General features: G+C 38.2%; 76 protein-coding genes. 42 read left to right on the top strand and 34 right to left on the bottom strand.

All coding sequences use genetic code 11. The features are described 5' to 3' along the window. Positions 1-139: 139 nt before the first annotated feature. The 9 genes from HCO57_RS01050 to HCO57_RS01090 form a co-directional block, all read right to left on the bottom strand. On the bottom strand, positions 140-775 hold the full coding sequence (locus HCO57_RS01050) for a bifunctional 4-hydroxy-2-oxoglutarate aldolase/2-dehydro-3-deoxy-phosphogluconate aldolase (protein WP_167987448.1): 636 nt from the start codon (positions 773-775) through the stop codon (positions 140-142). Continuing rightward, a complete protein-coding gene (locus HCO57_RS01055; protein WP_167987449.1) occupies positions 765-1,721 on the bottom strand; it encodes a 2-dehydro-3-deoxygalactonokinase in 957 nt (318 codons plus the stop codon). The genes HCO57_RS01050 and HCO57_RS01055 overlap by 11 nt, the downstream gene beginning before the upstream one ends. Beyond that, positions 1,722-3,197: an aldehyde dehydrogenase family protein gene (locus HCO57_RS01060; protein ID WP_317171090.1), complete on the bottom strand. Its 1,476-nt coding sequence runs from the start codon at positions 3,195-3,197 to the stop codon at positions 1,722-1,724. Beyond that, complete coding sequence (locus tag HCO57_RS01065) at positions 3,160-4,329, bottom strand: mandelate racemase/muconate lactonizing enzyme family protein (protein WP_167987450.1); 1,170 nt, start codon at positions 4,327-4,329, stop codon at positions 3,160-3,162. The genes HCO57_RS01060 and HCO57_RS01065 overlap by 38 nt, the downstream gene beginning before the upstream one ends. Positions 4,330-4,920: 591 nt before the next feature. Then, a complete protein-coding gene (locus HCO57_RS01070; protein ID WP_245167517.1) occupies positions 4,921-5,826 on the bottom strand; it encodes an AraC family transcriptional regulator in 906 nt (301 codons plus the stop codon). Between the two features lie 102 nt (positions 5,827-5,928). Then, positions 5,929-7,890, bottom strand: coding sequence for a glycoside hydrolase family 127 protein (locus HCO57_RS01075; protein ID WP_167987451.1), 1,962 nt, complete (start codon positions 7,888-7,890; stop codon positions 5,929-5,931). Between the two features lie 8 nt (positions 7,891-7,898). Next, positions 7,899-9,464 (bottom strand): sugar porter family MFS transporter, encoded by a 1,566-nt coding sequence (locus HCO57_RS01080; protein ID WP_209065928.1) that lies wholly within the window; start codon positions 9,462-9,464, stop codon positions 7,899-7,901. Between the two features lie 207 nt (positions 9,465-9,671). Next, positions 9,672-10,457 (bottom strand): alpha/beta fold hydrolase, encoded by a 786-nt coding sequence (locus tag HCO57_RS01085; RefSeq protein WP_167987452.1) that lies wholly within the window; start codon positions 10,455-10,457, stop codon positions 9,672-9,674. 46 nt (positions 10,458-10,503) lie between these two features. After that, positions 10,504-11,631 carry a formylglycine-generating enzyme family protein gene (locus tag HCO57_RS01090; RefSeq protein ID WP_167987453.1) on the bottom strand — a complete coding sequence of 376 codons (1,128 nt, stop codon included), beginning with the start codon at positions 11,629-11,631 and terminating at the stop codon, positions 10,504-10,506. Between the two features lie 354 nt (positions 11,632-11,985). Between HCO57_RS01090 and HCO57_RS01095 the strand changes: the two genes are divergently transcribed. The 8 genes from HCO57_RS01095 (at position 11,986) to HCO57_RS01130 (ending at position 25,287) form a co-directional block, all read left to right on the top strand. Continuing rightward, positions 11,986-16,209, top strand: a complete 4,224-nt coding sequence (locus HCO57_RS01095; RefSeq protein WP_167987454.1) for a two-component regulator propeller domain-containing protein — start codon at positions 11,986-11,988, stop codon at positions 16,207-16,209. Positions 16,210-16,233: 24 nt separating this feature from the next. Next, entirely contained in the window at positions 16,234-18,051 is a 1,818-nt protein-coding gene (locus tag HCO57_RS01100) for an arylsulfatase (protein ID WP_167987455.1), read from the top strand. Further along, on the top strand, positions 18,048-19,574 hold the full coding sequence (locus HCO57_RS01105) for a sulfatase-like hydrolase/transferase (RefSeq protein ID WP_167987456.1): 1,527 nt from the start codon (positions 18,048-18,050) through the stop codon (positions 19,572-19,574). Before HCO57_RS01100 ends, HCO57_RS01105 begins: the two co-directional genes overlap by 4 nt. 1 nt (position 19,575) lies before the next feature. After that, complete coding sequence (locus HCO57_RS01110) at positions 19,576-20,631, top strand: FG-GAP repeat protein (protein ID WP_167987457.1); 1,056 nt, start codon at positions 19,576-19,578, stop codon at positions 20,629-20,631. A gap of 12 nt (positions 20,632-20,643) precedes the next feature. Continuing rightward, positions 20,644-22,323: a sulfatase gene (locus HCO57_RS01115; protein ID WP_167987458.1), complete on the top strand. Its 1,680-nt coding sequence runs from the start codon at positions 20,644-20,646 to the stop codon at positions 22,321-22,323. Positions 22,324-22,521: 198 nt separating this feature from the next. Beyond that, entirely contained in the window at positions 22,522-23,013 is a 492-nt protein-coding gene (locus tag HCO57_RS01120) for a GlcG/HbpS family heme-binding protein (protein ID WP_167987459.1), read from the top strand. A gap of 7 nt (positions 23,014-23,020) precedes the next feature. Beyond that, complete coding sequence (locus HCO57_RS01125; protein ID WP_167987460.1) at positions 23,021-24,550, top strand: Dabb family protein; 1,530 nt, start codon at positions 23,021-23,023, stop codon at positions 24,548-24,550. A 17-nt stretch (positions 24,551-24,567) separates the two neighbouring features. Beyond that, positions 24,568-25,287 carry a 3-ketoacyl-ACP reductase gene (locus HCO57_RS01130; protein WP_167987461.1) on the top strand — a complete coding sequence of 240 codons (720 nt, stop codon included), beginning with the start codon at positions 24,568-24,570 and terminating at the stop codon, positions 25,285-25,287. 41 nt (positions 25,288-25,328) lie between these two features. On the opposite strand, the gene fucP is transcribed toward HCO57_RS01130, so the two are convergent. The 10 genes from fucP to HCO57_RS01185 all read right to left on the bottom strand — a co-directional run bounded on the left by fucP (position 25,329) and on the right by HCO57_RS01185 (position 37,808). Further along, positions 25,329-27,005, bottom strand: a complete 1,677-nt coding sequence (gene fucP, locus HCO57_RS01140) for an L-fucose:H+ symporter permease (protein ID WP_317171091.1) — start codon at positions 27,003-27,005, stop codon at positions 25,329-25,331. Between the two features lie 19 nt (positions 27,006-27,024). Further along, positions 27,025-27,819, bottom strand: a complete 795-nt coding sequence (locus HCO57_RS01145; RefSeq protein ID WP_167987462.1) for an SDR family oxidoreductase — start codon at positions 27,817-27,819, stop codon at positions 27,025-27,027. Position 27,820: 1 nt separating this feature from the next. Next, on the bottom strand, positions 27,821-28,645 hold the full coding sequence (locus HCO57_RS01150; RefSeq protein WP_167987463.1) for an amidohydrolase family protein: 825 nt from the start codon (positions 28,643-28,645) through the stop codon (positions 27,821-27,823). A 3-nt stretch (positions 28,646-28,648) separates the two neighbouring features. Further along, complete coding sequence (locus HCO57_RS01155; RefSeq protein ID WP_167987464.1) at positions 28,649-30,175, bottom strand: alpha-L-fucosidase; 1,527 nt, start codon at positions 30,173-30,175, stop codon at positions 28,649-28,651. A 5-nt stretch (positions 30,176-30,180) separates the two neighbouring features. Beyond that, the gene (locus HCO57_RS01160; RefSeq protein ID WP_167987465.1) at positions 30,181-31,656 is read right to left on the bottom strand and encodes a tagaturonate reductase; all 1,476 of its coding nucleotides are present in this window, start codon (positions 31,654-31,656) and stop codon (positions 30,181-30,183) included. Positions 31,657-31,663: 7 nt separating this feature from the next. After that, positions 31,664-33,316, bottom strand: a complete 1,653-nt coding sequence (locus HCO57_RS01165; RefSeq protein WP_167987466.1) for a UxaA family hydrolase — start codon at positions 33,314-33,316, stop codon at positions 31,664-31,666. Position 33,317: 1 nt separating this feature from the next. Then, the gene (locus HCO57_RS01170; RefSeq protein WP_167987467.1) at positions 33,318-33,986 is read right to left on the bottom strand and encodes a bifunctional 4-hydroxy-2-oxoglutarate aldolase/2-dehydro-3-deoxy-phosphogluconate aldolase; all 669 of its coding nucleotides are present in this window, start codon (positions 33,984-33,986) and stop codon (positions 33,318-33,320) included. Positions 33,987-34,080: 94 nt separating this feature from the next. Further along, positions 34,081-35,127, bottom strand: coding sequence for a sugar kinase (locus tag HCO57_RS01175; RefSeq protein ID WP_167987468.1), 1,047 nt, complete (start codon positions 35,125-35,127; stop codon positions 34,081-34,083). A gap of 20 nt (positions 35,128-35,147) precedes the next feature. Next, positions 35,148-36,155 (bottom strand): zinc-binding alcohol dehydrogenase family protein, encoded by a 1,008-nt coding sequence (locus tag HCO57_RS01180; protein WP_167987469.1) that lies wholly within the window; start codon positions 36,153-36,155, stop codon positions 35,148-35,150. 84 nt (positions 36,156-36,239) lie between these two features. Next, on the bottom strand, positions 36,240-37,808 hold the full coding sequence (locus HCO57_RS01185) for an alpha-L-fucosidase (RefSeq protein WP_167987470.1): 1,569 nt from the start codon (positions 37,806-37,808) through the stop codon (positions 36,240-36,242). 486 nt (positions 37,809-38,294) lie between these two features. On the opposite strand from HCO57_RS01185, the gene HCO57_RS01190 reads away from it, so the two are divergent. The 19 genes from HCO57_RS01190 (at position 38,295) to HCO57_RS01280 (ending at position 72,002) form a co-directional block, all read left to right on the top strand. Beyond that, positions 38,295-39,854, top strand: a complete 1,560-nt coding sequence (locus HCO57_RS01190) for a sulfatase family protein (protein WP_167987471.1) — start codon at positions 38,295-38,297, stop codon at positions 39,852-39,854. A 50-nt stretch (positions 39,855-39,904) separates the two neighbouring features. Beyond that, entirely contained in the window at positions 39,905-41,617 is a 1,713-nt protein-coding gene (locus tag HCO57_RS01195) for a GMC oxidoreductase (protein ID WP_167987472.1), read from the top strand. Beyond that, complete coding sequence (locus HCO57_RS01200) at positions 41,617-42,174, top strand: gluconate 2-dehydrogenase subunit 3 family protein (protein ID WP_167987473.1); 558 nt, start codon at positions 41,617-41,619, stop codon at positions 42,172-42,174. The genes HCO57_RS01195 and HCO57_RS01200 overlap by 1 nt, the downstream gene beginning before the upstream one ends. A gap of 277 nt (positions 42,175-42,451) precedes the next feature. Further along, a complete protein-coding gene (gene galB, locus HCO57_RS01205) occupies positions 42,452-44,926 on the top strand; it encodes a beta-galactosidase GalB (RefSeq protein WP_167987474.1) in 2,475 nt (824 codons plus the stop codon). A gap of 46 nt (positions 44,927-44,972) precedes the next feature. Further along, positions 44,973-46,319 carry a sulfatase-like hydrolase/transferase gene (locus HCO57_RS01210; protein ID WP_317171092.1) on the top strand — a complete coding sequence of 449 codons (1,347 nt, stop codon included), beginning with the start codon at positions 44,973-44,975 and terminating at the stop codon, positions 46,317-46,319. Between the two features lie 2 nt (positions 46,320-46,321). After that, positions 46,322-47,989, top strand: coding sequence for a sulfatase-like hydrolase/transferase (locus tag HCO57_RS01215; RefSeq protein ID WP_167987476.1), 1,668 nt, complete (start codon positions 46,322-46,324; stop codon positions 47,987-47,989). Beyond that, positions 47,990-49,390, top strand: coding sequence for a glycoside hydrolase family 28 protein (locus HCO57_RS01220; RefSeq protein WP_167987477.1), 1,401 nt, complete (start codon positions 47,990-47,992; stop codon positions 49,388-49,390). It abuts the gene before it with no gap. Continuing rightward, positions 49,387-50,925, top strand: coding sequence for a sulfatase-like hydrolase/transferase (locus HCO57_RS01225; protein WP_167987478.1), 1,539 nt, complete (start codon positions 49,387-49,389; stop codon positions 50,923-50,925). Before HCO57_RS01220 ends, HCO57_RS01225 begins: the two co-directional genes overlap by 4 nt. A 17-nt stretch (positions 50,926-50,942) precedes the next feature. Then, entirely contained in the window at positions 50,943-53,861 is a 2,919-nt protein-coding gene (locus HCO57_RS01230; protein WP_167987479.1) for a glycoside hydrolase family 2 TIM barrel-domain containing protein, read from the top strand. After that, positions 53,852-55,114: a family 16 glycosylhydrolase gene (locus tag HCO57_RS01235; protein ID WP_167987480.1), complete on the top strand. Its 1,263-nt coding sequence runs from the start codon at positions 53,852-53,854 to the stop codon at positions 55,112-55,114. The genes HCO57_RS01230 and HCO57_RS01235 overlap by 10 nt, the downstream gene beginning before the upstream one ends. 138 nt (positions 55,115-55,252) lie before the next feature. Then, the gene (locus HCO57_RS01240; protein WP_167987481.1) at positions 55,253-56,815 is read left to right on the top strand and encodes an alpha-L-fucosidase; all 1,563 of its coding nucleotides are present in this window, start codon (positions 55,253-55,255) and stop codon (positions 56,813-56,815) included. Beyond that, on the top strand, positions 56,793-58,583 hold the full coding sequence (locus tag HCO57_RS01245) for an arylsulfatase (protein WP_245167518.1): 1,791 nt from the start codon (positions 56,793-56,795) through the stop codon (positions 58,581-58,583). Before HCO57_RS01240 ends, HCO57_RS01245 begins: the two co-directional genes overlap by 23 nt. Positions 58,584-58,972: 389 nt before the next feature. Further along, positions 58,973-62,017: a SusC/RagA family TonB-linked outer membrane protein gene (locus HCO57_RS01250; RefSeq protein WP_167987482.1), complete on the top strand. Its 3,045-nt coding sequence runs from the start codon at positions 58,973-58,975 to the stop codon at positions 62,015-62,017. Positions 62,018-62,048: 31 nt separating this feature from the next. Continuing rightward, the gene (locus tag HCO57_RS01255) at positions 62,049-63,644 is read left to right on the top strand and encodes a RagB/SusD family nutrient uptake outer membrane protein (protein ID WP_167987483.1); all 1,596 of its coding nucleotides are present in this window, start codon (positions 62,049-62,051) and stop codon (positions 63,642-63,644) included. Between the two features lie 117 nt (positions 63,645-63,761). After that, positions 63,762-67,106 (top strand): VCBS repeat-containing protein, encoded by a 3,345-nt coding sequence (locus HCO57_RS01260; protein ID WP_167987484.1) that lies wholly within the window; start codon positions 63,762-63,764, stop codon positions 67,104-67,106. Positions 67,107-67,296: 190 nt separating this feature from the next. Continuing rightward, complete coding sequence (locus tag HCO57_RS01265) at positions 67,297-68,487, top strand: glycoside hydrolase family 117 protein (RefSeq protein WP_410492680.1); 1,191 nt, start codon at positions 67,297-67,299, stop codon at positions 68,485-68,487. A 7-nt stretch (positions 68,488-68,494) separates the two neighbouring features. Further along, positions 68,495-69,895, top strand: coding sequence for a sulfatase (locus HCO57_RS01270; RefSeq protein WP_167987486.1), 1,401 nt, complete (start codon positions 68,495-68,497; stop codon positions 69,893-69,895). A gap of 4 nt (positions 69,896-69,899) precedes the next feature. Next, on the top strand, positions 69,900-70,943 hold the full coding sequence (locus tag HCO57_RS01275; protein WP_167987487.1) for an aldose epimerase family protein: 1,044 nt from the start codon (positions 69,900-69,902) through the stop codon (positions 70,941-70,943). A gap of 39 nt (positions 70,944-70,982) precedes the next feature. After that, a complete protein-coding gene (locus HCO57_RS01280; RefSeq protein WP_167987488.1) occupies positions 70,983-72,002 on the top strand; it encodes an L-rhamnose/proton symporter RhaT in 1,020 nt (339 codons plus the stop codon). 3 nt (positions 72,003-72,005) lie between these two features. Here the strand turns inward: HCO57_RS01280 and HCO57_RS01285 are convergent, their stop codons facing one another. The 4 genes from HCO57_RS01285 to HCO57_RS01300 form a co-directional block, all read right to left on the bottom strand. After that, a complete protein-coding gene (locus tag HCO57_RS01285) occupies positions 72,006-73,520 on the bottom strand; it encodes a sulfatase family protein (protein ID WP_167987489.1) in 1,515 nt (504 codons plus the stop codon). A 4-nt stretch (positions 73,521-73,524) separates the two neighbouring features. Continuing rightward, complete coding sequence (locus tag HCO57_RS01290) at positions 73,525-76,857, bottom strand: VCBS repeat-containing protein (RefSeq protein WP_167987490.1); 3,333 nt, start codon at positions 76,855-76,857, stop codon at positions 73,525-73,527. A 96-nt stretch (positions 76,858-76,953) separates the two neighbouring features. Further along, a complete protein-coding gene (locus tag HCO57_RS01295; protein ID WP_167987491.1) occupies positions 76,954-78,495 on the bottom strand; it encodes a RagB/SusD family nutrient uptake outer membrane protein in 1,542 nt (513 codons plus the stop codon). Positions 78,496-78,505: 10 nt separating this feature from the next. Beyond that, positions 78,506-81,805, bottom strand: a complete 3,300-nt coding sequence (locus HCO57_RS01300) for a SusC/RagA family TonB-linked outer membrane protein (RefSeq protein ID WP_167987492.1) — start codon at positions 81,803-81,805, stop codon at positions 78,506-78,508. A gap of 400 nt (positions 81,806-82,205) precedes the next feature. Between HCO57_RS01300 and HCO57_RS01305 the strand changes: the two genes are divergently transcribed. Both HCO57_RS01305 and HCO57_RS01310 read left to right on the top strand, forming a co-directional pair. Further along, positions 82,206-83,459, top strand: coding sequence for an MFS transporter (locus HCO57_RS01305; protein ID WP_167987493.1), 1,254 nt, complete (start codon positions 82,206-82,208; stop codon positions 83,457-83,459). Next, entirely contained in the window at positions 83,459-84,619 is a 1,161-nt protein-coding gene (locus HCO57_RS01310) for a mandelate racemase/muconate lactonizing enzyme family protein (RefSeq protein WP_167987494.1), read from the top strand. The genes HCO57_RS01305 and HCO57_RS01310 overlap by 1 nt, the downstream gene beginning before the upstream one ends. A 2-nt stretch (positions 84,620-84,621) precedes the next feature. Here HCO57_RS01310 and HCO57_RS01315 read toward each other — a convergent pair whose 3' ends face one another. Together HCO57_RS01315 and HCO57_RS01320 are read right to left on the bottom strand one after the other, a co-directional pair. Further along, a complete protein-coding gene (locus tag HCO57_RS01315) occupies positions 84,622-86,943 on the bottom strand; it encodes a DUF5060 domain-containing protein (RefSeq protein ID WP_245167519.1) in 2,322 nt (773 codons plus the stop codon). A 5-nt stretch (positions 86,944-86,948) separates the two neighbouring features. Next, a complete protein-coding gene (locus HCO57_RS01320) occupies positions 86,949-88,205 on the bottom strand; it encodes a glycoside hydrolase family 117 protein (protein ID WP_167987495.1) in 1,257 nt (418 codons plus the stop codon). 184 nt (positions 88,206-88,389) lie between these two features. Between HCO57_RS01320 and HCO57_RS01325 the strand changes: the two genes are divergently transcribed. Beyond that, positions 88,390-89,433, top strand: coding sequence for an SMP-30/gluconolactonase/LRE family protein (locus tag HCO57_RS01325; RefSeq protein WP_167987496.1), 1,044 nt, complete (start codon positions 88,390-88,392; stop codon positions 89,431-89,433). Between the two features lie 2 nt (positions 89,434-89,435). Here HCO57_RS01325 and HCO57_RS01330 read toward each other — a convergent pair whose 3' ends face one another. Continuing rightward, positions 89,436-90,311: a helix-turn-helix domain-containing protein gene (locus HCO57_RS01330; RefSeq protein ID WP_167987497.1), complete on the bottom strand. Its 876-nt coding sequence runs from the start codon at positions 90,309-90,311 to the stop codon at positions 89,436-89,438. Between the two features lie 90 nt (positions 90,312-90,401). Between HCO57_RS01330 and HCO57_RS01335 the strand changes: the two genes are divergently transcribed. The 5 genes from HCO57_RS01335 to HCO57_RS01355 all read left to right on the top strand — a co-directional run bounded on the left by HCO57_RS01335 (position 90,402) and on the right by HCO57_RS01355 (position 99,142). After that, positions 90,402-91,739, top strand: a complete 1,338-nt coding sequence (locus tag HCO57_RS01335; protein WP_167987498.1) for a Gfo/Idh/MocA family protein — start codon at positions 90,402-90,404, stop codon at positions 91,737-91,739. Between the two features lie 133 nt (positions 91,740-91,872). Continuing rightward, positions 91,873-95,079, top strand: coding sequence for a DUF1553 domain-containing protein (locus HCO57_RS01340; RefSeq protein ID WP_245167520.1), 3,207 nt, complete (start codon positions 91,873-91,875; stop codon positions 95,077-95,079). Positions 95,080-95,090: 11 nt separating this feature from the next. After that, entirely contained in the window at positions 95,091-96,593 is a 1,503-nt protein-coding gene (locus HCO57_RS01345) for a DUF1501 domain-containing protein (RefSeq protein WP_167987499.1), read from the top strand. 9 nt (positions 96,594-96,602) lie between these two features. Then, the gene (locus HCO57_RS01350) at positions 96,603-97,733 is read left to right on the top strand and encodes a 6-bladed beta-propeller (RefSeq protein WP_167987500.1); all 1,131 of its coding nucleotides are present in this window, start codon (positions 96,603-96,605) and stop codon (positions 97,731-97,733) included. A gap of 14 nt (positions 97,734-97,747) precedes the next feature. Continuing rightward, complete coding sequence (locus tag HCO57_RS01355; RefSeq protein WP_167987501.1) at positions 97,748-99,142, top strand: c-type cytochrome domain-containing protein; 1,395 nt, start codon at positions 97,748-97,750, stop codon at positions 99,140-99,142. Positions 99,143-99,264: 122 nt separating this feature from the next. Here the strand turns inward: HCO57_RS01355 and HCO57_RS01360 are convergent, their stop codons facing one another. From HCO57_RS01360 to HCO57_RS01380, 5 genes are all read right to left on the bottom strand, one after another. Next, positions 99,265-99,771, bottom strand: coding sequence for a hypothetical protein (locus HCO57_RS01360; RefSeq protein WP_167987502.1), 507 nt, complete (start codon positions 99,769-99,771; stop codon positions 99,265-99,267). A 217-nt stretch (positions 99,772-99,988) separates the two neighbouring features. Next, a complete protein-coding gene (locus HCO57_RS01365) occupies positions 99,989-101,260 on the bottom strand; it encodes an AbiH family protein (protein WP_167987503.1) in 1,272 nt (423 codons plus the stop codon). A 239-nt stretch (positions 101,261-101,499) separates the two neighbouring features. Next, positions 101,500-102,096, bottom strand: a complete 597-nt coding sequence (locus HCO57_RS01370; RefSeq protein ID WP_167987504.1) for a hypothetical protein — start codon at positions 102,094-102,096, stop codon at positions 101,500-101,502. A gap of 21 nt (positions 102,097-102,117) precedes the next feature. After that, entirely contained in the window at positions 102,118-102,864 is a 747-nt protein-coding gene (locus tag HCO57_RS01375; protein ID WP_167987505.1) for a hypothetical protein, read from the bottom strand. A 316-nt stretch (positions 102,865-103,180) separates the two neighbouring features. After that, the gene (locus tag HCO57_RS01380; protein ID WP_167987506.1) at positions 103,181-104,029 is read right to left on the bottom strand and encodes an AraC family transcriptional regulator; all 849 of its coding nucleotides are present in this window, start codon (positions 104,027-104,029) and stop codon (positions 103,181-103,183) included. Between the two features lie 200 nt (positions 104,030-104,229). Between HCO57_RS01380 and HCO57_RS01385 the strand changes: the two genes are divergently transcribed. From HCO57_RS01385 to HCO57_RS01405, 5 genes are read left to right on the top strand one after another with little or no spacing between them, the layout of a single operon-like run. Then, on the top strand, positions 104,230-105,390 hold the full coding sequence (locus HCO57_RS01385) for a cytochrome P450 (protein WP_167987507.1): 1,161 nt from the start codon (positions 104,230-104,232) through the stop codon (positions 105,388-105,390). Continuing rightward, positions 105,390-105,698: a 2Fe-2S iron-sulfur cluster-binding protein gene (locus tag HCO57_RS01390; protein WP_167987508.1), complete on the top strand. Its 309-nt coding sequence runs from the start codon at positions 105,390-105,392 to the stop codon at positions 105,696-105,698. Before HCO57_RS01385 ends, HCO57_RS01390 begins: the two co-directional genes overlap by 1 nt. 6 nt (positions 105,699-105,704) lie before the next feature. Beyond that, positions 105,705-106,967 (top strand): NAD(P)/FAD-dependent oxidoreductase, encoded by a 1,263-nt coding sequence (locus HCO57_RS01395; protein ID WP_167987509.1) that lies wholly within the window; start codon positions 105,705-105,707, stop codon positions 106,965-106,967. Beyond that, a complete protein-coding gene (locus HCO57_RS01400) occupies positions 106,957-108,075 on the top strand; it encodes a Zn-dependent alcohol dehydrogenase (protein ID WP_167987510.1) in 1,119 nt (372 codons plus the stop codon). Before HCO57_RS01395 ends, HCO57_RS01400 begins: the two co-directional genes overlap by 11 nt. A 12-nt stretch (positions 108,076-108,087) precedes the next feature. Beyond that, a complete protein-coding gene (locus HCO57_RS01405; protein WP_167987511.1) occupies positions 108,088-108,897 on the top strand; it encodes an alpha/beta hydrolase in 810 nt (269 codons plus the stop codon). On the opposite strand, the gene HCO57_RS01410 is transcribed toward HCO57_RS01405, so the two are convergent. From HCO57_RS01410 to HCO57_RS01420, 3 genes are read right to left on the bottom strand one after another with little or no spacing between them, the layout of a single operon-like run. Next, positions 108,880-110,157, bottom strand: coding sequence for a TRAP transporter large permease (locus HCO57_RS01410; protein WP_167987512.1), 1,278 nt, complete (start codon positions 110,155-110,157; stop codon positions 108,880-108,882). The two genes, HCO57_RS01405 and HCO57_RS01410, sit on opposite strands and share 18 nt — an antisense overlap. Next, positions 110,154-110,624, bottom strand: a complete 471-nt coding sequence (locus HCO57_RS01415) for a TRAP transporter small permease (protein ID WP_167987513.1) — start codon at positions 110,622-110,624, stop codon at positions 110,154-110,156. Before HCO57_RS01415 ends, HCO57_RS01410 begins: the two co-directional genes overlap by 4 nt. Further along, positions 110,621-111,604 (bottom strand): TRAP transporter substrate-binding protein, encoded by a 984-nt coding sequence (locus HCO57_RS01420; protein WP_209065935.1) that lies wholly within the window; start codon positions 111,602-111,604, stop codon positions 110,621-110,623. Before HCO57_RS01420 ends, HCO57_RS01415 begins: the two co-directional genes overlap by 4 nt. A 300-nt stretch (positions 111,605-111,904) precedes the next feature. Here HCO57_RS01420 and HCO57_RS01425 point away from each other — a divergent pair, with 300 nt between their 5' ends. Next, positions 111,905-114,256 (top strand): beta-agarase, encoded by a 2,352-nt coding sequence (locus HCO57_RS01425; RefSeq protein ID WP_167987514.1) that lies wholly within the window; start codon positions 111,905-111,907, stop codon positions 114,254-114,256. Between the two features lie 11 nt (positions 114,257-114,267). After that, positions 114,268-115,326, top strand: a complete 1,059-nt coding sequence (locus tag HCO57_RS01430; RefSeq protein WP_167987515.1) for a family 16 glycosylhydrolase — start codon at positions 114,268-114,270, stop codon at positions 115,324-115,326. Positions 115,327-115,343: the final 17 nt, after the last annotated feature.

Genomic DNA, 115,343 nt, shown 5'->3' on the forward strand with positions numbered 1-115,343 from the left:
TTATATTAACCGCAATTTGTACAACAGGTTAAAAAAGAGTTAGTAAAGGATGTGATGTGTGTAAACGCTAGTAAAAACTATCAGTTATCTAGGTTTAGATAAGCTTATTTAGAGATATGGGCGGGAATGCGAATCTGTTTTAAACTGAAGCAGCTTTTTTAATAGACTTAAAATGTGATTCTAAGCTTTGGTAGTCTTTTGATGCTACCATTTTTTTGTCTATTAGGGAACTACCCATACCTACACCGTAAGCACCCGCGGCAAAAAAGCTAGAAATATTGTCTAAAGAGACCCCCCCAGTAGGTAGTAGTTTAATGGTGTTTAACGGAGCCAAAACATCTTTAATATACGTAGTTCCTAACTGTGTAGCAGGAAATACTTTTACAGCAGTTGCACCTAGGGACCATGCGGTATAGATTTCTGTTGGAGTATAGGCGCCCGGAAAAATTGGAATTTCTTTTTTTACGCAATTTTTAATGACATCCACATCAATTATGGGGGTTACAATAAATTGAGAACCCAGGTCTATGGCTTTATCTAATTCCTCTTGGGAACAAACCGTGCCAGCACCAATGTTTAGCTCAGGAAATAGACGTACTACCTCTGGTAAAACCGTTTCAATATTAGGAGAGTTCATAGTAATTTCTAAGGTAGTTAAACCAGCTTTGCTAAAAGCCTCAGCAATGTTTAATGTTGCCTCTAAATCTAGTCCTCTTAAGATACCTACTATAGGTGTGGCTTCAAATTTTTGAGTAGAAAATCTGCTATTGTCCATAGGTGTTTAAAATCTGTTGTTGCCCTTTTAGGAAGGCTTTTTCAAGTGTTTTTTTATCTAGTAGTACTAAAGTTTCTTTTTCTAAAACCTGCTGTAAGGCCACTGCGTACAACGTATAAAAGGGTTCGTCTGACGCTAAAAAAACCTTACCACTATTGTTTTCTTTTAAATAGCTTAATTCGTCTCCAATAAGCATTCCACTTAGTTTGTAGAAGTTATCTGCTTTATCAATTTTACCTTGTAACTGTTTAGATCGGATACTAAAAAGTTGCGAGGTCAGCATTTTATCTAACCCTATGAAAACGCCATTTATAAATATTTCTAGCATTTTTTTATCCCAAGAAGTGTTGCTAACGTTATTGCTTAGAATACTTTGTTGAGAAAGTAACTGAAACAACTCTCCCGTCATATAACTTTTAAAACTCGTAAAGATTCCCTTTTTATAACATAAATGCTTACTATGGGTACCTGGTAATAATAACGTACCATCTCCATAAGGTGCAAGTATGGGTAGTAAACCAAGGGCTTGTGTTTCTTCCCCTCTCATCACGCCTTCTTGATCTTCTAAACCAGAGGTAAGCAAAATAGTAATAGTAGGAGTTAAATCTATTTTCTCTACTACAAAGGTGTTACTATTTTCAGCAATTGGCATAGTGCCATAGGGTAGTTCTTTAAGTCCTATATTGGCTGTGGCCATGCCAGAAACTACCATGGTATACTTTTCTTTAGGATTTAATTCTAGAAAAGTAATTTGCTCTTTTAGGTAGTTTAGAAAATAATGGGTTTGGTCACCAAAAGAAGAAGCTTTATAATCCATATAAAGCTCCTTTATTCCTTTATTTGTTTTATGCGTTGCTAAAACTTCCAAATTGTCAATAGCTACTTTGCGTAGTCTAAAATTAGAAGTTCCCCAATCGCAACTTAAGAACACTGTTGTGTTTGCCATTTAACTTTTTTCCAATGTTACCCTTTTCTTGGTAAGGTAGTCATCCATAGCATAGGAACTACAATCAACACCTATACCACTATTTTTAACACCGCCATGGGGTAGGTAAATATCGTATTTAATGCCATTTAGTTGTACTTCGCCAAATTCCAAATGCTCGGCAAAGAAAGCTAAGATATCATTGTTTTGCGAAAATACATAAGAAGCAAGACCTGCATCTGAGTCGTTAGCCCACTCTAAAACCTGTTCTTTCGTTTTAAAAGGTACTACCATTGCAACAGGACCAAAAACTTCTTCTTGTAGAATAGGAAGATTTGCATCTGGTAGTAGAATTAGCGTGGGTTCAAAAAAGTACCCCTTTCTGTCTGGAGCTTTACCGCCAAAAAGTAGTTGACCTCCTTGGTTTAAAGCTTTATCAACAATCCCTTTGACTTTTATTACGGAGGCAACATTGGCCAATGGTCCCATACTGGGGTTGCCATCTCTGCCAAAACCTAAGGTAGCTGCAACAAAGTGCGATTTCATTTTATCTAAAAATTGCTGCAAAACAGCTTCATGTACATAATATCTGTTGGCTGCTACACAAATTTGGCCTGTATTACCAATCTTTAGCGCAGCTCCAATAGTGGCCGCCTTGTCTACATCTGCATCATCAAAGACTATAAATGGTGCGTTACCACCGCATTCCATGCTATATCTTTTAATAGAGGTTTTACTGCTTTGTTGTATTAGTTTTTGAGCAGTTTCTGTAGAGCCAATCATTGTAATTAATCTAGGGATTTTACTCTCGCAAAGTGGTATACCTACATTTACTACATCACCACAAATTATGTTTATAACTCCTTTAGGAAAATCAATTTCATGTAGAATTTCTCCTAGAATGTAAGCTGATAAAGGCGAAAATTCTGAAGGTTTTAAAATGATTGAACATCCAGCAGCAATAGCAGGTCCTAATTTAAAACCTAGGTTTAATAATGGAAAGTTGTACGCCAAAAATGCTACAACTACACCTATAGGTTGCTGTTTAATATGATGGGTGTGCGTACCTTCTTTATCTGTAATTGGAATATCTTGCCTGTCTTTTATTTCTTCAGAATAAAAAGCTAAAGAATCAGTAATGCTTTTAAAGTCCTCTGCAGTGCCTTCCCATACTTTTCCCATCTCGTGCATAATGGAAGTTCTAAGCAAATCTTCGTACTCAAATAATTTTGAACTAAGCTTAGCAATCCACTCTAAGCGTTCTTCCACGGGGGTCTGTGACCACATTTTAAAGCCTTCTTCTGCGGCCAAGAGAGCTTTTTCTGTGTCTTTTTTAGTCGCCCATGCTATTTCTGCCGTTTCTTCTTCCGTGCCTGGACAGATAAGGCTAAAATAATTTTGGTCACTGGCAGGTATTAACTCGCCATTTATATAGAGATTTTTTTTACCAAAGTGCATACTATCTGATAGTGTCAATTGTTCTTTTTCCTTTATCACAACTACTAAATTTTATTAAAGCATCTTCATTAATAAATATTCCTAATCCCGGTTCATCTGTAAGTTCTAAATATCCATTTTTTATGGTCATATTAGTACTAGTTAACTGGTCTCTTAATCCATTCTCTGTGCGGTCATGCTCCATCATACATTCGGCAGAATTTAAACGACCTGGAATAGTGTCTAAGTTGGTGATAAAATGGGCTGCTGCGGCAATAGCAATACCAGTGCCCCAGGTATGCGGAACTAATTCTACACCATAAACAGAGGCCAATGTAGCTATTCGTTTTGCTTCTGTTAATCCACCAGTAGCACAAATATCTGGTTGTACAATATCCACAGAATTAGATTTTAATAAGGTTTGAAAGCCAAAGCGCAAATATTCGCATTCCCCACCCGCAATTGGTATAGAGGTCTTATTACGCAGCTCTGCATATTGGTCGTAATATTCAGGAGAAATTGGCTCTTCAAACCAAGAAATATCATATTCTTCTACAGCTTTGGCTAAACTTATAGCTTCTCTTAAGTTGTAGGCATGGTTAGCGTCTATCATTAACTTTACATCTGGGCCAATTGCTTCTCTAATACATTTAACATAGGCTATGTCTTTATCAATACCTAAACCAACCTTCATCTTCATTGCTTTGTACCCAAGTGCTACGTAAGACGCGGCTTCTTCCGCTAACTCTTTACTTAGATTTTCTCCATTGCCATTAGCAAAATACAACCCAGTAGCGTAGGGTAAAATGTATTCTCGTTTTTTACCACCTAACAATTGATAAACAGGAAGGTTTAATACTTTACCTTTTAAATCCCACAGGGCTACATCAATAGCACTGACAGCAGACATTAGTACACCACGTCTCGCAAAATCTAAAGTTCTGCGGTACATAATACCCCAAATGGTTTCTGTTTCTAATGGATTTTGACCTAGGATAAAGGGGGTAATATGTTCTATCCCTGCTTTTATAACTCCAGCAGGGCCATAGCCTTCTCCCCAACCAATATGACCAGAATCACTTGTAATTTTTACAATACATATTTTTCTTTCAGAATATCCCCATTGCGAGAAATAGAAGCTTTCTTTAAGCTTATCGGTAAGGACATAACTTTCTATAGATACTATCTTCATGTTTTGTGCTTTTGCGCTACACGGGCTCATCTTTAAAAGCTTAGAGAAAGAACCATAGGCTTGTAGGCTTTTAGGAGTATAAAACTACTCCCTGTTAGTTAGACAAATTAACAGTAATCCGTTGGGGGTAATCACTTATTAGTTAACCAAAACTTACACTAAATTACCTTATTTATGTAAAAAGATATTTTTAATTGTTTATTTGGATAGAAAAGTATTTGTTCTAGACAGATTACAAGTTGTCAGAAAAAGGTATAAAAAAAACGGCAAAAGTAATTTTACCGTTTTGGACTAAACTAAAACTAACTCTAACCGAAAACTGAATATGCTGTTAGTTAAGCAAATATAATACCGTTGTTACAGGTGTATTAGGTTAATTGTAGCATATGTTGGCACAATTTTATCTTGTTTAAATATGACTTTTGATGCTATGTAATATGAGAAAAATGATACGGTGAAAATACAGTTATACAGGAAGTATAGCACTAATTAATCACTCAATAAATCAACTTAAACTTTAAAAAATTTAGACTTTGTGGTAATGTAGTAATAAATGGCTGTGGATTATAGCATTATTCTATCAAAGCTAAGTTATTCCACGGCAATTGGTGTTTCATACTTTTTCATATACTCAGAAGGCGTAATGTTCATCAGGCTCTTAAATTGCCTATTAAAGTTGGTGAGTGTATTAAAACCAGATTGGTAGCATACAGTGGCAATTTGATGTTTACCTTCTATTAAAAGTTTACATGCGTGTCTTATTCTAATCTCATTTAAAAACTGAGAAAAAGACTTGCGTGTACGTTTTTTAAAATAGCGACAAAACGCATTTGGGGTCATATTTGCCAAATCAGACACTTCTTGTAGCTCTATTTTATTATGGAAATTCTCGTTTAAATACGAGATAATTTTTGCCATGCGTTCTTTTTCGTCTTTTCGAAAGGTGGTGTTGATTTCTTCTTCGCATAGTACTTGATAATTTTCGCTTATAGAAAGTATATCAAGAATACGTAAAATGCCAATAATACTGGATAAACCTTGGCTGTTAACCAACCCTACCATGTGGCTATGTACTAAGTAAGATACTGCTTTGCTAAACTTTAAACCTTTGTTAGCTTGATCAAATAATAGTTGTATTCGGTTAGATTCTGTTAGGTTTAAAAAGTTATCACCTAAAAAATCACGCTCAAATTTAACCACAATTAAATCTACCCCTTCATCTGAACCTTCGGCTGCATAATATTCTTTATGATTACGGAAAAGGTGAGGAACGTTGCTGCCTATTAAGTAAAGTTCTCCAGGACCAAAATTGCCTATAGAATTACCTACGTAACGAGTGCCTGTACTCTTCATAAAATAAATAAGCTCTAGCTCTTTATGATAGTGCCAATCTTGTTCAATACAAGGCATGGTATCTTGCCTAGCCATAAAACTACGACCAGGATTTTTCTCCGTCTGTTTGTATGTAAGCCGCATATTACCTTTAGATACTTTCATAACAAGTTACAATAAAATATCTAAAAAGGGAATATAAGGCTTCATTATATGTGTATATAGTACTGGCGTGGTAATATTGTTTAATATTGAATCTTAATTATCTTACAGTTGCCAAAGCATTGGTAAAAAGACGGTCATCTCTGCCATGCCTCTGTTGCTCCAAGCGTAATAAGGCACTAATTGACTCTCAATTTTTTCAAAAGTGGGTTTGGTGGTATTACCATAAATATCTTTTATAGGATTATTACGTAGTAACAACTCTGTTTCTATTACTGTTGTTCCGCCTAAAAAATCTGGTTTATGTACAGGATTTAAGGGGGCATTAGAGGCTAAATAAACATCTAGTATGCTTGTATCTTTGGGTAAATCAGGAGTTTCTACGCAATACACAATAGGTCCTCTTTTTATGGCTACATGGTTACGTACCTCTTCAATTCTTGGATGACCTTCGATGAATTTAGTTTCCAGTGGTAATTCTAAAATGATGGTATCTCCTTGTTTCCAATTTTTATTGATAGCTAAATAGGTATTGGGTTTAATGGCATCGTTTACGGTTTCTCCGTCTATATAAACTTTGGCATCTTCTGCCCAGCTAGGAATTCTCAATTGAATATCGAACGCCTCAGCTTTACATTCTTCTATGGTTAATTTGATGCTACCTTCCCAAGGATAATTGGTTTCTTGTTTTAGTTTGATGGAGCTTCCATCCGTCAATTGGGTATGTAACTGGTTTTCTCCGTATAGATTAACTGTAATTCCGTTTTCAGAAACACTATACGCCCAACCCGAAAGCTTAGAGATGGTGCGCACTAAATTAGGTGGACAACAAAAGCATTCTAGATACGGTTCTCTATTAGGGGTTTCTGTAGAACTTTCATGCGCACCATATACTCTGGAATTGTTGACCATTCGTAAGGGATTAGCATAAAAATAGTCTTTACCTTCTACACTGATTCCGGATAGGCCACTATTGTACATCACCAATTCAATAATATCTGCATACTTAGCTTCTGCATGTATGTTTAGCATGCGGTAACTAAACATAGCATTACAAAGATTAGCGCATGTTTCGTTATAGGCCGTCATGTTAGGCATCATAAAGGCATCTATAAAACCTTCTTCAATCATATCTAAATTAGTAGATGCTCCGTAGTGTGCTTGGCCCACGGCTCCGGTGACGTACATTTTTTTTGTAGTCACATTATCCCATAACCGGTCTAGAGCCTCTATTAGCGCTTGTTCTCCTGTTTCTGAATATACATCAGCAGCGCCCGCGTAGTAATACAATGCCAAAACTGCGTGACCAACGGCTTCTTCTGATTCTCTAAACGGAGTACGTTCTTGCACCATATCTCCAATAGGATAGCCTTCTGTAGTACTATGATGTTCTACCTTGAACTTACCACGATTATTAATAAACTTTTCTGCTAGTTTAAGATACTTATCATCTTTGGTAATACGGAAAAGTTCTACCAAGCCCATAATCTGCGTTTGGTTAAATCCAAATCGCCCATAATGCTTGGTGTCTGGCATAAAAATAGTGTACAGTAAATCTGCATGTTTTATGGCTAGTTGTAAAAAGTTTCGTTTACCGGTTATTTGGTAGTGAGCACAGGCGCTAATCAAAAAATGTCCAGTATTGTACATTTCATGATACTTTCTATTTTCATACCTATCAACCTCTGGTCTTAGTTGTATTTGTGTTTGCAAGTAACCATCTGGTTCTTGAGCCTTTGCAATAATATCTATATACTCATCTAGTTCTGCTAAAACACCTTGGTCTTTGGTGTAGCCATAGATGTAGGTTTTGGCCTCCATAAACTTATAGAAATCACCATCATGCCAAAACATCCCTTTGTGTTCTCCTGTTTTCAGTCCGGCAGCAATTTTAAAATTATTGAGTGCATGACCAACATCTCCGCAGAGCAGGTCGCCCATGTATGGTAGCATTGTTTTTTCTGCTTTTGCGAATATTTCTGCCCAGAAACCTCTGGTCCAATGGCAATCGCCTACATTTATTTTCTCTAGTTTGGTATGTTTTTGTACAGGTGCGTCCGTAATCATGATATAAACTATTTATTGCCTTGTAATGTTTTTTGTATTTCTTCTATGGTTAACCCTTTAGTTTCTTTAAGGTATATGCTTAAAATAATAAGTCCAATAGCCACTATACTTGCGTAGAATAGAAAGATGGCGCCAACCCCCATATTATTTAGTTGCCAAGGAAAAAATTGCTGTACTAGCCAATTGGTTAAACTTGTAATGATGGTGAAAAAGGGGATGGCAATTCCACGTATAGATACAGGGAAAATCTCCGAGAAAAGAACCCACATAAGGGGTCCCACGGAAAAATGAAATGCTCCTATAAAACTTAATAGTCCTACTAAAATAAGCGTGGCGTTAAGGGTGGTACATTTTTCTAAAAAAACACCGGCGTAATCCCTTGCGGTGGCCTCACCTAGGTTTTCTGCCAACGCATTTTTAAATGCCAAATCACTATCATACACCACGCCTACCAGATTATTTAATTGTTCAATATTTGGCACATCTTTTAGTGCAATTAAAGCCTCTGGAGTTAGGCTATATTCCGCCAGAGAAAAACCATACCAACAAAGTACTAAGCTGGCTACAATCCATAACATACCTGCTATAATCATAGGTCTACGTCCAAGTCTGTCTACTAAAAGAATGGCAAGAATAGTAAACACTATACTTACGAGACCAATCCAGATGGCTTGTGCAAATGCCGCATCTGTACCTAATCCCAATTGTTCAAAAACCGTTGGGGCATAAAAAAGAATAGCATTAATACCAGTGGCTTGTTGTGCAATGGCAATGGTAGTAGCAATGATTAAAATGACACGCATTCGCTTTGTGAAAACACCTTTTAACTGTTCTACAATACTAAGTTCTTTTGTCTTGGAATGGATGCGTTCTAGATTCTCATTGACGTATTTAGGAATCTCTGTTAACGGCATTAGGTTAGTAAGCACTTTAGTGGCTTCCTCTTTCCTGTTTTTTAGCAGGTACCAAGATGGACTTTCAGGAATGGTAAACAGCAATAGAAACCAAATAAGTGCCGGAATTATTTCTGAGCCTAACATCCAGCGCCAAACGTTGGTGGTTAAGCCATAATCTACTGCCCATCCACTAGTCGCTGTAGACCAGTCTAAAATTAAATAGTTTATAAAATACGCTGCAGATAGACCTATTACAATATTAATTTGTGTCATAGACACTAATTTGCCTCTGAGTTTAGGAGGTGCAATTTCTCCAATGTACATAGAGGCTAAAGAAATGGAACTAAACGCCAGACCTCCAATAAAACGTGCGGCCACCAGCGTAAAGTAATTAGGAGCTAATGCAGAAAAAATAGCAGAAAATAAATAGAGAAAAGCTACGATAATTAATGTTTTTTTACGACCAAATTTATCACAAGCGTAACCAGCAAAGGGTAGTGCTAATAATACACCTAATGCGGGAGCACTAACGGCTGTTCCCAATTGTATGTCACTAAGAGCAAATTCTTTAGTAATAAAGTTAATAGTGCCAGAAATAAGGGCCGCATCTAAACCAAAGATGAGCCCGCCAATGGCTACTATAAACGAATATTTGTATGCGTTAGTTTGTTTTGGCATGTTTATTAGTTGTGGATAGTGCAAATTAAATTATTGTAAATAAATTGCATTTAACGTATATAGGCTTAAGCTAGGCATATTTTACCCCTAATTATAGAATTTTGTTGAAATTAGTGGAATAATATGTACTTATATACCTTGAATTAGCAGTAACTAAAAAGAGTTGATAATTTAGATTGCGAATAGCAATCTATTTTAAGGATAGCGTTATTGTCCAAAATAATCTGCTAAAAACTGACTTACTCCTTTGTACACTATCTCAGGATGTTCTTTATGAGGGGAATGTCCTGTATCTCTTAAAATCAATTCCTGTTTTTCACCTTTAACTTTGTCTAGAATAACGTGCACTTGTTCTAAGGTACCAAATTCGTCTAGCTCTCCCTGTAGTACAAAAACAGGGCACGTAATTTGAGTTAAAAAAGAAAAGATATTCCAAGATTTAAAACTTGGCTCTAACCATGTTTCTGTCCATGCCATAAATAGCTGATGTACTTTGTCTCCATGGTACTTGGTTAATTTTTGGTGCAATACATCCTTCTTAGTATACGCACTTTTAGCCTGGATAATACCTTTTAACGTGATTTCTTCAACAAAAGAATGAGCACCTTCTACAATACATCCTTTTATGTAGTTAGGATGTTTGCCTGCTGCTATTAATGCAATGGTTGCGCCATCACTATGACCAAATAAAATGGGATTTTCAATATTTAGATGTTTTAAGAATGGTATTAGAAGGTCTGCTTCTACCTCATGATAATTACCGCCTCTTTCTGCTAATTGGGGTACTTTAGCTGCTGTGCCATAGCCAGCCCGGTCATATATCAAAGCATTCATGCCATTCTTTTGGCTTAACTGCGCCGGAAAATCCCGCCATAAACTAATACATCCTAGGGAATCATGTAAAAAAACTAGCGTATACTTTTGGTTACTTTCATACTGGTATGTATAGGATAAATAGAAATTAGAGTTTGGAGGAAAATACTTAGATGGCATGCAGCTAAGCTACTAAACGCAACCAGTATTTACAAAATATTACGTACTACTCTAGGGGAATATCTTTTATAGCTCTAAAGCCAACATGCTCAGCTCCAGAATCCATACTTGTAGCCATACGGGCACTAATACGGTAGCTGGCACAATAACTGTCACTACAAAGAAAAGAACCACCTTTAATTACTTTTTCATGAATCATAGGGTTGTTTGGATTATAGGCCGCCGTAGGCCCTTGAGGATTGTGGATGGTACCCTTATTTGCAAGTTCTTTGTAGTAGTTAATATTGTACCAATCTGTGGTCCATTCCCATACATTGCCCGCCATATCATACAAACCAAAGTTATTTTTTGGATAGCTCATCACTGGAGCGCGTCTTTCATACCCATCTTCCTTATTATTTACTTTAGGGAATTCACCCTCCCAAGTATTTGCGTATTTATTTAGTTGACTGTGGTCATTTCCCCAGAAAAAAATGGCGTTTTCTTTTTGAGCACGTGCAGCGTATTCCCACTCAGCCTCGGTTGGTAAGCGTTTACCTGCCCACTCACAATACGCTAAAGCGTCCTCATAAGCTACTTGCACAACAGGTTCGTTGTCTTTACCTTCAATAGTGCTGTCAGGACCGTTAGGGTGTTTCCAATTGGCGCCAATTTTCCATTCCCACCACTGAGAATAATCGTATAAATTAGGCACGGAAGACTTCGTTTTTTTAAAAATTAAAGCGCCAGGCTGCAAAATGCTATCATGGGGTTTGGGCGTATTTGGTGGTAATTGTTGTTTCATTTCTTCCCAATCAATTTTACGTTCCGCAACCGTTACATACCCCGTGGCTGTTACAAATTCTCTAAACTGGGCATTGGTAACTTCATGTATGTCCATAAAGAAGCCATCTACCGTAACTTGGTGTCTAGGTTTTTCATGATTCATGGCCATTGTATCCCCTTCTAACGCTCCTTGATTAAACGTACCCCCTGGAATCCACACCATTCCTTCTGGAGTTTCTACAGTTGCTGGTTTTTTTATTAAAATCTTTGGAGTTTCTACTTGAGCTTTTGTTTGAGCTTGGGGTGTGTCTTTAGCTATTTTCTTTTCTTTACAAGCTGTAAAAAAGAGACTAAAAATAAAGCTTAAAAGCACTGTTTTGATAAGGAGGTTTTTTGTAGAAAGCGTCATAAAAAAATGGCAGTTTGTCTGTGTTTTATTAAAAGCGTCAAGTTATAACAAAGCACTCATACTTGCTAGTTAAAAACTGTAAAAAACACATTTATTATGTGGTGTTTTGGTACCTGTTGCTCTTGTTTTTTTAAGTTAAATACTTGAAATTTAGATTATTGTGTATTTGTTGCATGTGCACGAATTTAGGTAGGTGTAAGAAAAGGGTTTGGCAATAAAACCATATCTTATATCTTTTAAAACATATAGTGTATGCTGTTTTACTAGCTTAAATGATCTTTAAAAAGATTTAAGTGCTAAGACAAATTACGGCTGTAGGGTAGTCTTAACTTATTGACAAATTAGCAGAATAAAATGAAAGTTCTTGATAAAGTAATTAGGCAGTTTAAAGGAATTGGTGTTGGTGTATTAATGTTGGTATTTTCTTTTGCTGGGAACGCACAAGAAACGTATTACTTTGATCATATAGGTACAGGTAAAGGTTTATCGCAAAGCGATGTAAATTGTATTTACCAAGATGCTTACGGTTACATGTGGTTCGGAACACACGATGGTCTAAATAAGTACGATGGGTATTCTTTTACAGTGTACAAACCAGAGCAGAAAAACAATACCATTAGCAGTAACTTAATTTTTGACATTACAGGGGATGATAAAGGCAATCTTTGGATTGGAACTACTGGAGATGGTTTGTTGTATTATGACAGAGAAAAAGAAACATTTAGGCAGTTTAAATACAATCAAGAAGACCCAAATAGTCTTGCTAATAATTACATTTCTTCTTTACACAAGGATAGTAAAAACAGACTTTGGATTGCCACCAAGGATGGGATGAATATGCTCGATTTAAATCAGTCCCTAGAAAAACCACAATTTTTAAGCTTTAAATACATTTTTCAAGATACGTTACAAAATTGGCCGGGTGGAATTATTAATGATGTATATGAAACGAATAAGGGTGAATTACTAATTGCTGCTTTTGGATTATTTAGACTGAAAGTAGGCACGGATGGACAGTATTATTTTCAAAGGGATTTTAAAGAAGCAAATGTGTCTAGCACCATAGGAGCTATAGGCGAGGACCAATTTAATCGGTTGTTAGTAGGAACCAATACGGGGTTGTATATTCAATTAAACGAAGGTAATAATTCGTTTACCAAAATCCACGATGCCAGTGTTATGGATATCATTTTAGATAATGCTAACCATATATGGGCTGGTACAGATAATGGGTTGTTATATTTTGATAATGCTCCTGATTTAGAGGTGCCCCAAATAGTAGATGTTTTTCAGTACCGCCCAGAAAATCCAAACAGTTTAAGCAAAAATATTGTTACCGCTCTGGATATTGATAATACAGGAATTTTATGGGTAGGGACCAATGGCGGCGGAGTAAACAAGTTCGACCCTAACCGTAAACAATTTAAACACGTTAAAAAGAATCTAGATGCCAATAGCCTTAGTTACGATAAAATACGTTCCCTTTTTGAAGATAGTAATGGTACTCTTTGGGTAGGTACAGAGGGTGGAGGTTTAAACAGAGCTTTAAATTCTCATGGCAAGTATAGTGATTTTAAGACCTACAATATGTTGCGAAAGGTCTTTGCGCTAGAAGAACTAAGCATTAAAGATAAAAAGTACTTGCTTATCGGTGGCCAAAGTAATAGTTATTTGTATGCTTTAGATATTACCAATCCAAACAATACAGCTGTATTGGGGAAAGAATGGAAAGGCATAGACCATAGTGTTTTTAGTCTTTTAAAAGATTCTCAGAACAACCTTTGGATTGGTACTTACTCTGGGGGTTTGTACCGCTGGATGCTCAATGAAGATGGAACGTTTACCAAAAAGCAATTTAAATGGAAGCCTAACAAGCCAAATGGTATTTCTAATAACATTGTCAGGAACATTTACGAAGATAGTAAGGCCAACATATGGATTGCTACTGGCGATGGTTTGTGCATGCTACCAGTAACAGAAAGGTACAAAGAAGAGCCAACGTTTAAAGTCTATAAGCACCAAAAAGGTGTGGCAGAAAGTCTTAGTCACAATTATATTTTAGCTATGTACGAGAGTAAACGTGGTAATATGTGGGTAGGTACCTTTGGCGGTGGTTTAAACAAGATAACTACGGATTCTAAAACCGGTGCAATTAATTTTAAAAGATACGGCACGGCAGATGGTTTACCTAATAATGTAATTAAAGGCATATTAGAAGATGATCAAGGATATCTTTGGATTTCTACCAATAAAGGGCTCTCTCGTTTAGATACAGAAACAGACGAATTTAAAAATTTTGATGTCGCAGATGGTTTGCAAGACAGTGAGTTTCAAGAATTAGCTTGTGTAAAACGCAAAGATGGGGAACTTGTTTTTGGTGGGGTAAATGGTTTTAACGCATTTTATCCTAGAAATATCATTCCTAATGATACTCCTGCGGAAACAGTAGTAACCAAACTTTCTTTATTTAATAATGAAATCGCTGTAGGAGAAGAAGTTAATGGTAGAGTGCTTTTAGAACGTAATATTGCCCAGACAGAGGAGTTGACTTTAAATTATAGTGAAAATAGTTTTTCTTTTGAGTTTGCTTCACTTCATTTTGCAGCCCCAGATAAAAATAGGTTTGCCTATATGCTGGATGGTTTTGATCAAGATTGGACCTATACGGATTCTAGTAAACGTTTTGCTACGTATACCAATATAGAACCAGGCAGGTATACCCTTAAAGTAAAAGCTACCAATAATGACGGTGTTTGGGACCAAACACCTTACACTTTAAAAGTAAAAGTACGTCCGCCAATTTATAGAACAACGGTAGCGTACATAGTTTACGGTATTTTCTTTTTATTGTTTTTATGGAGTTTATTACGCTTTACGTTGATTAGCACCAGTAAAAAACATCAACTAGAATTAGAACATTTAGAGAAGAAAAAGAATGACGAATTACAACGCGTAAAACTCGACTTTTTTACCAATATATCACATGAGTTTAAAACACCACTTACACTAATTAAAGCGCCGCTAGAATATTTACAAGGCAATATTGGTCAGATAGAAAATGAAAATTTAAAAGAACAATATGCACTAATGGAGAAAAACACCAATTATCTGCAAAAATTGGTGAATCAATTGTTAGATTTTAGAAAAATCAACCAAGGAAAAATGTCTTTGGTTGTGCGCAATACAGATGTCATTTCCTTTGTAAAAGAGGTGGCAGAGCCTTTTCAATTTTTAGCTTTCAAAAAGCAGATAAAATTTAATATAAAGTCAGAATTAGGTTATGCTAAAACATGGTTTGATCATAGTGCCTTAGAGAAAATTATTAATAATCTATTGTCTAACGCCTTTAAGTTTACTCCAGATGGAGGAGAAATTACTCTAGAAATAGCTACCTCTACCGGAGATACAACTATTATGGGACCCTTGGCAAAACAGCACGTTATTATAAAGGTGATAGACAGCGGAAAGGGGATTCCAGATGAAAAGAAGTCGGTCATTTTCGAAAAATATTATACCGAAAAAGAAGACGAAAAGGTAAACTCTAAAGGGATAGGGATTGGCTTAACTTTTACTAAAAGTCTTATAGAATTGCACTTGGGTAAAATTGAAGTGACAGATAATGCTAACGGAGGTACTTGTTTTACGGTTAAATTACCTTCAGATAAATCTGTTTATGAAAATGCCCCAGATATTAGCTGCAAAGAAGTAGTAGATAATGATTATTTGGTGCGCTCATCAGAATCAGAATCTATGGCTATAGATTTAAATGATGAGCTAGAGGATTACAGTTTATCTAAAGGGCGTTCTAAAAATCCTGTACTCTTAATTGTAGATGACAATCCAGACATTCTAAAATTTATAAAGCAAGTACTTAGTAAAACCTATACCATTTTTGAAGCTAATAATGGGGAACGTGCTTTTGAAATTGCTAAAAAGGTGGTGCCAAACATCATCATTACAGACGTGGTGATGCCAGTAATGGGTGGTATTGAGCTTTGCGAGAAAATTAAAACCACAAATACAACGAGCCATATTCCTGTAGTTATGCTCACGGCAAAAGCATCCCAGGAAAGTGAGATAGAGGGGTTGTCTCATGGCGCAGATGCTTACCTAAGAAAGCCATTTAATTTTCAGGTCTTAGAACTTAAACTCAGTAACATTTTAAAAAATAGGCAAGAGGTTCATAAACGTTTTCAGCAAGATTTGACACTACAACCTACAGAGGTGAGTGTTACCTCCCTAGACCAACAGTTTTTACAGCAGGCGGTAGAAGTAGTAGAAAAACACATGATGAATACTGATTTTAATGTAGAAATGTTGGTGAAAGAAATGGGGCATAGTCGTAGCAATTTATACTTAAAGTTTAAAGAGCTAACAGGCTTGTCTTCCAGTGAATTTATTAGAAACATTCGTCTTAAAAGAGCTATCCAGCTCTTAGATAATAGTGATTATTCTGTAAAAGAAATTATGTTTAGAACCGGCTTTAATACAGCATCCTATTTCTCTAAGTGCTTTAAAAAAGAATTTGGGGTAGTACCATCAGAATACATAAAAAAGCGAAAGGTAATACAAGACTAAACCAAACAGACAAACTGCAAAATAATGACCAAACCACAATATGCCTATAGTTTTCTATTGGCTCTAATTTTTATGGCTTGTAAAGAGTCTAAAACAAAGAAAGAATCTGCGAATATTACACTTAATGCGCAGCCCAATGTAATTTTAATTGTAACAGATGACCAAGGTTACGGAGATGTTGGCTTTCACGGGAATACCTTGATTAAAACCCCAAATCTAGATGCTTTGGCTGCAGAAGCAACAGAACTGACCAATTTCCACGTGGGAACTACCTGCGCACCCAGTAGAGCAGGATTATTAACGGGTAGAAATAGCAATAGAAACAATGCTTGGCACACTATAGGAGGATGTTCAATTTTAAATGAAGAGGAAGAAACCTTGGCAGATGTTTTTAAAGCCAATGGGTACCATACCGCCATGTTTGGTAAATGGCATTTGGGAGATAATTACCCCTATAGACCACAGGATAGAGGTTTTACAGACGCGCTTTATCACGGTGGTGGTGGAGTGGGTCAAACACCTGATTATTGGAACAATAATTACCAAGACGACACCTATTATAGAAATGGTAAACCAGAAAAATTTAAAGGATACTGCACGGATGTATGGTTTGCAGAAACAAGTAATTATATACGCCAACAGAAAGATAAACCTTTCTTTACTTATTTGGCTTTAAATGCACCGCATGGACCATTTAATGTGCCAAAAGAGTATGTAGAACTATATAAAGATGCCAATTTAACTGATTGGCAAAAACGCTTTTATGGGATGATTACCAATCTAGATGAAAATTTAGGTAAACTCATAAAGCAATTAAAAACCAATGGTCAGTGGGATAATACCATTTTTATATTCACCACAGACAATGGAACGGCAGCGGGTATTTCTGGTAAAAACGAAAACAGAACAGGACACAATGGGGGCTTGCGTGGCACTAAAGGTAGCCAGTATGATGGCGGACACCGCGTTCCTTTTCTTCTCTCTTGGCCAGCCAAAGGTATAACTAATGCAACCTTGGCCGCTAGTAATGAGCTGATAGCTCACGTGGACCTATTACCTACCTTGGCTAGTCTGTGTGATTTGGATTATGAAGCTAAAAACGCTTTAGACGGTAAGGATATGTCTGCTGTATTATTGGGTCAAGGTGACCAAGAAGACAGAATGCTTGTGGTAGATACACAACGTTTACAGTGGCCAGAAAAAAATAGGAATAGCTGTGTTATGCAGGGTGAATGGCGTTTGGTGAATGGTACTGAATTATACAACTTATCAGAAGATTTAGCACAGGAGAATGATATAGCGGCAAATTATCCAGATAAGGTAAAAACCATGCAAAAGTTTTATGATGAATGGTGGAAAAGTACAGAGGGAGATATGCATTATGCAGAGATTCCATTAACGGCTCCAAACCAAGACTCGGTGCTACTAACGGTACACGATTTACACACAGAACAACCCATTCCGTGGAATCAAGATTTGATACGTAAAGGAAAACAAAGTCCTAAAGGTTACTACTGGATAAAGGTGACTGAATCTGGAACTTATCAATTTGATTTATACCGATATCCGCCAGAATCAGGCTTATCATTGAATGATACTGTTGCAGCAATTCCAGCACAAACAAATTGGGACGGATTACCAGAAGGTAAAGGCCTCCCTGCTATTATAGGCGCTGAGGTACAAGTAGGTAATGAGCTTTTTAAAGCAAAAGGAGAGGTCACAAAAACACATGTTACTGTAACGGGATTATTAAAGCAAGGAACGTATAAATTATCAGCAAATTTTAGTCTCCCAAACCAATCACAATTTACCGCGTACTACATAAATATTACTAAGAAATGAGAAAGCAGTCCGTCCTATTTTTAGTCATCGTTTTTTTGGTAATATCCTGTAAAGAGAAAGATACAACACAGGAAAAAAGTAAACCTAACTTTATATTTCTGTTTGCAGATGATTACACGTATTCAGCTATACATGCTTTAGGAAATTCAGAGATTATTACGCCAAATTTAGATAGATTGGTAGCAGAGGGCACCACCTTTACCCATGCTTATAACATGGGAGCATGGAACGGTGCGGTATGTGTTGCTTCTAGATCAATGATGATTTCTGGCCGTAGTGTTTGGGACGCCCAAAAAAGCTATGAGGGTTGGAAAAAAGACCAAGACTTAGAACATACTTGGGGCAATTATATGAAGACTGCTGGTTATGAAACCTATATGGGTGGTAAATGGCACGTTACAGCAAAAACTCAGAACGTCTTTGACCATGTAAAAAATGAAAAGCCTGGTATGCCTGGAGACCAATGGGACCACGCAACTATGGTAAATACCTTTAAAAGCTTACCAGAAAATGTAGACCCAGCTAGCGTAATGCCCTTAGGCTACAACAGACCTAAAAATCTGAATGACACGCTTTGGAATCCTGCAGACCCAAAACATGGTGGTTATTGGGAAGGTGGCACCCACTGGAGTGAGCTGTTAAAACAAGATGCTGTTGAGTTCTTAGAGGTAGCCAAGGAACAAGAAAAGCCGGTATTTATGTATTTAGCGTTTAATGCACCGCACGATCCTAGACAAGCGCCACAAGAATTTTTAGACCAATATCCATTAGAAAATATTACGTTACCTAAAAGTTGGCAAGAGCTACACCCAGATAGAGCGGGTATGGACAACGATTATCAATTAAGGGATGAGGCCTTAGCACCTTTTCCTAGAACAGAATATGCAACCAAAAAGCATATTCAAGAATATTATGCGCTAATTACACATTTAGACCAACAAATAGGGCAAATTTGGAAGAAAGTGGAAGAAAGCTTAGACCCCAATAATACCTTTATTGTTTTTACCGCAGACCACGGCTTAGCTATCGGTAAACATGGTTTAATAGGAAAGCAAAGCTTATATGATCACAGTATTCGTGCTCCTTTTATTGTTTATGGGCCGGGTGTGCCTAAAGGTAAAAGGGTGTCTACAGATATTTATATACAAGATGCTATGGCAACAGCTTTGGCTATTGCAGGGGTAGAAGATACCAACCAAGTATTCTTTAATAGTGTATTGCCTTTAGCTAAAGGGGAAAAAACTACTAGTAACTACCCCGCTATCTATGGTTCTTATGTCAACTCACAGCGGATGATTAGGAAAGATGGCTTTAAACTACTAGTATATCCTAAGTTAAATAAGTTGCTACTTTTTAATATGGAAGCAGACCCTGAGGAAATGGAAAATTTAGCCTTAGAAGCAGCGCATCAACCTAAAATAGATTTGCTATTTAAAGAATTGCAACAATTGCAAAAAGAGCTTGGAGACACTTTAGACTTAACGGAAACTTATACCACTTTTAAATCTAATTTAGCCAAGTAGTATGTACCAGTTTTTAAGGAAAAATGTATGGGGGTTGGTGTTACTATTATTACTTGGTTGTAAGGAACAAAAAGAAGAAAAATTATTTAGTTTAATTTCAAAGGAACATTCTAACATAAGCTTCAATAATAAAATTTGGGAAACAAATGAGGTGCATTACTTTTCTTTTCCGTACCTCTATATAGGGGCTGGTGTTGGGGTTGGTGATTTTGATAATGATGGGGATACCGATTACATCGTAGGTAATTTGGGAGAGAATAATGCATACAAGGTTACAAGAGAACAACCTTTGCGTATTTATGCTAAAGATTTTGATGGTAATAGTAGTATAGATGCCATTGCTACTAGATTTATACAAGATAAAGAAGTAAGCATAGCACCTAGAAATTTGCTTGCCACTCAATTAAATAGCGTAAAAGGGGTGTTTAAAAGCTACAATGACTTTGCGCAATCTAGCATACAAGATTTGTTACAAGTACTGGATACCGCAGGCATGCAGGTGTTGCAAGCCAATACTTTTTCTTCTGTACATCTAGAGAATTTGGGTAATGGTGAATTTAATAGTAAAAAATTACCGTTACCTGCTCAATTTTCTATGATTCACGGTATGCAGGTTACCGATTTAAACCATGATGGTAATCTAGATATGTTACTCACTGGTAATATGTATCAAACTGAAGTGATTTCTGGCTATATAGATGGTAGTAACGGACTAGTTTTATTAGGCGATGGTAAAGGTGATTTTAAAGAATTGCCTTTTAAAGAGAGTGGATTTTATGTACCTGGTGATGCTAAAAGCTTAGTGCAATACCAAACTAATAAAGGCAAATTGGGATATTTAGCAACAGTTAATAGTGCAAGTACCCACGGTTTTAAAACGAATATAGCCACTGGCGTAAGCTTGGTATCCTGGCCAAAGAGTGCAAACAGCGCCATGGTATATTTAACTAATGGAGCTGAACGTAAAGAAGAAAAGTACTGGGGTAGTGGTTATTTATCCCAGTCCAAGCCATACATCATACGAACTAAAAATATAAAAAAGGTTCAATTTAAATAAAGGAAATTCCACATGCTTAAATCTAAACTAATAGCGCTGTCCTTGCTTTTTGCCGTAGGAGCTTGTAAAGAAAATACTGCTGAGAAAACTAATAAAGAAAAGCAGCCTCCTAATATCATTTTCATCATGTCAGACGACCATACCACCCAGGGATTCGGTGTTTACGGTAGTCGTTTGGCGAGCTTAAACCCCACGCCAAACCTTGACCAATTGGCAAGCGAGGGGATGTTGATGGAAAATGTGTTTGTAAACAACTCCATCTGCGTACCTAGTAGGGCAGCTATAATCACTGGGCAACGAGCGCAACGTAATGGTGTATTGGATTTAGAAGGAGAACTACCACCAGAAAAACAATACCTACCAACAGAGATGAAGAAACTAGGTTACCAAACTGCTATTGTGGGTAAATGGCATTTGCACAGAGAACCTGCAGCTTTTGATTATTACAAAGTATTACCAGTCCAAGGAAAATATTTTAATCCAGAATTCAGAGTACAAGGAGCTAAAGAGTGGCCTAACAATGTGGTTAAAACAGAAGGGCATAGTACAGATGTCATAACAGATATAACCTTAGATTGGTTAAAGAATAAGCGCGATAAAAACAAGCCATTCTTTTTAATGCATCACTATAAAGCGCCACATGATGATTTTGAGAACGCACCACGGTACGATTCTTATTTAGAAGATACGTTTATTCCAGAGCCAGAAAGCCTGTACAATAATAAAAATAATGGTTCCGTAGCCACAAGAGGAGCCCATGATTCCCTAACACGCATCATTGGTTCTTCGGTTTCTAGAAGAAATGTAATACGTAACCAAGCCATGAATATCTATAAAGATAGTAGTATTTACAAGCAATACCGCAATGCTAAGGATGTTGGTATAGAGGAACACAAAGCCTGGCAGTACAACGCGGAAGAAAAAGAAATAGCTAGTAAAGTTTATCAAGATTATTTAAAACGCTATCTGCGTTGTGTAAAAGGTGTGGATGATAACGTAAAACGACTTTTAGACTATTTAAAAGAAAACGATTTACTAGACAATACAATTATCGTTTATACTGGAGACCAAGGGTTTATGTTGGGGGAGCACGATTATATTGACAAAAGATGGATGTATGATGAGAGTATGCGCATGCCTTTCTTTGTGCGTTACCCAGAAAAAATTAAAGCAGGCTCCCGTTCAGATGCCATAATTAATAATACAGATTTTGCTCCTACACTTATAGAATTGGCAGGCGGTGATGTACCGGACTATATGCAAGGTAAAAGCTTTAAAACCATTTTAGAGACTGGTGTAGAACCTGCAGATTGGCCAAAATCCACTTACTATCGTTATTGGATGCATTTGGCACATAGACATGGAAATCCAGCACATTTTGGTATACGAACCAAGCAGTATAAACTAATTTTCTTTTACGGTAGGTATTGGGTAGATACTGAAAATCCAAATGCGGACTACAACAAGGCTAGTTGGGGTAATGATTATACGCGTAATACACCAGTAGCTTGGGAGTTTTACGATTTGTCTAAAGACCCTAAAGAAATGAATAACGCTTATAAAGACCCTGCCTATGAGGAAATTATTAATAATTTAAAGAAAGAGCTTATACAAGTAAGAGAAGATTTAGATGAAACGGATAAGAACTATCCACATATACAAAAAGTGATAGAGGAACACTGGAATGATTAGGTAAACCTTTTACGTTACCATAAAGTATCACAAACCAGCTGCTATCCTACGTCAAAGGATGGCAGCTTTTTTTATAAAGTTGAGGTTTTAAATAATGGGCAATTTGGTTAAAGAATTTTGGGTATAGTTGAACTAGTTCAACTTTTTTGTGCCTCTAGTTTTTAATTTTTGCAATAAATAATAATTAATAACTAAACCATGATTTGCAAACCAATTAAAATCATTACGATAGTTTTTCTTTTAATCGTATCGTCATTACAACTACAAGCACAAAATCCATATGATATTAGTACCGAGCAAGCCTTAAATTCTTTGCAGGTAGCTAAGCAGAAAGCAGAAGAAATGAAGGTCTTGGTAAACATAGCGGTGGTAGATGCCGGGGCCAATCTTAAGTCTTTTGTAAGAATGGATAATTCTTATTTAGGGAGTATAGATGTGGCTATAAAAAAAGCAAAAACAGCCCGCTATTTTGATATTGATACGGGTATGTTGGGCGAATTAACCCAGCCTGGAGGTATTATTTATAATATTGAACATAGTAATGATGGTCTCATTACCTTTCCCGGAGGTGTACCCATTAAAAACAAAGAAGGTAAAATTATTGGCGCAATTGGTGTAAGTGGCGGTACCATAGAAGAAGATAGAATTATTGCAACCGCTGGCGCGGATGTCCTTTTAACTCAAAACTAGCATACAGATGAAAACTCTAAAGAATACTGTTTTATTAGCTGTTACCATTCTAGGCTGTGGCTTACTCGCAGCTCAAGATGTAAATAACCCCATGATATACCGTAAAGACTTTAAAGATATCTCTGGGAAAAATACGGTCTCCATTACCAGTTATGAAAAGAATGGAAAGCATTTTGTGTACGCTGGTGGAGTAGGGAATGTAGATGTCTATCAAATTGATGCTGAAGGTATGCTTACACCAGTTAGTAATCACGAATTGTACAAGCAAAAAGGCCCCGCTAGAGGTATGGTAGCAGATAACATCAATGGGAACGATTTTCTATTTATCGCCAACAAATACGGCAATGTAGTAGAAACTTTTAGAATATTAGAAAGCGGTTCTTTAGAACGTGCCGCTATGGTAGAAGATACAGAAGATACGCATTTGGCCGTAGGTATTACACTGCAAGTGGTCCACATGAAAAAGGCATCGTATTTATTTGTAGGTGGTTTAGAGGAAAAAACACCTGGTTTAAGCTGTTTTAAAATCAATAATGATGGCAGCCTTACTCACGTACAATCCATGAAGGATACAGAAGAGTTGCACACTGATGGAATTATTGGAATGTTTGTACATAAAATAAAAGGGAAAACCTATCTCTACACCAGCGGATTTCAAGATAATGGAGTCAGTAGTTTTAGAGTTTTTGAAGATGGCACGTTTAAAAATGTGAACAACATTCATGACAACACTACGGACCGGTATTTAACAGGGGCTTATCCCGTAACTGGTGCCACTATTGGAGACAACCATTATGTAGTAGTAGGTCATAGGCACCATAAATATTATGAGCGCAATGGCTTTATTAAGAATCCAGATTTTTACTATCACGGAGATGGGGTAAGCGTATTTAAGGTGAATAAAAAAGGCGCCTTGGTTCCGCATTTTGTTTTAAAGGATGATGAAACCACCAAACTACAAGGGCAAACACGAATTGAAGTGGTTTCCGTGGAGCAAAACCACGCCATTTTTGCAGTAGGGACACGGGATGATGCTAGCATTCAGTTAGTAAAATTAGATGAAGACGGTAAATTATCACCCTTGAACTATTTAGAAACGGGCTTTCCTATCTACTACGGATTAAGAAGTTTAAACATCAATGGAAACCAATTATTAGTAGCGGGATCTATGAGCTTTGAGTTAAATAAAATTGCCAGCTATCAAATAGCACCAAAAATTAATAGAGAAGGTAAAAAATTACGCCATATTGTCAATTTAAAGTATAAGGAAGAGGCTACCTCAGAACAGGTAGAAGAGGCCGTGCAGACTTTCTTAGATTTAGAGAAAACCATTCCTGAAATTGTTGCTATTGAATGGGGTGAGAACGATAGTACAGAAGGTCATAGCGAAGGCTTTACCCATACGTTTATGCTTACGTTTGATGATGAACATGGCCGAGAAAAATACCTATTTCATAAAACACACTTAGATTTAGTAAAAAAGGTAGGTCCTATAATCGGTGGGGTTTTCGTGATGGATTACTGGACGGATAAATAAAAAATATAATAGTAAGAATGGAAAATTTAAATACTAAAACCGCGCTTATTACAGGAGGTAGCAGAGGGCTAGGAAAAGCCACTGCTATAGCATTAGCAAAGGAAGGGGTAGCTGTTGCAATAACAGGCAGAAACGAAGAAACACTTAAAACTACGGTTAAAGAAATAGAAGCGTTAGGCGTTAAAGCAACCTATGCGGTATTTGATGTGGGAAATTACAAGGCTGTACAACAAGGCATAAAGACTATTATGGATGCTATGGGCCAAATAGATATTTTGGTAAATAATGCGGGTATTGCTGGTGTAGGCTCTTTTTTGGAAATGCCGGTGGGTGACTGGCAACAAATGATACAAACCAACCTAATGGGTATGTATTATGTTACTAAAGAAGTGTTACCACAAATGGTAGCACGTAGTGAGGGAGATATTGTCAATATTTCGTCCACTGCCGGACTTAATGGAAACCCAAATGTTTCAGCATATTCGGCATCTAAATTCGCTGTCATTGGCATGTCAGAATCTTTGATGAAAGAAGTAAGAAAACATAATGTACGGGTCATCACCATGACACCAAGTACAATAGAGTCAGACATGACTATTGACCTTGGGTTTGCACAAAAAGGAAGTGAAGAAAACATTTTACAGCCTCAAGATTTTGCAGAACTCATTGTATCAGGATTAAAATTACCGCGTAGGGCGATGTTAAAATCGGCCGCGTTGTGGTCTACAAATCCGTAAAAAGTAAAAAGCTACTCTTTCGAGTAGCTTTTTTTTGTTCGTTATAATTGAAAAATCTTTTCTAGAGCTATCCATTTTTCGCCCTCTTTTGCCCACGGTAATCCTTGTTGAAAATCCCACATGAGTTGCTCCCATTCCTGTACCTTGGGGTTAGCAGCATCCATCTGTGCTTTTTTAGTAGGGTCAAAGGTTTCATCTACCTCCATAATCATAAACATCCGGTTGCCGGTTAGGTAAATTTGCATATCTACAATTCCGGCATCCCTAATACTCTTTGTAATTTCTGGCCAAGCATTACCAGGTGCATGGTATTCTTTGTACTTGGCAATGAGTTCCGCATCGTCCTTTAAATCACAAGAAAAACAGTGTCTGTAGGTCTTCATAAATTCAATTTTAGCGTGTTTATGGTACTTTTTATACACTAGTTTGCCGTAGAAGGCAACAACCCCTAAACAGATAAGAGATAGAATAAAACTAAAACGCATCTCCGTTACTCCGGCAATGGTGGTATCCTCATAACCTGTACCTCCAAAATCTAGCATATACCCTTGTAAATAAGGTAATAGTGCTCCACCTACAATGGCCATCACTAAAAATGCCGCACCAAACTTGGCATCTTCCCCTTGGCCTTCTAAAGCAATTCCGTAAATAGTAGGGAACATGATAGACATAAAGAATGATGTTGCAACCAATGCGTAAATACCCAACATGCCTGGTAAAAAGATAGCACCACATAAAGTTACCATACCACCAATACCAAAGAACATTAAGAGTTTACCAGAGTCTATTTTTGCCATAAGTGCCGTACCTACAGTTCTACCCACTAAAAATACTAAGTAGCCGGCAAGGCCATACCAAACGGCAGATTTCGCATTAATACTTAAGGTTTCGGCATATTGATACACATAGGTCCAACACATAATCTGTGCCCCTACATAAAAGGCCTGCGCAATAACACCAAAAGAAAATTTAGGCTGACTCCATAAGCGTTTAACAGCATCTGTAAAATTCACTTTTGATTCTTGATTTTTATTCTGTGGCATTTTCATCACACTAATCAATACAAAGAATACCAACACCACAATGCCCAACATCACATAGGGATTTCTGATGATTTGTAAATCTGATGTTCTGATAGCCGCTTTAGCGCTCTCTGATAAGGTATCGTAAATGGGCGTTCCATCGGCAGCAGTATCATCTGACTGTAAAGCCCCTAAAACAAAGTTTTGGGCAATCAATAATCCTAAAATAGACCCCATCGGGTTAAACATCTGAGCGAAGTTTAATCGTCTGGTAGCAGTAGCCTCGTCTCCCATAGAAAGAATATACGGATTGGCTGTGGTTTCTAAAAAAGCCAAACCAAACGTAAGAATATATAGTGCTGCTAAAAAAAACGGATAACTCTCATTGGCTGCTGCCGGATAAAACAATAAAGCTCCAACGGCATACAAAGCTAAGCCCAATAAAACACCTTTTTTGTACGAATATTTATTTACAAATAATGCAGCGGGTATAGCCATAGTAAAGTACCCTCCGTAAAAAGCCAATTGCACCAAAGAAGCTTGTGTATTGCTCAATTCTAGAACTTTTTGAAATCCCCTAACCATAGGGTTGGTCATATCATTGGCTAGGCCCCAGAGGGCAAATAGAGAAGTGATGAGAATAAAAGGTACCAAAACACTTTTGGCAACTACAGGAGTAGATTGGTTTGTATTCATTTTGTGGTTGTTTAGTTTGTTATTTTTCTGAAAGTAGGGCGCGGTCCAGATGCACATAACCCCCGTCTACGGTGATAAATTGGCCTGTTGTATGTGCAGAACGTTCAGAGATTGCAAAAAGAATGGCATCAGAAATTTCTTTTGGGGAGGTCATTCTATTGTGTAATGGAATGGATTTTTTGATACCATCGAGTTTTTCCTGACCATTTTCTAGACTATTAATCCAGTTTTCATAAGCTGGAGTATAACTTTCTGCAATGATTAAGGCGTTAGAGCGTATGCCAAACGGAATTAAATCTACAGCCCATTCTCTAGTTAAACCTAGAACACCGCCTTTGGCTGCAGCGTAACCGGAAGTACCTCCTTGTCCCGTAAGTGCCACTTTAGAACCCACGTTCATGATGTTTCCTTGGCTCTCTTTTAAGTAGGGCAAGCAAAACTTGGTCATAGCAAAAAAGCTTACCAAATTTAGTTGTAAAGACCACATGAATTTTTCTATCGATGCTTCTAGACTAGCCCCGTCATTTACGCCTACGTTATTAATTAAAACATCAATTTTGCCGTATTTGTCAGCAATCGTTTTAACGGCACTTTCTATTTGGTCTACTTTGGTTAAATCGGTTTTTACAAAAAGGGCATCAACACCACGAGCTTGTAACTCTTTTTCGTACTCAAAACCTCTATCGTTTCTGCAAATTATAACAGGGATTGCCCCTTCTTGGGCTAATTCTTCTACTATGGTATGGCCAATGCTACCGCGTAAGCCAGCAGCTCCGGTAACAATAACTATCTTATTTTTTAGTTGTAAATCCATCTTATAAATAAAATTTTAAGGCATTTAACCCCATTATTTTTTGTTGCTCATCATCGCTCAATGTTGCAATATGGTCGGTCACTAATTGCTTTACTTGGCCATAATTACCCGCTACAAGGCACACTGGCCAATCAGACCCAAATAGGCATCTATCCGCCCCAAAACTTTCCAATATTAAATCCATATACCTACTAATTTGGGAAGCCGACCAATGGTGGTAATCTGCCTCTGTAATCATTCCAGACAATTTACAGTATACATTTTCATGTGCCGCTATGGCTTTCATCATTGTAGCCCAACCTTCAAAATAGCCATCCTTTATGTAAGGTTTTGCCATGTGGTCTATAACAAATAATTGATTGGGAAAGGTTTTTACAAATTCTAAAACGGCTCCTAACTGATGTGGAAAAACCAAAATATCATAAGTAAAATCTCGCTCTTGCAGTTGGGCAATACCATCTAAAAAGGCTGGTCTCAAGAGAAAATTATGGTCCGGTTCTCCCTGTACCACATGTCTAAACCCCTTAACAATATTAGTTTCTTTGTAGCGGTCTAAATCCATCCCAACCTTAGGGTTACGTAAATCTACCCAACCAACTATGCCTTTTATTAGGGCATGTTGCTCTGCTAAGTGAACTAAGAAATCCGTTTCTGCTAAAGTTTGGTCTGCCTGTACTGCAATACAACCGTCTATACCATGGGTATTGTAGACCTGTTCTAAATCCGCAGGTAAAAAGTCTTTACGGATAACCGCCATGGTATCATCTATCCATGCATGTTTAGTAGCATTGTAGTGCCAAAAATGTTGATGCGCATCTATTACCATGGTTTATTGTTCTATGGTTACTTGTACTATGTTTGCCATTGTTTCTGGAGAAGTACTGGGGGTTTCAACAACCAACCCTTCATCAGTAAGTTCCCAATTCACCTTAGCATCGCTTCCTAAAATTTGGACCTTTGTGATACTTACTTCGTCTTTAATTTGTTCTTTGGCAAAAGCTTCTAATGTTAGTTTTGAATTGGGTTCCAAAGCACCCAGTACAATGGCGTTGATATGGTAGTCTTTAGTGGTGTATCTAATGTCTTTATTGCTATATTTAAGCTTCATAAAGGCGTGATGATTCTTAAAATGACCTTCTGGTTCTTTGGTAGGCCCCTCACCAAAGGTGTACCAAGCCTCTGTACCATAAATAGCATCCCCGTAGGTTTGTAGCCAAGCACCCATTTTTAAAAGTGCTTCTTTTTGGTTTTGAGGAATGGTTCCATCTGCCTTTGGCGATACATTTAATAGTAGTACCCCATTTTTACTGGTAATATCTATAAGCATATGCAGCACATCTTCTGCCGCCTTAACACCTAGATTTTCTGTGTAGCCCCAACTTCCATTACTTATGGTAGCATCTGTCATCCATGTTTTGGTACCAATCTCGTTTTTACGAGCTTGCTCCAAGTCTTCCACACTCATATTTAATGGCATATCGTGCTGTTTGCGCACAATCACTACTTCTTGATTATTTTCTTTTGCTTTATTTAAGTAATAAGCAGCAAACTCTTTACGGTAAGCCTCCGGTATATCTCCTAAAACGTAATCAAACCATATAATATCTGGCCTATAATTATCTATAACTTCTTTTAACTTACCCGTCCAAATGTCTTTATACCATTGTTCTGGTTCCATATTGCCATATAGTAATTGCAGTTCTGGGTCATCAGAAGATGGGGGCATATTTTCAAAATAGGGAAAGTGACTTTTTTCGTCTTCTACTCCCAATGTAGTGCTGCGCTGCAAGTTTTTAGCATGATGAAAGGCAGTAATTAATTTCATGCCTTCTGCTCGGATGGCCTTTTCTAATAAACCAGTAATATCTTTTTTAGGCTCCTTATCCATTACATTCCAAGGCGTAATTTCACTATCCCACATAGCAAAACCATCATGGTGTTCCGCAACTGGGCCCGCAAATTTGGCACCTGCCGCTTTAAACAGTTGAGCCCATTCCTCGGCGTTAAAGTGCTCTGCCGTAAATAAAGGGGCAAAATCATGATAGCCAAACTCAGCAGGATCACCATATTTTTCTACGTGGTGTTGGTAAATATTGTGGTCTTTAAAATGCATCCATCTTGGGTACCATTCGTTACCATAAGCAGGTACGGAATACAAACCCCAGTGAAAATAGATACCCAATTTGGCATCTTTAAACCATTCTGGGGCTTCTTGATGGCTACCTAAAGAAGCCCACTCCTCTGCATATGCTTCTACTTTTTTTTCTCCTGATGATTCTTTTGGCGGTTCCTTTGCTTCTTTACAAGCCATGGAGAATACTAATAAGGTACCAAAAAGTGCAGTTGATGTTTTCATAACTATCAGGATTTTACGGGTTGGTTATCAGTAGATAATTCCTCTAAAACAGAAGCAAGTTGGTTTTGAGAAATAGCCTTTACATAGCTGCTAGTAAGTGCTGTAAGTTGCGGAATGGCGTCTAAATTTTGACCCCAAATTGCAGTTTCTTGTAACAGATTTTTTGTAAGTAAGGTAAAATCTTGATGTTCCTTAAAGGCAGCCCATTCTTGGATGAAAAAATCAAGGGTTGTCTTGGTGTCGTTTAGGGGGATATTTTCATTATTTAAGTCTATCCCTTTGTACAAGCGTAGCAGTGCAGCTAGTGCCAATACGATGCGTTTGGGCAGATACCCCGTATTCATTTGATAATCTAAAAGAGTGGGTAATAAACGCGTTCCAAATTTAGAAGTACTGTTTAATGCAATGCTTATAAGTTGATGTTGCAAAGCCGGATTCTTAAACCTGTCCAATACATCCGCAATAAAATTTGATACATAGTTTTCTGGTAATTCTAGGGTAGGAGCTACCTCTTTTTGTAGCAAATTAGATACAAACGTGGCCAATGTCTGGTCTTGCATCACTTCTTTAACCAGGCGATGCCCCAAAAGATATCCAATGGGTACCAAGCTGGTATGAGCTCCATTCAGTACACGTACTTTTAGATTCCTATAAGGACCTAAATTTGGTACTAAAGCAATATTTAAGTCGGTTTTATCAAACGGAAATTCTTTTGATAGTAAGTCTGGTCCTTGTATAAGCCAGCTAAGGTATAATTCTCCATGAACGGCCAATTGGTCTTTATAGCCGAGCTCTTTTTCAATTGCTTCAATTTTATTTTTAGGATAGCCAGAAACTATGCGGTCTACTAAGGTGTTGTAAAAGTGGCATGCATTATTAATCCAATGACTAAAGCCAGCTTTTAAATTCCAATGCGCTGCATATTGCAAAATGGTTTTCCGGAGTGTTATTCCGTTATCTTCAACCAGTTCACACGGTAGAAATATACAACCCTTGTCTTGAGCACCATTAAAATGTTGGTAACGCTTCCACAACCAAAGGGTTAGTTTTGCAGGAAACTCCTTTGGCGGTTGCGCATCTAATTGGTCCTTTACATTAAATTTTATACCTGCTTCTGTAGTGTTAGATATTACAAAGCGCATATCTGGCTCTTTTGCCAACTGCAGGTATGTTTCCCATTCTTTATAGGGATTTACTATAGTTTGAACACAATCTACGATAGATAGCTCTTGTATAAATTCACCATTCTGTATACCTTCTAATTCTACAGAAAACAATCCATCTTGATTTTTAAGTGCTTTGTAGTCGCCTCTTTCTGTGGGTTTTACAATAGCTACGCCTGCATTAAAATCTGTTTGTTGGTTTATTTTTTGAATGCTATGGTTAACAAAAGCACGTAAAAAATTACCCCCACCAAATTGTAGTATTTTTAGGGGTTTTATGCTACTATTTTGTACTGCTGTTCTGTTTAGATATTCCATAGTTTACTTATAAAGAAATGCCCCTTTTCCAAGGGATAAAATCATCTTGTCCTAAGCGTACGGCATTCGGGATTTTTTCTCCGCTAGCCACAGCTATTATATATGCTAGTAGTTCTTCTCCCTTTTCTTGTATGGAAGCTGTACCCTCTACAACAGCTCCAGTATTAAAGTCTATAATGTCTGCCATACGTTGACTTAAACTAGAGTTGCTTGCAATTTTTATGGTAGGTGCTATTGGGTTACCCGTAGGCGTTCCCAAACCTGTAGTAAAACAGATAATGGTACAACCAGACCCGGCCAATCCTGTAGTACTTTCTACATCGTTGCCAGGTGTGCATAGCAGGTTTAAACCTTTTTTTGTAATAGGTTGGGTATAGTCTAAGACAGCCATGATTTTGGAGGAACCTCCTTTTTTTGCTGCTCCGGCAGATTTCATAGCATCAGTAATTAAACCATCTTTAATATTACCAGGAGAGGGGTTATTCTCAAAACCTGAGCCAACGGCTTCTGCATGTTTAGCGTAGGTACGCATTAAATGTGCAAATTTTTCAGCATCTTCCTGTTGGTCACAACGGTGAATTAATTCTTGTTCCACCCCGTTTAATTCTGGAAATTCTGCTAAGACCGTTTTAGCGCCAAGGGTAACTAACATATCTGACACATGCCCTAAAGTTGGGTTAGCAGAAATTCCTGAAAATCCATCAGAACCACCACATTCTAAACCGAGCGTTAGATGCTCTAATTTAGCAGGTTTTCGCGTTGTTTTGTTCGCCTCTATTAATCCTAAGAAAGTTTGCTTTACGGCATTTTCTATAAATTGCTTTTCGCTACCTCCTTTTTGCTGTTCTAAGAAAAATATGGGTTTTTTAAAATTTTTGTCACGTGCGGCAATGGCTTTTTCTAGAATTGGTATTTGTGCGTTTTGGCATCCTAAACTGAGTACCGTAGCACCTGCAACATTTGGGTTGGTAATATACCCAGCAAGTAACTCGCACAATGTATCACTATCTTGTCTTATGCCACCACAGCCACCATCATGGGTTAAAAATTTAATACCATCTACATTAGGAAAAACACGTTCTTCTTTTTCTGGAGTTTTTGGTTTTAAAATCGAGGCTTCTTCCAGTTCTTGTTTTGATGCTTGTTTTTTATACAAATTCACCAAGATGTCTGTAGCAATAATGTCTGTTGCAGACGAGCGGTAACCTAAGGGTTGTAAAAGGGCTTTTTTCAGCACTTCTACGTTTCGGTTTTCACAAAAAACTAGCGGTATAATTAACCAATAGTTTGCAGTACCAACCTTGCCATCTGCTCTATGATATCCGTTAAAAGTTGCATTTTTAAATTTAGAGATATCTGGTGGTGTAAATGTCCATGGTTCTCTAGAAACGCCATAAGCACTAGAAGCATGTACCACGTTTTCTACGGTAATAGCAGCACCTTGTGCAATATTTTGGGTTGCTTTACCTACTATGGTACCATACATATAAACAATTGCTCCTTTAGTAATGGTTTGCAAAGCAAATTTGTGCTTAGCTTTTACAGTATGTGGCAGAAAAAATGATGTAGCCCCAAAAATTATGGTTTGGCCAGCATTTAAGTCTTGCAATGCTACTAAAACATTGTCTTTGGGATGTATTTGTAGAAATTGCTGTTGCATTTTAAGCTCTTATAGATTTAATTACAGCTAGTGTAGTAGCAACCCTTTTTTCTAAGCCAATAAAATCTTGATTTGCTAATACCTCTTTAGAAATCAATTGGGAACCCATACCCACACAAGTAACACCGGCTTGGAACCACCCCTTGAGATTAGCTTCTTCTGTACTAACACCTCCTGTTGGCATTATACTTGTCCAAGGTTGTGGACCTTTGATGGCTTTTACAAAGCCTGGGCCGTAGGTAGAACCCGGAAATAACTTTATAATTTCTACACCTAATTCTTCTGCACGATTGATTTCTGTAAGACTACCACAGCCTGGTGCATACATTACTTTTTTTCTATTACAAGTAATTGCAATATCTTCTCTTAAAGATGGTGTTACTATAAAATTGGCCCCCATTTGCATAAACAGGCTAGCGGCAGCACTATCAGTAATAGATCCAACGCCTAAAATCATACCATCTAACTCATTCAAAGCGTATTTGTTTAGTTCCGCAAACACTTCGTAAGCATAATCGCCACGAGCGGTAAATTCTAACAAGCGTGCTCCCCCATCATAACAAGCTTTTAAAACTTTTTTACCTAATACAACATCAGGATGGTAAAATAAGGGTACCATACCAGTTTCTTGCATTACTTGTGCTACGTGTATTCTTGAATATTTAGCCATAAGCCCGTCCTAAATCCTACCCAAAGGGAAGGACTTCCATTTTTACTGTTAAAACTTAATCTTTTATATTGCTCCGTTAAAAGGAAAAGGTAGCTTATCTAGCCACCCTACCAGAAGCATCACCACCCATTAACTTTTCTACTTCTGCTATTGTAGCCAGATTTGCATCCCCTTTAATAGTATGTTTTAAACAAGAAGCTGCTACAGCAAAGTCTAATGCTTTTTGGTCGTCATTAGGCCATGTCATCAAACCATAGATTAATCCGCCCATAAATGAATCACCACCACCTACACGGTCAACAATGTGGGTAATTTGGTATTCTCTAGATTTAAATAATTGCGAGCCATCATACAAAACACCTGCCCATGTATTATGGCTAGCAGATAAAGAGCCCCTCAGGGTAGTAATTACTTTTTTGGCGTTCGGGAATTTGCTCGTCATTTGTTTACATACAGACAAGAAAGCTTCTGCCTTTACATGTTCTCCTTGCGTAGTGATGTCTAATCCTTCTGGTTTAATACCAAAATGTTTCTCAGCATCCTCCTCATTTCCTAAAACGATATCACAATAAGAGGTAAGCTCAGACATAATTTCCTCGCGCTTAGCATCATCACAATACTTCCATAATTTTGCACGGTAATTAAGGTCTGTAGAAATGGTAACCCCCATTTTACGTGCTACTTTTACAGCTTCTATACAGGCATCTGCAGCACCCTGAGAAATAGCAGGGGTAATCCCCGTCCAATGAAACCAGGTTGCATCTTTAAAAACGTTTTCCCAATCTACCATTCCAGGTTGTATTTCTGCCATAGCAGAATGTGCACGGTCATACACTACTTTACTACCTCTAGAAACCGCGCCGGTTTCTAAAAAGTAGATACCCAAGCGGTCACCGCCATAGACAATATTGCTAGTGCCTACATTACGTTTACGCATTTCCATTAAAGCGCACTCGCCAATATCATTTTTTGGTAAACGCGTAACAAAATCTACATCTAGACCATAATTTGCCAGAGAAACAGCAACATTAGATTCGCCTCCGCCATACACAACATCAAACTGGTTGGCTTGTGAAAAGCGTAAAAAACCTGCCGGTGCTAGGCGCAACATAATTTCTCCAAAAGTGACTATTTTTTTCATTAGTTATATGCGGTTATATTTTATAATTCTACCATGGCTTTAATTACACCTGTTTCTGGCTGTAGCCAAGAATCAAAGTGTGTAATCATATCTTCAAAACCAACTGTGTGTGTAACAAAAGAGTCTGTTGGGAATTCTGGTAACGCATTAATCACTACCTCAAAATCTTCTAGCGTAGCATTTCTACTACACATAATAGTAGACTCTTTAGCATGTATTGCGGGGTGACTAAAAATTAATTCACCTTTAGATAAACCTACTAATACATAGCGACCCCCATGAGCCATATAATCTGGACCACTTTCTAGAGCAAATTTGTTTCCCGTAGCATCAAATACTGCAGTAGCAAAATCTCCTTTGGTTATTTCTTTTACTTGGTTTGCAGCATCTTTATTAGCTACAACCGTATGGTCAACACCAATCTTAGATTTTGCATAAGACAGACGTTCTTTATTTACATCTATAGCAATCACTTTAGCACCTTGTAATTGTGCTAACTTCATAATGCCAATACCTATGGGGCCACAACCAATTACTGCTATAGTCTCTCCTGCTTTTACATTTGCTCTTCTAAGGGCGTGCGCACCAATGGCTAAGGGTTCTACAATGGCCATTTCTTCAAAGCTTAAATTGTTGGCAGGTAGTAATAAATCTATAGGAACGGTAATTTGTTCTTGCATGCCCCCGTCTGTATGTACACCCAGCACTTTTATATTTGTACAACAATTGGTTTTACCTTGTCTACAAGCCACACAGGTACCGCAGCTTACATAAGGCATAATCACCACCTTGTCTCCTGCGTTAAGATTTTTAGTATTGGATTCTACAGCTACAATCTCCGCAGCCAACTCGTGCCCTAAAATTCTTGGGTAACTAAAAAAGGCTTGGTTGCCTGCGTACGCATGTAGGTCTGTACCGCAAATGCCTACGCGTTTTATTTGTAAAAGGGCTTCTCCCGGTTTGGCTTTAGGCGCATCTTTTTCTTTAAGCTTAAAATCACCAGGGGTTTCACATACTATATATTTCATGTTTACTTTGGTTGTGGTTGCAATTAAAGCGCATCCTGTTGAGGATGCGCTGTACTAAAAAAAACTAACTCAAAAACTAACTTCTTACTCTACATTTACCGTAATGTTATCTGCCATGGTTATTTCTAAACAATGGGCAAAATCACTTTTCTTTTTACCTAAATCAGCAAGGCTTAATCCAGTACTATTTTGGTCAAAATCTAAGGAGGTATCGCTACCCAAAAGGCGTATGTTTTTTATTTGCAAACCTTTGGTGTACGCATTGCCTAAGGCAAGAGATTTTATAACTACGGACCTATTTTCTGGCCATTCTAATAGTATGGCGTATAGTTTGTTGCCTTTTTTGGTGAATCTTATATCTTGAGAAGTGAATCCTTTATTATTTCCTTCAGAATGATGTCCTTTTTGTACTTCCGTAGGGCCTTCACCAAACGTATTCCAATATTCTGTTCCGTAAATAGCATCACCATTTACTTTTAACCAATCTCCAATCTGTAATAGTATTTTTTGCTGGTCTTTAGGGATGCTACCATCTGCCTTTGGACCTACATTTAAAAGAAGATTTCCATTTTTAGAGACGATGTCTACAAGGTCATCTACCAGTTCATTAGCTGTTTTAGATTCCCAGTTGGTAACATGGCACCATGAATTTTTACCAATAGAAGTATCGGTTTGCCAGGGTAATTTTCTAATACCAGGTAGCTTGCCACGTTCCAAATCATAAATAACGGTACCTTCTGGGAAAGCTTCGTGGTCAAAGTTTTTATCGTTAATTACTACTTCTTTACCCCATTCTATACCCTTGTTATAGTAATATGCCGCAATCTTTGGTCTATATTCCGCATAATCTGGAATGTCTAAGTAAAAATCAAACCAAAGAATATCTGGTTGGTAATTATCTATTAAATCTACAGTACGGTTCCACCATTTCTTTTTAAAGGTCTCAGAAACAGGTTCGGTAACGTCTTGCCCTTTTTCTGAATATAAGTCTGAATAGGCAGGGTCTGTAGTATCAAAATGGTTCTTTTTATTGTAAAAAGACCAGTTAAAAGCGTAATGAGAGGAGGCTCCCATAATCAGACCTTGCGCTCTACCTTCCTTAAATAATTCGCCCAAAATATCTTTTTTAGGCCCCATTTCAACGGAGTTCCAGCGGGTAGTGTTGCTCTTGTACATAGCAAAACCATCATGATGGTCTGCTACTGGAATAACATATTTAGCACCAGATTTTTTAAAGAGGTCAATCCACTTTTTAGCCTCAAATTTTTCGCCTTTGAACATGGGGATAAAATCTTTATAGCCAAATTCTTTTTGGTCACCATAGTGTTTTTTATGATGCGTATAGGTAGCACTTGGGCCTTTGGTCTGTAAATTTAATTGCGCTGTAAAAGTTGCGGTATCCATATACATTTGCCTAGGATACCATTCAGAACCATAGGCGGGCACGGCATAAGCACCCCAATGAATGAAAATGCCAAACTTTTGGTCGTTGAACCATTCTGGGTCCTTGTAATTGGCCTTAATGGATTCCCAGTTAGGTTCAAATTTGCGAGAGGTATTAAGTTGACCTGGACTAGTTTGCTCTTGTGCATTACCTAAAAAGGTTAAGGAGCAAACAAGAAAGGCCGGAATTATTTTTTTTATAAATATCATTATTTGTATTTGATGTGAGATAGTGTACTTGTTAAGTATTGCTAAATTCTACTTTTTGATTCTGGCCTTCAATAACAGATGTCTTTATGATTGCAACAAATGGGTAATGCCCGTTTTGTTACTGTTTAGGATGGTAATTTCTTGACGCTGTTTTAAGGGTAAAATGGTGGTATGGAGGTTATATTCATGCAGCAAAAAAGGAATCTTTTAGCGCTTTTTAAGCCTTGTTCAGTTTTTGTTGAGTTTGTAAAGAAGTGAAATGAGCTATTTAAATGGACACCTGAATAGGTTTAATTAAGTTTAAAGTTTAATCCATTTTAGAAGGCTGTATACTTTAGAGAAATGCTGCTGTATAATTAATGTGTCGGAATAACAAACTAACCATTTGTTGCTTATAAAAACCGATACATATAAAGAAAGCAACTAAAATTTTACCACCTTAACCCCAGTTAGAATACAAACCCAAAAAGCATATAGAACTAAGCCATGAAGCGACAGATTTTAACCGGTACACTTGTACTAGCAATGGTACTTGGAATGTCTTGCAAGTCCAACACTAAAGAGGAAAAAGTTACAGCAAAAGAACCCCAGAAACCAAATGTTATAGTCATTTATATGGATGATTTGGGATATGGAGATGTGGGGGCATATGGCGCTACAGCGTTAAAAACACCAAACATGGATAAGTTGGCCAATGGCGGTATCAAATTTACATCTGGTTACGCAAGTTCAGCAACCTGTACACCCAGCAGGTATGCTTTACTTACGGGGGAATATCCTTGGAGAAAAGATGCTCAAATATTACCAGGTACAGCACCACTTATAATAGATACCGAGCAGCCGACATTACCTAAATTGATGAAATCTCAAGGATACCATACTGGTATTGTAGGTAAATGGCATTTAGGTTTAGGGGCTGGTAATGTGGATTGGAATAAAGAGATTACTCCGGGGCCAAATCAATTAGGTTTTGATTATTCTTATATTCTAGCTGCTACCCAAGACCGGGTGCCAACGGTATACATAGATAATGGTAAGGTGGCCAATTTAGATCCTAATGACCCGATTGAGGTAAGCTATGATTCTAATTTTGAAGGGCAGCCTACAGGTAAAGATAATCCAGAACTCACAACGATGAAATGGCACCATGGACACAATAATAGTATTGTCAATGGTATTCCACGCATAGGTTATATGAAAGGCGGTGAAGCAGCCAAATGGAAAGATGTAGAAATGGCCGACCATTTTTTAGCTAAAGCCAAAACATATGTAAATCAGCATAAAGGCGAGCCTTTCTTTTTATACTATGCACTACAGCAACCACACGTGCCAAGAACACCGCATCCTAGATTTGTTGGTACATCTGGTATGGGACCACGTGGAGATGTTATAGTAGAAGCAGATTGGATGTTGGGCGAGTTTTTAAAAGAATTGGAGAAAAACAAATTGTTAGAAAACACTTTAATCATTTTCAGTAGTGATAATGGGCCCGTTTTAAACGATGGTTATTATGATGATGCTGTAGAAAAATTAGGTGCACATACTCCAAGAGGAGGGCTTAGAGGCGGAAAGTATAGTTTGTTTGAAGCGGGTACCCGCGTACCCTTCATGGTCTATTGGAAAGGAAAAATAACTCCTAAAACATCCGCTGCCCTAGTATGCCAAATGGATTTATATGCTTCTTTAGCTTCCTTTTTAGGGGTAGATGCAAGTAATGTTCCAGATAGTGAAAATGTGATGGATGCCTTATTAGGTAAAACAGATAAAGGTAGAGAACAACTGGTGATAGAGGCAACAGGTAGAACGGCATTACGCAAAGGTAATTGGGCTATGATACCACCATACGACGGAAATCCATTAAATACACAGGTAAACATAGAATTAGGTAATGCTAAGGAATACCAACTGTATAATTTAGAAAACGATATTGCTCAACAACATAACGTGGCTAAAGAACACCCAGAAAAACTAAAGGAATTAATCGCCGCGTATGAAAAAGTAAGGGGTAAAACCAGTGGGTCGGTTCCAGAATTAGAGTTGAAGTAAGCATAGCTATAAGTTACATTAAGTATTTCTATTACTACAAAAAATTACAAGTGAATAAGTTTTATTTTAATCAAGAACAGGAATCTTATGACGCTATTGTTGTAGGATCTGGTATTACAGGAGGTTGGGCTGCGAAGGAATTATGTGAGAGCGGATTAAAAACCTTGTTGTTAGAACGTGGACCAATGGTAGAGCATATTAAGGATTATATTACGGCTCATTTAGATAGATGGGATTTTGAGTATGGGGGAGAAATTTCTCTTGAGGAAAAGGCGAAGAAACCCAAACAAAGTAGAACTCCTAAAGGAAAAAGTGCCGATTCTAGCCACTGGTTTGTAAACGATTTAGAACACCCCTATAACGAAACAAAACCATTTAATTGGATGCGTGGCTACCATGTTGGTGGGCGTTCCATTACCTGGGGTAGACAGAGCTATAGGTGGAGCGAACTAGATTTTGAAGCTAATAAACTAGACGGGCATGGGGTAGATTGGCCTGTTCGCTATAAGGATATAGCACCTTGGTATGACAAAGTAGAGCGCTACATTGGCGTTTCTGGAGAAAAATTGGGTTTATCCCAGCTACCGGATGGTCAATTCTTACCAAAAATGGAACTGAATTGCGTGGAGCAGCATTTTAAAGAACAAGTGCATCAGCACATAGATGGTAGAGTAGTTACCGTAGGTAGGGTAGCGCACCTTACCGGTGATTTAAAATTTGAAGGTAGAACCAAATGTCAATACAGAAATAGATGTTCTAGAGGTTGTCCTTTTGGGGGCTACTTTAGTAGTAACTCTAGTACATTACCTGCGGCAGAAAGAACAGGTAATCTAACCTTAAGGACAGACGCTGTTGTAGCAGAAGTCATTTATGACCCAGATACAAAAAAGGCAAGTGGTGTTAAAGTAATAGACCAAGTTACAAAAGAAAGCTACGTATATAAAGCCAAAGTAATATTTCTCTGCGCATCTGCCGTAGCAACTGCTGCTATTCTAATGCAATCCAAATCAGACAGATTCCCAAACGGTATGGGTAATGATTCTGACCAACTAGGAAGAAACATTATGGACCATCATTTAGGGTCAGGTGCCAATGGTAGATTTGATGGTTTTGATGATAAATATTATAAAGGTAGAAGACCAAACGGTGTCTACATTCCTAGATTTAGAAATTTAGATGGTGCATCTAAAAGCACAAATTACCTCAGAGGGTATGGTTACCAAGGAGGTGCAAGCCGTAGAAACTGGCAAGAATCCATTGCCGAATTTAAAATGGGACCAGACCTAAAAGAGGCTATCTTAAAACCTGGGGGTTGGGCTATGGGTATTGGTGGTTTTGGAGAAATTCTGCCCTATCAAGACAATAGAATGACGTTAGATTACAATCAGCTAGACCAATGGGGCTTGCCCACGGTAACTTTTGACGCGGAAATAAGAGACAATGAAATTAAGATGAGAGAGGATATTATGGTGCAAGCAGCAGAGATGTTAAAAAAAGCTGGTGCTAGGAATGTAAATACGTATAATAGCAAGTACAATATGGGGCATGGTATTCATGAGATGGGTACAGCTCGTATGGGGCGGGACCCCAAAACGTCGGTGGTGAACGGTCATAATCAAATTCATGAGGTACCTAACGTGTACGTAACAGACGGCGCATTTATGGCATCGTCTAGTTGTGTAAATCCATCTTTAACGTATATGGCATTTACGGCAAGAGCAGCCAATCACGCAGTACATCAACTTAAAAACGGCAATATCTAATGGAAAGAAGACAGGCCTTAATACAAATGGGTAAATCCTTAGGCTATGTAGTAGCTGTACCTTCATTTATAACAGTTTTAGAAGGATGTAAAACCAGTGAGACATCTCCTTGGAAACCGCAATTTTTTACCCAAGAACAAGGTAATATATTGGTTGCAGTTATAGATAGTATTTTACCAAAGACAACTACCTTATCAGCATCAGAAGTAAATGTGCATGTATTTCTAGACAAATTTGCAAAAGAAGTTATGCCTAAAAATGAAAAAGAGGAATTTAAGACAGCCATTACGACTATTGGTAACATGGCGATGAAAAATTCGCAAAAAGAAAACCTAATGGAAGTATCCTTAGAAGATGTTACTCGAGTTTTACGACAAGCGTTTGGTGAAGAGGAAACAGTGCCTTATCTAAATCAAATAAGAAACCTAACTATTTGGGGCTATAAATGTACGGAGTATGTGGGCGAGCAATTATTAGCCTATGATCCCATACCGGGACAATACATAGTTTGCCAAGATGTAAATGAGCTTACAGAAGGTAAGGCATGGGCACTTTAATTCGGCTATACACCAAAAGGAGCTAAACTTTTTACAAAGTAGAAAATTAATTCTATTTAATTTCGATTTTTAAAGTGCACCTAAACATTATATTAGGTGCATTTTTTATAACAATACGTGTTTAGTGTAAATAAATAAGATAATGTATAGCTAGTATTTTTCGGCTATTAAAAGGTATGCAAGGCAACAAATGTGCTAAATACTAGTACACATGTTTAGGTTGTTGTGAGTATTCCTTGGTATGCTTTAGTTTTAAAATTATTACACAAACTAAACCATGTACACTACCAAGATTTTAAGTCTATTTATAATAGCAAGTCTTCTGTTATTTAGTTGTAGCAGTCAAGACATAACTCCACTACCAGACCAAAATTTCAATTTAGGTTGGTTGTTTGCAAAAGGCGATAAACCAACGGCAATGCAAATAAACTATGATGATACAGATTGGCGCAAACTGAACTTGCCGCATGATTGGGCCATAGAAGGCCCCTTTGATTCGCAATACAATGCTAGGACTGGAGGGTTGCCTGTACACGGTAAGGGTTGGTATCGCAAACATTTTAAAATTGACCCACAGCACAAGTGGAAGTATATTTCGATAGCGTTTGAAGGGGCTATGAACAATACCAAAGTTTACCTTAATGGAGAGCTAGTAGGGGAGCGGCCTTTTGGCTATATAGGTTTTGAATTTGACCTTACCCCACACATTAACTTTGAAGGGGATAATGTGTTAGCAGTAGCTTTGGCCCCAGAAGATTTGGCTTCTAGGTGGTACTCAGGAGCAGGAATTTATAGAGACGTCCATCTAAAAATCAACAATCCAATACATGTGGCACAATGGGGCACCTTCATTACAACGCCAGAAATTACTAATCAAGAAGCTAAAGTTCATGTACAAACAACCCTGAAAAATACTACAGAAGGCAATGAGACAATCAACTTAGTTTCTATTGTAAAAGATGAAAATGTAGTAGTGACTACAGAAAATAAAGAGGTAAATCTTAAGGCAAACAGTGATAATGTGGTAGTAACAGACCTCCGAATTGCCGCTCCAAAATTATGGGATGTAGAAGCACCAAATTTATACCAATTAGAAACTCAAGTTTGGCAAGGAGATACTATGGTGGATGTTTATCATAGTTCTTTTGGCGTACGTACTATAGCATTTCATGCACAAAATGGTTTTCAGTTAAATGGTAAACGTGTGGATTTTAAAGGGGTTTGCATGCACCACGATTTAGGTCCATTGGGTGCCGCGGTAAATTATAGAGCAACGGAGCGCCAAATGGAAATTATGAAAGCGATGGGTGTAAATGCCATCCGTACCAGTCATAATCCACCTTCTTCTGCACTTTTGGAGATTTGCGACCGTATGGGTTTATTGGTAATAGATGAAGCTTTTGATGAATGGCAAATTGGTAAAGTGCCTAATGGTTACAACAAGGTGTTTGACCAGTGGCATGAGCGTGATTTAAGGGACATGATTAAGCGAGATAGAAATCACCCTTCCGTAATCATGTGGAGTATTGGGAATGAAATTTTAGAACAAGGCAGAAAAGAAGGTTGGAAAGTGGCTAAAATGCTAAATGATATTTGCCATGACGAAGACAATACAAGGCCTACCACCGCAGGATTCAACTATTATCCAGCTTCTTTTGATAATCAATTGGCCATGCAAATAGATGTGGTTGGATTAAACTATAAACCAAACGGTTATATAGACGCTAAGACCAAACATCCAGACATGATTCTTTACGGTTCAGAAACCTCCTCGCAAACCAGTAGTAGAGGTGTTTATGACCTGCCTATAACGGGAGAATTAACCAATACAGATTTACAAGTTTCTTCTTATGATGTTATCAATGGTCCCCCATGGGCATACCCGCCAGATGTAGAATTTGATACCCAAGCAGCAAATCCATATTTGTTGGGAGAATTTATGTGGACGGGCTTTGACTATCTTGGAGAGCCCACTCCGTATGGAGGTAGGGATAATAGTACTAATGGATATTGGAATGATGATTGGCCTTCTCATGCCTCTTATTTTGCTCCTGTAGATTTAGTCGGCCTTCCTAAAGACCGTTTTTACTTATATCAAAGTCAATGGACAACAGCACCTATGGTTCATGTATTGCCACATTGGAACTGGGAAGGGAAAGAGGGGCAACAAATACCAGTTTTTGCGTATACTAACGCAGAAGAGGTGGAGCTTTTTGTGAACGGAAAATCATACGGGAAAAAGAGAAAAGGTGTGGATATCACTAAAATACCTGCAGAATATAAAGGTTTTCCAAAAGGGGATTACGAAACCAAATACCGTTTAAGGTGGGATGTTCCGTACACTCCAGGAAGTTTAAAGGTAGTTGCTTATACCAATGGTAATGTGGTTGCAGAAAAAGAAATTAAAACAGCTGCTAAAGCTTCTAATTTAAAATTAGAAGCAGATAGAAATGCCATAAACGCTGATGGCCTTGACCTTTCCTTTATTACCGTAAGTGTAGTGGATGCAAATGGTACACTTGTGCCAAAAGCCAATAATTTAGTGCAATTTAGAATAGAGGGTGATGGTGCTTTGGCAGCTGTAGGTAATGGAGATTCTGCTTCATTAGAATCTTTCCAAGTACCATTTATAAAAGCCTTTAGCGGTAAAGCAGTGCTTATAGTAAAAGGAAATGGGCAAGTAGGAGAAATTAAAATAACCGCCAGTTCACAAGGATTAGAGGATGAAATAATCACCATAAAAACAGAATAAAATGTTTCGTTATTGTTGTATGCTACTTGTTTTTTGCTGGTTTTTTGTGGGTAACTCACAAAAGCAAAAAGTACAACCCAATATCATTGTTATTCTTACGGATGACCTAGGTTGGGCAGATGTAGGCTTTAACGGCGCAACGGATATCCCTACACCCAATTTAGATTCTTTAGCAAAGGAAGGTGTCATTTTTGAAAACGGTTATGTCTCCCACCCCTATTGTAGCCCTTCTAGAGCAGGCTTATTGACTGGGCGCTATCAAGCGCGTTTTGGACACGATTGTAACATGCCTTATGACGGCGAAAATGATGCTTCCGTAGGAACCCCCTTAAAAGAAAAGATGATAAGCGAAGCGCTAAAAGAACAGGGATACGCTACTGCTGCCATTGGAAAATGGCACGTGGGTGACCACACGGATTTGCATCCGCCAAAGCAAGGTTTTGACCATTGGTTTGGTTTTGCTGGTGGAGCTATGAATTTTTGGGGTACACCTAATGACCCATTAAGAACAATCTATAGAAATAATGAACCGGTAGACCCTACGGAACTGTCTTATCTCACAGATGATTTTACAGAAGAGGCTATGACCTTTATTAAAAAACAGCAAAACAATTCATTTTTTATCTATTTAGCCTATGATGCACCACATGCTCCAGACCATGCAACACCACAATACCTTAAAGAAACCGAACATATAGAATATGGAGGCAGGAGTGTTTATGCCGCCATGGTCAATGGTGTAGATTTTGGCGTAGGTAAATTAGTGCAACTACTAAAAGACTTAGAGCTCTATGACAATACCATTTTGGTGTTTTTAAGTGATAACGGCGGACGGGCAGTACACGCAGATAACAGGCCTAACAGAGGGCATAAAGGAATGCTTTTTGAGGGTGGAATAAAAGTACCTTTCTTTATGGTTTGGCCAGAGAAACTCAAAGGAAATCAGCGGTACACAAATATGGTGAGTGCCTTAGATTTATATCCTACTCTTATTGAAGCTGCAGGGAAAAAGTCAGCAACAGAACCACAATTAGACGGTGTTAATTTAACTCCCTTTTTAACTAAAGAGAAGGAAGAAGCGCCCCATCAAACCTTGTATTGGCGCTCCGTGGGTGGGTTTGAGTATGCCGTGCGTCATCTGGATTATAAGTTATACAAAAGCGCTTATAAGGATAAAACCATGTTATTTAATTTAAAAGAAGATGTCTTAGAACGCTATGACTTAGCAGAGGAGCATCCAGAAATAGTGGCAGAACTAGAAAAACTGTATACTGCTTGGGATGCTAAAAACATACCGCCAGGATGGGTAGACCCGCATCCAGAAAATGTCATAAAAGAAGAGGAAAAATTACAGGCTACACGTAGAAAATCACTTCATCCAAAAAAAAGATAATCATGCTACAAAAACTAAACTGCACATTACTAGTTTTTGGTATGTTTTTATTGAGCGTAAATGCCCAAGAACAACCTAACTTTATTTTTATCCTAACGGATGACCAGCAATATGGGATGATGGGCTGTACTGGTAATACCATTGTACAAACTCCTAATTTAGACCAATTAGCAGAAGATGGGGTCCTGTTTACTAATGCTCACGTCACCAGTGCTATCTGTACGCCTAGTAGGGCTAGCATACTAACAAGCCAGTTTGAACGTAAGCACGGCATCAACTTTAATTCGGGCACCAGTATGTCTCCAGAAGGTTGGGCAAATACGTATCCGGTTGTTATGAGAAATAACGGGTATTATACGGGGTGGGTAGGTAAAAATCATGTGCCCGTTGGGGAAGGCGGTTATATGTCTGGACTCATGGAAAAAAGCTTCGATTATTGGTATGCAGGGCATGGCCACTTGAGTTTTTACCCCAAAGACCGACATAAAATTTTTGAAGATGCCGAATCGGATACTCAAGTAGAAGTAATTGGTGAGGGGATTACCGATTTTTTATCTAATGAGCAAAAGCTTAAAGGAGCCATCACCTTTTTAGACAAACGGCCAGCGGATAAGCCGTTTATGTTATCGGTCTGTTTTAACCTGCCACATGGCAACGGCACCTCTTCTATGCAGCAAAGAGAGTCCGATGACGAAATCTACAAATCCCTCTATCGCGATAAAGACTTGCCATTGCCAGAACACTATGTGGCTAAAGCGGATATAAAAACGCCAAAATTACCAGAAAGCATACATAGAGCTTACGACAGGCAAACCGGATATGATTATGTAGACATGCCAGAAACATTAAAGGAACGCTACACCAGGCAACTCCAAGCCATGACGGGGATAGACCGTTTGGTAGGGCACTTACGTACTACGCTTAAAAAACAAGGATTAGACAAGAATACGGTCATTATTTTTACATCTGACCACGGGTTGTTTATGGGGCAATTTGGCCTTGGAGGCAAGGCTTTTTGCTACGAGCAAACCACCCATGTGCCAATGATTGTGTATAATCCTGCAGAGAAAAAGAAAAAAAGAGGCATCAATTCAGATGCACTGGTGCAAAGTATAGATCTAGCGCCCACCATGCTTTCTCTAGCAGGAATTACGGCACCAACCACCTATCAAGGTAAGGACCTTTCTAAGTTGCTTGCTGGGAAATCTTCAGAGGTTCGAGATTATCTGTACACAGAGAATTTATGGTCTACACAGTTTGGTAATCCCCGATGCGAAGCAGTGCAAAATAAGGAGTGGAAATACATTCGCTATTACAAGAACGAAACCTTTTCTGCCAAGAAAAAAATTAAAGCAGCCCAAGCTTTAGGTGTGAATGTCAACAAGATGTTGTACAAGGTCAACGATATAGATTTGGCCCAGTACCGTGCCTTTGTAGAAGACCCTTTGCAATGGGAGAAGCCTGTTTACGAAGAGTTATATTATTTGGCAACAGACCCCAAAGAAACTACCAATTTAGCTGCTAAAACTGCATACCAAGATAAGTTAAAAGATATGCGAAGCATTTGGGCAAAAGAGATTAAAAACGCTAGGGGCACGGAACCACCCATGGTTTTACGCTATACAGCTGACAGCGAAGCAGAGAAGGGGAAAATCATTCAACCTAAATAAATGAAACAAGCAATTTGTTTATTGGTATTGTGGCTGTTTTGGGGTAACGCAACACTAGCACAAAACTTTAATGTTTTAGATTACGGTGCGGTGGCAGATGGTATCAGTTTAGATACCCAAGCAGTACAAAATGCTATTGATGCGTGCCATGCTAATGGTGGTGGTAAAGTTTTTATTCCTTCAGGAAAAACAGTGCGCATAGGTACTATTTATCTAAAAAGTTTTGTAACCCTGCATGTGGCCAATGGAGCGGTGCTATTAGGCAGTCCAGATATAAAGGACTACGCCACAGATACCCATAAAAATATGTACAAGAATGAGCCGCATATGGACCGTTGTCTCATATTTGCGGAGGATGCGCAAAACATAGCTATTGAAGGCTATGGTACTATAGATGGTAACGGATACACTTCTAATTTCACAAAGAAAAAAGGAGGGAGACCCATGCTTATCAGATTCGTAAATGTTACAGATATACGGGTAAATAATATCACCCTGCAAAATCCTGCAGCCTGGACATCTGCTTGGTTGTATTGCTCAAATATTGCAGTCAATGGTATTAAAATACACAGCAGAGCGAACGGTAATGGAGACGGATTAGATTTTGATGGCTGTACTAATGTTAGTGTAACCAATAGTTTTTTTGATAATAGTGATGACAGTATTTGCATACAAGCTTCTTTACCAGAAAAACCCGCTAAAAATATAGCGGTAAGTAATTGCCATTTTACAACCAAATGGGGCGGCATACGCATTGGATTACTTTCTAGGGGTGCTATTTCTTCCGTAACTGTTAGTAATTGCACGTTTAGAGATATCCAAGATTCGGGGTTAAAAATTCAGCAATGCGAGGGTGGAGAAATGAAGAATATGGTGTTTTCTAATCTAGTGATGGAAAACGTGCCACGACCTGTTTTTATGACTTTTACTCAGCAACGTGCTTCTGTAGATACCCCAGAAGGAACATTAGAACCGCTATCTCGCATGCATAATTTTAGCTTCAATAACATCATCGTAGATAACACAGAGGGTGATAAAAATGCCGCTTTTTTTATTACTGGATATCCGGGACATGCCATTGAGCATGTTTCCTTAAGCAATATCCAATTTACAGTTGCGGGCGGTGGAACAAAAACAGATGCACAAAAGCAAATCCCAGAATATACTCAAAAAGTTTTAAAAGGATGGTGGCCAGAATTTGGCTTGGTAGGTACGTTACCTGCTAGTGGCATCTACGCCCGGCATATTAAAGGATTTTCGATAGATAATTTTAAAATGATAAGCCTAAAGCAAGATGCTAGGCCTATGGTTCAAGTTAAAAATGTACATGAGGCTACCTATGAAAATTTGCAATACAACGGAGCCGTAATAGCGAAAAAACAAATAAAACAAGAACGATGAAATACTTAAATACCCTAGTTGCTCTACTCTGTTGTTTTCCATCGTTCTTAACCCATGGTCAAATAGCTAAAGAGCGCCCTAATGTGCTATTGATTTACACCGATGACCACAGGTACAGTGGTATACAGGCATTAATGCAACAAGAAGTAGAAACGCCCAACTTAGACCAATTAATTGCAGAAGGGATAAGTTTTGATAAAACTTACCTAATGGGGGCTTTTACAGGAGCCACTTGCACCCCTAGTAGAGCCATGCTTTTAACCGGTAAACAACTATTTAATTTAGAAGGTCAGGGGCATACCATACCGCCTACGCACGCCACATTGCCGCAAACCTTAGAAGGTGCGGGGTACCATACGTATCACGTAGGTAAATGGCACAATGATATGGCCTCTTTGGCACGGATGTTTAAAGACGGTGCGCGAGTTTCTGGAAAACCAGCCTACCTAACAGACCAATTTAGAATGCCTTTTAGCGATTGGAAAAAAGAGGGCTATTATATAAAAAAAAATAGCTATTTGTTGCAATACGATGCTGAAGGAAATACTGTAAAAATACCAATTACAGGAAATGAAAAGAAAGGACCTGTAGCTACAGAAGCTAATGGTCCGCATGTTTCTGAAGTATTGGCAGATGCGTCTATCGATTTTTTAGAGGGATATAAAAAAAGAAAGCCATTTTTTATGTATTTGGCATTTCCTACGCCGCACGACCCTAGACAAGCTCCTAAGGCGTTTAAAGACAAATATCCTCCAGCAGAGATTCAATTATCACCGTCCTTTATGGCTCAGCATCCGTTTGATAATGGCCATATGGTACTGCGAGATGAAGAATTAGCACCTTGGCCAAGAACGCCTGAAATAATACAGGAACATCTTTCAGATTACTATGCAATTATCACCCATTTAGATGCACAAATTGGAAGGGTAGTAGCTGCATTAAAAACACAGGGATTGTATGAGAATACATTGATAGTTATGGCAGGCGATTCTGGTTTGGCTGTGGGCAACCATGGTCTTATGGGGAAACAAAATATTTATGATGAAGATGGCATTCACGTTCCTTTTATCATTTCAGGAGGCGCTTTAGCCAATTCCTATAAAAATAAGCGCATAACCTCCTTTGCCTACATCCATGATATTATGCCTACAGTTTTAGATTTGGTGGGTGTTCCAGTACCCGAAACCGTAGATGGTAAAAGTTTAATGCCCTTATTAGGGGCAGATGCTAAACCGGTAAGAGAAAGTACCTATCATGCGTATTTACAATTTCAACGCGCCTACAGACAAGGAGATTTTAAACTCATAGAATACGTGCGTGCACCTAATAAAAAAGGTTCACTATCGGGGTCTAGGGTAACGCAATTATTTAATATAGCAGAAGACCCTTGGGAGCGGTTAGACCTCTCTGCAATGCCGGACTATCAACCCATTTTAAGACGTTTACAAACAGCCATGCGCCAAAAAGCAATTCAACTAAAAGATGTGGCAGATACAAAAAGAAGCGTCACTCATTTTTGGGATTATTACAATTAAAAAATAAATGCACACAAATGAACCAGACTAAACAACAACGCCTCTACCTAATTGCAGGTGCTTTTTTATTAAGTTTCTATGGATTACTGGCCCAAGAATTACCGTTTGGATATCCGGTGACAGCGAGAACCAAAACAAATTTAAATCAAGGATGGAAATTTTTTCTAGGACAACCAGAGGCCGAATTCTATGACAAGAATTTAGATGATGCCCAATGGCAATCCGTAAATGTTCCGCATACCCTGGAACTTACTTCTTTAACACTAGATGGTCTTAAAGATGATAAGGTGCAATTAGAATTTCACCGTAAGGTAGGTTGGTACCGTAAAGATTTTATGGTGCCGCAAAACCAAAATAGGGTGTTTTTAGAGTTTGAAGGGGTACACCAAGTAACTGACGTTTGGGTAAATGGTACGCATGTAGGCCAACATGCTACCGGAGGTTACACGCCTTTCCATTTTGATGTTACTGATTTTGTACAAAAAGGAGCGATGAATCAGATAACCATAAAAGCAGACAACCGCAGGAGTATGGTGACTCCGCCAGACCCAGGACCGTTTGATTATGTAAAATTCAGTGGTCTATACCGTGATGTGTATTTGGTAGAAAAAGCTCCAGTACATATTGGTTTTAACTGGGAAGGTAAAAGAGCTGGAGTAACGTTGACCACGCCAACGGTAGATGTGGTGAACAAGAATACCACCATCCAAGCGGTAACGGAGGTGAAAAATACCTCAACCTCAAATGAGGAAGTTACGGTAGTGACTAGAATTATAGATGAAGAAGGGATTGTGGTAGCTAAAATGCTTCAAACAGAAACTATCTTAGCCAATGGCAAGCAGTTATTTGACCAAATTACCAGCTTAGAAGACGATGTTCATTTTTGGGATGTGGATTCGCCTTATTTGTATCGTGTAAACACAGAAGTAATCCTTAATGGAAAATCGGAAGACGTTGTAGAAAATAAGTTAGGGATTCGCTCTTTTAAATTAGACCCAGAAAAGGGTTTCATTTTAAACGGTAAACCTATCAAACTTATTGGTTTTAATAGGCATCAGCAATATCCATACATTGGCGATGCAGTTCCCAATGCATTGCATTACAAAGACATGTTGCAGTTTAAGGAATTTGGCTTTAACATAATGCGTACGGCACATTATCCGCAAGATGATGCCATTTTAGAAGCTTGTGATGAACTAGGGATTTTGGTTTACGAAGAAGCGCCCTCATGGATTTCTATCAGCAATGAACCAGAATGGTGGTCTAATTTTGAAAAAGCAGAACGCACCATGATTCGCAATCATAAAAACCACTCTTCTGTGGTTATTTGGGGTGGGGGTATTAATCACAGAGGGTACGTGCCACGAGTACATAATGTTGCGAAACAAGAAGACCCAACTAGACTAACAGCCTCCCAAGGAGCACGTTGGACGGGTTGGCAAGCCTCTGGTTTAACAGATATCAATGCTAATATGCTTTATGGCCCTTTTATTTGGGACAGGTCGGAGCCCATGTTTGCTATGGAAGGGCACTGGGGACCAGAATCTCTTGGAATGTACCGTAAAGACCAGTTAATGACTGGGCTCATTTCCTGGACGGCGCATGCGTATTACACTTTTCATCCAACACATACGCGTGCCAATGACCCAATTGACCGTACGCGTAGTGGTGCAGAAACCATCTTTAGATATCCAAGACCTAGGATGCAATGGTATAAAGCAGAGTTGTTAGAAGAGCCCTTTGTCTATATTGTAGAAGATTGGAAACAAGGACAGGATTCTATAACCATTTACAGTAATGCTCCTAAAGTAAGCTTGGCTGTAAATGGTAGGCAAATTGCACAAGGGCAACCTGCCAAGGATTCTGTGTATCAAGGGCTACATCATGCTCCGTTTATATTCAAAAATATCGCCTATAAGGAAGGGGAACTGGTGGCTAAAGCAGAATATACGGACGGTAAAGTTTTGACAGCCACTAAAAAAACACCTGGGAAAGCCTGCGCCATTCAATTAAAATTAGACACAGAGGGTCGGCAATTTGTAGCTGATGGGGCAGATATTTTAGTTGCTTATGCCACGGTAGTGGATAAAAACGGAACGGTAATACAAGACTTTAAAGACAAGGTGAAGTTTACCGTGCAAGGCGATGCTAGTGTAATTGGAGACAATGCTGATATCAATGCCAATCCTATGTTTACAGAATATGGTGTAGCACCCGCATTGATAAAAGCAGGTACAACTGTAGGTAACATAAAAGTTAAAGCAGCTGCGAAGGGCTTAAAATCAGACACACAAACGGTACAATTGATAGCCAACCAAACCAATGAGATGGTAAAAAAGGCACAGCCTATATATGATTTTGCCAAGGAACGGGTAGACCTTGGCGCTACAGACCAGTTGGTGCAATTTGGGTGGAATTTTTGGCTTGGTAAAGACGGTGAAAATACAACGTATAAGCTCAATAATTTTGGGGATGCCCATGTTTCATTGGTGCCTAAGAGTGAAGACGGTATTGTACGTTGGTTGGGTGAGATGAATGTGATTGGTAAATATGGTTTTGTGTATGGCGATGGTATTTTAGGGATTGATGCAGAAGGTATTCAATTGCAGTTTAAAGGATTGAAAAAGGGAAAATATCGTCTTAAAACCTATCATCATGCTCCAAAGAGTAACTCGGACCAAATGGACCCCAATAAAGAAAAGCTTAAGAAGATTCGAATTTTAGATATTCCCTATGAAAATATGATTAGCGTAAGTGTAGGTGGTACCTCTAAGCAAGTGACCGTTACCGAAGGTAAAAGCATGCAATTTGATGCGCCTGGCCAAAATAGCATTGAATTTGAAGTGATGGATCATGAAAGCATTAGCGTCCTTTTTAAAGGTCCTCAAGGAAAAGGAATTTGGTTAAATGGATTCGTTTTACAAGAATGGAAATAACCTATAACTATTACGTCTTAAGCCTAGCGATGTTACTAGGCTTTTTTGGCTATGGGCAAAATGTGCATAAGGGTTACGGACCACCCATACCGCCTATGGGGAAACGTTGGGTAATGAATCCAGATTTCTCTGACGAGTTTAATGGTACTGCATTAGACACTACCAAATGGTTAGACCACCACCCAACTTGGATAGGAAGAAAACCTGGTTTATTTATGGCCTCTCAGGTTACGGTAGCAGACGGTTATTTACAGTTAAAGGGAGCACACATGGGTAAAGATACTTTGGTTAATGCCTATGGTAAAGTGGATACATTCAACATTAAAGGTGCTGCAGTGGTTTCTAAAAAGAAAATCCAATTTGGGTATTATGAAACTCGGGTAAAGGCAGCAGCTACTACTATGAGTACTACCTTTTGGTTTTCTACGGTAGGCAATTTTAAAGGACCTAAAGACTGTGATTCCTATGGGTTGGAATGGGATATACACGAATCTATTGGTAGAAAAGGGGATTTTGATGGTCAGTTTTTTGCAAGCGGTATGCACGCCAATGCTCACTTTTGGTATAACGATTGTGAGGGTAAGCGCCATGATTTTAGAGCGCCTCAAGTACGTTTTGAAGATGAAAGGCTAACATCTGAAGATTTTAATGTCTATGGGGGCTGGTGGAAGAATGAGAGCGAAGCCAGTTTATACTATAATCATAGACCACCTAAGCATCAACGTTTTTATGATAAAATAAAGCAACAACCTTTTGATCAACCCATGTATATGCGCTTGGTCTCAGAAACTTATCCGTATCCTTGGATAGCCCTGCCTAATAAGGAAGAATTGGCAGATAGTACTAAAAATGTAGTGTATTATGATTGGGTTAGAGCTTATCAATTGGTTCCAGTGAACCAGTATTATGCTAATGCTGATTTAGAAAGAGAATTGAAATTGTATCAGGAGGGTATCTATTTTAATGCTGCTAACATCACTTTAACTTATAGTCCACAATTAAAAATTCCCATGAACTATAAAGCCAATGAAAAACGATTGTTGGTTGTAGAACTTTGGAATGCTCAGGATAAAAAGTTAATGGAGAGCAGTATGGAGGTATTGCCTGGTTTTGGACACTTTCAATTTGACCTTTACCCAAAAATGAATTTAAAAAGAGAAGAAAATTATAGAATTAGCGTTAAGCTAAAAAGCTTAACCTCTAATGACCCCAAAGTTTTAGATTACAATACCATCATCTTGAATTTAGAGTAAAACAAATGGTTAGTAATAGTTGTTCTGATCATTTAGCTCTTTAAAAAGGCCATTTGTTCTAAGTAATCTGTTGAAACAGAACTATTCTTGTAACGTACTTCTAGTACCGTAAACAACGCATATTATACAACAACATAAATGAACAACATTACAAAATTAATTGGCCTTGGATGTTTAGGGATTTGCTTTGCCACCAGTTATACGGGTAGCGCACAGGAAAAATCTTTTGAGCCAACTTGGGAATCCGTTGCAGAAGTGAACCCCATACCAGAATGGTTTTTAGACGCAAAACTTGGTATTTATGCGCATTGGGGACCCGTATCTGGCGCTTTTGAAGGGGCAGACCCCAATAAACATTTTGGGGGTTGGCACGGAAAATTGATGTATGAAGATGGCAAGGTGGTGAAAACGAAAAGCGGAAAACCGAGCAATAACTATATACATCATAAAAAGAAATATGGTAAGCCTCATAAAAAAGGGTATATAGAAATTATAGAAGATTTTTCACCTACTGCTTTTGATGCAGAAGAATGGGCAGAATTATTTAAGGAGTCCGGAGCAAAATTTGCAGGTCCTGTAGCTATGCATCATGATAATTTTGCCATGTGGGATAGTAAAGCAACACGTTGGAATTCTATGAATTATGGCGGTATAGACCCTTCTGCTGCCCTTAAAAAAGCAATTTCTGCCAAAGGAATGCGCTTTATTGGCTCTTTTCACCATGCATTTACTTGGAAGTATTTTGCGCCTGCGCATGCGCATGGTAATATTAATCCCAAAGATTATGATTTATACACCAACCCGCACAGTATTGACTCAGAAACGGTAGATGCCGCTTTTTTAAAGCAATGGTGGGCAGTTCTCAAAGAATACATAGATGTATACCAACCAGATATTATTTGGTTTGACTGGTGGTTAGAAAATTTACCAGAAGAAGACCGTCTTAAATTCTTAGCATACTATTATAACAAAGGGTTAGAATGGGGTAAAGATGTAGCAGTTTGTTATAAAGAAACCACGTTTAATGAAGATGTAGCCATTAAGGATTATGAGCGGGGTAGACCCAACCAACCTAAGGCCAACGCATGGTTAACAGACACCTCTCCTGGAGCTTGGTTTTACAGACCTGGAGCCCAATTTAAAACGCCTAATGAATTGATAGACATTCTAGTGGATATTGTGGCTAAAAATGGATTGATGTTGCTTAATGTACCACCAAATCCGGATGGTAGCATTCCGCAAGAAATGAAAGACCTGCTTATAAATATGGGTGGTTGGTTAAAGGTTAATGGGGAAGCAATTTACGGCACCAGACCGTGGACAGTTTTTGGGGAAGGTCCTACGCGCTTGCCAGAAGGTGGCCACAAAGTAGAAGAAAAACTTACCATCGCTTATAAACAAGACGATATTCGCTACACCAAGAAGAGTGATAAGGAGTTTTATGCTATTGTTTTAGATGCGCCAACAAAAGATATCACCTTGAAAACTCTTTCCACAGATATTGGAGCTTTGAATTCAGCTATTTTAAAGGTAGAATTATTGGGGAGTAACGAAGAAGTTCAGTGGGAACGTAACGCTAAAGGTTTGGTTATTAAAAAACCTAATACGTTGCCAACAGAGTATGCACACGCTTTTAAAATAACCTTAGAAGGGTATACAGAGAACGATATAGGGGGCAATGAAGATGCTCATAAAGATTAAGAGTAGTTTAGTTTTAGTTAGGCAGTGGTACTTCTTTTTAGGAGCGCTACTGCCTTTTTTTGTTTTAGGGCAAGAGCGCCCAAATGTGATAGTTATTTTAACAGATGACCAAGGTATAGGAGATTTGGGAGCACATGGCAACCCCTGGCTCAAAACACCAAGCATAGATACTTTTTATGCAGATGCTGTAAGACTCACAAATTTTCACGTTTCGCCACTATGTACTCCAACACGGGCAGCATTGATGACAGGTAAATATCCTATAAACAACGGGGCTTGGGCAACCTATAAGGGTAGAGATGCTCTTTCTAATCCTGAAACTATTGCATCAATTTTTAAGAAGAATGGTTACCATACAGCAATGTTTGGCAAATGGCATTTGGGAGATAATTATCCAAATCGTCCAACAGATTTAGGTTTTGATTATGTAATACAGCACCAAGCAGGGGGTATTGGGGAATTATCAGATTATTGGGGTAATGATTATTTTGATGATGTTTATTTGGTGAATAATCAACCTAAAAAATTTGAAGGGTACTGTACAGATGTCTGGTTTAGTGAGGCTATGACCTATATCAAAGAACATAAAAATGAGTCATTCTTTGTATACTTACCCTTAAACGCGCCCCACGACCCACTATACGTGGATGAGAAATATGCTGCACCATACAAACATTTAGAGGGGAAAGAGATAGTAGCAGCCAACCTTTATGGTATGATTGCCAATATAGATGAGAATTTTGGAAAATTCACCAATTTCCTAGCTCAGGAAGGATTAGCGGATAATACTATTATTATTTACATGAGTGATAACGGCACGCGTTACGGATACTCTCCTTCCAAAAAGTTGGGTTATAATAAAGGTTATAAGGGAATTAAGGGTGATAAACGAGAAGGTGGTCACCGTGTTCCTTTTTTTATAAAATGGCCCAAAGGGAATATTTATGGAGGTAAAGATATTAATTCATTAGCGGCTCATGTAGATGTACTTCCTACATTGGCATCCCTTTGTAAAATTTCTTTGGATGGTTTTTCTGGGGATGGAATGGATTTGACCCCTGTACTCAAGGGGAATGTAGAAAAGTTAGATAGGCATTTGTTTTTACATAATCGTCAAGATTGGCGTGCTCCACGATTGTTAGAAGATGGGGTGGTCTTGCAAGAAGAATGGCGATTGCTGCAAGGAAAACGATTATACAACATTGAAGAAGACCCAAAACAACTAAACAATCTTGCTGAACTATATCAAAGTAGAGTAGCGGCTATGCGCCAAGCAAATCAAGAGTTTTATAAAAAGGCTGCCAAAAGTAAAGTCTATAGCCAGCTTTCAACCGCAATCATAGGTCATCCTGCCCAAAAGGAAATTAAGCTTACCATTCAACATGCCATAGGAGAGGACAGCGGTATATGGAAAACAGAACATATTGCTACGGGTATTAAAAACAAGAACAATATGCATGCGTTGGCTATTGAAAAATCTGGTACATATAAAATTTCTTGCAGACGTTGGCCGAAAGAAATAGAAGGACCCGTACATGGTTTGCCTTTTACAATTCCAGAGGGTCAAATGCGCTACGTAGCCATTGCTCCAGAGAAAGTGCGTGTTTCTATTGCAAATCAGATTTTAGAGAAAACCATTGAAAAAGATGAAGTCTCAATAGATTTTAAGGTGCAACTAGAACCTGGAAAAACACTACTTACAGCAGATTTCTTAGACTCAGAAGAAACTTATGGTGTGTACTACATATATATAACCAAGGAGAACTAATCTCCCATTATGCAGAGAGAGCAATTCAATCTTCTTTCTCTTAAAAATAGAACCGCACTACCCACATTCTACCCTGCTTTTAAAATCGTTTAAAATGAATTGATTCGCTTTCTTATTGATAGCTAGTTTGTTAAGGATTTCATAATAAATCTGTTTAAAACGAATTACCTAAATAGTAGCACTAATGGTTTTTTTAAATGTATTTTATCCCTGTTGTCTAGTATCTGTCTAGTAAGAAAACACTTGCTGTAAATGACAAATTAATAAGTTAGCTCATCTAAAACTTAAAAATTGTTAAATAAAACTTTAAAAAAATAAACTTATGATAATGAAACGTGAGATTAACTAAAACTAGCTAACACAAACTGATTACACTAAACAAATAGATTATGAAAATTAAATTGGTTAAACTTTTGGGTTGTCCAAGACTGCTATGTTCCTGGTTAGTGATATTAGCAATACAAACAACCTATGCACAACAGACGGTTTCTGGTACAGTGACGGATGTTAATGGAGAGCCGTTGGCCGGGGCAAATGTCTTGGTTAAAGGTACAACAAACGGCACCCAGACAGATTTTGATGGTAATTTTACTATTTCTGCTTCAGGTAATGCCACCTTAATTATTAGTTACATTGGGTTCACCGCTAAAGAGATTGCCATCTCTGGTAGGTCTACCATTAATGTAACTTTAGAAGAAGATGCAAGCAAATTAGATGAGGTTATTGTGATTGGATATGGTACAGCTAAAAAGAGCGACTTAACAGGTGCCGTATCCAGAGTTACCACAGAATCTTTTGAAGAACAGCCTTTAACTAGGGTAGAAGAAGCGCTACAAGGTAGAGCCTCTGGTGTTACTGTATCCAGAGCAAATGGGCAACCAGGTGGTAATATTAAGGTGAGAATACGTGGGGTAAACTCTATAGAAGGAGACAATAGTCCACTTGTGGTAATAGATGGTGTTCAAGGTGGAGATTTGAGTACTTTAAACCCTAATGACATTGCCTCTATGGATATCTTAAAAGACGCTTCTGCAACAGCTATTTATGGGGTGCGTGGTTCTAACGGTGTTATCATTATCACAACCAAAAGAGGTTCGGGCAAAGGTAGAGTAGATGTAGATTTTTTTACGACCATATCTAGAGTACCAGATTTATTACCTACCCTAGCAGAATCACCAGACCAGTTCGCTATCATAGAAAACTTTAGAAGAACACAAACTGGTGGTAGCCCTATCTTTTCTGATGAAGAGATATCAAATTTAGCCGCAAATGGAGGGACTAACTACCAAGATGAAATTTTAAGAACAGGGATTAGTCACAACTTACAACTATCAACCAGTGGTTCAGAAGGAAACATAAGCTATTTTCTTTCTGGTAATTACAGAGACGAGGAAGGTATTGTAATAAATACAGGCTATCAACAATTAAATGTCCGCTCCAATATTAGTGCGCAGGTTACAGATAAATTAAAAGTGGGTCTAAACGTATTTGGTAGTAGGGCAGAATTAAAGAACGATGTGGGTGCTTTGGGTAATGTACAGGGGAGTGTAATTTATAAGGCCTTAACTTGGGACCCAACCACGCCAGTTTTTGATGCAGATGGTAATTATAATATTCGTTCTACTAAGGGCATTGCTTCTCTAAATGATAATCCTGTCAGAACACTCAACCAAACAGATATACAAGACATTAATGAGCGTTTTAATGGAGCTTTAAATGTAAACTATAACATTACAAATAATCTTACCTATACGTTAGTCTTGGGTGCTACTTTAAACAATTTTAATAGGCAACGTTATGCCGTTGAAGTAGGGGATGACCAGCTACCGCACACCTCTTTCTTTAACAATAAAACTACGTCTTATCAGCTAACTAATATTTTAACGTGGAGTAAGACGTTTAACGAGTTGCATAATCTTAAGTTAACTGGTGTACAAGAATACTTCAACAATAAATTTATCCAAAACGGGTACAATGCCAATGATTTAAGTTTAGACGGCAAGAATTTTTATTTTGCAGAATTAGCGCCTAATTCTGGCCAAACTGTTTTCAATAATTTTGCGCCAAGAGAGCTATCTTCTTTTATGCTGAGAGCGGAGTATATCTTGGATAATGACTTATTTTTAACGGCAACAGGGCGTTATGATGCGTCTTCTGTATTCAGGGAAGAAAATCGTTGGGGATTTTTTCCTTCAATCGCGCTCGCCTATAGTTTAAATGATTGGGTATCAGATTCCTCCACATTTTCTAGTTTAAAACTTAGAGCGGGTTGGGGACAAGTAGGGAACCAAAATGTAAGTCCGTTTGATACGTTTACCACGCCAGCATTTAATAGTTATGCTTTTGATGGCGGTTCTGCACAAGCAGGTACACGCTTAAACCGCGTTGGGAATCCAGATTTGACGTGGGAAACCACCAGTCAAGTTAACGTAGGTATAGATGTTGGTCTTTTTGAAGGTAGAGGTAACATAACTTTAGAAGGCTACAAAAAAACAACAGAAGATATTTTGCTTCCAGTAGCTTTACCAGACACCTTTGGAGGTAATAACAGCCAAATTACGGTAAGTAGAAATGTTGGGGAAGTTGAAAATGTTGGAGTAGATGTAACCTTAGGGTACGATGTTATTAGGAATGATAATGCTAACTGGAATGCCAATTTTACGCTTTCTTATGTAAAGAATGAAGTAACCTCACTTTACGATGGTTTAGAGATGTTGCAAGGTAGATTCCAAGCACCAGGAGGGCAAGGTAATATTATTAACGGTATAGAAGTAGGCGAACCTTTAGGGCAATTTTTTGGAGCCACTTTTCTAGGCACATGGAAAACCACAGACGACATTCCTGTAAATTCAGAAGGCAATCCCGTAGCACAACCAGGACAAGCTAAATATTTGTTAGATGAAAATAACGATATTGTTTTTAGTGCCATTGGTAACGGTACACCTACCTTAACTTGGGGCTTTAACAACTCGGTAAATTACAAGAACTGGGATTTAAACGTTTTTCTACAAGGGGTACATGGGTTTGATGTTTATAACATTCAGCAAGCTGCCATCACAGGGGGTGCTGGAGATTCTAGGAGTTTCTTAGCTACTGACCAAGTAAATGCATGGACACCAGAAAACGAAACAGATATTCCTGCTTTTGCTCAATTGTATGGTTCGTCTAGGTATGTAGAAAAAGGAGATTTTATTCGCCTTAGTAACTTAGCAATAGGTTATACTTTTCAAGATTTTGGAGGTTTAGAAGGTACAACGGTTAAGTTGTATGCTAGTGGCCAAAACTTATTTTTAATTACAGATTACACGGGATACGACCCAGAGGCCACTTCTAGGAGGGCTACAGAAGGTAACGAGGATGTAGCGGCAGGTATCAATATTGGTGCTTACCCTAACCCAAGAACATTTGCTCTTGGTGTAAAAGTAGGATTTTAAGAACCGTGTTTAATAGCGAAAGAATTAGCATATGAAAACTTTGATAAATATAAAATCGATAACAGCCAAGTTGGGGCTGTCTGCTATACTGGGCTTGGCTGTTGGTTTAAATAGTTGTGAGCAGTTTAATTTAGATGAAGACCCAACAGAAGCTTTGTTAGCTGTAGTGCCTTATACTAATGTGCAAGAATTAGACTTGGCGGTTACGGGTATTTATGGGCAGTTAAATAAAGCAGCTTGGATGACCACATTCTACGTAAATGGATGGTCTGGGGATGACATGACTACACACCGTGCCAGTAACAAGGCAGATTTTAGAGAATATGACCAACGGAATGTGGTGCCATCTAACGGTAGAACCATTACCAATTGGCGTGGAGTCTATTCTATGGTATTGGCTGCAAATACTGTATTGGCCAATTTAGAAGGGGTAGAACTGGCAGAAAAAGCAATGCAAGACCAGTTAACAGGAGAAACTTATTTTTTAAGGGGGCTCATGTTTTACCATTTAGCTCGGATTCACGGTAGAATTCCATTGCCATTGAGCATAGAGGTAGACCCAGAAATAGGCCGAGCTTCTTTTGAAGAAGTTTACGGTCAAATAGAGAGTGATATGTTAGAGGCAGAGCGTCTTTTACCGATGTCTTCTAATGTAGGAGCCACACGCCCTAACAAAGGCTCTGCAAGAGCCATTTTGGCACGTTTGTATCTAGATTGGGCCGGTTTTCCTGTAAAAGATAACAGCAAGTACGCTATGGCTGCAGCGAGTGCCAAGCAAGTTATAGACAACGCTGGGGCCTATGGTTTTGCTTTGGAAGAAGACATGGCTAGCTTATTTACTATAGCGGGTAGACAAAATAGAGAATCTGTTTTTTCCATTGCGTACTGTGCTTCTTGTGGATTACCAAATAGAAAAACTGGTAAATTAGGATTGCCAGGTGGAGCTCCTACTAATGGATGGCAAGAAACTTTTGCGGAGATTCGGTTTTTTGAGGATTTTCCTGAAGGCCCAAGAAAAGAAGCTACGTACCACGCTGCAATGCCCTTAGATGCAAATGGTAATATTATTGCTGATGCGTCTACTGAGCCTGTAGATTCCTTGCCATGGACCGAATTTAAAGACCAACAAAATCCGGTTTTTAGAAAAATTGTAGGACCTTTTGAAGAAGCTACATGGACGGGTTTTGAAAGTGATAGATATGATTATTACATGCGTTTTGCAGAGGTATTATTAATTTATGCAGAAGCCTCTGGAGAAGCGGGCTCGCCGAGTGCAGATGCTTGGGAGGCACTGAATAGCGTTCGTTTACGTGCAGGCTTAGATGCTGTTTCTGATGCGGATGGTACCCTACAAGATTTAGCTTTTACAGAAAGAAAGTGGGAGCTTGCTGGTGAGTATTTGCGGTATAATGATTTGGTTAGAAAAGAAAAAGTAGAAGAAGCACTAGGCGGTACAGCTAGGGACCCAAGAGTCTCTATAGGTACCATGTTTGATGGAGACGGAAATGCAACACCATTTCAGTTAACAGCGCCGTCTAATCCTATATTGGGTTCTTTGAGTACGGACAATTATTTTGCCCCTATTCCACAAGTAGAAATAGACAGATTGCCAAATCTGGCGAATTAGTTATAGAGTTAGTTTTTAGTTTTTTAAGAACGGTAAGGCAACTTAGCCCTACCGTTCTTTGTTTCTAATTTGTAGTGTTTTAATTAGAGTAGTATCTTCAATGTATAGCATCAGCTTATGCCGTCATTTTCATTTTTAAATAAGATTTTTAGTTTTCTGTTTTGTGGCTTACTATTGGTTTCTTGTAAAAAAGATAAGGAAGAACAATTGGCCACTTTAGAGTCAAAATACAAACTGTTCAGCAATCTAGATGCTACCGAGACGGGTATAGATTTTATAAATACTCTAGAAGAAACTCTGGAGGCTAATTATTTTCAATACATGTATACCTACATAGGTGGTGGGGTAGCTGCTGGTGATATTAATGATGATGGATTTGTAGACCTTTATTTCACTTCCAATTCAGGCCCAGACAAATTCTATCTTAATCTAGGTGGTATGCAGTTTAGAGACATTACTTCTACAGCTGGCATTGATAGTAACGATGGTTTTAATACTGGGGTAACAATGGTAGATATTAACAACGATGGGTTGTTAGATATTTACGTATCTCGGGGTGGATGGAAAGCAGAAGACAATAAATTTGCCAATCTACTATATATTAATAACGGCGATTTAACTTTTACGGAAAAAGCAAAAGAGCATGGCTTAGCAGACGCCAACCGAAGCATACAAGCTACGTTTTTTGATTATGATAAGGATAATGATTTGGATGTTTACATTGCCAATACCCCAGATATAACTGGTAGAACGAAAATTTTAGACCTAGACCAAGTAGAAAGTGACCCAGAAACTAAAAAACTTTTAGGTAGCGATAGGTTGTATCAAAATGATGGTACTGGTCATTTTACTGATGTTTCTGAAAAAGCCGGTTTACGGATAGACTTGGGTTTTGGCTTAAATCCACAAGTGGGTGACCTTAACAGTGATGGTTGGCCAGATATTTATGTTTGTAACGATTTTAATGTGCCAGATTTAGCCTACGTAAATAATGGCGATGGAACTTTTACAGAGTCTAGAGACCAGCTATTTAAGCATATGTCTTTTAATAGTATGGGGAGTGATATGGCAGATGTAAATAACGATGGCTTTTTAGACCTGTTGACTTTAGATATGAATCCGGAAGATTACATAAGGTCTAAAACAACTATGGCTATGACGTCTATAGCTAGTTTTGAAGAAATGGTTGCTCAAGGGTATCATTACCAATACATGCACAATATGCTGCAACTAAACAATGGTAACGGTTCTTTTAGGGAGATTAGTAAAATGGCTGGTATTGCTAATACCGATTGGAGTTGGTCTATATTATCTGCGGATTTTGATTTGGACGGGTTTAATGATGTGTTTGTCACCAATGGGGTGTACAGAGACGTAATAGACCAAGACAAAAACCGTGAAATTTTACGAGAATTAAAGAAGAACAATAGAAAACCTACCAAAGAGGACTTTCTGCGCTATGCGCAACTATTACCACAGCAAAAATTAAAGAATTACTTTTTTAGAAATAAGGGAGATTTAACCTTTGAAGCTACTACAGAAGAATGGGCCACCATGGAACCTAGCTTTTCTAACGGGGCATTGTATGCAGATTTGGATAATGACGGGGATTTAGACATTGTGGTCAATAACATCAATAATAAAGCAACTGTACTTAGGAATAACATCACCAATAAATTCAGAAAGCGAACCTATCACTTAAAAATAGATTTAATAGGGCCAGAGCACAATAGATTTGGTATTGGAACTAAAGTAAATCTTTATTTTAAAGATGGTACGCAACAAAGCAGGGAAATGGTCACTACTAGGGGCTTTTTATCATCCGTACCAACAACACTTCATTTTGGATTGGCAAATCATCTAAAAGTACAAAAGATGGAAGTGATTTGGCCAGATGGTAAGGTACAAGTATTAACAGATGTCAATGCAAACCAATCATTACTCTTAAATTATCGCTTTGCGAAACCGGTATCTTCAGAAACAACTTTAGGTAAAAAGTGGCTGCAAGAAGTGCCTTTTGCTCACCAGCATATAGAAGATTACTTTAATGACTATAGTGCACAGCTTTTATTGCCTCATAAACTATCACAAACAGGTAAAGCAATTGCTGTAGCAGATATAAACAAAGATGGTTTAGATGATGTATACCTAGGCGGTGGATACAACCAAGCAGGGCAATTACTAATGGGGAACAAAGAAGGGACATTTACCACGGTTACGATACCCTCTTTTACTAAAGATGCTCCTCATGAAGACCAGGATGCGCTCTTTTTTGATGCAGATAATGATGGCGATTTGGACCTGTATGTAGTAAGTGGTAGTTATGAGTTCATAAATGTGCCTCATTTGGCACAAGACCGCTTATATATAAATCAAGGAAATAACGCCTTTGTTAGAGCAGAAGCCAATATACCAAAAGAGTACAGTTCTGGTAGTACAGTGACAGCTCATGATTTTGATGAAGATGGAGACTTAGACCTATTTGTTGGTGGTAGGGTGATACCTGGGAAATATCCGTATGCCCCAAAGAGTAGCATATTGTTGAATGAAAACGGTTTTTTCAAAGATATTACAGCATCTATAGCGCCAGATTTGGAAAATTTAGGCATGGTTACGGACGCGCAATGGGCAGATTTTAATGGCGATGGTAAAAAAGAACTTCTGGTTACGGGAGAGTGGTTAGGGTTGCATGTTTTTGAATGTAAAGGAGGCTTATTAAAACCTTCTGACAGTTATAAGGATTTGGTGAACCAAACCGGATGGTGGAATAAACTGCTGGTCACAGATATAGATGCGGATGGCGATGTAGATATTGTAGCGGGAAATCTAGGTTTAAACTATAAATTTCATGCAAGTGAAGAAGAACCTTTTCATGTATACACAAACGATTTTGATAATAATGGCATAGAAGACATCATCTTATCTAAAATTTATGATGGTAAGGCAGTTCCAATACGTGGAAAAACATGTATGACGCAACAATTACCTCATTTAGAACAAAAAATAGTATCCTATAAAGATTTTGCGAATAGTGATTTGGAGGGTATTTTAGGTAAGGGAGTAAGCAGTTCTTTACACTACCAAGTTACAGAGTTTAGGTCTGGTATTTTTTACAATCAAGGTGAAGGCAAATTTGTTTTTACTCCTTTTCAAAATGAACTTCAAAGCTTTCCGATTAACAGCGTACTTCATGTAGATGTTAATAGTGATGGCCATTTAGATTTGGTTGTGGCTGGTAACAATTATATGGCAGAAGTAGAGACCACTAGGGCAGATGCAGGCATTGGCGCTATATTAAAAGGTGATGGTAAAGGAGGATACACTTTAACATCGCACCTTAAGACCGGATTTTTTGCTTCAAAAGACGTTCGTAATTTAAGGGTGCTAACCGCTGGACAAGAACAATCAATCTTAGTGTACAACAATAATGCAAGACATCAACGGTACAAAATGGTGCAATAGGTAGTGTACTACAAATTGTTTTAAAACTATCACAAATAATTAATTATCAGGCTATTATTTTGCTGTACAGTTATTGTCTAGTATTATCGTATAGGTATTTAAAAGCATCAAATTACTTTAGATTTTATGCATGCTTTAATTATTATCTTAAATAATTAAGCTTTTACTAAAATTAACTGCATTTATGAGAATGACCAATACCTTGGCCCTATTGCTTATAGGAGCGCTAACCTTTTCTTGTTCAGAACAAGCCTCTAAAGAAACAACAGTAGCAGAAAACGCAACCAATCAAGTTACAGCAGAACAGTTAGACCATTTAGGAATTACCAATCCAGACCATTTAAGCGCAGCCTCTAAGCGCGCTTTAACTTGGTCTACAGAAGACCGCGAACCATGGTATGTGGAGTTTAGCGGTATGCAACCTTTAAAGGGCGATTTAGCTTATGAAGAAGGTGTGGTTAGGAGAGATCCGAGTGCTATCATACAAGAAAACGGAAAATACTATGTGTGGTATTCTAAAAGCACGGGAGAAACACAAGGGTTTGAAGGTGACATTGAGAATGAGAAAGTGTTTCCTTGGGACCGATGCGATATTTGGTATGCTACCTCTGATGATGGTTGGAGGTGGAAGGAAGAAGGTATAGCCGTACAACGGGGAGAAACAGGGAGTTATGATGACCGTTCTGTTTTTACTACAGAAATAATGAAGCATGATGGCATGTATTACTTGTGCTATCAAACGGTAAAATCGCCCTATAACAAAAGAGTAAAGAATCAAGTAGGACTGGCATGGTCCAATTCGCCAGATGGTCCATGGACTAAAAGTAAAGAGCCTATATTGAGCCCAGCGGATAATGGCGAATGGAAAGGGGATGACCCCAACGACCGTTTTGCGGTACTAAAGAAAGGTGATTTTGATAGTCATAAGGTGCACGACCCCTGTATTTTACCATTTAAAGGTAAGTTTTACCTCTATTATAAAGGGGAGCAAATGGGCGAAGAAATAACCTTTGGCGGTAGACAAATAAGACACGGGGTAGCTATTGCTGATAACCCCAAAGGTCCGTATGTAAAATCTGTATACAACCCAATTAGTAACAGTGGTCATGAAATCTGTGTATGGCCGTATAATGGCGGCATTACTTCGCTCATCACAACAGATGGCCCAGAACGTAATACCATACAATGGGCAGCAGATGGCATCAATTTTGAAATCATGTCTTCTGTCCGTACTCCGCCTCATGCTATAGGTATCAATAGAAGCTTAGATACAGAAACAGAACCTGTAGGCGCATTAAAATGGGGGCTTACCCATGTATACAACAACAAGGATTATCAAAGCATCATGCGCTTTTCTTCTAACAGAAAGGTAAAATACTAGTGAAATAATGATGTACAAGAAAGTCTTACTACTATGCTTGTTTTTAGCAGTAGCATTTGGCTACGGACAGGCAAAAGAACAGCCCAATATTATATTCATTTTAGCCGATGATGCCGGCTATGCAGATTTTGGTTTTCAAGGAAGTACGGAATTTAAAACGCCCAACTTAGACAAACTAGCCAAAAGCGGTATTAGGTTTACGCAAGCCTATACTTCTGCAGCAGTATGTGGACCATCAAGGGCCGGATTACTAACTGGTATGTACCAGCAACGCTTTGGTTACGAGGAGAATAATGTACCTGGTTATATGAGCGCTTCTGGTATTATGGGAGACGAAATGGGACTGCCTTTAGACCAAACAACAATCGCAGAAAAGTTAAAAGAACAGGGTTATAAAACGGCTTTATTTGGTAAATGGCATATGGGGAATGCTGATAAGTTTCATCCTACTAAACGAGGGTTTGACGTCTTTTATGGCTTTAGAGGTGGGTCTAGAAGTTATATGCCGTATGACGAAAACAATCCTACAGACAGAAATGAAAACCGTTTAGAAGAAGGATTTGGTAATTTCTTGGAACACGAAGGTTACCTAACGGATGTTTTGGCTTCTAAAGCCAATAGTTTTATTCAAAAAAATAAAGAAAATCCATTTTTTATTTACTTATCATTTAATGCTGTGCATACACCTATGCAAGCTACAGCAGCGGATTTAGCAAAGTTTCCTAATCTAGAAGGTAAACGTAAAACCTTAGCAGCAATGACCTTAGCTATGGACAGGGCTATTGGGCAACTTTTAAAAGAAGTGAAGGCCAATGGACTTATGAAAAATACTTTGATTGTTTTCTCTAATGACAATGGTGGCCCATCGGATAGTAATAATGCTAACAATTCACCATTGAGTGGTACAAAAGCCAACCATTTAGAAGGGGGTATACGCGTTCCATTTATTATGATGCATGAGGGTACATTGCCTAAAAATAGGACTTATGATTATCCAATTTCTTTTTTAGACTTGTTTCCTACATTTTTAAAAGCAGCTAATGATAAGGTAAACCTGCCTAGCTATTTAGATGGTGTAGATTTAATGCCTTACGTTTTGGGGCAAAAGCAAGATAGACCCCACCAGACATTGTATTGGAAAAAAGAAAATAGAGCTGCAATACGGGATGGAGATTTAAAATTAATTCGCTTTCCAGATAGGCCAGCGGAGTTATACAATATAGCTAATGATATTGCCGAAGTGAATGATTTGGCAACTAAGCATCCAGAAAAGGTACGCGAATTATATAAAAAATTGTTTGCTTGGGAATTAACTCTGGAAAGACCGCTATGGCAATTAAAACGCGTATATGAAGGTAAAGCTGCGGAACGTATGGATGCGTTTAGAAAACCAAAAATCAACAACTAATAGAATGAAACTAACTGCAACAGAATTTGGTCAATTAGACAATACATCAATTGATTTATTTACCCTAAAAAATGATAATAACGTCACGGTTAAGATAACCAATTACGGGGCTACTATAACTTCTATTACGTTACCAGATGCCTCTGGTAAGGTAGAAGAAATAGTTTGCGGATTTGATACCTTAGATAGCTATTTTTCTCATGCTTACCAGGCTAATGCTCCTTATTTTGGCGGTACCATTGGCAGGTATTGCTCGCAAATAAAAGATGCAAAATTTAGTTTGAATAGAAAAAACTATCAGCTTGCAAAAATTGTTGGAGCGAATAATTTACATGGGGGTAAAGTAGGATTTGATAAACGTATTTGGGAAGTAAAACAGTACGATGCTTCTATACCTACTGTAACCATGTTACTCAAAAGTGAACATTTAGAGGAAGGATTTCCAGGTAACGTGGCTATAGCAGTAACATTCTCGCTTACCAATGAGAACGAGTTAAAAATACATTATCATGCTACTACGGATGCAGATACGCCCTTTACCATGACCAACCATACTTATTTTAACCTTAGTGGTTTTAAAGCCAATGTGGAGGGCCATTGGGTTCAAGTAAATGCAGATACCAAACAGGTCTGGGATAACACAGGAGCGGCAACTGGGGAAAACACTTCTGTAGTAGGGCAACCCGATGATTTAAGAGAACCAAAGCAAATAGGTGCCGTTCACCAAGCTATGAAAGACGGTTTTGAGCACTTTTATATTTTTCCAGATAAAGGCTTTAGTATGGCAGAAGTAGCTAATTTTAAAGAACCAGAAAGTGGACGTACATTACGTGTAGCGACTACAGAACCAGGGATGCTGTTATATACCGGAAAGTATACCGCAGATAATCTGCAAAGAGAAAATGGCCTGCAATACGGTAAATACAGAGGGTTTTGCTGCGAAACTCACCGCTATCCCAATGGGCCTAATCTTAAAAACTCGCCTAAAAGTATTCTTAAGAAGGGAGAAGAATATGATAGTACCACCATTTTTTCTTTTGGCTGGTAACAGACATACCTAATAAACTGAACTAAAAACCAAATAACAATGATTACAGGAGTTTTATTGGCCATCTGTGCTGGCCTAATGCTTGGACTTTATGCCTTGCCAGAAAAATTTACTAAGGATTTTAAATATGAAAATACATGGAGTCTTTTCTTTTTATTGACCATGTTTGTGGTGCCCATTTTAGCATCCGTATTGCTAATAGACGGCTTTGGTAGCATCTTTAGTAACATGCCCATGGAATTATGGATTAAAATGGGATTAACTAGTTTTTTATGGGGAATAGGAGTGATGATGTGGAGCAAGGCCATTAATCATATAGGGTTGTCTTTGGGCTTTTCTATTTTTATAGGAACTATAATTCTTGTTGGCTCTTTATTACCATTTATAGAAGATGGGTTGCCAGCAACCAATGTCCTTACTTATATTTTGGTGGGTATTTTAATTGTACTTTTTGGGGTAATATTAAATGGCAGAGCTGGCATTTTAAGAGAGGAAGCTGCCTTAGCAAATGCCAATGAAAATTCACCTAAAAAAGGCTCTATGCTTACTGGTATTTTTATTGCTATTATAGGTGGCTTATTGGCTACAGGATTTAGTTATGCCAATGCGGCAGGTAGACCGTATTTGCATGATGCCAGTACAGTACAAGGAAATCCAGAATGGGTAACTGCTGTAGCTGTTATGTTCCCCATATTTATAAGTGGTGGTTTGGTAATGACGGCTTATTTTTTATGGCAATTAAGTCAAAAAAAGGCGTGGAGTGGATTTAAAACACCGGCCTTTACCAGCAACTTTTTACTTATTTTAATTATGGCCATATTTCATTACGCGGCATCTGCCTTATTTGCTTACGCAGCATTTAAGCTTGGTGCTTCTGGGAACACGGTTGGCTATGCTATTTTTAATACAGCCTCTGTTGCAACTGCAATTGTGAGTGGTATTATCACTAAAGAATGGGTAGATGCTCCTAATAAAGCTAAAACATCCCTATACCTAGGTTTAGGGTTAATGATTGCAGGTATTTTAGTAATTGCGTTTAGTAATGGTTTAAGCGCATAGCAACTAACTTCTTGTGGCTGTTTTTGTGTCTCTTAGTTGGTTATACTGTTGGAGCAAAGCAGCCACTTTTTCTTTATACTCCGTTTGGTGAATTAAGTTTTTTACCTCGTTTTCTGTTGGATTATTATTAAGGTTGAATAAGGCAATAGGGTAACGTGTAGTATTGGTCTTATCTTTTTTATCTACCTGAATAATCAATTTAAAACCTTCTTGCGTAATCATTACTTCTTTGCCAGTACCGGCTTGGGTAATAATAGTTCTTTTAGCATTACCATCAGCATTCTTTAATAAAATTGGGAGTAAATTTTCAGAATCTAAAGCTTGATTTTTGGGTAATTCTTGTTGCGTTAAACCCGCAAGGGTACCCATGATATCTAAACCTAAAACAGGATTTTTATCTACTCTAGGTGTTATTTTAGAAGGCCAAAAGGCAATAAAAGGTACTCGGTTGCCACCTTCATATGCCTGATTTTTACCACCTCTATAAATATCGCTTGGTTGGTGGCCAGAAGCTAAAGTGTTTCTTATCAATAACCCACCATTATCAGAAGTAAGTAAAATTAAAGTATTGTCTAACAGTTGTTTTTCTCTCAATTTAGAAAGGAGCATCTCTATTTGAATATCCAATTCTTTAACCATATCCAAATGTTTAGATGGCGTAGTGTTTGCCACTTTTACACCATTAAGAAAGGCAGCTGGGGTATGTGGTAAATGCACTGCAAGGCTAGAGTAATACATAAAAAAAGGTTTTTCTTTATCAGCCTGTGCATCAATATAATCTAATGCTTTATTTATAAGTAAAGGCCCCATTTTATGTGGATTCCAGTGACTATCCCCCAAACCTTCGTCCTTATCTAAGGTTACCCCTAATTTATCCATCTTCTTTTGAGTGATAAAGGTGATTTCAGAATCAGAAGCTAAAGGCAAATAATCAGAATTTTCGAAAACAGCATAGGGCACATCTTGTATACCTGCCATGAAAGTTAGGCTATAATCAAATCCTTGATAACTTGGACCACCACCCATAATCTTAGTAATATCAATGTCTAACTGCGGTTTATTTCTTGGGCCTCTGTAAATTGTTGTAGGATTGCTTTTACGTTTAAAGTCGCCTCCCAAATGCCATTTTCCAAAAAAGCCAGTATGGTATCCTGCATTTTGCATCAGTTTTCCTAAAGTAAGTTGGTCATTTTTGATAGGCGATTTTTGGTAACTGCCCCAAACACCCCATGGATATTCACTTCTGTAACAGTGATTCCCTGTCATAATAGCATACCTACTGGGAGCACATAGAGAGGCTGGCGCATGAGCATTGGTAAAAGCAACTCCATTTTCTGCCAAGTAATCCAAAGCTGGTGTTTCTAAGATAATGTTAGCCGTATGTTTTTTACGGTAGAAGGAGAGGTCTCCAAGACCTAAATCGTCTGCTAAAATGACAATGACATTTGGTTTTTCTTGAGCATTAGTAGCGAAGCTCAAAGCGAAGAATAAAATACTAATACGAAGTTTGAGGGACATAAGTTTACAATGTTTTTTGTAACGTGAATAGTTGAAGCGCATCGTCATTATTACCAACCAAAACTGCCAAACGCCCATTGGCTAATTGTAATTGCGCGAGTGATTTTACATTTTTCGGTGTAAAGAAACCGCTCTGTAAATTATGCATAGGTTTAAGATTACCCTTACCATCACCTAACAAGACAAGTCCAACAGATGCATCTGCTCTTGTGGTTTCTATTTCTGCTTCAAACTTATTGCCAGCAAGTATTACATCTATATGGCCGTCTGCATTATAATCTCCAGAAATTATACCATTAACACTAGAAAATTGGGCTTGGTAGGGTAGTGGGGTAATGGTACTTTCATCAGCATTAAATTGAACCATTACAGTAGCAAATTCCACTGCTTGTAGATGTAAGGCTGTATCTAAACCATCGCCTATAATTTGTCTAAGGTTAGATTTAGCAAATTGGGAGAAGGAAGTAAATTTACGATCTAAACCAGGTAATTGTTCGGAGCTACATTGTAAACCTCTTACAGGTACCTCTCTACCTTTATATTCTTTGGCTAAGAAAATATCATTGGTGCCATTACGGTCAAAATCGCTCGCATAAATTTTGAAGGGATGTTCTAAATTGGCTTTAAACTTGTAGTTAAGACCTAAATTACCCGCAATCAATTCTTTTTGACCGTCTGCATTTAAATCTACCGCGGTAATAGTATTGTACCAGCCATGAGTACGGTGTAAACCAAATTCTTCAGTTACGTTTTTCCATTGGTTGCCATTCGATTTAAACACGGTAATGGGCATCCATTCTCCTACTAGAATTAATTCCTCTTGTTGGTCACCATCCACATCTACAAAAATGGCATCTGTAACCATGCCAATATTTTCTAAGTCTGGTGCTAGTTCTGCGGTTATTGCTCTGAACTGCCCGTTGTTATTTTGGAGAATCTTACTTTTAGGAGCAAAGGGGTAAGCGTTTGGCAATACTCTACCACCAACAAAAACATCCAAATCGCCATCGTTATCAAAATCAAAAGGGATAACACAGCCACCACTTTCACCACTATCTTTTACTATTTTGGATTCATCAAAACTACCTTTTCCATTATTAACATATAACCGGTCTAATAGATGTTTTGAACCAGACTCAAATTCGTTACCACCGCTAACCACGTAGAGGTCTAAATCACCATCTTGGTCTGCATCAAAAAAAGAGGCAGCCACATCTTCATAAGCCCCATCTTTTTTAAACAAGGATACTTTCATTTTTTTAAACTGAGATTTGGCGGTTTGTACTAAAATTTCTCCTGGTCTTCCAGAGGCTCCGCCCAAGTAAAAATCATCCAAACCATCATTATTTACATCGCCAACTGCAATACAGGGACCTAACTGAGACAATTTGTGAGGTAAAAGCACTTGTTTTTCAAAATCATCAAATATGTTTTCTTGGTGTGTAGGTGTTTCTACAAACACAGTAGCAGATTGCTCTCTAAATAAGGTAGGGCGAGCATCTTTAATGTTTATTACTTCTTGAGCTTCTCCGTAAGAAATTTTTAGGGTCTGATTCGTATTTATGTGCACCAAACTATTTTCTTTTCCGTTAGGCCAAACTACAGTTATGCTATCTATAGTTTGCTGATTTCCTAATCCAAAATGAGCTATAGGTTCTACAGAAGAGAGGTAACCGCGTACTGTTTTAAATTCTTGGTACAACAAGTTTCCCTCTTGCCAAATGCTAATTTTGGCTCCTAGACCGTCTTTGTTACCCGCAGGGCCTTCTAGTTTTATCTTTAAATAATTTTTATCAGTACTTAACGTATTTTCATATACAAAAGCAATATCATTTACGTTATTGATGACCAAATCTAAATCACCATCATTATCTAAATCGGCTGTTGCAGCACCGTTAGAGAAACTTTCTTTAGATAAGCCCCACGCTTTTGTTTTATCCTCAAATTTTAAATCGCCAGTGTTTTTATAGACGTAATTGCTTATTTTATTTTCTTGGTATAAGCCTATTATGTGTTTTATGTTTTCTTCTTCTGTGCGTGTTTTTGCCACTGGACTTTGCATGTATTGTCTAAACTTAATGGTGGCATCCTTATCCCAAATATCTCTTTTAAAACCGTTGGTTATTAGAATATCTCGTAAACCATCATGGTCATAATCGTTTGCTAAACAAGCCCAACTCCAATCGGTTTTAGCAATACCCGCATACTGAGATACATCACTAAAAATACCATTACCTCTATTTAATTGTAGCGTGTTGTGCATGTATTGATAATGAAAACCATTATTAGTCATGTCACTAAACAATTGCGTATTCATATCTGCCATAGTAGTTTTAGAGCGTTCGTAATCTGCAGGAAGCATTTCTAACTGAATTAAATCTTCCCAACCATCATTGTTTAGGTCTACTAGGTCCGTACCCATACTATAAAAGGGTATATGATTAAAGCGGTTTTTAAGCTCCTCTTTAAATTGGCTATTTCCTCGATTCATGTAGAGATAATCTCGCTCTAAATAATCATTCCCCACAAAAACATCTGTAAGCCCGTCTTTATCAACGTCTCCTGTAACTAAACCCAATCCGTAACCAAAGTTTTGCTTGATACCTTTTTGTAACCCCAATTCTCTAAAAGTACCATTGGTGTTAATGTAAAGTTTGTCACGGTATAAATCGGATTCTTTTTGTTTACCCTCTAAAACTTGTTGGTAGTTAAGAAAAAAGTTTTCTGGTCTGTTGGTTAAGTAGAGGTCCAAATCGTTATCATTATCCGCATCAAAAAAGCTGGCCATGACAGAATAGCCATCATCTGCTAATCCATACGCAGCCGCCTCCTCTTTAAACGTATTATCTTTTTGATTGATGTATAGTAGATTAGTTCTTTCTGATGTTGCATTTTTAAAACCTCCTCTACATATATATATGTCTGTAAAACCATCACCATTTACATCTGCCATTACTACGCCATTATTCCAACCCTTAGAACTATTTATTCCACTATTTTGGGTAATATCTTCAAACTTAAAATCACCTTTGTTTAAGTATAATTTATCTGGGACTTCATTACCTGTAAAGTAAATATCACTTAGTCCATCATTATTGATGTCTGCAATAGCGACACCCCCACCATTGTATACATAGTTAAATATGCCGAAAAAATTTTTTGAATTTTCTTCAATATGGTTATTAAAGGTAATCCCTGTTTCTTCTGAATTGGTTAGCGCAAATAGGGGAGATGTATTTTTAGTGCTATTTGCTTCTGGTTGCTTTTTACCATTGTTTTTACAAGCCGATAGAAGTAGAAATAAAGGAAGCAATAGGGTAAAAGAGTAGCTTTTCATAGTTAGTTCTAGTTTGAAGTTAGTTAAGGTAAAAAAGCCTATCCGTTTTAGCAACGGATAGGCTGTATCATCTAGAATCTTATAGAATAAAACCTATTAGTAACCAGGATTCTGTACTAAATTTGGATTAATATCCATTTCTGATTGTGGAATAGGCCATCTAATTTCAAAATCTTGAAACTCAGGTCCTGGGTCACCGGCATTGGGGCCGCCCTGTGTAATACCAGAAATAGCTTCTTTATAAACGCCAAAGCGAATCAAGTCGTTACGTCTCCAGCCTTCAAAACAAAGTTCTTTTCTACGCTCATCTAGTAGCATGGTAGCATTCTCTGCTACTGTGCCAACTACAGCGTCAGGTACAGCTGTTTCTGACATTCTAGCACGAGCACGTAATCTATTGACTGTCATATCTAAATCTGCCTGCGTTAAAGTACCTTGACCATTTTTAGCTTCAGCATACATTAATAGTACGTCTGCATATCTAATGTAAGGATTGTCAAAGGGTGTATCATTCGGATACTGATTTGGTTTTTCCGCATGCCATTTCCAGCCTCTCCAAGTATTCATACCTACGGTATGCGTTTCTGGATTAGAAAAACCTTGCTCAGGATCAGTTTGATTCGCATTGTGTTTTGCAACATTATTAAATAAACGTATATCCTCTCTATCATAAGACGCCTCATGTGCGTGATTAATAAAGCAGGTTCCCCAGCCTCCACCATTAAAGACATTTCCATTGGGTCCGTAAAACGTACTCAAAAGTCCTCCTTCGTTCTTAGACGGGCCGTCCATACCAATGGAATATACCATTTCTTGGTTTTGCTCATTATTAAGGCTAAAAACGTCCCTGTAGTTTGGAACCAAGTCATACGTACCACTATTCATCACTTCTGATAGTACAGCTTCTGCTGCAGCGAATTTATCGGTCTGGTTTAAAGGAAAACCAGTCATCTGTAAATAAACTTTACCTAGTAATGCCTGTGCAGCACCTTTAGTAGCTCTGCCCGCTCCTTGTTCATCTGGCAATACGGCAGCAGCGGCTTGCAGGTCTGCAATAATAGCCGTATAAAACTCTTGTGGTGTAGCATTGGTTACTTCTAGGTTGTTTAAATCCTTAGTTTCTTCTAAAATTAAAGGTGGATTCTCCCAAGTACTTACAAGACTAAACAACACCATAGAACGTAAATACCTAGCTTCTGCAACAAATTTTGCTCTGTCTTCTGCATCTATCTGGTCATCTGTCATAGCACCTACACGATCAATGGTACTATTTACTCTATTCAATGATTCGTACAAATCGCCCCAAATTTTTCTTACGATATTATTAGAAGGCGTAAGCTGGTGTAAGTAGATAAATTTACGATCACCTGCCCATGGTGGAAAAACAACTTCATCAGCAGCAACAGAGCCCCAATGAATACCCCATCCATCTTTACCTTGCCCCCCAGCAGATACAATGTGTTGCACCGCATCATAAGCACCATAAAGGTAAGTTTCTGCTCCTTTACGGTCTACCAATAATGCATCTGGAGATAAAAATTGAGTAGGGTTTTCTACCAATATATCATCATCACAAGATGTAAAGGTCAAAGCTGTTAAACCTACAGCCAAAAGTCCAGTTTTAATTAAATTTCTCATGCTTATTTTTTTAGAATCCAACACTTAGTCCTAATCTAAACGTTCTTGATCTTGGATAAGAATCCGCATCTAAACCAGGAGTTAATTGATTGTTACCTACACTTACATCTGGGTCATAACCTATATAGTTAGTCCATACGTAAACATTATCTACCGCACCATATATTCTACAGGATTTGAGTCCTAATGTAGATTTAAGGTCCGTTGGAAGTTCGTAGCCTAGAGTGATATTTCCAATTCTAAAATAAGAACCATCATGTATTAAATTAGAATAGGCAACACCATTGATTCCACCATCACCATCTCCCCAAATTGCAGGTACGTCCGTATTTGGTGTTTCGGGGGTCCATCTGTTGGCCACATATCCTATTTTATTTAAAAACGGTATGGCCTGCGCACTACCTTTGTTGGCTGTTTTTAAATAAATATCGTTACCATAAGACCATTGGGTAATGATAGATAAATCTAAATTTTTGTATCTAAAATTATTGGTAAAACCACCAAAATGCTTAGGTAGTGCGTTACCAATAATAGTTCTATCATCCGTGTTTACAATACCATCAGCTTCATCTGGCACACCATCACCATCCGTGTCTACGGTAAGTTGATCTACAAATTTTGGCATACCTGGTCGGTATTTAGTAGCATCTGGTTGTCCCGAAGATAATACAGTGCCTTCTTTCAATTCGTACACCACATCATACCAAGGAATCCCTTGTTCTGCCGCATCTGCTCTTATTTTTTCGGCTGCTTCGGCATCAGATAAACCGTCAAATGCAGCAAAATCACTATAGTTATAAATTCCGTCTGTTTGCAAACCAAACATGGAACCTAAAGATTCACCGACTCTAATTACGTAGTCATTGCCTATTTGGTTGTCGCCAATAGCTCTAGTAAAAAACTCTTCGGCACCCCCTAGGTCTAGTACTTTATTATCATTAAAACTAATGTTGAAGTTAGATGTCCAAGTAAAATTTTCATTGGTGATATTCGTAGTGTTCAAAGAGATTTCTAGTCCAGTATTTTCTAAACTACCCAAGTTTTGGAAAGAAAATTCAAAACCAGAAGTTAAAGGTAAAGGTACCTCTAGTAATAAATCTTTGGTTTGTTTGTTGTAATAATCTACGTCTAGATTAATTCTGTTTCTAAATAAACCTAAAGAAACACCAGCATCAAATTGAGAGGTAGTTTCCCATGTTAAATCAGGGTTAGCAAGTTGTGATACTGCTGCCCCAGTTATCAACTGATTACCATTAAGAATGGTACTTGCAACTCCTGCTTGAGCAAAAGAACGATACGATCCAATATTAGTGTTACCCGTTTCACCATAACTTGCTTTAAAACGTAAGGTGTTTATGGTATTGCTATTTTTTAAGAAATTCTCTTCGGCAACGTTCCATGCTACACCAGCAGATGGAAAGAAACCGTACTTACTGCCCTCTGCAAATCTAGAAGAGCCATCGTAACGTGCACTAGCATTAAAGGTATACCTTCCTTTATAACCGTATTGAACTCTTGCTAGATATGATTTTAAGGTACTTTTACTAAAACCTGATCTATTAGGAATATGTTCTGTAGCTGCACTCAAATTATCTAGATTTACACCCGGTAAATCAAATCCTGTTGAACCTGAGGTGTTGAATTCAAAGGTGTTTTGTTGCTCTTCATAAACCGCAGTGGCGTTGATGTTATGGTCGCCGTAAGTTTTGTTAAAGTTAAGGTTCTGCTCTGTGATTAAACCTGTACCTATATTATTGCTAATAAACGCTCTACCATTAGCGGTACGCCCCCAACCAATACGTTCAGAAAAGTAAGCTGTGCCTTTTGTGGCACTTATGTTACCTCTTAAAGACGATTTAAATGTAAGTCCATCTGCAATACGGTATTGCACAAAAACGCTACCAAAAGATTGGAATGCCTTTCTGTTATTACTATTGTACTCCAAGTTTGCGAGCGGATTAGTAATATCACCATTTCTAACAGAAATAATGCGTCCGTTTTCATCGTATTCAGCATCACCATCTCTATTGATACCTTGTACGGGGGAGAACAAAATTGCAGAGGTGATAATACCATTTCTACCGTTACCATTTTCTGCTGCGGCACTAACAATACCTGCATTTTTGTTGATACCTAGGTTAAGATTAACACCAGCTTTTAAACGGTCACTTATGTTTTGATTAATGTTAAGATTACCATTGTAACGCTCAAAAGCAGATGTTTTAATAATCCCTTCTTGATTTAAATATGAAAAGGAACCAGAATAGGTGTTGTTTTCACCACCACCAGACATGGATACTTTATAACTTTTAGTTAAAGCAGAACGAGAAATTTCATCTTGCCAGTCGGTTACTAAAACTCTTGGGTCACTTAAGTCGATAGGCGTTCCATCATCATATCTAAAAGCTCTTGTATTGAAATCGTCTTCTGCTATGTTTCCATTCCATGGAAAATAATCATTCCAGAAGTCTACAAATTCTTGACCACTCATTAAGTCTATTGGTCTAACTATATTAGAAATACCGGTAAAAGTTTCAAAATTTAAAGATGCTCTACCTTTTTTACCTCCTTTAGTAGTGATGATAACGACACCATTGGCACCACGAGAACCATATATAGCTGTAGCAGAAGCATCCTTAAGCACTTCAATGGACTCAATTGTACTCGGGTCAATGGAGGCTAACGGGCTCGTTGTAGAATTACCTAAACCTACAGACGTGCTAGAAGAATTACCCTGTATGGCAAAACCATCAATTACATATAATGGATCGTTACTTGCTGTAATAGAACTACCACCCCGTACTCTAATGTTAAAACCAGCACCAGGCTCCCCACCAGATTGTACTACTTGCACACCCGCAGCTCTTGCCGCTAAACCACCTTCAAAAGTTACAGGTTTAACCTTGTCTAGTTCCTCTCCTTTTACCGAGGCAATAGCACCCGTAAGATCTTTTCTTTTGGCACTACCGTAGCCAATAATAACCACCTCATCCAAAGCAGAAACATCTGCATCTAGGGTAACATCTAGACTTTTTCTGCCATTAATTTTTACATCTTTTTGTTTATAACCAATATAGCTAAAGGTTAAAATAGCATTTGGCCCCGCTGTAATTTCATAATTGCCGTCAAAGTCGGTAGCCGTACCATTTGTGGTTCCTTTGACAATTACAGACACGCCCGGCAAAGGTCCGGTGTCATCGCTGACGGTACCAGACACTTTTTGGGTTTGTCCGTAAGAGATTCCTATACTTAATAGGAATACTCCTAACACTAACCGTAGTGTTCTTAGTTTGATTGTTTTTTGTCGCATAATTTATTCAGTTATCTCTGGCTGCAAGGTTTAAATTATTGTTAAAACGCCCGTATACATATGGTTCTTTAAGAGCGACAAATGGTTTTATTGCTTTTGTTTATTTATCTAAAATATTGATATAATGCGTGTTTTGGGGTGGTTTTAATAAGGTAAATTAAATTAGAGGTTATAAATTTTAAATTTTTGATAAACCTTGTGTATATGTTAAAATACGTAAAACAAACCATTTGTTCTAGTTAAGAACGCAATTGTTGTGTAGGTCTGGTGTCGCCAAGTATATCTTTAAACCTTACCTAATTGTTAATAGTAGTTTAGTTTTTTTCTAGTTTACAAATGGCGGCGTATGGCCGCCATTTTTTATCATTACACAACTGCAATAACCACTAAAAACCAAACAATGATAACAACAGAAAAGCGTAAAAAACGCTATGGTATTCTGGCTATGGTATTTTTTACTGTAGTCATTAACTACCTAGATCGGAGTAATATTTCTGTAGCAGCTTCTGCCTTAAGTGAGGATTTAGAATTAGACTCTGTTAAAATGGGTCTCATTTTTTCTGCTTTTGCATGGACATACGCGGGCTTACAAATACCTGGAGGTCTTATAGTAGATAGGGTTAAAGCCAGAGTGTTGTATACTATTATGTTAATTACGTGGTCTATTGCAACTTTATTACAAGGATTAGCTAATTCTTTTGGTGCTTTATTAGGATTAAGAGCGGCAATTGGGGTCTTTGAGGCTCCTAGCTATCCTACAAATAATGCTATTGTTACAAAATGGTTTCCAGAGAACGAGAGAGCTTCTGCCATAGCTATTTATACTTCTGGGCAATACATTGGCTTAGCATTCTTAACCCCTTTATTGGTTGCGATACAAGATGCTTTAGGGTGGCGTGGATTGTTTATCGTTTCTGGTATAATTGGTATTGTTTGGGGTGTATTATGGTATGTCTTGTATCGGGACCCTGTTAAGACTAAGGATACTAATAACAAAGAGGTGGCCAAAGTAGAAAAAGAATCCATCCAATGGCATCAACTTAAATATGCATTTACTTCTCGCAAATTATGGGGTCTATATATTGGTCAATTTTGTTTGGGAACTTTAGCCATTTTCTTTTTAACCTGGTTCCCTACCTATTTAGTAAAATATAGAGGACTAGATTTTCTTGAGTCGGGATTTCTAGCATCCATTCCGTTTTTAGCCGCTTTTTTTGGTGTGCTACTGGCAGGTTTTACTTCAGATTTTCTGGTTAAAAAAGGATTTTCTACAGAGATTGCCCGTAAAGCTCCTGTTATTGGAGGCACACTGTTGTCCACTATAATTATCGGTGCAAACTATACGGATAATACCACGTTGATTATTGCTTTTTTAGCGCTTGCTTTTTTTGGGAACGGTTTTGCTAGTATTACTTGGGTGTTTATTTCGCTCATGGCACCAAAGAACTTAATAGGTCTTACCGGAGGAGTGTTTAATTTTATAGGTGGACTATCTGCAGTAGTTACGCCGGTAGTTATTGGCTATTTGGTTAAAGAGGGCGATTTTAGTCCGGCCTTGCTATATATAAGTATGGTAGCCCTAGTCGGATTTTTAGCCTACGTATTTCTAGTAGGTAGTGTAAAACGAATTGAAATAGATAAAACAGATTCCTGATGAAAATAGAAAATATTTATAGCTATCCTATAAATGTAGGTAGTTCTGCCCAATTGGTGGTGAAAATAGAAACAGACAATGGCTTGTATGGTTATGGCGCTTCTGGCATTAGTGGTAGGGAACTCGCTGTTGTGGGTGCTTTAGAACATTTTAAACCCTTACTTATAGGTAGGGATGCTAATGCTATTGGAGCTCTTTGGCAAGAAATGTATCGCGGCCAATATTTTGAAGGTGGTAGGGTGCTTACTGCTGCTATTTCGGCCATAGATATTGCGTTGCACGATGTTAAAAGTAAGCACTTAGAAATTCCGGTGTACGATTTACTTGGCGGTAAACAGCGAGACTATGTAGCGTGTTTTGCTTCTGTTAGGTTTACCACTAAAGAAGAATTGTTTTCTTATGCAAAGCTTTTGGTTAAAGAAGGGTGGACTATGTTACGTTTAGCTCCAGCTGAGTTTGAAGCAACTTCTAATCCCACACAATTTGAGCCTAGAACATCCATAGCGCAATTAGCAAATTGGATTACAGACTTGCGTAAAGAATTGGGTTGGGAAATAACTTTGGGTATTGACTACCATACGCGTTTAACTGCAGCAGAAACCTATTCTTTTATACAACGGATGCCAGCAGGTACCTTGGATTATATAGAGGAGCCCATTAGGGATGAGTCGCCGCAAGCGTATAAAGCTTTAAGAGAAATGATAGACACCCCTTTTGCTATAGGTGAAGAGTTTGCTAGCAAATGGCAGTTTTTACCATTTCTAGAAGAAAATTTAACGCAATTTGCAAGGGTAGATGTTTGTAATTTGGGTGGCATCACGGAAACCATGAAGGTGGCTAGTTTAGCAGAAGCCCATTATATAGATTTAATGCCGCATAACCCGTTAGGACCAATTTGTACAGCAGCTACAATACACGTAGCAGCAGCTTGTCCTAATTTTGCTTGGTTAGAAGAAGTGAATACTCCGGCGCAATACATGGGTACAGATGCTCCTGATTTTTATACGACTAGACCAGTGTTAGATGGGCCACGTTATAAAGTGCCAGAAGGTCCTGGATTGGGAATTGAATTTAATGAAGCATTGGCAAAAGAACGCAAATTTACACCGATTGAAATACCAAGGCTGTACCGCAAAGATGGTTCTCTTACCAATTGGTAGGGTTATACTTTTTTAAGTAAAATGACCCAGTCTTCTTGTTTTTTATTGGGGGCTTTGCCTAAATCAACTTTACTACCACCAACGACTTTTTTTACGTTCCCGTTTTGCATAACACCTCCCACTTTTGGATTATACCATTGTACGGAGAATTCTCCTGTAGTTTGGCTTAAGTCTAAAGAGACACGTTCTATATTGTTTTTGTAAACCACATATAGCTGGTTGGGTTTTGCTAAACAGTAGACGCTATTATTATTGGTAGTATTACCCACCAATTGGTTATTGTTTTCTAATTGGTCTACAGCAATCTGTTGTTGTTTAAAAAAGTCTAAGGCTATTTTGGCCTGGTCCCAAAATAAATCTCTAGAGCGATAGTCCTCACAAGTCAAATCAGAATGAGCGTGTGCATACCCAAAGTACCATTCATTTCCCCAACCGCCTGCCATTAAAGTACCCCAAAGTCCATTTCTGCGAGCCATATCATGGTTTGGGTCTTCCGCATCTGGTAATAAAGAATGTTGTGCATCTCCCGGCTCATCTACAGCAACGGCCCAAGGAAATCCTGCTTCTTCAGAAGCATTTAACCAGTGTAATACCTCTTTGTGTATGCTACTAAAATCTGCTCTATGGGTTTGTACAGAAGGACCAGTAATACCAGATTCTGGACCAAGCAAGTCATCATAAGGAATGCCATTATGGATAACCAGATGGTGATGATAAGGGTCATTTTCCTTAAAATAATGGGCCATGGCCAAACGCTCTTGTGTACTTTGTGGCGGCGTAGTCGGGTTTTTAACCCACTCCCCATTTTCTTCGCATAAATTCCAATTTAACGCTAAATGGTGTCCAAAACGTGCCATGAGTTCACGGTAATACAATTTGCTATTGGCACCAACACCACCATTGTCTAACAAGCCTTGGTTTTCTACTTCTAAGGTCTTAAAATGTAAAAATAAACCCAGTTGTTGTGCGTGACAAAAAACAACTTCCCACTGGTCCATTTTAGAAACATCTATACGGTCCCAAGTGTCATAATCTACGTAGGGAAAAACATTTTGGTCATCACCAGCGATATTATTTGTAAGAAAAGAGAAGGCGTTTAAACCTTTACTTGCCAAATAGTTTAATGCACCAATCATAGCTTTTCCTTTGCCATTTTGCCATGTGGGGTCTCCTTTTTTCCAGTCTTGTAAATGATTTTTCCATGTTTTTACCAGATGGTCCTTATGACCATCGTTGTGAAAAGTACCATCAAAGTCCGCGTATGCTAAAAAGTTTTCTGGGGCATCTGCACCTTGCTTTAAAAAATATTCTCCTGTTTCTGCAAACTGTAAATAGCGTTTGCCTATGTATTGGAGTCTTCCTTTAGCTCTAAAATCGTTTCCGGTTTTATCTGTTGGTGCTATAGCAAAACTACCTAGGTAGCCATCCATAAATCCTGCGCTTTTGCCCGTCTCTGGTTTATTGCTAACAGCACTAAAGTTGGCTTTTCTAAAGTCAACTTTAAATTCCCATTCGCCAATTTCATCAGGGGCAAAATGCGCCCGCCATTTATTGCCGGCAGTCGCAGAGGTTTCACCTGCATTACCATCAGCAGCAAAGTATCCTGGAATTACATAGCTTTTTCCACTTTTTACATGGGTAAATACAATGTTTAGGCGATAGTTCATAAACGGATTGTCCGTTGCGTCTTCTGCACTTTCTGGTCCATCAAAAGTTAGAGTTACTTTGTGCCATTTTTTCAATTCACCCGTAATGGCCAGCGGAGTTTTAGCTGCTAATTCTGCTTTAATTTTTGCAAGTAAACGCTTGCCCTTGCCAGCTTGGGTAAGGGCAATGCCAGACCATCTACCTCTACTAAACTCTTTTTGGTCTTGAGAACCTATACCAGCTACCACTTGTATATTATCGCCTTGTTTTAAAGTAATAGCCTCAAAGACTTTGGTGTATTCTGGTCCTTCTTCAAACGTTGAGGTACTCAAAGCGGGACTATACCATCCAAATTGGGTATTATTTTTTCTAACAGAGTAGGTAGACCTACCGTCATTTTCTCCCACAGTAAATAAAACCACATCATAATTGCCTGTTGTACCCTTAAAAGTATAGCTAGCAGTGGCGGTTTTAGTTGTATTTGGATTAATGGCAAGCCAATGTTGGTCTTGGTAAAACGCTGGGCTATCAAAAGCTTGTGCGCTGATAAACTTGGCATCAGGCATTAAACTTTTTATGGTATTTGTTAGGTTTTTCTGTGCACTGATACTGTTATTACAAAAGCAACCTACAGCCAATAAGAACAGAAGTTTTAAGGGTTTTATATACAGCTTCATTGAATTTATTTTTGCTGATTTTTTAAAGCTTCGGTAGCTTTTGCAATCCGTTCTTTCTGCTTGTTGTTTAAGCCCAACTTGTAGTAAAATTCAGGTTTGTAATGCCAAATATTAGAATGATGCTTCATATCTGGGTCATGAATATCCTGACTCAAATCACAATCAAATCGTAATAAAATAGAATGTTGGGACCCTCTTTCTCCCGCGTTTATCAAATGGCTAATACCCCAAGTAATACCTCTACCATCCTTGGTATTGGTAAATGCATCTGGTATAAATGGCCCACCCGCAATCGGTAGTAGTTCAGATATCGCAGCGATAGAAAAATTTACGCCATCGGGAGCATATTGTATGGTAAAATGCTCGTTGCCATCTTTTATTACCAAAGCAGCAATCCCTTCTTTAAAAGGGAACATGGTGGTTTCGTGGCCAGAATTCATTATAGGATTCAATGGATGCTTGGTAAAAGGACCTAGGGGATGATCTGCGGTTGCTAAACCTTGCATACGCACAAGATTTGGGTTGCCATCAAAATCAGATTTATAATACAGGTATATTTTATCGTTGTAAACCAAGGGGTGTGGGTCATGGATAGAGTATTGATCCCAAGTACCCTTTTCTCCATTGGGAATAACAATTTGATGGGTGGCAGTCCAAGGTCCGTCTGGCGAATCTGCATAAGATACCGTTACAGGACAGTCATCACCACGTTTGCCGCTAGCTTCCATAAATCCTTGATAGTACAAGTAATATTTACCTTTAAACACTAAAATATCTGTAGTAGACACAGAGCGCCAACCCACGTTTGGTTTTTCCGGTCTTTTTATAGCAACACCTTGCTCCTCCCACGTAATTCCATCATCACTGGTAGCATACCAAATTTCTGATAAATCCCAATCCGAAGAAGGTATGGTATCATTGCTTTTTTTAGCACCTTGCGGAGGTGTTGGGGTATTACGGTACGTATACCAAACGTAGTATTTGCCGTTAGCAAAAATTACTTTAGAAGGGTCTCTTCTAGATATGGTACCATCATGATTATGGTAATCAAAACCCTTTAATTCGGTGTATTTAAATTGGGAATACAACTCATTGTCTTCTGGTCTTGGCGCTAAATATTGGTCATAATTGCGTTGTAAAGCTAAACTTAATGGGCGGTTTGGTTTTTCTTTTGGTAACTCAAAAGGAAAAGCATCTTGCGCTTTTATACTTGGAGATAACACTAGGGCTACTAGTGCTATAAAAGACAATTTAATCTTCATTGCAGTTTGGTTTAAAGTAAAATTCTAAATTAAAATATTGAAGGCAATCCACTTTTAGGGGTTCAAGGTATGTAGATAACGTTTGTTTTAATCCTTGCCACAAATGGTTTTGTAAATAAAACGAATTGTATTTAGTAAAATATTTAGCTTGCTATATTTAAATGTAATTTATACATTTATAAACATGAGGCCAACCAAACCAATCACCGTAATACTAGGATTATTACTCCTAATACTAGGTAGTAATTGTAAGCCTAAAAAAGAAAAAGAAACACCAATACCAGATTCCAAAGCTCCTACTACGTATACTACAATAGGGGAGGTCATTAGGCTAGATGATAAATTAGATGAAATTATAGCAACTGATGCTAAGATTGAAGTATTGGCAGAGGGCTTTAACTGGTCAGAAGGACCCGTATGGAATGCCGCAAACCAAACCCTCTACTTTTCAGATGTGCCAGAAAATAAGTTGTACCAATGGTCAGCAAAGGATGGTGTGTCTGTTTACATATCGCCTTCTGGGTATACCGGTAAAAATTTAGAAATAACAAAAGGCTCTAACGGATTAACGTTCAATAAAGAAAACGAATTAATCCTTTGTCAAGTGGGTGATAAGCGAGTGAGTAAGTTTTTAGGTTTTAATGATGAAGGTTTTGCGTTATTTCAAACCTTAGCAGGAGAGTATCAAGGAAAACCTTTCAATTCCCCCAACGACTTGGTTTATGATAGTAGAGGGAACCTTTATTTTACGGATCCCACTTTTGGTTTTGGTAAAGAAGCGAGTGAAATCGGTTTTTCTGGTGTCTACCGCTTAACTACAGATGGAGAGGTGGTTTTGCTGGTAGAGGACATCCCTTTTCCTAACGGTATTGCCCTATCTCCGGATGAAAAAATCTTGTACGTGGCAGATTCTAACCCAGAATTGGCTATGATTTGGCAATTTGCGGTTGACGCTAGAGGCAGATTAGGAGCTAAAGAACCATTTTTTGATGCTACTCAGTTATTTATAAATAGTACGGTTAAGCAATTGCCAGATGGTATAAAAGTGGATGCTAAAGGAAATCTTTTTGTTGCGGGTCCGGATGGCGTTTTGGTCTTAGATCATAAAGGAAAACATTTGGGTACTCTTGCTACTACCAAAGTAACTGGCAATTGCGCGTTAGCGGTAGCAGAAAAATATCTGTACATTACTGCAGATGATGCATTACTACGGATTGCGTTGCTGTAGAATTAAGGCGATAAATGCTGATTTTTTCTGTACTTGCCTGGGGTTGTGCCTGTAATTTTTTTAAACGTTCTACTGAAGTAAGAAAAATTTTCTATTCCTACCTTATGAGCTATTTCTTCTAAGCTGTACGCTGTTGTACAGAGTAAGAGTTGAGCGCGTTCTATACGCTTTGTTTGTATGTATAGATTAGGTCGCATACCAAATTCTTTTAGAAATATGCGCGAAAAATGGTCAGTACTTACATGGTATTTATTTGCTAAATCTTTTATTTCTAAAGGAGCAGTTAAATGTTCTGCAATGTAGAAAAGCACATCTGGTATTCTGCTTGTTGTAGTAGCGTTTGTAGTATTAGGTGCTTCATTTTCTATAAATCTAGAAAGTAAAACGGTGAGTATACCCTGTGTCTCTAAATAACGTTGCGTGCTATTTTGAGCATGTTTTTTATTAAAAGCCAACAATTCTTGTGGCTGATGCACATAGGCCTTTGGATCATTATTAATTATTTTACGTTTTGGGTATAAGGTAGTTAAACGTTTAAAAAGAGCGGCATCCTCGTTTTGTATAGGTACTTCGTACTTAACAGAGCGCAGATTAAAAAGGGATAAACCTGTTCGTATTTCTTCAAAGAAACTAATGTAGTACTGTTCGTGATAATCCTCACATTTATACCGGTTATAAACATAACTAGGTATTAAATACATATAGCCTTCTTTAAGGTTAAAAGTAGTTTGGTTATGATACAATTTGGCTGTGCCTTTTGTAACATAAAACAAGCGAACAAAAGGGCTTATAACATTGTCATAATCCCATTCCTTTCCAAGTTTAGCAAAACCCGTATGTAGTAAGCTAATTTTAAGTGATTGCAGTAATTCTAGCATAATAAAACATTTGTTGCAGTTTACAAACGATTTGTTTTCGCCCTAAACCCTAGTAAATTCTAATTTAGAAAACACTAAACTGACGTAAATATGAAAACTGACAAACAGAATGCTAAATTGAAAAAAAAGTCGGAAACGGACAAAAAAACACCTGTAACTACTAGGAGAGGCTTTATACTAAAAACAGGTCTTGCCGTAGGTGCCCTAACCATAGTACCAAGGCATGTGTTGGGTAAAGGTTTTATTGCTCCGAGCGATAAAATTAATATTGGTTTCATTGGTTTGGGTAAACAGAGTAGAGGTCTAGCCAAAGGGATGATAACAAATCATGCAGAAATTATTGCTTGTTCAGATGTATGGACTACCAAAAACGACTGGTTTAAGAATCACGTAGCTAGCAGTTACCAAGAAATAAGGAATAGCACAAAAAATAATAGCGTAAAAAGCTATTTAAATTATAAGGAGATGCTTATGGATACTGCCATAGATGCTGTTGTCATAGCCTCTCCAGATCATTGGCATGCCAAACATGTATTGGATAGTGTAAAGGCAGATAAAGATGTGTATTGTGAAAAACCTTTATCTCATAATATTGCAGAAGGTAGGGCTATGGTAAAAGCAGTAGAGCGGTCAGATAAGGTGCTGCAAGTGGGTAGCATGCAACGTTCTTGGGATACTTTTAGAAAAGCATGTGAACTGGTTAGAAATGGGTATTTGGGTGATATAACAAGGGTAGAAGTTAATGTAGGGGATCCTGCAAAGGCCTATGATTTAGCTCACGAGGCTATGCCTGCAGCGGTAAATTGGAATAACTGGTGTGGGCCTGCTCCACTATTGGCTTATAACCATAGATTAGCTCCTTCTTCTAATGATGTAAAGTTTTGGCCAGATTGGCGTTTGTTTGAGGAAACCGGTGGAGGAATTTTATCGGATTGGGGGGCGCATATGTTTGATATTGTGCAATGGGCATTAGGTATGGACCATTCAGGGCCCGTAAAAATTGTTCCCCCTAAAGACAAAAATGCCGTCAGAGGGTTAAAAATGTATTATGCTAACGGAATAGAAGTGGAGCATAAAGACTTTGGTCGTGGTTGGGGTGTCCGTTTCTTTGGTTCTAAAGGTCAAATGGATATCAGCAGAAATTATTTTGAAACTACACCAGAAAACTTGGTTTCTACCAATTTATCTTCTACAGATACCCGTTTGTATAAGTCTGATAACCATGCTGCAGATTGGTTAAATGCTATTAAAAAGAGAAGCAAGCCGGTTTGCGATGTAGAAATTGGGCATCGTTCTGCAACTATATGTCATCTTGCCAACATTGGGTATAAGCTTAATAGAGAACTAGAGTGGAATCCTGAAAAAGAAAAATTTAAAGGCGATGCTGCCGCCAATAAACTGCGTTCTAGAAAAGAAAGAAAATTTTAAAATATCGGAAATGTACAATTAATAGCCTTTTTTGGATATTGAAGAAGCCGATACTTTCTAATAGATTTGACTTAACTGAAAACTACACACGCAAATGCGAATGTTAAAAAGATTTTTTCTCATTCCCATACTAATGGGAATCTCCTGTGGTGGGCCAGAATTGCCAGAAGAAGTAGCGGCAGAATATGAGGCCTTACCAGAGACATTAGATTTTAATCAGCATGTAAAACCCATACTGTCAGATAAATGTTACTTGTGTCATGGACCAGATGCAGGTAATATTAAGGGTGGACTACAGCTGCATTCTGCAGAAGCAGCTTACAAAGAATTACCAGAAAATCCAGGTAAGCGTGCTATAGTTCCAGGGAAATTAGCTAAGAGTGAGGTATTCCACAGAATTATGTCTGCAGACCCTAATCTTATAATGCCCTCGCCCGATTCGCACCTAACCTTAACCAATAAGGAAAAGGCCATGCTGGTGAAGTGGATAGAAGATGGGGCAGAATACAAAGACCATTGGGCGTTTATTAAGCCAGAAAAACATAAGGTTCCTAAGGTTAAAAACACAGACCAAGTAGCTAATCCAATAGACAATTTTGTGCTAGCTCAGTTAGAGCCATTAGACTTAAAACTATCAGATATAGCAGATAAAGAAACCTTACTTAGAAGGGCTTCTATAGATTTAACAGGACTACAACCCACACTAGAGCAAATAGAAGAATTTGTAAATGACGATGCGCCCAATGCGTTTGAAAAGCAGGTAGACCGTATGTTGGCCTCAGAAAAATATGGCGAGCAACGTACGTTGGATTGGATGGATTTGGCACGCTACGCAGATACGCATGGCTACAGTGTGGATAGGTATAGAGATACTTCACCTTGGCGCGATTGGGTCATTAAAAGTTTTAATGAAAATATGCCTTATGACCAATTTATTTTGTGGCAATTGGCAGGAGATATGTTACCTAATGCTACGCGTGAGCAAAAATTGGCAACCACCTTTAATCGTTTACACCCTCAAAATATGGAAGGGGGTATTATAGATGAGGAGTTTAGGGTAGAATACGTAGCTGACCGTTCTCATGTAGCTAGTCAAGGATTTTTAGGACTTACCATGGAATGTGCCAAATGCCACGACCATAAGTATGACCCTATTTCTCAGAAAAATTATTTTGAGATGTTCAGCTTCTTTAATAATGTAGATGAAACCGGACTTATATCTTGGGATAATGCCACACCGGTACCTGCAATGATGATTCCGACAGAGGAACAAGAACAAGTATTGGCGTATTTAGAAAAACTGGTGGGAGAAAAAGAAGAAAAAGTGGCCATTACTGTTGAAACGGAAGCCGAAAAAGCAGAAAACTGGGTTAAACAAGAACAGTATAAAACCATATCCTCAACTGCTAAACCAAATAATCTGGTAGCAGCGTTAGACTTTGATGCTGGGAAATTGGTGAACACTATTGGCGGTAATGGTAAGAACAACATCCGTATGCGCCAGCAGTTTGTAGATAATGAAAAGCCCATTTTTAAAGAGGGTAGCACTGGTAAAGGTTTACTCATGGATGGCGATACCTGGCTAGATTTGGATAAAATTGGTATTTACCAGCGTGCAGAATCGTTCTCTATTGGTATAGAAGTCTTTGTGCCTAAAGACTTAGAAACGGGTGTAATCTTTCATAAAATGAACAGCCCGGAACTACATAGTTTTAGAGGATATCATTTAAAAATAAAAGAAAATAAACTAGAGGCTTTGCTGGCACATGTATGGCCAGATAACGCCCTAGTAATAGAATCAATTAAAGAAATTCCGAAAGAAAAGTGGGTGCAACTTACCCTAACTTACAATGGTACTAGTAAGGCAGATGGGGTTTCTATTTATATGGATGGTGAAAAACTACAAACCAAAACCTTACATGATAATTTGTATAAGGACATTATCTTTCACGGTTTACAGTTGTATGAGAATAGCCCGATTATTGAACCAGGATTACGTATTGGAGCGGTTTGGCGTGGTAAGGGCATTGGCGGTGCTGTGGTAGATAATCTCATGGTTTTTGATAAAGAGTTGACACCTGTAGAGGTGCTTCAAATTTCGGATAAGGAGAAGCTTAGTACTTTAAAAGAAAAAGCCTACGCAAGCCTAACAGCGCAAGAAAAAGCCATGCTTAAACAGTACTATGTTTCTGCTACTTCTAAACCGTATCAAAAGGCAATAAAAGCTTTAGAAGAAGACCGATTGGTGCTCGTAGATAGTATAGATAAGGTAAAGCAGATTATGGTGATGAAGGAAAGTAAGAATAAAAGGCAAGCCTACCTTTTAGCACGCGGCCAGTATGATCAGCCTACGGATTCTGTTTTCCCTAATACGCCAGAAGCCATATTCCCATTTTCTGATAAGTTTGAAAAGAACAGGATTGGCTTGGCCAAATGGATTACAGATAAAGACAACCCGTTAACTGCAAGAGTTACCGTCAATAGATATTGGCAAAATTTGTTTGGTACTGGTATTGTAAAAACGGCGGAAGATTTTGGAAATCAAGGAGAATTGCCATCGCATCCAAAATTATTAGACTGGTTAGCAATTAGGTTTGTGGAGTCTGGCTGGGACGTTAAGGCATTGCATAAATTAATAGTGATGTCTAATACCTACCAACAAAGCAGTTTGGCTACAAGAGATTTGATGGAGATGGATGGTGAAAATAGATTGTTGGCTAGAGGGCCTTCTAAAAGACTATCGGGAGAAATGTTAAGGGATAACGCGCTGTATGCTTCGGGATTACTGAATGAAAAAATAGGAGGGGAGAGCGTACATCCGTATCAACCGCCAGGATTGTGGCGTGTTACAGGAGATAAATATCCGCAGGGACAAGGAGAAGAATTGTACCGTAGAAGTATGTATACCGTATGGAAGCGGGCCGTTCCACACCCTACTATATCTACTTTTGATGTGCCTTCTAGAGATTTATGTACCACAAGAAGGCAGGAGACCAATACCCCATTACAGGCATTGGTGTTACTAAACGACCCAACTTTTGTAGAAGCCGCAAGAGTACTTGGCAAAAAGATGGTGGAATATAACAGTGTTGCAGAAGGGATTGCAAAGACCTACAAAAAGTTAACTGGGCGTACTATTAAAGATGAGGAGTTAACCATCCTAACGGAGTTGCAACATTCAGAATTTGAAAAGTTTAAAAACAATGGTGCTAAGGCACAAGGCTGGATAAGTATTGGGGAACACAAAATAGACCCTGCGGATGATGCCGCTTTGGTTGCTGCGAATGCCGTGGTGGCATCGACGATTATGAATTCTGATGCTTTTATTACAAAACGATAAAAAAACTTGCTATGTGTAATCATCATGATACATTACGTTCTAATAACAAAGATTTTCAAGAAATTGAAAAACAGCTAGACCGTAGACATTTTTTAAAGAAAACATCTTTAGGTATCGGTGCAATGGCATTGGGCAGTTTGCTAAGTGCAGAAAAAGCATGGGGTACCCTAGGTAAATCTGGTGAAGCTGTAAATAATTTTACACGCAATAAACTGGGGTTGCCACATCATTTACCCAAAGCTAAACGTATTATTTACTTGTTCCAAAGTGGGGGACCATCCCAATTAGATTTGTTTGATTACAAGCCAGGATTAGTAGATATGTTTGGGAAAGACTTGCCAGAATCTATAATAGGTGGTCAACGTTTAACTGGGATGAGTGGTAGTCAATCCACATTGCCAGTTGCACCTTCCATCTTCAATTTTAAACAATATGGAGAATCAAGAGCATGGGTAAGTGAGCTAATGCCACATACGGCAGAAATTGTAGACGATTTGTGCTTTATAAAATCTATGCAAACGGACCAAATTAATCATACTCCGGCGGTAACTTTTATGCAAACCGGGCACCAATTGCCAGGAAGACCTTCTATAGGTTCTTGGTTAAGCTATGGGTTGGGTTCTGATAATGAAAACTTACCAACCTTCATTACACTTATATCTAAAAACGGTACTGGGCAACCACTAAAAGCTGGTTTGTGGGGCAACGGATTTTTACCCACAGAACACCAAGGGGTTCAATTTCGTTCAGGTAAAGACCCAGTGTTATACTTGAACAATCCGGATAATTATGATGGTAATGACCGTAAGAAAATGCTAGATTACCTAGATAAGCTAAATGGTATACAGCATGATGCCTACGGGGACCCAGAAATACAGTCGCGTATGGCGCAATACGAAATGGCCTTCCGGATGCAAACATCTATACCGGAAGTAACCGATACTAAAGACGAACCAGAGCATATTTTTGAGATGTATGGTAAAGACAGTAGAGACCCAGGAACATACGCTGCCAATTGTTTAATGGCACGTAAATTATTAGAGAAGGGCGTTAAGTTTGTACAACTATACCACCAAGGATGGGACCAGCATATTGGCTGCCCTAATGGCGTTAAGTTTAAAGCCAAACAAACCGACCAGGCAACGGCAGCCCTTATCAAAGACTTGAAACAACGCGGGATGTTAGAAGATACTTTGGTAGTCTGGGGTGGCGAATTTGGAAGAACGGTATATTCTCAAGGTCAGTTAACCAAAGAAAATTATGGTAGAGACCACCACCCTAAGGCATTCACCATGTGGATGGCGGGTGCTGGCGTAAAACCAGGGATGACTTACGGCCAGACCGATGATTTTAGTTACAACGTAACAGAAAACCCTGTGCATGTACATGATTTCCATGCTACGTTACTGCACTTGTTTGGTATAGACCATGAACGTTTAACGTTTAAACACCAAGGAAGAAGATTTAGATTAACAGATGTTCACGGCCATGTGGTCAAGGATGTTTTAACCTAACCTAATTATATGTCCACAAGACGAAATTTTATAAAAACTACAGGTTTAGCCAGCACAGCTCTAGCGGCAACCTCCTCAGCATTTGGAGCAACAGTGATTGGTAGTAAAAAAAATCCAGACCGTTTGTTGAACGAGACTGATACCATTTTAGGTCATGGCGACTACCAATACAAGCTTACCAAAAACTGGGCGCAAATTAGTGCTACAAGAATTCCACTGCTTAATTGCCATGAGATGGTTATGGATAGTAAAGGAAGGCTAATTATGGTAGGGGACCATCCACAGAATAATATTTTAATTTTTGATAAATCCGGTAAGTTATTAGACTATTGGGGCACTGCCTATCAAGGAGGGCACGGGCTAACCTTGCATGATGAAGGCGGGGAAGACATGTTGTACATTACCGATTCTGGTTGGGCGTTAGGGAAAGGCAATCAAATGGTAAAACACAACGGACGTGTAGCTAAGACTACAGTAGACGGTAGAGTTTTGTTTGATATTGGCCACCCGATGACTATAGGTGTGTACACACCAGAGGAATCATTTTGCCCTACGGAAACCGCTATTGGCCCCAATGGAGATATCTATGTGGCAGACGGTTATGGGGAGAGCCGAATTATCCAATACGACAGTAATGGTAGGTACATTCGTCATTGGGGCGGAGCAAACCATCCAGACCCCAATTACCGGTTGGTTAGTGCACACGGTGTGGCTATTGACTATAGAGAAAAAGGAAACCCAATGGTGGTTGCTACCTCTAGAACAGAACAATGTTTTAAGTACTATACCTTAGACGGTAAATACATAAAAACGGTAGCCATGCCCAATATGCAGGTATGTAGAGCTGTTTTTGATGATGATAATTTATACGCAGGTGTGTGTTGGTCGCAGCCTAAGGTTGGGAAAACCAATTGGAAAGACCATACCGGTTTTGTTACTATTATGGAAGGAGATAAGGTAGTGTCTAATCCAGGAGGCACGGCACCAGAATATAAGAATGGCGTTTTGCAAAAAAGCTATCAGCTAGAAGAAAAACCCATATTACATGGGCATGATGTGTGTGTAGATGAAGATAAAAATTTGTACATCTGCCAATGGAATGCCAACCACTCTGCGCCCTATAAACTGGAGCGTATTTAACCAAGAATTTTAGCATGCAAGAAGTTTCAGATTTTGTATTATTTCTAGGGAGATTTCATCCCTTGGTGGTGCATTTGCCTATTGGGTTTTTACTATTCGCCCTAATCTTAGAAGTCACAGAACGCTTTACCAAAAACAAAGCATTGTCCGCCGCAGTACCTATTGCCTTACTAGCAGGTACGCTAAGTGCTTTAATGGCCTGTGTTTTGGGGTATATGTTGTCTTTAAGTGGAGATTATGACCAAGATATGCTTAACGGACATTTGTGGTTTGGTGTTTTTACTACCCTAGTTGCTTTTTTCGCTTGGCTCGTAAAGACCAATAAACTACCTGTAAAGGCCTTACAAAAGGCGAAACCCAATATGGCGCTTTTAACCGTAATGGTTGTTTTATTGAGCGTTACCGGCCACTACGGGGGTAATTTAACGCATGGCGAGGAATATCTGGTAAAATATGCGCCCTTTAGAGTCAAAGAAGAGCCCTTGCCAGAACTGGCAAAGTTAGAAGATGCAAGCGTGTATCCTTATTTGGTACAGCCCGTGTTTGAAGCCAAGTGTGTGAGCTGCCACAATGCCTCTAAGAAAAAAGGAGGATTGGCCATGCATACGTTTGATGCTTTGCAAACCGGGGGAGAAGGTGGCCCAGTACTAGTGGCAGGCAATTTGGAGCAGTCCGAATTATTTAAACGCATATCCTTACCAGAACATCATGATGATTTTATGCCGCCAGAAGGCAAAACACCATTAACAGAGGAAGAAATGACCTTGGTTAAGTTTTGGATAGAAAGCGGACAAGGGAATCAAGAAGCTACGCTAGGCAGTGTAGAGGTGCCAGAAGAGGTGATGCAAATTGCAGAACGTAAATTAGGATTTGCAGCGGAAGGAGCAGAAGGGCATGGGGGTACAGAAAGTTTACCAACTGCTGCGCCATTTGCACTGGAAAAATTAAACGAACTCAAAGTCAAAGGGTTTGGGGTGCGCGAATTGGTAGATGGTTCTGGCATGTTAGAAATAACCTTAGAAGACCATACCATTACGCCCGCAAATGTAGCGGCGTGGGAAAAAGATTTTACGTTGCTAACCGACATAGGTACCAACATATTATGGCTAGATTTAGGCGGTAATACCCTTTCTGATGCCATGATACAAGGAATAGCCCAATTTAAAAATATAAGAAAGTTGGTTTTAGATAATACCAGCATTACAGATGCGCAAGTGCAGCAATTGGCAACGCTTAAGCAGTTACAATCGCTGAATATCTATAATACCAACGTAAGTAATAAGGTGTTGCCTAGTTTGGTGCAAATGCCGCAGTTAAAAAAGGTATATGTATGGCGTACGAGCATCACCCCAGAAGCGCTTACGGCATTAGATGTAGAGAGTACCTTAGAGGTAATTACAGGGGCGTAGCTGTTTAGTTATGAGGCTATGGTTAAAAGTTATAAAAATAGTAGCCTATTTGGGTGCTAGTAAGTATTAACAAGTACGGAACTAGGTATAAACTAGCGCCAGCGGGTGGTATAGTTTTTTTGTTACAATCCAGAAATTTTATAAATTTTAGAACATATCATGGAAATATTAAGTAATAGTCTAAAGTGAATTCCGTTTATAATAGTGTCTTCGATTTTACTTAATTTATATTCAATCTTGTCTTCAGGATTCATTATTTTAATATTATTTGCCCCTTGAATTGATTGAATGTAACATTCTTCAAAAAATTTGTTTAGTATTTTTGCATCGTATTCCACATTGTGGGCAATTGAATTCCTCAATCTGTTCAATAATTTTAATAAGCGATAAAGTTGTGCATTTCCATTTTCAAATAGTCCAAGTAACCTTGCGATTTCTAATTTATTTGAATACGTAAATCGTACTTTTTTAAAATTGACTTTCTTTTTTGCGAATTCATTTATTAAATATTGAAGTGCCAATTCAGTCATTAAATGACCTTTCAAAATAAGGTTGTCCATGTCTTTACAATCTAAAAGATGGTCAACATATAAATCAATTCTTGATGTTTTTTCTTTATCTGTACTCATTTTTCAAATTAGTCGCAACGACATGATTTATAGATAGTTGTGTGTAAATTAACGATTAATTTTCTGTTGAGACACAAGCCAGATTTTTAAATTTTAATATTTATCTTACTTTTTAAAGTAGTCAAATTTAGAAATTTGGCGATTTTGCAAATAGCCCTAAACTTTGAGTTAAACAACTGATTAGAAATTAGCTATACACGTTGTTGGTAACTAGCTTTTAACTCAATTGTTCGCAATATTTTTTATTTACAACTCTATCTCTCATTTTTGCTTTGTCGTTAAAATTCCGAGATATATTTCTAACGATATCACTGTAGTTATCAACTTCGTTCTCTTTTTGATGATAAAAAAGTTTTATTGATGCGCAATTATTGTGTTCAAACATTGTATTTAAAAGTGTTCTATCCGATATACCACAAGAGTGTCCCAAAATGAATATTTGGAAGTTCCCGCTATTAATAAATTCTAAAAGTTGTTTGTAATTATCTGATTCTAAATAGTTAATTGATTTAATATTCTCTAAATATCTATTATCGTTGAGTTCCTCTATTGATTTATAGTCATTATCAATTTCGTCTCCAAATCCGAAAATAATGGGGTTTTTATCTAATCTATTCGTAGTTCCGTGAATGTGATTAAACTTTGGTATTGTATATTTCGTTTCTGTTAAATTATAAAATCTTTTTGGGTCTTGATAAAGTAACTCCGTAAATGTATAGTTGAAATTTAAGAGAAGTGTTTGGTCAGGAATCAAATCAAAGTAGTTAATGGCTGATTCCGATAGAAGCATCTTTTTAATTTCGCTTTGATGGTCTCTTTTTCCAAGCCTTTTAATAATATTTCTTTGATATTCACTTATTTCGTCAATCGAAATATGATTAGCTTGTACTGCAGTAATATTTTGTTTTAAAGCGTTATACTCCAATTCAGCTCTACGATTTACTGCATCTTCTGAAAAATCTTTTAGTTTGAATGGTGAATATATTTTATTCCCTATTGTAGTTTTGATTCTTAATATTTTGGAATCTATATTTTCTTCAAATTCTTTTTCTATTCGAGTTAAATATTGTTGTAGTAAGTCCTTTACGCGTTTAAAATCCGAATTTAATTCTGAAATGTCATAGCTTTTAGTGCTTGTTGAATTTTGATAAGAGTGTTTTAGTAGCGTGTAATATTCATTCTCAACATCAACCCAATTATTTAGGTATGATTTATCGGTTATCTCTTTTAAAAATCGATTTTTAAATTCAAGTTTTGAATTCCGGTAGTTTTTTATCCCAATTTCCAAATCTTGAAAAGTATTTCCGGTTATAAATTTGGATGGCGAAACATTTACTTTTATCTCATCATTCTCAAACGGTCTGCCAAGTGCAGTTTCTTGGATTTCGTGAATAGTCCTACTCCAATAGTCAGACAAAAAATGATTGTAACTGGTTTTCATTCCGTGAGCCAAATCAAAGCCGTTTCCAATAAGTACTATTCTATTCATTTACCATTTTCGGTTTTTACGGATGTTTGTTAGCTTGTAGTCAAGGGTTTAGCTATGAACAGTACGGGAGCAAACTTGCGTTTGCTTTCCGCCACGCACTTAGCGAAATCTTTTGGTTTTGTTTTTTCTTTTTTTGTGTCAAAGCGAAATCCCAAAGATTTCGCGACCTCATAAAAATACGTAAACCCTGCGATTGAGCCCTAAGCCCGTATTGTTTATAGGTTGTGTTGTAAACAGTTTTATACTCCAATTAATTCTCGAAATTTAACTGCTAAATTCAGTCTTAAATCTCTTAATTCTATTTCTGCTTTTTTCTCAGCGTCCATCCACAATTCCAAAGAGCCCTGACCTTCAGGAAATCTAAATCCAGTACCGTCATTTTCATATTTAGACTTGTTTTTGGCATGTATCATCTGTTCAATGATACTTTTGTAATAGTCAAGGGCATTTGAAATTTGCCCACATAATTTATCGGAGAAATAGATTCTATTTTTCTCTAGCCTATTAAAGGTCTCATGATATTTTTTAATTGCGTCATCATGTCGTGTTTTATCTTTTGCCCATTCTGAACCTTGAAATAAACTTGTCATAATCACAAGTTTCTGTTCTAATTCATACAGGTCTTGATAGAGTAATTTAATTATTTCTCCTCTTTCAGTATGAAGACTTGAAAATCGTATTTGATGTTCTGCTTTTGATATTTCGAGTTGACTTTTATGATTCTCGATTAGGATATCGGAGCTTTTAGTTAAAATTAATTTACCTAAATAAACCACTATACCTGCTATTGTTAATCCTCCGATTGAAAATTTTAATATTTCTTCAACTATATCCATTCAAATTATCACTTAGAGTTTTTATTCAAGTTCATCTATAATCTTAATAATACTTACTGCACTAATTGCACTAATAACACATAGTTCTGCAAAATGCCTTTCAGCGTCTAATTTGTGTGTTGTTGAATTCATTAAATCAATTGAGTCACTAACGAATTCCATTGACGATTCAGCCACTTTTCTCAATACCTTATTTTTCTTGCCTTTAAGCTCAAAAGAAATATATGTGTTTAATTGATTTTTAAATTTTCCATTATTCAACTCAATAGTTGGGTCATCTGCTTTGTGTAAATCAGTTTTAAAAACAGCTCTAGCTAATTTGTCCATTAGAGTCCTTGCTGTATTTCCAATGCTTTGATAATCAATGGAATCTAAGCTTCTTTCTAGTATTTCTATGAGTTTTTGTTGAATTGTATTTATCTCCTCCCATTTTGTGTATATTGGTTTTACTTCAGTTGATAAAAGTTCCAGTTTTTGGTAATCTGGCAATAATTTAAGTTCAGGAACCTCTAATTCAGAAGAATCATTAATTCTTTTTCTAATAATTTCCTCAACATCCTTTTTCATACCATAATACTTAGAATAAATATCAGGTGTAAGATATATTTTAAGATTATAAGCATTCGGGAAATGATGATTGTTAAAATGTTTTTCAAAGTCGAAGAAAGAATGATTTATTATTTCAAGCATATAAGTCTCTGATTTCCGTTTCGAAATCTGTTTTAAAACATATTTGATTTTCGGAACTATAGGAGCTTCTTCTTTCATTTAAGATTTGGTTGGTCTAAGTTGTTTACAACAAATGTATATCCGTCATTAGACGGAAAGCCATCCTTATTATTAATTAATTATTTCCAAATGCAAATACTTGGGTTGGGGGAAGATTATGGGATAAATATACCTAATTATTACCTACAAAAGTTACCATTTGGGTTAGCGGTTAGGTGTAAGTTATGAACAATAAAGATGTAGCAGTTTGTACTTGCCCTGAGTCAGCAAAAAAAATCGTTGTTTTAAATTTTATTCGGTTTACCAACAACCAACAACCAACAACCAACAACCAACAACCAACAACCACTAACGATTAACGCAAAAGCTTTCTACCATGTTCTTTTCTATACACAGTAGGGGTTGCTTGGTATTGCGTCTTAAATTTTTTAAAGAAAAAGGGTAGCGTTTCATACCCGCATTTAAAGGCAATGTCTGCTACAGTGAAATCCGTATCCACCAACATTTTAGCGGCAAGATTAATACGGTATTCATTTAAATAGGTAAAAAAGGAACGGCCCATCATCTTTTTAAAAAATCGGGAAAAGGCTTGTTCCGATAAATTCAACAAAGTAGCAATTTCCCTTAACTGTATTTGCTTGTGGTAATTAGCAGCTACAAAATCGTGCACTTTGGCAATACGGTTGTTATGTTTCCAAGGCATTTCTTTGGTAAATTTTGCGGAAGACAGGGGGGTACAGCTGGCCTTACTTAAGTCAAATAAAACCTGTAGCAATTGCAAGTATTGCGCTGTTCCTTTAAGTTTTGGTAAGGTTTGTAGTAGTGGTAAAACTTGGGCAGTGGCAGTAGCAGAAAATAATAGCCCATGACTCGCAGCTTGCAATAAGGCTCTTATGGGTTGTAATTCTGGTATAGCCGTAAAGATGCTGGTATTCCATTGTACTACAATAGACGCACTTTTTACATTCTCCTGCGCATGATTCTTCCAACAATGCGGCAAATTGGTGTTGAGTAATACCAATTCGCCCGGAACATAATTACTAACATGGTCGCCTATAAACTTGGTACCTTCACTAGAGGTAATATAGGTAAGCTCGCATTGCGGATGTATGTGCCAAGGCGCATCAAAATGAGAACCTTCATAAGTGTAAGCAAGGATGTTGCTATTGTCGGGAAACGGAATAGCTTCTAACTGTGGTTTCAAAAGCGAAAGTATTTTCTATTTTGTCTGTAAAAATAATTTATTTCATTAAAAATAGACAGAATAGATTGGTATTATGCGTTTTTACGCTAATTAAGAAGCTAATATTATTTAGATTTTTGTGATTATCCTTAGTGTTCTATTATCAAATTGGTAATAACCAACAGGGTAAAACCATAATATAGCAATTAATTCTAGTAAAAATGGGAGTGAGCGATTTTCCAGATGCGTTTAAAGATACGAGAGAAGCTAAAGGGGTATGCCCGTTTAATGATCAAAATGACCCCGTAGCCATGTTGCTTCGGTTTAAAGATGTGAGAAAATCGGCGCACGATTACAAATCTTTTATTTCTGGGGCGCAACCGGGGCGTATTGTAGTACCTTCAGAAGTAAATATTAGAGATACCCGCCAAATTCCGTTTGAGGTAGACCCACCAGAACATACGGAATACCGTGCATTGGTAGAAGATTGGTTTAAAAGACCTTTAGATGCAGCTTATGAAGCAGGTTTAGAGGCTATTGTGGCTAAGGAATTGGACCGTGTATTGGCCAAAGGTAAGATAGAAGCAATTGCAGAACTGTCTTTACCCATACAATCTAGAGCGTTGACCTTGTTGTTGAACATACCTAGGGAGGAAGCTGAAACTTGGATTTCTTGGGGAACCCACGTTTTCCGTAGTGAGGATAGCGATTTAGATGGAGACAAAGCCGCCATTTTGTACGATTATATAGATGCCGAAATAGATAAAGTTATCGCCAATCCTGATGACAGTTTGTATGGTGTTTTGTTACAATCAGAATACCAAGGAAGAAAGATGACTAAGGAGGAAGTAAAAGGAGTGCTCATACTCACTTTTGCTGGGGGTAGAGATACCGTAATTAATTACCTCACCAATACCATGGCGTATTTGGCAGAGCATCCAGAGGCGATAGCACAGTTAAGGGATAATCCAGAATTGGTGAACACAGCAATAGAGGAGCTGGTGCGTTATTTTTCGCCCTTAACACACATGGGGCGCGTGGTGGCTCAAGAGAAAGAAGTAAGTGGCCATGTGGCTAAGGAAGATACTCGTGTAAGCCTGTGTTGGGCTTCTGCCAATAGAGACGAGGCCGTTTTTGAAAACCCGAATGAGGTAGTGTTAGACCGTAAGCTGAATCCACATGTGGCTTTTGGTTTTGGTACCCACAAGTGTTTGGGAGCTACCCATGCCAGACAACTTATGAAAGTGTTTTTACGGGTGTTTACGCAGAAAGTAGCAAAATTAACTGTGGTGAATGCGGTAGAAAATATAGAAGACTGGGGCGAACACCAACGCAAGGTCGGTTTTGATAGTTTAGAAATTGAATTAAATCCAAAAATATAATGGCAAAAATAACATACATCACTAAAGGCGGAGAAAGCTTGGTCTATGAGGCAAATTCTGGAAGTTTAATGGAACTAGCGGTAAAGAATAAGGTACCAGGAATTGATGGTGATTGCGGGGGCGTTTGCTCTTGTGCTACTTGCCACGTACATGTGGCTCCTGCGTATTACGAAAAGTTAGAAGCGCCTTCAGAAATAGAAGCAGATATGTTGGAGTTTGATGATAATGTTAACGAATACAGTCGTTTGTGCTGTCAAATTCCCGTTACAGATGCTATAGACGGCATCACCGTAGAGGTCGCTAATTAAATGGACATGGATACCAATACTAAAACCTGTGTTATTGTAGGTGCTAGTCACGCTGGGGCTAACTGCGCTATGGAATTACGTAAACAAGGTTGGGAAGGTACCATTGTACTCATAGATGCTGATGAAAATTTACCTTACCATAGACCTCCTTTATCTAAGGCGTATTTATCCTTAACGGATGGGAGCGCGTTTAACCCATTATTTGCTGCAGAGCGATACGAGGAAGAAAACATTACCCTAGCCCTTGGCGTTTCCGTTACCAGTGTAGATGCTACTACCCAAACTTTAGAATTGAGTAACGGCACCAGCATACAGTATGATGCTTTGGTTTTAGCAACAGGGGCATCTGCATTTGTACCGCCTATAGCAGGAATTAACGCTTCTTCTGATGTTCATGTGTTACGGAGTGCCAAAGATGCTTTAGCTATACAAGCTGGTTTTAAAAATGCTAGGAACAAAAACATTGTTGTAATCGGTGGAGGCTATATTGGTTTAGAAACTGCGGCTTCTTTGAAAAAATTGGGCGGAAATGTGACCGTATTGGAACGCGAAGAACGTTTGTTAGCTCGTGTTGCACCAGCAGTGTTGGCTAGTTTTTTTCAAGAGTTACATACTGCAAATGGTGTAATGATTAAAACAGGGGTTTCTGCGCAAGAAATTAAACAAACCAAAGACGGCACTACCGTAATGGGTACGGATGGCGTCGCCTATCCAGCGGACTTAATTTTAGTGGGTGTCGGAGTTAGACCTAATATAGCTTTAGCAACGCAATTGGGAGTAAAGCTAGACAATGGTATTACGGTAAATGAGCAACTGCAAACATCTCTAGCTAATGTGTATGCTTTAGGAGATGTAGCGCAATTTCATCATCCTAGATACCAAAAATGGATGCGCTTAGAGAGCGTGCAAAATGCGGTAGACCAAGCAAAAGCTGTTGCGGCAAATATAGTGGGTAACACTACTATTTACGATGCTTTGCCATGGTTTTGGTCAGACCAATATCATATTAAACTACAAATGGTAGGCCTATCACAAGGGTATACAGACTTAGTAGTTAGAACGGAAGAAGATAAAGAAGACTGTTTTTCTATCTGGTATTTTAAGGACGATGCCTTACTGGCAGTAGATGCTGTGAACAATGGAAAAGCTTTTGTGCTGGGAACAAAATTTATTAAAAACAATACAGTGGTAGACAAGGAAAAATTAGCAGATGCTAGCATTCCTTTTAAACCAAATACCCTTATAAAAACTACAACGAATGTCGATTAAAGCTAAAACTGCTGTTGCCACCGGCGATGGTAAATTTATAATAGATACGGTAACGGTAGCGGAGCCACAAGCAGATGAGGTTTTGGTGAAAATTAAGGCGGCTGGGCTTTGCCATACCGATTATGATTCGCTCTCATGGGGTAAACCCATTGTTATGGGGCATGAGGGAGCAGGCATTGTAGAAACCGTAGGTGCTGCAGTAAAAGATTTTGCTGTGGGAGACCAAGTAATTCTGAATTGGGCTACGCCTTGTATGCATTGTTTTCAGTGTGAAGAAGGTAATCAGCATATTTGCGAGAATAATTCGCCCGTAGTGGCAGGAGGTAACGGTCACACCCCTGGTCATGCACATTTAGAAGGTACGCAATGGCAGGGAAAAGCTATTGAGCGTTCTTTTAACTTAGGAACTTTGAGTGAATATGCTCTAGTAAAGGCATCGGCATTGGTAAAAGTATCGGAAGAAAACTTAAATTTTTCCGCAGCAGCTATTGTTAGTTGTGGTGTAATGACGGGCTACGGCTCGGTAGTAAATGCCGCAGAATTAGCTGCTGGTAGTACAGCGGTTGTACTGGGTTGTGGCGGAGTAGGCCTTAACGTAATTAATGCATGCGCTATTTCTGGAGCCAATAGAATCATCGCCATAGACATCAACCCAAATAAATTAGAATTGGCCAAGCAGTTTGGGGCAACAGACGTAATCTTAGCAGATAAGAAGGATACAGGCTTAAACCAGGCAGCTAAAGAGATGGAAAAATTACTAGGCGGTAGGTTAGCCGATTATGCGTTTGAGTGTACTGCAATTCCCGCTTTAGGGGCAGCACCCTTAGCCATGGTTAGGAATGCTGGTACCGCAGTGCAAGTAAGTGGTATAGAAGAAGAAATTACTATTGACATGCGTTTGTTTGAGTGGGATAAGATTTACATGAATCCCTTGTACGGTAAGTGTAGGCCACAAATAGATTTTCCTAAGTTGATGGGATTGTATAAGAAGGGCGATTTACTTCTAGATCAAATGATAACCAAAGAATACCAACTAGACCAATTGGAGGAAGCTTTTGACGATATGTTGAAAGGAAAAAATGCCAAAGGCGTAGTTGTTTTTGATTGATAGTTAAAAATTATGCAAGGTTCCTTTAGAACAATAGAATTGTCCGATGCTCCCTACGAATTTGATGGATTACGTTTTTTAACCGTAAAAACACCAAATTTAAAGGGTAGGGGAGATATCTGTCTGTATGTGCCAAAAACAGACCAACCGCTAACGGATTTGCCCATATACATTTTGTTGCACGGGGTTTATGGTAGCGCTTGGATTTGGGCATTAAAAGGCGGTGCACACAAAACCGCGGAGGAATTGATGCAGCGTAAACAGATAGAACCTGCTATAATCGCTATGCCTTCAGATGGGTTATGGGGCGACGGTTCTGCCTATTTCGCACATCATCAGAAAGATTTTGCACGTTGGATAGTAGAAGACGTGCCCCTTGCAATAAAAGAAAATATTCCAGAAGCGAGTGCCAAAAGCAAGCTATGTATAGGAGGCTTATCTATGGGGGGCTATGGCGCCTTGTGGTTGGGGAGTAATTATCCAGATAAATTCAGTGCTATAGCAGCGCATAGTGCTATTACGTGCTTAGAAGAAATGAAGCTGTTTGTAGAAGAGCCCTTAACCGACTACACTCAAGAAGCGGAGACACCCAATGTAATCGATGTAATAAAGGCCAATCAAACTAAAATGCCACCCCTGCGTTTTGATTGTGGTGTAGAAGATGAGTTGATAGCAGGGAACAGATTATTACATCAACAACTACAAGACCTGAATTTTAAGCATACTTACGAAGAATTTCCTGGGAGTCACCAATGGGAATATTGGCAGACCCATGTACGGAAAACCTATCAGTTTTTTAATGCATCACTGACCCAAAACTAATCGCGGTAAAAACAGCGTTATTTCTGGGAAGAGGGTAACCAGCGTCAACAGTAAAAAGCTAATGCCCAAATAGGGTAAGTTTGCCTTGCTCACCTTTTCTAAGGGTACTTTTCCTATTCCAGAAGCTACAAATAAACAAATGCCTAGTGGCGGTGTGGTTAACCCGATAATTAGGTTTAGTAAAGCAATGATTGCAAAATGGATGGGGTCTACATCTACGCTAAGGGCAACTTTTAATAGGATAGGAAATAAAATAAGTAAAGCTGCTATAGTCTCCATAAACGTCCCCACAAGAATAAGCAAAAGGTTTATCAATAATAAAACCACGTATTTATTGTCAGAAAACCCAAGAATGGTACTAGAAATTTCGTGTGGTATTTTCTCAGAAACCAAAATGTAACCAAATAGGTTTGCAAAACCTATCAACACCATTAGGCTGGCAGAGGTTTTCATCGCATCTAAAACAACGGCTATGGTCTTTTTAAAACTGAGCTGTTTGTAGACCAAGGCACCTACCAAATACGCATATAAGACGGCTATTATAGAAGCTTCAGTGGGTGTAAATACCCCGCCAATAATTCCAAACAAAATGATAAAGGTCATGAGTAAGGACCAAAACGTATCTACAAAACCTTTAGCAATGGTTTTAAAAGAACTGCGTGCATACTTAGGATATTTTCTTCGTTTTGCAATGTAATAGGTAAAGGCCAGCATAGCTATACCCAACAATAATCCCGGTAGTGCCCCAGCTAAAAACAATTTACCTACAGATAAGCCACTTAATGTTGCCGCGATAATCATAGGAACACTTGGTGGAATGATAGGTCCTACGGTGGAAGAAGAGGCGGTAACAGCGCAAGCAAAATCAGCATCGTACCCTTCTTTTTTCATAGCAGGTATCATAATAGAACCAATACTAGCCGTATCACTAATAGCGGTGCCAGAAATACCAGCAAAGAGCATGGAAGAACCTATGTTGGCCAAAGCTAAACCTCCTGGCACGTGACCAATTACATGGTTGCAAAATTGAATGATTTTAGAGGTTAATCCACCCTGATTCATTAAGTTACCGGCAATAATAAAGCCTGGAATACTTAAGAGTACAAATACGTCTATACCCGAGTACATTTTCATGGGCATAACAATTAAATCTGTGCCATTACAAATAAGAAACACAAAGCAAGAAATACCTAGTGAAAAGGCTATGGGAAACCGCATTACCAAGCAAAAAATAAAGACGACTATTAGTATCCAAATCATGTGGTCAAAGTTTTGTTTTTAAATGGATGTTGTTGAACCAAATGCACCAAAATGGATAAGCCCATAATAGCAACACCGCTAAATGAAATTGCCATTTTGTATTTTAAACTCGGTGAGGTCTCTGCCATTCCCATCCATACAAATTCTAAGGCGTAAAAAGTAAAAACCAGAAAAAAGAAAGTTACACTTAACCATATGGCTAGCCGAAGGTTTTGCTGCCATCTGTCTGGTAGTTTATGGAATAAAAATCCAAAATCAACATAGTAATTACCTCTAATAGCAAGACCAGAAGCAAATGCAATGGCGTAAATAAAAGCTACTCGTGCTGCTTCTTCGGTCCAAGAGGGTGCTTTTTCCAAGAAGAATCGTCCATAAATCTGTACCAGCGTTAAGACTATAAAAAGAAAGGTGCTACTTACGGTGCCCCATTTTATGATTTTACGGGTATAAAATAATAGGCGTTTCATTCTAAATCTTTTCTGATGGTTTGGTATAGCTCTTGCATTTCTGGCGATAAAGTTTGGTAAATGGCACTACCACATTTTTCTATAAAAGCAGCATTGTCTACGGTTATGAATTCCATGCCTTTGGCTTCTAACTCTGCGCGAATCTTTTTCTCATTTTCTAAAAACAACTGTTGGTGGTAGCTAATCATTTCTTCTGCGGTGCTTAGAAAAATTTCTTGCAGTTCTGGGCTTAATTTAGAAAGTGATTTTTTTCCAATAACAGGGTAGGTCCAACTTACAACATGGTTGGTGAGGTTTACATATTTTTGAACTTCATAAAATCCAGAAACCTTAATCAAAGCAAGTGGGTTTTCTTGAGCGTCTATGGTTCCTTGTTGCAAAGACGTAAAAACCTCAGAAAATGCCATTGGCGTAGTTTTAGCTCCTAATGCATCCCAAGCGGTCACAAAAGAGGGGACATTAGGCACTCTTAGGATTAAGCCTTTTAAATCATCCGGGTTTTTAATGGGTGTATTGGTAGTCAACTGGCGTACTCCGGCTTGGAAATACCCCAAAGGGACCAATCCAGTTTTTTGCTCCATTTCCCGAGCTATACGTTCCCCTAAGAGCCCTTCCATTAAAACTTCTACCTGTTCTGGGGTTTGTAAGAGAAAAGGCATTTCGCAGAAGGTCATAATTTCTGTCCAATTACTTAATAAAGAACTGGTGGTAGTCATGTCTAATACCCCTGCTTGTATCATGCGTATGGCCTCTACTTCTTTTGCCAGTTGTTCTGAAGGAAAAAGGTGTAGTTGCAACCTGCCTTCCGAGTTTTCGGCTAATCGTTCACCAAAAAAAGCTAGAGCTTTGTACCAAGAATGGTCTTCATTCACTAGTAAACTAGCTTTAAGGATTATGGGTTCATCTTTTGTTGTGGAGCAGCCTAAAAAGAGAACTCCAAAGACCAAAACGGCGAGTTGCCGCATGATGTCAAGTTTCATAAGGTAGCAGTTGGTTTGCAGTTAAATTTCATCTTAAAATACGAATTAAATAGCTGCCGACTGTGTTTTGAGTTTAGAACAAATGGTTTTGTCTAGACCTTAAACTGAACAAAAGCTCACTTTTAGTAGCTTATTCTTTTCTCTAAAGCAATCAATACCGTAGTTTCTAGTATGGAGTAAGAACCTGTTACTACAGTAGCCTAAAGAAATTGTTGAGAGTGTTGTCAGTTTTTGTCTAGTAGTGTTCAACAGAATTTTAAACCAAGTTGAATAATTTGTTCCTTGAATAAATGACTAAACATGTATAATCAAAAAATTGCCTACCGAGCTCTTCTTGGTGCTTTGGTACTGGTATTGGGTATTGGTTGTAAAAATCAGCCAAAACAAACGAGCCTAACAGATCCCTTCTGGGAAGATAAAACACAAACGACGCTTTTAGACTTTGAAATTGCCAGTTTGGATAGCACTTTTGTAACTACAGATGCAGCTATTGCTTTAACCACAGAAAAAGGAGTAACTAAAGGAGAAAAAGCCTTGCGTTTATCTTTTAATGGTGATGCTAAGTCCCCCGGAGTAGCATACACTCCCAAACACCCTATAGATGCTTCTAGTTTTACCAACTATGCCTTAGTATTTGATGTAACCAATACTACTCCAGATTATTCTGTACAATTATTTGTGAGTGTAGTTAATGATAAGGGAATTAGCCTTAATCGTTCTTCTGTCGTAGGTATAGGTGCTACCAATACCTTCTTTTTTGAACTAGCTGGTGAATACGTTGCCAAAGATGTTGGTTTAAGGGATAATCCGCATCCATTCAATAATGCCTCTAATCATATGAAAATTCAAGGTTTAAAAAGGGATGTCGATTTTTCTAAAATTGCAAGTATTTCCTTTTATGCATCACATACGATAGATGATAAAGAAATAGTGATAGATAACGTTAGGTTGGTAGAGACCCCACCCGTTGCAGACGATTATTTAGTTGGCATCATTGATAAATATGGGCAAAATGCAAAGTTAGATTTTGAAGGTAAAATAACCAGTGACGCTCAACTTAAAGAACTAGCAGATGCAGAGTTAAAGCAGTTAGCAGAAGAAGGGACTATGCCTGGTAGAAGTAAGTTTGGAGGTTGGGCAGAGGGTCCAAAGTATGATGCCACCGGCTATTTTAGAACACAAAAAATAGGTAATAAGTGGGCTTTAATAGATCCAGAGGGTTATATTTTCTTTTCTCATGGTATTGCTAATGTACGGATGGCCAATACGACTTCTTTTACGGGAGTCGATTTTAAAAACGATTCCATCCGCTATAGGGATCCAGAAGATGTAACCCCAGAAGATTCTAGAGGTATGGTTAAATTAAGTAAGGCTGTAACTAGTACGGCTTATGATGCATACCCTTGGCGTAAAAAAATGTTTTTAGATTTACCTTCTTATGATGATCCCTTAGCTAATAACTATAGTTACAGAAGAGAACAGCATATTGGTCCTTTTGAGCATGGAGAAACCTATAGCCATTACCAAGCTAATTTAGAACGCCGGTATGGAGAGCCAACCCCAGAATACCACAGAGAAAAGTGGCTAGACGTTACTTTAGACCGATTTTTGAATTGGGGTTTTACCTCTTTTGGTAACTGGGCGGCATACGAGTTTTATGAAAAGAATAGAATGCCCTACTTTGCTAATGGATGGATAATTGGTGATTTTAAAACCGTAAAAAGTGGATTGGATTATTGGGGACCTATGCCGGATGTGTTTGACCCAGAATTTGCAAGACGTACCAAGGTAACGGTAGACGTTATCGCCAAGGAAGTAAAGAATAATCCTTGGTGTGTTGGGATTTTTATTGATAACGAAAAGAGCTGGGGTGTACCAGGGACCGTTGTAGGGACGTACGGCATTGTGGTACATGCATTACAATTTAATGCTAAGGAACACCCTATTAAGGAAAAGTTTGTGGCAATCTTAAAAGAAAAACATGGTAGTATTGAAGCGTTAAATAAAGCTTGGGAAACAGAAATACCGAGTTGGCAAGCCTTTGAGCATGGTGTAGATTTTAAAGAAAGACCACATTTTTCTGATGCCATGGTAGCCGATTTTTCTACACTGTTAGAAACGTACGCTACTAAATATTTTGAGACAGTACATAATGAATTGGAAAAAGTATTGCCCAACCATTTGTATATGGGGTGCCGTTTTGCTACTTGGGGTATGAGTGAAGAAGTGCGTAATGCTGCCATTAAATACGTAGATGTTTTTAGCTACAATTATTACCATGAAGCCTTGAGTGAAAATTATTGGAAATTTTTAGAAGAAATAGACCGTCCCAGTTTAATTGGGGAATTCCATATAGGTACGGAAACTACAGGTTTATTCCATCCAGGATTAGTGCATGCAGTAGATCATGAAGACCGTGCAAAAATGTATAAGAAGTACATGGAAACCGTAATTGCTAATCCGTATTTTGTGGGTGCACATTGGTTTCAATACTTAGATTCCCCAACCTCTGGGAGAGCACATGATGGTGAGAATTACAATGTTGGCTTTGTAAGCATCACCGATGTTCCTTACCCTTCTATGGTAAAAGCCACTAAAGAAATTAATAGTTCCCTGTATACTACACGATACGGGTTTGTAAAACAGCAATAAATACTAAAAATATGAAGTTAAATCCCCTTGTAATAGCCCTATTTGCTTTATGGGTACTTACGGCATCCAATTGTAGTTCTAGTAGTGATGATGCTCCTAATCCGGAGCCAGACACAGAAACGGTAAACCCTGACCCAGAACCAGATTTAGACCCAGAAGAAGAGGAGTCCAGTAATGATGATTACAGTAAAATTCCTGTGCCTGCAGACCCTGGAGTGGGTAAAGTATGGGAGTTTCAATCATTTTCAGATGATTTTGAATATGAAGCACCAGCAGATGCTAAAGGCGATGCTTTCTTTGCTAATTGGGACGACTTTTACCACAATGCATGGACCGGGCCTGGCTTAACAGAATGGCGTAGAGATTTTCCGTTTGTGAGTGATGGATTGTTACAAATACCCGCCAAACGTAAAGCAGGTTCTGATAAAATAAATACCGGCTGTATTACCCATAAAACCAGAGTGCAATACCCTGTTTATGCAGAGGCACGTGCTAAAATTATGAATTCAGTTTTAGCAAATGGTATTTGGATGTTGAGTCCGGATGATACTCAGGAAATTGATATGATGGAAGCCTATGGTGCAGATTACTCAGAAAGTGCACAGGCGAGTCATACATGGTTTGCTGAGCGTATGCATATTAGTCACCACGTATTTATAAGAGACCCTTTCCAAGATTACCAGCCAAAAGATGCAGGTTCTTGGTATACAGATGGTACTACAAAATGGCGAGAAGATTTTCATACCTATGGGGTGTATTGGAGAGATCCATGGCATTTGGAGTATTATATTGATGGAGAATTGGTACGTACGGTTTCTGGGAAAGATATGATAGATCCTTTGTTTTATACCAATGAAACCAATCCTGGTGATTCTTCTACCGATACACGTACTGGATTGAGTAAAGAAATGGATATAATAATTGATGTAGAGGACCAAGACTGGCGTTCTAGTCCAGCATCTGGTTTACAATCCGATACCTATACCCCCACAGATAGTGAGTTGGCAGATGAAGATGGACATACTTTAAAGGTAGATTGGATACGAATTTTTAAGCCTGTAGAACAATAGGTAAGTTTTGAGTTAGT

This window comes from Croceivirga sp. JEA036 (genome assembly GCF_011882165.1).
Classification (GTDB): Bacteria; Bacteroidota; Bacteroidia; order Flavobacteriales; family Flavobacteriaceae; genus Croceivirga.

Coding starts and splice junctions, on each gene's coding strand:
- HCO57_RS01365 (WP_167987503.1), bottom strand. CDS start 101,260: ATGAATAGAATAGTACTTATTGGAAACGGCTTTGATTTGGCTCACGGA.
- HCO57_RS01430 (WP_167987515.1), top strand. CDS start 114,268: ATGAAGTTAAATCCCCTTGTAATAGCCCTATTTGCTTTATGGGTACTT.
- HCO57_RS01085 (WP_167987452.1), bottom strand. CDS start 10,457: ATGCCATCTAAGTATTTTCCTCCAAACTCTAATTTCTATTTATCCTAT.
- HCO57_RS01215 (WP_167987476.1), top strand. CDS start 46,322: ATGCTACAAAAACTAAACTGCACATTACTAGTTTTTGGTATGTTTTTA.
- HCO57_RS01350 (WP_167987500.1), top strand. CDS start 96,603: ATGTCCACAAGACGAAATTTTATAAAAACTACAGGTTTAGCCAGCACA.
- HCO57_RS01105 (WP_167987456.1), top strand. CDS start 18,048: ATGAGAAAGCAGTCCGTCCTATTTTTAGTCATCGTTTTTTTGGTAATA.
- HCO57_RS01270 (WP_167987486.1), top strand. CDS start 68,495: ATGATGTACAAGAAAGTCTTACTACTATGCTTGTTTTTAGCAGTAGCA.
- HCO57_RS01175 (WP_167987468.1), bottom strand. CDS start 35,127: ATGAAAAAAATAGTCACTTTTGGAGAAATTATGTTGCGCCTAGCACCG.
- HCO57_RS01170 (WP_167987467.1), bottom strand. CDS start 33,986: ATGGCTAAATATTCAAGAATACACGTAGCACAAGTAATGCAAGAAACT.
- HCO57_RS01295 (WP_167987491.1), bottom strand. CDS start 78,495: ATGAGAAATTTAATTAAAACTGGACTTTTGGCTGTAGGTTTAACAGCT.
- HCO57_RS01410 (WP_167987512.1), bottom strand. CDS start 110,157: ATGATTTGGATACTAATAGTCGTCTTTATTTTTTGCTTGGTAATGCGG.
- HCO57_RS01330 (WP_167987497.1), bottom strand. CDS start 90,311: ATGCTAGAATTACTGCAATCACTTAAAATTAGCTTACTACATACGGGT.
- HCO57_RS01050 (WP_167987448.1), bottom strand. CDS start 775: ATGGACAATAGCAGATTTTCTACTCAAAAATTTGAAGCCACACCTATA.
- HCO57_RS01110 (WP_167987457.1), top strand. CDS start 19,576: ATGTACCAGTTTTTAAGGAAAAATGTATGGGGGTTGGTGTTACTATTA.
- HCO57_RS01095 (WP_167987454.1), top strand. CDS start 11,986: ATGAAAGTTCTTGATAAAGTAATTAGGCAGTTTAAAGGAATTGGTGTT.
- HCO57_RS01190 (WP_167987471.1), top strand. CDS start 38,295: ATGAAGCGACAGATTTTAACCGGTACACTTGTACTAGCAATGGTACTT.
- HCO57_RS01220 (WP_167987477.1), top strand. CDS start 47,990: ATGAAACAAGCAATTTGTTTATTGGTATTGTGGCTGTTTTGGGGTAAC.
- HCO57_RS01390 (WP_167987508.1), top strand. CDS start 105,390: ATGGCAAAAATAACATACATCACTAAAGGCGGAGAAAGCTTGGTCTAT.
- HCO57_RS01160 (WP_167987465.1), bottom strand. CDS start 31,656: ATGGAATATCTAAACAGAACAGCAGTACAAAATAGTAGCATAAAACCC.
- HCO57_RS01090 (WP_167987453.1), bottom strand. CDS start 11,631: ATGACGCTTTCTACAAAAAACCTCCTTATCAAAACAGTGCTTTTAAGC.
- fucP (WP_317171091.1), bottom strand. CDS start 27,005: ATGAATACAAACCAATCTACTCCTGTAGTTGCCAAAAGTGTTTTGGTA.
- HCO57_RS01250 (WP_167987482.1), top strand. CDS start 58,973: ATGAAAATTAAATTGGTTAAACTTTTGGGTTGTCCAAGACTGCTATGT.
- HCO57_RS01335 (WP_167987498.1), top strand. CDS start 90,402: ATGAAAACTGACAAACAGAATGCTAAATTGAAAAAAAAGTCGGAAACG.
- HCO57_RS01385 (WP_167987507.1), top strand. CDS start 104,230: ATGGGAGTGAGCGATTTTCCAGATGCGTTTAAAGATACGAGAGAAGCT.
- HCO57_RS01120 (WP_167987459.1), top strand. CDS start 22,522: ATGATTTGCAAACCAATTAAAATCATTACGATAGTTTTTCTTTTAATC.
- HCO57_RS01080 (WP_209065928.1), bottom strand. CDS start 9,464: ATGCCAAAACAAACTAACGCATACAAATATTCGTTTATAGTAGCCATT.
- HCO57_RS01285 (WP_167987489.1), bottom strand. CDS start 73,520: ATGTCCCTCAAACTTCGTATTAGTATTTTATTCTTCGCTTTGAGCTTC.
- HCO57_RS01400 (WP_167987510.1), top strand. CDS start 106,957: ATGTCGATTAAAGCTAAAACTGCTGTTGCCACCGGCGATGGTAAATTT.
- HCO57_RS01240 (WP_167987481.1), top strand. CDS start 55,253: ATGAACAACATTACAAAATTAATTGGCCTTGGATGTTTAGGGATTTGC.
- HCO57_RS01260 (WP_167987484.1), top strand. CDS start 63,762: ATGCCGTCATTTTCATTTTTAAATAAGATTTTTAGTTTTCTGTTTTGT.
- HCO57_RS01375 (WP_167987505.1), bottom strand. CDS start 102,864: ATGAAAGAAGAAGCTCCTATAGTTCCGAAAATCAAATATGTTTTAAAA.
- HCO57_RS01065 (WP_167987450.1), bottom strand. CDS start 4,329: ATGAAGATAGTATCTATAGAAAGTTATGTCCTTACCGATAAGCTTAAA.
- HCO57_RS01100 (WP_167987455.1), top strand. CDS start 16,234: ATGACCAAACCACAATATGCCTATAGTTTTCTATTGGCTCTAATTTTT.
- HCO57_RS01235 (WP_167987480.1), top strand. CDS start 53,852: ATGGAAATAACCTATAACTATTACGTCTTAAGCCTAGCGATGTTACTA.
- HCO57_RS01245 (WP_245167518.1), top strand. CDS start 56,793: ATGAAGATGCTCATAAAGATTAAGAGTAGTTTAGTTTTAGTTAGGCAG.
- HCO57_RS01115 (WP_167987458.1), top strand. CDS start 20,644: ATGCTTAAATCTAAACTAATAGCGCTGTCCTTGCTTTTTGCCGTAGGA.
- HCO57_RS01070 (WP_245167517.1), bottom strand. CDS start 5,826: ATGAAAGTATCTAAAGGTAATATGCGGCTTACATACAAACAGACGGAG.
- HCO57_RS01340 (WP_245167520.1), top strand. CDS start 91,873: ATGGGAATCTCCTGTGGTGGGCCAGAATTGCCAGAAGAAGTAGCGGCA.
- HCO57_RS01180 (WP_167987469.1), bottom strand. CDS start 36,155: ATGAAATATATAGTATGTGAAACCCCTGGTGATTTTAAGCTTAAAGAA.
- HCO57_RS01315 (WP_245167519.1), bottom strand. CDS start 86,943: ATGAAGCTGTATATAAAACCCTTAAAACTTCTGTTCTTATTGGCTGTA.
- HCO57_RS01165 (WP_167987466.1), bottom strand. CDS start 33,316: ATGCAACAGCAATTTCTACAAATACATCCCAAAGACAATGTTTTAGTA.
- HCO57_RS01395 (WP_167987509.1), top strand. CDS start 105,705: ATGGATACCAATACTAAAACCTGTGTTATTGTAGGTGCTAGTCACGCT.
- HCO57_RS01185 (WP_167987470.1), bottom strand. CDS start 37,808: ATGATATTTATAAAAAAAATAATTCCGGCCTTTCTTGTTTGCTCCTTA.
- HCO57_RS01150 (WP_167987463.1), bottom strand. CDS start 28,645: ATGGTAATAGATGCGCATCAACATTTTTGGCACTACAATGCTACTAAA.
- HCO57_RS01275 (WP_167987487.1), top strand. CDS start 69,900: ATGAAACTAACTGCAACAGAATTTGGTCAATTAGACAATACATCAATT.
- HCO57_RS01265 (WP_410492680.1), top strand. CDS start 67,297: ATGACCAATACCTTGGCCCTATTGCTTATAGGAGCGCTAACCTTTTCT.
- HCO57_RS01200 (WP_167987473.1), top strand. CDS start 41,617: ATGGAAAGAAGACAGGCCTTAATACAAATGGGTAAATCCTTAGGCTAT.
- HCO57_RS01370 (WP_167987504.1), bottom strand. CDS start 102,096: ATGGATATAGTTGAAGAAATATTAAAATTTTCAATCGGAGGATTAACA.
- HCO57_RS01255 (WP_167987483.1), top strand. CDS start 62,049: ATGAAAACTTTGATAAATATAAAATCGATAACAGCCAAGTTGGGGCTG.
- HCO57_RS01310 (WP_167987494.1), top strand. CDS start 83,459: ATGAAAATAGAAAATATTTATAGCTATCCTATAAATGTAGGTAGTTCT.
- HCO57_RS01425 (WP_167987514.1), top strand. CDS start 111,905: ATGTATAATCAAAAAATTGCCTACCGAGCTCTTCTTGGTGCTTTGGTA.
- HCO57_RS01225 (WP_167987478.1), top strand. CDS start 49,387: ATGAAATACTTAAATACCCTAGTTGCTCTACTCTGTTGTTTTCCATCG.
- HCO57_RS01300 (WP_167987492.1), bottom strand. CDS start 81,805: ATGCGACAAAAAACAATCAAACTAAGAACACTACGGTTAGTGTTAGGA.
- HCO57_RS01415 (WP_167987513.1), bottom strand. CDS start 110,624: ATGAAACGCCTATTATTTTATACCCGTAAAATCATAAAATGGGGCACC.
- HCO57_RS01325 (WP_167987496.1), top strand. CDS start 88,390: ATGAGGCCAACCAAACCAATCACCGTAATACTAGGATTATTACTCCTA.
- HCO57_RS01075 (WP_167987451.1), bottom strand. CDS start 7,890: ATGATTACGGACGCACCTGTACAAAAACATACCAAACTAGAGAAAATA.
- HCO57_RS01145 (WP_167987462.1), bottom strand. CDS start 27,819: ATGGATTTACAACTAAAAAATAAGATAGTTATTGTTACCGGAGCTGCT.
- HCO57_RS01405 (WP_167987511.1), top strand. CDS start 108,088: ATGCAAGGTTCCTTTAGAACAATAGAATTGTCCGATGCTCCCTACGAA.
- HCO57_RS01230 (WP_167987479.1), top strand. CDS start 50,943: ATGAACCAGACTAAACAACAACGCCTCTACCTAATTGCAGGTGCTTTT.
- HCO57_RS01305 (WP_167987493.1), top strand. CDS start 82,206: ATGATAACAACAGAAAAGCGTAAAAAACGCTATGGTATTCTGGCTATG.
- HCO57_RS01155 (WP_167987464.1), bottom strand. CDS start 30,175: ATGAAAACATCAACTGCACTTTTTGGTACCTTATTAGTATTCTCCATG.
- HCO57_RS01345 (WP_167987499.1), top strand. CDS start 95,091: ATGTGTAATCATCATGATACATTACGTTCTAATAACAAAGATTTTCAA.
- HCO57_RS01130 (WP_167987461.1), top strand. CDS start 24,568: ATGGAAAATTTAAATACTAAAACCGCGCTTATTACAGGAGGTAGCAGA.
- HCO57_RS01360 (WP_167987502.1), bottom strand. CDS start 99,771: ATGAGTACAGATAAAGAAAAAACATCAAGAATTGATTTATATGTTGAC.
- HCO57_RS01280 (WP_167987488.1), top strand. CDS start 70,983: ATGATTACAGGAGTTTTATTGGCCATCTGTGCTGGCCTAATGCTTGGA.
- HCO57_RS01125 (WP_167987460.1), top strand. CDS start 23,021: ATGAAAACTCTAAAGAATACTGTTTTATTAGCTGTTACCATTCTAGGC.
- HCO57_RS01355 (WP_167987501.1), top strand. CDS start 97,748: ATGCAAGAAGTTTCAGATTTTGTATTATTTCTAGGGAGATTTCATCCC.
- HCO57_RS01290 (WP_167987490.1), bottom strand. CDS start 76,857: ATGAAAAGCTACTCTTTTACCCTATTGCTTCCTTTATTTCTACTTCTA.
- HCO57_RS01320 (WP_167987495.1), bottom strand. CDS start 88,205: ATGAAGATTAAATTGTCTTTTATAGCACTAGTAGCCCTAGTGTTATCT.
- galB (WP_167987474.1), top strand. CDS start 42,452: ATGTACACTACCAAGATTTTAAGTCTATTTATAATAGCAAGTCTTCTG.
- HCO57_RS01055 (WP_167987449.1), bottom strand. CDS start 1,721: ATGGCAAACACAACAGTGTTCTTAAGTTGCGATTGGGGAACTTCTAAT.
- HCO57_RS01420 (WP_209065935.1), bottom strand. CDS start 111,604: ATGAAACTTGACATCATGCGGCAACTCGCCGTTTTGGTCTTTGGAGTT.